General features: G+C 35.2%; 99 protein-coding genes, 4 pseudogenes and 1 riboswitch (2 of these 104 running past the window's edge). Of the genes and pseudogenes, 16 read left to right on the top strand and 87 right to left on the bottom strand.

Features of this window, described 5'->3' with window-relative positions; genetic code table 11:
- From AC1DFT_RS09220 to AC1DFT_RS09155, 14 genes are all read right to left on the bottom strand, one after another.
- On the bottom strand, window positions 1-483 hold the 5' portion of the coding sequence (locus tag AC1DFT_RS09220) for a TAXI family TRAP transporter solute-binding subunit (protein ID WP_477918887.1). Its footprint begins 693 nt before the window's first position; only the first 483 of its 1,176 coding nucleotides appear in the window; it begins with the start codon at window positions 481-483; its stop codon lies off the left edge, out of view.
- A 101-nt stretch (window positions 484-584) separates the two neighbouring features.
- Window positions 585-1,325 carry a 3-oxoacyl-ACP reductase FabG gene (fabG, locus tag AC1DFT_RS09215; protein WP_477918886.1) on the bottom strand — a complete coding sequence of 247 codons (741 nt, stop codon included), beginning with the start codon at window positions 1,323-1,325 and terminating at the stop codon, window positions 585-587.
- 93 nt (window positions 1,326-1,418) lie between these two features.
- Window positions 1,419-2,195: an enoyl-CoA hydratase/isomerase family protein gene (locus tag AC1DFT_RS09210; protein WP_477918885.1), complete on the bottom strand. Its 777-nt coding sequence runs from the start codon at window positions 2,193-2,195 to the stop codon at window positions 1,419-1,421.
- 37 nt (window positions 2,196-2,232) lie between these two features.
- Complete coding sequence (locus tag AC1DFT_RS09205; RefSeq protein WP_477918884.1) at window positions 2,233-2,613, bottom strand: MaoC/PaaZ C-terminal domain-containing protein; 381 nt, start codon at window positions 2,611-2,613, stop codon at window positions 2,233-2,235.
- 11 nt (window positions 2,614-2,624) lie between these two features.
- Window positions 2,625-3,026: an FAS1-like dehydratase domain-containing protein gene (locus tag AC1DFT_RS09200; RefSeq protein ID WP_477918883.1), complete on the bottom strand. Its 402-nt coding sequence runs from the start codon at window positions 3,024-3,026 to the stop codon at window positions 2,625-2,627.
- 302 nt (window positions 3,027-3,328) lie between these two features.
- Entirely contained in the window at window positions 3,329-4,669 is a 1,341-nt protein-coding gene (locus AC1DFT_RS09195) for a hypothetical protein (protein WP_477918882.1), read from the bottom strand.
- Between the two features lie 176 nt (window positions 4,670-4,845).
- A complete protein-coding gene (locus tag AC1DFT_RS09190) occupies window positions 4,846-6,045 on the bottom strand; it encodes a thiolase family protein (protein WP_477918881.1) in 1,200 nt (399 codons plus the stop codon).
- A gap of 2 nt (window positions 6,046-6,047) precedes the next feature.
- Complete coding sequence (locus tag AC1DFT_RS09185) at window positions 6,048-7,208, bottom strand: acyl-CoA dehydrogenase family protein (RefSeq protein ID WP_477918880.1); 1,161 nt, start codon at window positions 7,206-7,208, stop codon at window positions 6,048-6,050.
- A 14-nt stretch (window positions 7,209-7,222) separates the two neighbouring features.
- Window positions 7,223-8,002, bottom strand: coding sequence for an enoyl-CoA hydratase/isomerase family protein (locus tag AC1DFT_RS09180; protein WP_477918879.1), 780 nt, complete (start codon window positions 8,000-8,002; stop codon window positions 7,223-7,225).
- 1 nt (window position 8,003) lies between these two features.
- A complete protein-coding gene (locus tag AC1DFT_RS09175; RefSeq protein WP_477918878.1) occupies window positions 8,004-8,867 on the bottom strand; it encodes a 3-hydroxyacyl-CoA dehydrogenase in 864 nt (287 codons plus the stop codon).
- A 52-nt stretch (window positions 8,868-8,919) separates the two neighbouring features.
- Window positions 8,920-10,953: a sigma 54-interacting transcriptional regulator gene (locus tag AC1DFT_RS09170; protein ID WP_477918877.1), complete on the bottom strand. Its 2,034-nt coding sequence runs from the start codon at window positions 10,951-10,953 to the stop codon at window positions 8,920-8,922.
- A 480-nt stretch (window positions 10,954-11,433) separates the two neighbouring features.
- Window positions 11,434-11,646, bottom strand: a complete 213-nt coding sequence (locus AC1DFT_RS09165) for a hypothetical protein (protein WP_477918876.1) — start codon at window positions 11,644-11,646, stop codon at window positions 11,434-11,436.
- 95 nt (window positions 11,647-11,741) lie between these two features.
- Window positions 11,742-12,188, bottom strand: a complete 447-nt coding sequence (locus tag AC1DFT_RS09160) for a VanZ family protein (RefSeq protein ID WP_477918875.1) — start codon at window positions 12,186-12,188, stop codon at window positions 11,742-11,744.
- A 211-nt stretch (window positions 12,189-12,399) separates the two neighbouring features.
- Window positions 12,400-12,549, bottom strand: a complete 150-nt coding sequence (locus tag AC1DFT_RS09155; protein ID WP_477918874.1) for a YwzD family small protein — start codon at window positions 12,547-12,549, stop codon at window positions 12,400-12,402.
- 469 nt (window positions 12,550-13,018) lie between these two features.
- Here AC1DFT_RS09155 and AC1DFT_RS09150 point away from each other — a divergent pair, with 469 nt between their 5' ends.
- A complete protein-coding gene (locus tag AC1DFT_RS09150; RefSeq protein ID WP_477918905.1) occupies window positions 13,019-13,294 on the top strand; it encodes a DUF1292 domain-containing protein in 276 nt (91 codons plus the stop codon).
- Window positions 13,295-13,533: 239 nt separating this feature from the next.
- Here AC1DFT_RS09150 and AC1DFT_RS09145 read toward each other — a convergent pair whose 3' ends face one another.
- The 8 genes from AC1DFT_RS09145 to kdgD all read right to left on the bottom strand — a co-directional run bounded on the left by AC1DFT_RS09145 (window position 13,534) and on the right by kdgD (window position 21,241).
- Window positions 13,534-14,211 carry a FadR/GntR family transcriptional regulator gene (locus AC1DFT_RS09145; protein ID WP_477918873.1) on the bottom strand — a complete coding sequence of 226 codons (678 nt, stop codon included), beginning with the start codon at window positions 14,209-14,211 and terminating at the stop codon, window positions 13,534-13,536.
- Window positions 14,212-14,364: 153 nt separating this feature from the next.
- Entirely contained in the window at window positions 14,365-15,666 is a 1,302-nt protein-coding gene (locus AC1DFT_RS09140; RefSeq protein WP_477918904.1) for a TRAP transporter large permease, read from the bottom strand.
- Window positions 15,667-15,668: 2 nt separating this feature from the next.
- The gene (locus AC1DFT_RS09135) at window positions 15,669-16,163 is read right to left on the bottom strand and encodes a TRAP transporter small permease (RefSeq protein WP_477918872.1); all 495 of its coding nucleotides are present in this window, start codon (window positions 16,161-16,163) and stop codon (window positions 15,669-15,671) included.
- A 14-nt stretch (window positions 16,164-16,177) separates the two neighbouring features.
- Window positions 16,178-17,188 carry a TRAP transporter substrate-binding protein gene (locus AC1DFT_RS09130; protein ID WP_477918871.1) on the bottom strand — a complete coding sequence of 337 codons (1,011 nt, stop codon included), beginning with the start codon at window positions 17,186-17,188 and terminating at the stop codon, window positions 16,178-16,180.
- Window positions 17,189-17,341: 153 nt separating this feature from the next.
- On the bottom strand, window positions 17,342-18,313 hold the full coding sequence (locus tag AC1DFT_RS09125; RefSeq protein ID WP_477918870.1) for an aminopeptidase: 972 nt from the start codon (window positions 18,311-18,313) through the stop codon (window positions 17,342-17,344).
- A gap of 43 nt (window positions 18,314-18,356) precedes the next feature.
- A complete protein-coding gene (locus AC1DFT_RS09120; RefSeq protein ID WP_477918869.1) occupies window positions 18,357-18,809 on the bottom strand; it encodes a RidA family protein in 453 nt (150 codons plus the stop codon).
- Window positions 18,810-18,839: 30 nt separating this feature from the next.
- Entirely contained in the window at window positions 18,840-20,300 is a 1,461-nt protein-coding gene (gucD, locus tag AC1DFT_RS09115; protein WP_477918868.1) for an alpha-ketoglutaric semialdehyde dehydrogenase GucD, read from the bottom strand.
- A gap of 17 nt (window positions 20,301-20,317) precedes the next feature.
- Window positions 20,318-21,241, bottom strand: coding sequence for a 5-dehydro-4-deoxyglucarate dehydratase (gene kdgD / locus AC1DFT_RS09110; protein ID WP_477918903.1), 924 nt, complete (start codon window positions 21,239-21,241; stop codon window positions 20,318-20,320).
- 305 nt (window positions 21,242-21,546) lie between these two features.
- Here kdgD and AC1DFT_RS09105 point away from each other — a divergent pair, with 305 nt between their 5' ends.
- Window positions 21,547-21,924: a carboxymuconolactone decarboxylase family protein gene (locus AC1DFT_RS09105; RefSeq protein ID WP_477918867.1), complete on the top strand. Its 378-nt coding sequence runs from the start codon at window positions 21,547-21,549 to the stop codon at window positions 21,922-21,924.
- A 366-nt stretch (window positions 21,925-22,290) separates the two neighbouring features.
- Here the strand turns inward: AC1DFT_RS09105 and AC1DFT_RS09100 are convergent, their stop codons facing one another.
- Entirely contained in the window at window positions 22,291-24,678 is a 2,388-nt protein-coding gene (locus AC1DFT_RS09100) for a sensor domain-containing protein (protein ID WP_477918866.1), read from the bottom strand.
- A 1,382-nt stretch (window positions 24,679-26,060) separates the two neighbouring features.
- On the bottom strand, window positions 26,061-27,200 hold the full coding sequence (locus AC1DFT_RS09095) for a hypothetical protein (protein WP_477918865.1): 1,140 nt from the start codon (window positions 27,198-27,200) through the stop codon (window positions 26,061-26,063).
- A gap of 503 nt (window positions 27,201-27,703) precedes the next feature.
- On the opposite strand from AC1DFT_RS09095, the gene AC1DFT_RS09090 reads away from it, so the two are divergent.
- The 3 genes from AC1DFT_RS09090 to AC1DFT_RS09080 are packed head-to-tail and all read left to right on the top strand — an operon-like array spanning window position 27,704 to window position 31,963.
- On the top strand, window positions 27,704-29,929 hold the full coding sequence (locus tag AC1DFT_RS09090) for an EAL domain-containing protein (RefSeq protein ID WP_477918864.1): 2,226 nt from the start codon (window positions 27,704-27,706) through the stop codon (window positions 29,927-29,929).
- A gap of 20 nt (window positions 29,930-29,949) precedes the next feature.
- Window positions 29,950-31,584, top strand: coding sequence for a thiamine pyrophosphate-binding protein (locus tag AC1DFT_RS09085; protein WP_477918863.1), 1,635 nt, complete (start codon window positions 29,950-29,952; stop codon window positions 31,582-31,584).
- 1 nt (window position 31,585) lies between these two features.
- Window positions 31,586-31,963, top strand: coding sequence for a carboxymuconolactone decarboxylase family protein (locus tag AC1DFT_RS09080; RefSeq protein WP_477918862.1), 378 nt, complete (start codon window positions 31,586-31,588; stop codon window positions 31,961-31,963).
- Window positions 31,964-32,095: 132 nt separating this feature from the next.
- On the opposite strand, the gene AC1DFT_RS09075 is transcribed toward AC1DFT_RS09080, so the two are convergent.
- Window positions 32,096-33,286, bottom strand: coding sequence for a M14 family zinc carboxypeptidase (locus AC1DFT_RS09075; RefSeq protein ID WP_477918861.1), 1,191 nt, complete (start codon window positions 33,284-33,286; stop codon window positions 32,096-32,098).
- Window positions 33,287-33,739: 453 nt separating this feature from the next.
- On the opposite strand from AC1DFT_RS09075, the gene AC1DFT_RS09070 reads away from it, so the two are divergent.
- Together AC1DFT_RS09070 and AC1DFT_RS09065 are read left to right on the top strand one after the other, a co-directional pair.
- Entirely contained in the window at window positions 33,740-33,910 is a 171-nt protein-coding gene (locus AC1DFT_RS09070) for a hypothetical protein (protein WP_477918860.1), read from the top strand.
- Window positions 33,903-34,487 (top strand): transposase, encoded by a 585-nt coding sequence (locus AC1DFT_RS09065; protein WP_477918859.1) that lies wholly within the window; start codon window positions 33,903-33,905, stop codon window positions 34,485-34,487. The genes AC1DFT_RS09070 and AC1DFT_RS09065 overlap by 8 nt, the downstream gene beginning before the upstream one ends.
- Before the next feature lie 187 nt (window positions 34,488-34,674).
- Here the strand turns inward: AC1DFT_RS09065 and AC1DFT_RS09060 are convergent, their stop codons facing one another.
- The 15 genes and pseudogenes from AC1DFT_RS09060 to AC1DFT_RS08990 form a co-directional block, all read right to left on the bottom strand.
- Complete coding sequence (locus AC1DFT_RS09060; RefSeq protein WP_477918858.1) at window positions 34,675-35,337, bottom strand: response regulator; 663 nt, start codon at window positions 35,335-35,337, stop codon at window positions 34,675-34,677.
- Window positions 35,337-36,548, bottom strand: coding sequence for a sensor histidine kinase (locus AC1DFT_RS09055; RefSeq protein ID WP_477918857.1), 1,212 nt, complete (start codon window positions 36,546-36,548; stop codon window positions 35,337-35,339). The genes AC1DFT_RS09060 and AC1DFT_RS09055 overlap by 1 nt, the downstream gene beginning before the upstream one ends.
- Window positions 36,549-36,613: 65 nt before the next feature.
- Window positions 36,614-36,697, bottom strand: a riboswitch (cyclic di-GMP riboswitch).
- A 229-nt stretch (window positions 36,698-36,926) separates the two neighbouring features.
- Window positions 36,927-37,586 (bottom strand): hypothetical protein, encoded by a 660-nt coding sequence (locus AC1DFT_RS09050; protein ID WP_477918856.1) that lies wholly within the window; start codon window positions 37,584-37,586, stop codon window positions 36,927-36,929.
- A gap of 32 nt (window positions 37,587-37,618) precedes the next feature.
- Window positions 37,619-38,230, bottom strand: coding sequence for a signal peptidase I SipW (gene sipW / locus AC1DFT_RS09045; protein WP_477918855.1), 612 nt, complete (start codon window positions 38,228-38,230; stop codon window positions 37,619-37,621).
- Entirely contained in the window at window positions 38,220-39,287 is a 1,068-nt protein-coding gene (locus AC1DFT_RS09040; protein WP_477918854.1) for a hypothetical protein, read from the bottom strand. The genes sipW and AC1DFT_RS09040 overlap by 11 nt, the downstream gene beginning before the upstream one ends.
- A 164-nt stretch (window positions 39,288-39,451) precedes the next feature.
- Window positions 39,452-40,039 carry a TasA family protein gene (locus AC1DFT_RS09035; RefSeq protein ID WP_477918853.1) on the bottom strand — a complete coding sequence of 196 codons (588 nt, stop codon included), beginning with the start codon at window positions 40,037-40,039 and terminating at the stop codon, window positions 39,452-39,454.
- A 663-nt stretch (window positions 40,040-40,702) separates the two neighbouring features.
- A complete protein-coding gene (locus AC1DFT_RS09030; RefSeq protein WP_477918852.1) occupies window positions 40,703-40,984 on the bottom strand; it encodes a hypothetical protein in 282 nt (93 codons plus the stop codon).
- Window positions 40,985-41,111: 127 nt separating this feature from the next.
- A complete protein-coding gene (locus AC1DFT_RS09025; protein WP_477918851.1) occupies window positions 41,112-41,900 on the bottom strand; it encodes an isoprenyl transferase in 789 nt (262 codons plus the stop codon).
- Window positions 41,901-42,029: 129 nt separating this feature from the next.
- Window positions 42,030-42,617 carry a YdcF family protein gene (locus AC1DFT_RS09020; protein ID WP_477918850.1) on the bottom strand — a complete coding sequence of 196 codons (588 nt, stop codon included), beginning with the start codon at window positions 42,615-42,617 and terminating at the stop codon, window positions 42,030-42,032.
- Window positions 42,610-43,245: a hypothetical protein gene (locus tag AC1DFT_RS09015; protein WP_477918849.1), complete on the bottom strand. Its 636-nt coding sequence runs from the start codon at window positions 43,243-43,245 to the stop codon at window positions 42,610-42,612. Before AC1DFT_RS09015 ends, AC1DFT_RS09020 begins: the two co-directional genes overlap by 8 nt.
- 870 nt (window positions 43,246-44,115) lie before the next feature.
- Window positions 44,116-47,529 (bottom strand): hypothetical protein, encoded by a 3,414-nt coding sequence (locus AC1DFT_RS09010; RefSeq protein ID WP_477918848.1) that lies wholly within the window; start codon window positions 47,527-47,529, stop codon window positions 44,116-44,118.
- 202 nt (window positions 47,530-47,731) lie between these two features.
- On the bottom strand, window positions 47,732-48,709 hold the full coding sequence (locus tag AC1DFT_RS09005; RefSeq protein WP_477918847.1) for a hypothetical protein: 978 nt from the start codon (window positions 48,707-48,709) through the stop codon (window positions 47,732-47,734).
- A gap of 2 nt (window positions 48,710-48,711) precedes the next feature.
- Window positions 48,712-50,679, bottom strand: a complete 1,968-nt coding sequence (locus tag AC1DFT_RS09000; RefSeq protein ID WP_477918846.1) for an AAA family ATPase — start codon at window positions 50,677-50,679, stop codon at window positions 48,712-48,714.
- 65 nt (window positions 50,680-50,744) lie between these two features.
- Window positions 50,745-51,641 (bottom strand): HNH endonuclease, encoded by an 897-nt coding sequence (locus AC1DFT_RS08995; RefSeq protein ID WP_477918845.1) that lies wholly within the window; start codon window positions 51,639-51,641, stop codon window positions 50,745-50,747.
- Window positions 51,642-52,423: 782 nt separating this feature from the next.
- Window positions 52,424-52,972: pseudogene (locus tag AC1DFT_RS08990) on the bottom strand (IS66 family transposase); the annotation flags it as partial.
- A 396-nt stretch (window positions 52,973-53,368) separates the two neighbouring features.
- Between AC1DFT_RS08990 and AC1DFT_RS08985 the strand changes: the two are divergent.
- From AC1DFT_RS08985 to AC1DFT_RS08970, 4 genes are all read left to right on the top strand, one after another.
- Complete coding sequence (locus tag AC1DFT_RS08985; protein ID WP_477918844.1) at window positions 53,369-54,352, top strand: tyrosine-type recombinase/integrase; 984 nt, start codon at window positions 53,369-53,371, stop codon at window positions 54,350-54,352.
- A gap of 4 nt (window positions 54,353-54,356) precedes the next feature.
- Window positions 54,357-54,926, top strand: a complete 570-nt coding sequence (locus AC1DFT_RS08980) for a tyrosine-type recombinase/integrase (RefSeq protein WP_477918843.1) — start codon at window positions 54,357-54,359, stop codon at window positions 54,924-54,926.
- Window positions 54,927-55,302: 376 nt separating this feature from the next.
- Window positions 55,303-55,941, top strand: a complete 639-nt coding sequence (locus AC1DFT_RS08975; protein ID WP_477918842.1) for a tyrosine-type recombinase/integrase — start codon at window positions 55,303-55,305, stop codon at window positions 55,939-55,941.
- A 61-nt stretch (window positions 55,942-56,002) separates the two neighbouring features.
- On the top strand, window positions 56,003-56,392 hold the full coding sequence (locus tag AC1DFT_RS08970; protein ID WP_477918841.1) for a tyrosine-type recombinase/integrase: 390 nt from the start codon (window positions 56,003-56,005) through the stop codon (window positions 56,390-56,392).
- Between the two features lie 33 nt (window positions 56,393-56,425).
- Here AC1DFT_RS08970 and tnpC read toward each other — a convergent pair.
- The 23 genes and pseudogenes from tnpC to AC1DFT_RS08855 form a co-directional block, all read right to left on the bottom strand.
- Window positions 56,426-57,471: pseudogene (tnpC, locus tag AC1DFT_RS08965) on the bottom strand (IS66 family transposase); the annotation flags it as partial.
- Between the two features lie 63 nt (window positions 57,472-57,534).
- Window positions 57,535-57,888 (bottom strand): IS66 family insertion sequence element accessory protein TnpB, encoded by a 354-nt coding sequence (gene tnpB / locus AC1DFT_RS08960; RefSeq protein ID WP_477918840.1) that lies wholly within the window; start codon window positions 57,886-57,888, stop codon window positions 57,535-57,537.
- Entirely contained in the window at window positions 57,885-58,079 is a 195-nt protein-coding gene (locus AC1DFT_RS08955; protein WP_477918839.1) for a hypothetical protein, read from the bottom strand. The genes tnpB and AC1DFT_RS08955 overlap by 4 nt, the downstream gene beginning before the upstream one ends.
- Window positions 58,080-58,270: 191 nt before the next feature.
- The gene (gene galE / locus AC1DFT_RS08950) at window positions 58,271-59,272 is read right to left on the bottom strand and encodes a UDP-glucose 4-epimerase GalE (protein WP_477918902.1); all 1,002 of its coding nucleotides are present in this window, start codon (window positions 59,270-59,272) and stop codon (window positions 58,271-58,273) included.
- Window positions 59,273-59,324: 52 nt separating this feature from the next.
- Window positions 59,325-60,491, bottom strand: coding sequence for a nucleotide sugar dehydrogenase (locus tag AC1DFT_RS08945; protein WP_477918838.1), 1,167 nt, complete (start codon window positions 60,489-60,491; stop codon window positions 59,325-59,327).
- A gap of 184 nt (window positions 60,492-60,675) precedes the next feature.
- Window positions 60,676-61,917: a lipopolysaccharide biosynthesis protein gene (locus tag AC1DFT_RS08940; protein ID WP_477918837.1), complete on the bottom strand. Its 1,242-nt coding sequence runs from the start codon at window positions 61,915-61,917 to the stop codon at window positions 60,676-60,678.
- Window positions 61,918-61,951: 34 nt separating this feature from the next.
- Window positions 61,952-62,608: a hypothetical protein gene (locus tag AC1DFT_RS08935; RefSeq protein ID WP_477918836.1), complete on the bottom strand. Its 657-nt coding sequence runs from the start codon at window positions 62,606-62,608 to the stop codon at window positions 61,952-61,954.
- Window positions 62,609-63,410: 802 nt separating this feature from the next.
- Entirely contained in the window at window positions 63,411-64,571 is a 1,161-nt protein-coding gene (locus AC1DFT_RS08930) for a glycosyltransferase family 4 protein (RefSeq protein WP_477918835.1), read from the bottom strand.
- A gap of 2 nt (window positions 64,572-64,573) precedes the next feature.
- The gene (locus AC1DFT_RS08925) at window positions 64,574-65,782 is read right to left on the bottom strand and encodes a glycosyltransferase (RefSeq protein WP_477918834.1); all 1,209 of its coding nucleotides are present in this window, start codon (window positions 65,780-65,782) and stop codon (window positions 64,574-64,576) included.
- Between the two features lies 1 nt (window position 65,783).
- The gene (gene wecB, locus AC1DFT_RS08920; protein WP_477918833.1) at window positions 65,784-66,908 is read right to left on the bottom strand and encodes a non-hydrolyzing UDP-N-acetylglucosamine 2-epimerase; all 1,125 of its coding nucleotides are present in this window, start codon (window positions 66,906-66,908) and stop codon (window positions 65,784-65,786) included.
- Between the two features lie 3 nt (window positions 66,909-66,911).
- The gene (locus AC1DFT_RS08915) at window positions 66,912-68,021 is read right to left on the bottom strand and encodes a capsular polysaccharide biosynthesis protein CapF (protein WP_477918832.1); all 1,110 of its coding nucleotides are present in this window, start codon (window positions 68,019-68,021) and stop codon (window positions 66,912-66,914) included.
- Window positions 68,021-69,040 carry a polysaccharide biosynthesis protein gene (locus AC1DFT_RS08910; RefSeq protein ID WP_477918831.1) on the bottom strand — a complete coding sequence of 340 codons (1,020 nt, stop codon included), beginning with the start codon at window positions 69,038-69,040 and terminating at the stop codon, window positions 68,021-68,023. The genes AC1DFT_RS08915 and AC1DFT_RS08910 overlap by 1 nt, the downstream gene beginning before the upstream one ends.
- 23 nt (window positions 69,041-69,063) lie before the next feature.
- Complete coding sequence (locus AC1DFT_RS08905; protein WP_477918830.1) at window positions 69,064-70,275, bottom strand: glycosyltransferase family 4 protein; 1,212 nt, start codon at window positions 70,273-70,275, stop codon at window positions 69,064-69,066.
- 15 nt (window positions 70,276-70,290) lie between these two features.
- The gene (locus AC1DFT_RS08900; RefSeq protein ID WP_477918829.1) at window positions 70,291-71,148 is read right to left on the bottom strand and encodes an NAD-dependent epimerase/dehydratase family protein; all 858 of its coding nucleotides are present in this window, start codon (window positions 71,146-71,148) and stop codon (window positions 70,291-70,293) included.
- Window positions 71,145-71,774 (bottom strand): sugar transferase, encoded by a 630-nt coding sequence (locus tag AC1DFT_RS08895; protein WP_477918828.1) that lies wholly within the window; start codon window positions 71,772-71,774, stop codon window positions 71,145-71,147. The genes AC1DFT_RS08900 and AC1DFT_RS08895 overlap by 4 nt, the downstream gene beginning before the upstream one ends.
- A gap of 129 nt (window positions 71,775-71,903) precedes the next feature.
- Window positions 71,904-72,782, bottom strand: coding sequence for a UTP--glucose-1-phosphate uridylyltransferase GalU (gene galU, locus AC1DFT_RS08890; protein ID WP_477918827.1), 879 nt, complete (start codon window positions 72,780-72,782; stop codon window positions 71,904-71,906).
- Window positions 72,783-72,804: 22 nt separating this feature from the next.
- Window positions 72,805-74,109, bottom strand: a complete 1,305-nt coding sequence (locus AC1DFT_RS08885) for a glucose-6-phosphate isomerase (protein ID WP_477918826.1) — start codon at window positions 74,107-74,109, stop codon at window positions 72,805-72,807.
- Window positions 74,110-74,143: 34 nt separating this feature from the next.
- Entirely contained in the window at window positions 74,144-75,979 is a 1,836-nt protein-coding gene (locus AC1DFT_RS08880) for a polysaccharide biosynthesis protein (protein WP_477918825.1), read from the bottom strand.
- 219 nt (window positions 75,980-76,198) lie between these two features.
- Window positions 76,199-76,966 (bottom strand): tyrosine-protein phosphatase, encoded by a 768-nt coding sequence (locus AC1DFT_RS08875; protein ID WP_477918824.1) that lies wholly within the window; start codon window positions 76,964-76,966, stop codon window positions 76,199-76,201.
- A 63-nt stretch (window positions 76,967-77,029) separates the two neighbouring features.
- Window positions 77,030-77,740 carry a CpsD/CapB family tyrosine-protein kinase gene (locus AC1DFT_RS08870; RefSeq protein WP_477918823.1) on the bottom strand — a complete coding sequence of 237 codons (711 nt, stop codon included), beginning with the start codon at window positions 77,738-77,740 and terminating at the stop codon, window positions 77,030-77,032.
- 4 nt (window positions 77,741-77,744) lie between these two features.
- Window positions 77,745-78,470 (bottom strand): YveK family protein, encoded by a 726-nt coding sequence (locus AC1DFT_RS08865; RefSeq protein WP_477918822.1) that lies wholly within the window; start codon window positions 78,468-78,470, stop codon window positions 77,745-77,747.
- 202 nt (window positions 78,471-78,672) lie between these two features.
- Complete coding sequence (locus AC1DFT_RS08860) at window positions 78,673-79,368, bottom strand: hypothetical protein (protein ID WP_477918821.1); 696 nt, start codon at window positions 79,366-79,368, stop codon at window positions 78,673-78,675.
- Window positions 79,369-79,547: 179 nt separating this feature from the next.
- On the bottom strand, window positions 79,548-80,801 hold the full coding sequence (locus tag AC1DFT_RS08855; RefSeq protein ID WP_477918820.1) for a hypothetical protein: 1,254 nt from the start codon (window positions 80,799-80,801) through the stop codon (window positions 79,548-79,550).
- 331 nt (window positions 80,802-81,132) lie between these two features.
- Here AC1DFT_RS08855 and AC1DFT_RS08850 point away from each other — a divergent pair, with 331 nt between their 5' ends.
- A complete protein-coding gene (locus AC1DFT_RS08850) occupies window positions 81,133-81,705 on the top strand; it encodes a transposase (protein WP_477918819.1) in 573 nt (190 codons plus the stop codon).
- 83 nt (window positions 81,706-81,788) lie between these two features.
- Here AC1DFT_RS08850 and AC1DFT_RS08845 read toward each other — a convergent pair whose 3' ends face one another.
- Both AC1DFT_RS08845 and AC1DFT_RS08840 read right to left on the bottom strand, forming a co-directional pair.
- On the bottom strand, window positions 81,789-83,324 hold the full coding sequence (locus AC1DFT_RS08845) for a right-handed parallel beta-helix repeat-containing protein (protein ID WP_477918818.1): 1,536 nt from the start codon (window positions 83,322-83,324) through the stop codon (window positions 81,789-81,791).
- Between the two features lie 349 nt (window positions 83,325-83,673).
- On the bottom strand, window positions 83,674-87,780 hold the full coding sequence (locus tag AC1DFT_RS08840; RefSeq protein ID WP_477918817.1) for a hypothetical protein: 4,107 nt from the start codon (window positions 87,778-87,780) through the stop codon (window positions 83,674-83,676).
- Between the two features lie 317 nt (window positions 87,781-88,097).
- Here AC1DFT_RS08840 and AC1DFT_RS08835 point away from each other — a divergent pair, with 317 nt between their 5' ends.
- Window positions 88,098-88,919: an SLAP domain-containing protein gene (locus AC1DFT_RS08835; protein ID WP_477918816.1), complete on the top strand. Its 822-nt coding sequence runs from the start codon at window positions 88,098-88,100 to the stop codon at window positions 88,917-88,919.
- Between the two features lie 67 nt (window positions 88,920-88,986).
- Here the strand turns inward: AC1DFT_RS08835 and AC1DFT_RS08830 are convergent, their stop codons facing one another.
- From AC1DFT_RS08830 to AC1DFT_RS08795, 8 genes and pseudogenes are all read right to left on the bottom strand, one after another.
- Window positions 88,987-89,385 (bottom strand): hypothetical protein, encoded by a 399-nt coding sequence (locus tag AC1DFT_RS08830; protein ID WP_477918815.1) that lies wholly within the window; start codon window positions 89,383-89,385, stop codon window positions 88,987-88,989.
- Window positions 89,386-89,461: 76 nt separating this feature from the next.
- A complete protein-coding gene (locus AC1DFT_RS08825; protein ID WP_477918814.1) occupies window positions 89,462-91,714 on the bottom strand; it encodes a hypothetical protein in 2,253 nt (750 codons plus the stop codon).
- A 344-nt stretch (window positions 91,715-92,058) separates the two neighbouring features.
- Window positions 92,059-93,525: a lipopolysaccharide biosynthesis protein gene (locus AC1DFT_RS08820; RefSeq protein ID WP_477918813.1), complete on the bottom strand. Its 1,467-nt coding sequence runs from the start codon at window positions 93,523-93,525 to the stop codon at window positions 92,059-92,061.
- Window positions 93,526-94,048: 523 nt separating this feature from the next.
- Window positions 94,049-95,314 (bottom strand): glycosyltransferase family 4 protein, encoded by a 1,266-nt coding sequence (locus tag AC1DFT_RS08815; protein ID WP_477918812.1) that lies wholly within the window; start codon window positions 95,312-95,314, stop codon window positions 94,049-94,051.
- 61 nt (window positions 95,315-95,375) lie between these two features.
- Window positions 95,376-96,650: an O-antigen ligase family protein gene (locus AC1DFT_RS08810; protein WP_477918811.1), complete on the bottom strand. Its 1,275-nt coding sequence runs from the start codon at window positions 96,648-96,650 to the stop codon at window positions 95,376-95,378.
- A gap of 34 nt (window positions 96,651-96,684) precedes the next feature.
- On the bottom strand, window positions 96,685-97,905 hold the full coding sequence (locus AC1DFT_RS08805) for a glycosyltransferase (protein ID WP_477918810.1): 1,221 nt from the start codon (window positions 97,903-97,905) through the stop codon (window positions 96,685-96,687).
- Between the two features lie 47 nt (window positions 97,906-97,952).
- Window positions 97,953-98,939: a glycosyltransferase family 2 protein gene (locus AC1DFT_RS08800; protein ID WP_477918809.1), complete on the bottom strand. Its 987-nt coding sequence runs from the start codon at window positions 98,937-98,939 to the stop codon at window positions 97,953-97,955.
- A gap of 134 nt (window positions 98,940-99,073) precedes the next feature.
- Window positions 99,074-99,358: pseudogene (locus AC1DFT_RS08795) on the bottom strand (UDP-N-acetylglucosamine 2-epimerase); the annotation flags it as partial.
- Window positions 99,359-100,019: 661 nt separating this feature from the next.
- Between AC1DFT_RS08795 and AC1DFT_RS08790 the strand changes: the two are divergent.
- A pseudogene (locus AC1DFT_RS08790) lies at window positions 100,020-100,139 on the top strand (polysaccharide biosynthesis protein); the annotation flags it as partial.
- Window positions 100,140-100,426: 287 nt separating this feature from the next.
- On the opposite strand, the gene AC1DFT_RS08785 reads toward AC1DFT_RS08790, so the two are convergent.
- Genes AC1DFT_RS08785 through AC1DFT_RS08775 form a run of 3 tightly spaced genes read right to left on the bottom strand, consistent with a single transcriptional unit; the run spans window position 100,427 to window position 103,412 of the window.
- Window positions 100,427-101,350, bottom strand: coding sequence for a Wzz/FepE/Etk N-terminal domain-containing protein (locus AC1DFT_RS08785; RefSeq protein WP_477918808.1), 924 nt, complete (start codon window positions 101,348-101,350; stop codon window positions 100,427-100,429).
- Window positions 101,347-102,894 (bottom strand): O-antigen ligase family protein, encoded by a 1,548-nt coding sequence (locus AC1DFT_RS08780; protein WP_477918807.1) that lies wholly within the window; start codon window positions 102,892-102,894, stop codon window positions 101,347-101,349. Before AC1DFT_RS08780 ends, AC1DFT_RS08785 begins: the two co-directional genes overlap by 4 nt.
- Window positions 102,891-103,412, bottom strand: a complete 522-nt coding sequence (locus AC1DFT_RS08775) for a tetratricopeptide repeat protein (protein WP_477918806.1) — start codon at window positions 103,410-103,412, stop codon at window positions 102,891-102,893. The genes AC1DFT_RS08780 and AC1DFT_RS08775 overlap by 4 nt, the downstream gene beginning before the upstream one ends.
- A 76-nt stretch (window positions 103,413-103,488) precedes the next feature.
- Between AC1DFT_RS08775 and AC1DFT_RS08770 the strand changes: the two genes are divergently transcribed.
- Window positions 103,489-103,674 (top strand): hypothetical protein, encoded by a 186-nt coding sequence (locus tag AC1DFT_RS08770; RefSeq protein WP_477918805.1) that lies wholly within the window; start codon window positions 103,489-103,491, stop codon window positions 103,672-103,674.
- Window positions 103,675-104,600: 926 nt separating this feature from the next.
- Here AC1DFT_RS08770 and AC1DFT_RS08765 read toward each other — a convergent pair.
- The 7 genes from AC1DFT_RS08765 to AC1DFT_RS08735 all read right to left on the bottom strand — a co-directional run bounded on the left by AC1DFT_RS08765 (window position 104,601) and on the right by AC1DFT_RS08735 (window position 111,421).
- Entirely contained in the window at window positions 104,601-104,804 is a 204-nt protein-coding gene (locus AC1DFT_RS08765) for a transposase zinc-binding domain-containing protein (protein WP_477918804.1), read from the bottom strand.
- Window positions 104,805-105,131: 327 nt separating this feature from the next.
- Window positions 105,132-107,138 carry a hypothetical protein gene (locus AC1DFT_RS08760; protein ID WP_477918803.1) on the bottom strand — a complete coding sequence of 669 codons (2,007 nt, stop codon included), beginning with the start codon at window positions 107,136-107,138 and terminating at the stop codon, window positions 105,132-105,134.
- 750 nt (window positions 107,139-107,888) lie between these two features.
- Window positions 107,889-108,125, bottom strand: coding sequence for a hypothetical protein (locus tag AC1DFT_RS08755; RefSeq protein ID WP_477918802.1), 237 nt, complete (start codon window positions 108,123-108,125; stop codon window positions 107,889-107,891).
- A complete protein-coding gene (locus AC1DFT_RS08750; RefSeq protein WP_477918907.1) occupies window positions 108,041-108,232 on the bottom strand; it encodes a hypothetical protein in 192 nt (63 codons plus the stop codon). The genes AC1DFT_RS08755 and AC1DFT_RS08750 overlap by 85 nt, the downstream gene beginning before the upstream one ends.
- 926 nt (window positions 108,233-109,158) lie before the next feature.
- Entirely contained in the window at window positions 109,159-109,887 is a 729-nt protein-coding gene (locus AC1DFT_RS08745) for an amino acid ABC transporter ATP-binding protein (RefSeq protein ID WP_477918801.1), read from the bottom strand.
- Between the two features lie 21 nt (window positions 109,888-109,908).
- On the bottom strand, window positions 109,909-110,568 hold the full coding sequence (locus AC1DFT_RS08740) for an amino acid ABC transporter permease (protein WP_477918800.1): 660 nt from the start codon (window positions 110,566-110,568) through the stop codon (window positions 109,909-109,911).
- Window positions 110,569-110,599: 31 nt separating this feature from the next.
- Complete coding sequence (locus AC1DFT_RS08735) at window positions 110,600-111,421, bottom strand: transporter substrate-binding domain-containing protein (protein ID WP_477918799.1); 822 nt, start codon at window positions 111,419-111,421, stop codon at window positions 110,600-110,602.
- A gap of 239 nt (window positions 111,422-111,660) precedes the next feature.
- Between AC1DFT_RS08735 and AC1DFT_RS08730 the strand changes: the two genes are divergently transcribed.
- The gene (locus AC1DFT_RS08730; protein WP_477918901.1) at window positions 111,661-112,224 is read left to right on the top strand and encodes a helix-turn-helix domain-containing protein; all 564 of its coding nucleotides are present in this window, start codon (window positions 111,661-111,663) and stop codon (window positions 112,222-112,224) included.
- A 42-nt stretch (window positions 112,225-112,266) separates the two neighbouring features.
- Here AC1DFT_RS08730 and AC1DFT_RS08725 read toward each other — a convergent pair whose 3' ends face one another.
- From AC1DFT_RS08725 to argB, 4 genes are all read right to left on the bottom strand, one after another.
- The gene (locus AC1DFT_RS08725) at window positions 112,267-112,644 is read right to left on the bottom strand and encodes a DUF1761 domain-containing protein (protein ID WP_477918798.1); all 378 of its coding nucleotides are present in this window, start codon (window positions 112,642-112,644) and stop codon (window positions 112,267-112,269) included.
- Window positions 112,645-112,646: 2 nt separating this feature from the next.
- Window positions 112,647-113,114: an SRPBCC family protein gene (locus AC1DFT_RS08720; RefSeq protein ID WP_477918797.1), complete on the bottom strand. Its 468-nt coding sequence runs from the start codon at window positions 113,112-113,114 to the stop codon at window positions 112,647-112,649.
- Between the two features lie 379 nt (window positions 113,115-113,493).
- Window positions 113,494-114,618: an acetylornithine transaminase gene (locus tag AC1DFT_RS08715; RefSeq protein WP_477918796.1), complete on the bottom strand. Its 1,125-nt coding sequence runs from the start codon at window positions 114,616-114,618 to the stop codon at window positions 113,494-113,496.
- Window positions 114,615-115,343: the 3' portion of an acetylglutamate kinase gene (argB, locus tag AC1DFT_RS08710; protein ID WP_477918795.1), read on the bottom strand. It continues 48 nt past the right edge of the window; only the last 729 of its 777 coding nucleotides appear in the window; its start codon lies beyond the right edge, outside the window — the gene reads right to left on this strand; its stop codon occupies window positions 114,615-114,617. Before argB ends, AC1DFT_RS08715 begins: the two co-directional genes overlap by 4 nt.

Genomic DNA, 115,343 nt, shown 5'->3' with positions numbered 1-115,343 from the left:
AAAAGGTACTTTCTTGCCTTTTAAATCTGCAATTGTTTCAATACCGGATTTTTCTAGACCAACAAATCCGAGATAGCTGAAAGGTGCCCAAACGACTCTCATATCTTGTGGACCCCATGCCTTAGTAGCAAATTCATAATTGCCCTCAAACGCAAATTGGTATTCATCACCCAAACGTCCAGTTTCCGCCATACCGTTTTTCATTGGTTGCATTCTTCCTACACCACTTGAAGATGGTAAAAGGCGGATTTGCGTACCATATTTTTTTGCCATTCCATCTGCAATAGCGGTAGATTCTATATATCCTCCCGAGCCTACATCATATACACTCCAAACCATTTGATCAGCTAAACCTTCTATTGATCCATCTTTAGTTGAAGTCCCTTTTACACTTCCTTCACCGCTAGCTGCTGAGTTTCCACAAGCTCCTATTATTAATGTGAAAATTAATAGTAACAATATTCCCAATTTGTTTTTCAACATTGAATTCCGCCCCTTCGATTCATATGTTATATTCTCCCGTACTAATATTCTTCATTATTACTAATTCAGGTTGCTTTCATAAATTAATTGGAATGGTAATGCTACATTGATCGGCCACCGGCAACCTCGATAACAGTACCAGTAATGTAATTTGAGTATTCTGAGCAAAGGAATACAACTGCATTTGCAACATCTTCAGGCTGCCCCGGTCTTTGTAATGGAATTTCTAATATCCTTGCTTGTCGCACATCCTCTGGCATGGCGCGTGTCATCTCAGAGTCTATAAAACCCGGTTGAATTGCATTGACGTTTATTTGATATCTAGCAGACTCTCTTGCAGCAACCTTTGTCATTGCTACAATTCCTGCCTTTGCTCCTGCATAATTCACTTGTCCCATATTTCCAATCTTTCCTGATATTGAGGAGATGTTTACAATTTTACCTTTTCTTTTTTTTCTCATATGCAAAGAAGCTGCTTGCATACATAAAAATGTCCCTTTCATGTGCACTTGAATAACTTGATCGAAGTGCTCTTCGGTCATTTTATGCATCATCGCGTCACGAGTAATTCCAGCATTGTTTACTAGAATGTCCAAATCTCCAAATATTTCAATAGTCTTATTAACCAATTGGTATACATCATCCTTATTGCTAACATTTACTTTGCAGGCAATCGCCTTTCTTCCCAGCTTTTCAATCTCTTTCACAACACTGTCCGCGGCMTCCAAGTTCATATCGGCTACCATAATATCTGCACCATGTTTTGCAAGAGTCAATGCTGTATCTCTTCCAATTCCTTGTCCACTACCCGTTACAATCGCAACCTTATTTGCTAGATTCATATAATAAGACCTACTCTCCGAATAATTTGATCAATACTACTCTCCAATTAATGGATTACATAATATTGCTAAACGTTTTAAAAATAAATTTCCCTATCTCCCTACAAAAACAGGTTTTTGTTTATTTCTGAAAGCATTTATCCCTTCTTTGTGATCTTCCGTTTGCTGTAGAATTGTTTGCGAATAGCGTTCTGCTTCCAATGTTTCTTCCAAAGTTCGTTGACTCGATTTATTGATGATTTCTTTCGTAAATATATTCGTATAGAAAGGCCCTGAAGCAAATTGTTCCGCTTTTTCAATTACAGTCGAAAATAGCTTCTCTTTTGGAATAATATCATTCACAATACGGTTTTCTTTTGCCTCTTCCACCAAAATCATGGATCCACTCAAAATCCATTCTTTAGCTTTATACGGTCCAACTAATTGGGGAAGAAAATAATTTAATCCACAGTCTGGTATAAGCCCAAGTTTATTGAAAGCAAGTCCAAACTTAGCATCATCTGACGCGTAGACAATGTCTGCTGCTAAAGCTAAACTAAATCCGGCACCAACTGCATAGCCTTCTACCATGGAAATAACGATTTTATCCATGTTATAAATTTTTGAAATTACTCCGCTAAACAATTTCATATGATTAAAGGTTCCTAGAATGGTTCGATTCCCCATCCCCTTAACACTACTACCAGAACAGAAATTACCGTTTTCTCCTTTCAAAATTATGACCTTCACTTCCGGTGACTTCTCACATTCTTGTAAAAGTTCCAATAGTTTTTCCCGCATTTCAAGCGTCATTGCATTCAGTTCTTTTGGATTATTAAGAGATAAAATAGCAACATTATTATTCAGTTCATATTTAATACACGATTCCAATGTATTTCCTCCTTTTTGAACGCTGTCATTTATCAAGTTAATTTTTTTCAACACGAAACTCAGCTGACACTTTTACTTCTTCCCCATTTTTGGCAGAAGCAACACACACCCATTGGTCATCTTCCTCGCCAATTATTTCACCCATAATTGTTATGCTTTCTCCAGGCCTAGTCATCGCTTTGAAACGGACTGAAAACTCTAGCAGTTCCTTCTTTGGGAACCAAGTTCCGATTGCTTGTCCTACAAACCCCATAATTAGCATTCCATGTGCGATGACACCACCTAAACCTACTTTCTCTGCAAAAGGAACTACTGTATGAATAGGATTGAAATCACCTGATGCACCTGCATAACGAACGAGTTGAGTATGTGTTATTTCTTCCTTTTTCAATGTTGGAAATTCATATCCAATATGCATTTGTATCCTCCTTAATGTCTCTCAATTATTGTTGTGTAGCCAATAATTGCCGTTTCCTTTTTCTGATTTTTGTATTCTCTTTTTACAGTATAAAAGTCCATACCTTTCTTAGTTTGGATTTCTGTAATTTCGGTTGTAACGGTAATCTCATCGCCGACTTTAATACTTTTCAAATATTCATATTTTTGACCGCCATACAGAACTTTTTCAAGGTTTAACCCAAGCAATTGTCCGTATGGAGTTTTTCCACCCCAAAGATCGATGATTGTTGCTATTGTAGGTGGCAGCATTTTTCCAGAAGTGTATGCTGGATTTCCATCTCCAATTGCCACCATCAATTCTTTTACTTTTCCTAGTTCTAATTTAAAAATAAATTCGTCGAAAGTTGTACCTACCTCGATTACCTTACTCATTTGGTTTCCCCTCCATATTGCCTGATTTATTTAATCTTTTCAGGACTAAATAACCACAATTATGAATATTCGGACTATTAACTTCAAAAAATTAAGACATTACTTTGAATGCCTCATTTTTTGCATATAAAATATTAAGCCCAATAAAAACAAGTAACTTTTTAAAAAAACTTGTTGATTCTTCTGCTTTTTATTTTACATACAAAAATAGTTATTATAAACGTTTTATGGAATATTCAGAACAACCTAACAAAAAAATAATTATTTGTTACACTATAATTCTAGTACGATAAGCTTAAGGTTCAGATGAAATCTATAATATATACATAAACGAATGCAATACATGTAACAACGAGAAAATAGATCCCATTCCACTTATAAGCAACAGTTATTCCATGTGCTTTAACATTTTGACTAATTATTATATTCAATGCATTCATTGGACTAATTGACGCAGACAACATCCAAGAAAATATGCACATAAATGCAATAGTTATCGGGTTAAAGTCAACTTCAGTTCCCATAAGTGTCGTTAGGATTATTGGAACCACAATAATTTGGTGAACACCTATCATCGACATGGATATGACAATTAGTAGAATAAACAAAAACAGTATTGCTAATGATTCGTGGACTGACCATTCCATTACTTTTCCCAATACTTTAACCATCGGTGTGTTTGCAATTGCATTTCCAAACAATCCTGCACTTAAAAATAGAGTGATTTCCATCCTATACCCTTGCAATAAATTATTTTTGAATAAGTTGCATTCATATTTTACAACGTCCCATTTATTTCTTGCTAAAACCCAAACACTCGGAACTATAATACATATAAAGCTTACTAAAAGTAACATCGGTTTATGTAGGATTGCCTCCATTCCTATTAATAGGAGAAGAACACCTAGGAAAAAGATGAGTAGATAAAAAATGTACTTATAATGAGATTTATCAGCATTATCGTTTCCAATTAAACGCTTCGTTTTCAGTAAAGTAACAGCATTTGGCCGAAGTAGTAATGTTGCTACAATGACCTGAATGAATGCAAACAATACTCCTACCAAGATGTAGGACATATAAGAAATATCTAGTAAGTATATGATCAGACCTACAGAAGCAAAGAAAGGTGACCACACGATAGCAGACGTAAAACCTGTGTAATAGGCACTCGACAACGTTTTAGGTTGAATCCCGATATTCTCGACTAAACCATGGACCATACGTATAGATCCCATGTTTAGGATGGGTGCCAATAAGAGCATAAAAGAAGTTACACCATAAAAGTTTTTACGTTCRTCCTTTATATTTCTTGTAAAACTCAATACAACCGGATCAATAATCCCTTCACGTTTCAATGGTATTGAAATAAGAGGTGCTAATATTAAAACTGCCAACAATGGCATGTTTTGTGAAATCCCTTCGAATAACTCTAAACCATGTTTACCATTTATTAAATGGATGACCATTCCTGTGATAAAAAGAAATAATGTAAACGTTCGCATTTTTTTCTCTGTCTTTAAAACTATCACGATATAAACGGCGACTGTTACAAGAAGAAATAATACACTTAGTACTTTATTAGAACTATAGGAGTCTATCATATACAGGAAACACATAATCATGATGAGAGTAAAACGTAACATTTTTAACCCTCTCTCTACTGTATTCTTCAGTTATGTCCTCCTTTTAGTCTTAACCGAAGAGTAGTAAAACGATATGAAATTCAAGTTGCTCTTCTCAAATAGTAGATTTCAATAAATGAATATCTATTTTTTGTAGTTACATGCAACCCCATTATATTTAGACAAGATACAAAATCTTAAGAATCATGGTTTTGAAGATTTTCAATGATTGTTGTAATTCCTTGCCCTCCACCAATACATAATGTCACTAGTCCATATTTTGACTTTCTTCTAGATATTTCATGAAGTAACTTCGTCATCAATATTGCTCCCGTAGCGCCGATCGGATGACCAAGTGCAATTGCTCCACCATTAACATTCACCTTATCAATATGAATACCTATTCCTTTAATGACAGACAATGCTTGTGCAGCAAAAGCCTCATTCAACTCGATCAAGTCAATATCATCTATTGTCAATCCACATTGTTCTAACGCTTTTTGAGTTGAAGTAATTGGACCAATTCCCATAATTTCCGGAGAAACACCACTTACGGCTTGAGCTATAATTTTCGCTTTTGGTTTTAAGTTATATTCATTCATTTTTTCCTCTGACATTATAAGAACAACTGATGCACCGTCATTTCTTCCACTTGCATTTCCCGCAGTAACTGAGCCACCCTCTTTAAAAACAGCACGAAGTTTTGCCAATTCTTCTTTAGTAGATTTCCTTGGGTGTTCATCGACTTTAAACAAGCTGCGACTATTTTTCCCTTTCACCTCGATTGGCACGATTTCCTCTTCAAAACGACCTTCAATAATTGCAGATTCAGCTAGCAATTGGCTTCTCATTGCAAATTCATCTTGCTCTTCCCTTGTAATCCCATATTGCTCTGCCAAATTTTCAGCAGTATACCCCATTGTTAAATCTCCGTACTTTTCACTAGGTTGAGAACATGGTTGACTTTCTGTGTTGGGATCCAATAATAAACCGTTTCCAACTCCAATACCATAACGTGCTTTTCGGATATAATACGGCGCCGTACTCATACTTTCCGCTCCGCCTGCAATTATTACGTTAGATAATCCTAGCCTTATTTGTTGGTCTGCGTTATTAATCGCCTGTAAACCAGAACCGCATTGACGATGCACTGTGTAGCCTGGTACAGTAACTGGTAAGTCCGCTTTAAGTGCTGCTAAACGAGCCAAATTCGAAGTGTCCGCGCTTTGTTTTGCCTGACCCAAAATAACTTCATCTACTTCGATTTCGGTATTAATTCTTACCATTAACTCTCGAATAACTTTTTCCGCCAAGTGGTCGACCGTAATATCTTTTAAAGAGCCACCCATCCTACCAACTGCTGTTCTTACTGATTCAACAATAAAGGATTCTCTCATTTTCATAGCTCCTTATTTTTATAACCGCGTTTAAGTTCACTAGCAATTATATTTCTTTGAATCTCAGAAGTACCTTCATAAATTTTTGTAATTCTTGCATCGCGATAATATCTTTCTATAGGATAATCTTTCATATAACCCATACCACCATGAATTTGCAACGCAAGATCAGCTACCTTGTTATATACTTCAGAACCAAACAGTTTAGCAATTGAAGCTTCTTTTACGACCCTCATATTTTGGTCTGCCATCCATGCAACCCGGTACGTTATTGACTTTAACACTTCGATTTGCATACTCATTTCAGCAAGCATATGTTGTACCGCTTGTATATCAACGATCTTTTGATCGAATTGTTCACGTTCATGAGCATATTGAAGAGAATGCTCCAACAATCTGATACAAGATCCAAGATTCCTTGCAGCTAAACCCGCTCGTCCGTTCGCAAGTATTTTCAACGCATTAATATACCCTTGATTTACGTCTCCTAACACATTTTCCACCGGAACTTCCATATTGTCGAAGAACAGTTCGGCAGAGTGAGAGCCTCTTAATCCCATTTTCTGCTCAACAGCCCCTACGATGAATCCAGGTGTATCTTTTTCGACAATGAACGAAGTGATTCCTTTCGCACCTTTTGAGCTATCAGTGACAGCCATTACTGTGAATATATGACCCTCGACAGCGTTTGTAATATAGTGCTTCGACCCATTAATCACATATTTATCGCCTTTTTTTACAGCAGTTGTTTTTAATTTAGCTGCATTTGATCCTGCACTTGGCTCTGTTAGAGCAAATGCCCCGATCCATTCACCAGTAGCCATTTTTGGCAAATACTTTTTCTTTTGCTCTTCATTCCCAAGTTCAACAATTCCAACAGACCCAATACCAGTATGCGCACCTATTAGTGTGGTAAAACCATTGTGCGTTTTTCCTATCTCTTCGTATATTGCACATTTGCCAACCAAATCAAGACCAAGTCCACCATATTCTTCGGGTATACTTAATCCGAATAGTCCCATATCTTTTGCCATTTCCACTATTTTTTGGGGAATTTCATCCTTTTCTTCAATCTCCATTGCAAGCGGTTCTACTTCTTCACGGACGAATTTTCTTATAGTTTCCCTTAATAGAATAACGTCTTCTGAAAAATTAAAGTCCATACCATTCTCCCCTTTTATCTATTAGTAAATTTCGCTTCCCTTTTTTCCAAAAAAGCTAAGGTACCTTCTTTTTTATCTTCTGTACTAAATGCAACTGCTTGGGATAGTTTTTCAATCCACATCGCTGCTCCTGAATCCAAGTCGAAACCTTTGTGTATTGAAAGTTTGACAAGTTGAATTGCCACCGGTCCTTTTTTCATAATGTCTGAAACAACTTTTTCAATGGTTTCAGTGAAACGTTCTTCTTCTGTAAAATAAGTGACTAAACCTATTCGCTCAGCTTCTTCTCCATCAATGATTTTTCCTGTCAAGATCATGTCAAGCGCTCTTCCCTTTCCAACGACCTTTGCCAGACGTATAGTACCACCTGCGCTTGGAATAATTCCCAAATTCAGTTCTGGTAGTCCAAACTTTGCATTCTTTGTAGCGATTCTAATATCGCATGCAAGTGCCAGTTCACAGCCACCGCCAAGTGCAAAGCCTTGCACAGCTGCAATTGTCACTTTGCTAGAGCTTTCAATTTTGGAATATAGACCTTGCATACCAGGAGCGAGCATTTCAAGTGCAGCACGTTCATGAAGTTGTTTAATATCTGCCCCTGCGGCAAAAGCCTTTCCACCATTGCCTTTGATCACTATCACCCTTACTGCCTTATCTGATTCCGCATCTGTGAATGCAGTATCTATTTCACTAAGTGTTTTCGAATCAAGTGCATTTCTCATTTCCGGACGGTTAAATGTCAGCCACATGATACCGTTGATTTTTTCTACAATTATATTTTCATAGTTTTTCAATTCAACGTCCCTCCCCATCCGATGTATAATCATAAAACCCACGTCCGCTTTTTTTACCGAACCTACCAGCTTTCACAAATTTAGTTAGCAATGGACTCGGACGGTATTTTTCACCTAGTGTATTATGCAAATACTCCATATTTCGTAAGCGGGTATCGAGTCCTACCAAATCAGCAAGCTCTAAAGGACCCATAGGATGATTAAGGCCTAATTTTATCGCTTTGTCGATATCCTCAGCAGACGCTACGCCTTCCATCAACATATTCATCGCTTCATTACCTATCAAGCAATTCATTCTAGAGGTGACAAAGCCGGGGAATTCATTCACTTCCACAGATTCTTTTTTCATTGATAAAGCAATGCTTTTTACAAATTCAACCGTTTCGTCCGATGTTTCTAACCCCCTAATTATTTCTACCAATTTCATTTTATGAACTGGATTGAAGAAATGCATTGCAACCACTTGATTTGGTCGTTTTGTTTGCGCTCCTATTTCAGTAGGGCTCATTGTCGAGGTATTTGTAGCCAAGATGGCTTTAGGCTTGCAGATGCTATCTAACTCGCGAAATACTTTAATTTTTAAATCCATTTTTTCCAAAACTGCTTCTATTACTAAGTCAGCATCTTTAGCCGCCACAGTTAAATCCGATTCATATAAAAGATTCTCTTTTGCTTCTATATATTGCTCCTTTATCAAATAACCATGTTGTAAACTCTTATCAAGCATTGCATTAATCTCAGTCTGGGCTTCAGCTAATATCTCATCGTTCAAATCGTTCAAAAAGACTTTAAACCCGGACACCACGCTCGTATATGCAATTCCTTTTCCCATAATACCAGCACCAACAACCGTAATTTGCTTCATGATTTACCCCCTGGTCTTTAACTTTTTAAGTCTAATTTCCCTCACTAAATATCTAATTTTTTTCTAGTCTTCTAATCTTTCTAATAATCGTAGATGCATCCACTTCTAGAACTTCCGCAATTTTTCGATAGGAGGCTTCCGTCTGACTTACCTGGGCAATTAGCTCCCTTTCCAATTCTTTCACTGCATCTTTTAAAGGCATAATTCTATTTACTACAATTGGTTTTTGTCGATTGATTCTTAATTGTTCTGCCTCATTTAATATGTTTTCTAATTGTTCACTTGTTACTATTTCTTCTGGTGCTTTTACAAAAATCTGTTCAATGTAACTGATAAGTTCCTGAACATTCCCTTTCCAATCGGAAGCCATAATAACTTTTAATGCTTCATCATTAAATTGTAATGTTTTTTTATATTTCTTTGAAAATAATTCAGAATAGACATTGACAAGCTCAGGAATATCTTCTTTTCTTTCTCTTAAAGGAGGTATTTCAATTGGAACAACATTTATTTTATAAAATAACTTTTCTCTGAATTTCCCTTTTTTCATTAAATCTTCTAGATTTTTATTTGTTGCTGCAATGATCCTTACATCTATCTTGATTGATTTTGTGGAACCAAATCTTTTGATTTCTTGCTCTTCCAATACACGAAGTAATCTATCTTGAGATTGGATGGATAGCCTTTCTATACCATCCAAAAAAAGTGTCCCTCCATCCACGTATTCAAAAACTCCTGCCTTGCCGTTTTTGTTTTCTTCTATGGTTTCTGTACTAGCGGAGCCGTAAAGTTGCTTATCTAATAAATCCGATGTAACCCTGTAACAATCTACTTTGGCAAAAGGTCTATCCTGTCTAATGCTGTACTTATGAATTAAATTTGCAACTTCCTCTTTTCCAACACCTCTTTCACCGCTAATCAAGACAGGAACATCCACTTTTCCGATCTGTTGTACCTTTGCAACGATACTCTTCATCTCTTTTGAGATAGCGATGAATTTTTCTTCCACTTTTTCTTCTTGAAGATTAGTCAAGATGAACTGAATTTGATCATTTTTTTGTTGCAAATCATAAATTCCAGTCATATCTTTCACATTAACTACCACTCTTTCCACTATGTTATTTGCATCTTTAATAGGGATTAAGGAAATGGTCAATGAATAATTATTAATCGTGTTATCCTCTTCAAATTTACAAGTTTCTTCTTTCTCAACTGCCTCTTTAATCATTTTATGAAAACTTCCGCTCTTTTTCTCTTCGTTTAAATATCTAAAATATAATGTATTAAAACTTTCATTATTTTTGATAATGTTTCCTTTTCGATCTGTTATGCATATCCCATCACTAGAGTTCTTCATTATTGTATCCAAGTCTTTTGCCAGTTGTTGGAACGAAACTAATTCACTTGAAAAATCATCAATTTCAGAAATGTCTTGAAAAACGCCTACCGCACCTACAAGTTTTTTATTTTCAAAAATAGGTGATCGATGGGTCAAATATAACCGATTCCCTACCCGATACTTTTCTGTATCCCTTTTTCCAGTTTGCAAGACATTTAGCAAACCACTCGGAGACACTACATCATTCAAAAATTTACCTAATGCAATTTCTTTTGTTGTAAGGGCCATTTCTTCCGCCCGCTGATTAATCGATGTGATGAGTCCTTCTAAATTAATTGAAATAATTCCGTTATGTGTGGAATTAAAAATAGCATCCAAACGGTCGCTTTCAATTTTGTTTAGTTTTGCAATTGCTTCTAAATAGTCATTTTTTGTTACAAAACCTAATATTTTTTCAAATTCATCAACTATAGGTAACAATTCATGTGTTGTAAAATCAATATTTTGTATTAGCATATTTTCTTTAATTAAATGAAAATTGGTTTTAATTATATCTCCAAAGACTTTTTTTTCTATAATCCCTTTTAACAAATCTTTATGTGTAAAATATCCAACCAATTCATCCTGGGTATTAAATACAAGTCCTCCATCCTCTTTGCAATAGAGTAAATTCTCAGCGACTTTATGAATGAAATCGTTTTCAAAATATTTTATTGAATTCTGCACCATTATTTCGTTTATTCTCATTTAATACACACCTTTATGTTAAATACTTAAAATCGCTCGAATGATTTTATGACACAGAAGATTTTGCCAATTCTAAATATTTGATTATTTCATGTTTTTTATTATATACATTCTTTCCGACCGTTGCAATAGTGCAAGATAAATTAATTTTAAATACATTTTTTAAATATAATTACTAAATAAAATATAATTTTGGCTCAACATTAAAAAAATATTGCAGTTTTGCAACACTCTATTGAACTTGGGATTTTTTTATCATTTACTTTAATCCGCGACCTTACTGTTCAATGTTACAATGAATCCTCAGGCGACCACTTGCTCTTAATCCAATGCCTGGCAGTATAATTCATTAGCAAGGAGACCTCACAAGAAACAAAAAACCCGTTCATCATTTTCTTGATGTACGGGCTTTGAATTCTAAATGTTTGCTACGAAGGAACACAGTACACATTTTCCTTCGCAAAAATGTTTATTCCAACATCAACCAAACGTCAGCATATGACCAGTTATTTGTATGATATAAAATTGGCTGGTTAAAGCTATATCACTAGTAATGAGTAAATCCAAGTAATTTGGATAGGGTTCAAAGCTAAACTGGACAACTTGTTCATACAAAAACATATATGCATCTGAAGTAGTAGTCGCAACTAGTATCCAAGCACTCCAAAAAACCGTTAGCAGTGGATACATCATGTGGAATCATCCTTTCCAAGCATTTGCTTCCATTCCTGCAAATAGCCTACCCATCCACATGAGTTCGAAACACAATTACAACATAAAGTGGAACTTTAATCAGCGGGAGCCTTACTACTCGTTAATGCGGAATAAACTGCAATTCCAACAAATCCACCTGCACTATCAATAAACACATCACTCACCTGCGCTCCCCTGCCAGGAACAAAAAGCTGATGCACTTCATCCGATATGGCATACAATATACAAATGGATAAAGCCAGTCCCATTCTCTTATACCCACTTCCCCCATTTAACCGCAAGGAATGTATCAGAAGCATACCTAGCACGAAATAAATAAAAAAATGAGCATTCTTTCGAACGAGATGATTTAAGTTTCCAACTATAAAATCCGACTGAGGGGCAACTTTTTCTACCGCCGATACAATTACTTCGGTTATCCCAGTGCTCAACTCGCTAGACTCATTAGCCGGTTGGTGCGAAAAATAAAATATTAAAGCCATCCATAAAACTACTACTATGTAAGAAAGAAATTTATTCATATTTTAGTCCCTTTTCAGCGATTATCCATTTTATTACTATTTTTTAAAAAACTAGTGAAGTTTATCAGACTGTAAATTAGATGGATCAAAAGATGATGTATATAGGAATGTCATCATCTTTTTATAAAGTAGTATCATTTAGTAGCTGCCACGCCTCTTTGGATTGTAGGAAATGGTCCGAAAAAGACACTATTTTTTCTGACGGTTCATGTTAAACTTTATTCTTCTCCAACAAGTTTCTTAGTTGCTCAGATAACTCTTCAATAAGATGATCCGTTTTAATTGAATCATTCTCATTTCCTCGAAGATAGCCATATTCTAAAATACGCTTGAATTCTTCTTGTAATTCTGCCGTTGTCATACAACAACACCTCCGCTTCAACTACATATTTATCAATCTACAAATAATAAACCTTCTCTCCATTATAATACAAAGTGAATAATATAAGGTCGAAATTAGTCGTAATCTTTAAGTTTAATGAAAATTTTGTGAGTTGTATGAGTAAATTGTGTGAGTGACTGTAGTCAGCCATCAATACAAATGAATGATAGAAGCAATAAGGCACATAATAGAGATAATGCTTGGCACAGCAGAGTATCTACTAATTTTTACCCGAAGAGGAATGTCCAATTATAAAAAACGAGCCATAGTGATAGTCGTCTAACTCCAAGTAAACTTGCTCTTTTAAGAATTGGTTGCTTTCATCGGTAATTTGGTTGCTCTCGGATGAATTGGTTGCTTTACGAATAAATTGGTTGCTTGGGACGTTTAAATTTGTTTAGTTTCTTAAGCATGCAGCAAATAGGAGGAATTTTGAATGGAAGAAAAAATGGGCAGCATTGAAATAGGAGAAATCCTAACAGTATTAGATGAAGATGATCGCGAACAAGAAATTGAAGTAATCGGGCTTTTAACGATGGAAGATAAAGACTATGCAGCGGTTGCATTTGTAGAAGATGTGAATGCAGAAACAGACGAAGATATGGACGTGTTCTTTTTCCAAGTAGTTGAAGGGGAAGACTTAGCGGAAATTGAAACGGATGAAGAATTTGAAAAGGTTTCTGCCGCATTTCTGGAAGGGTCGGATAAGGAGAAGGAGGACTAGGAACACATAAAAAAACTTCCTTTTTATTCAGTACGGCTATAAAAAGGAAATAGTCTACCCTGTTTGATCATGATTATGGATATATAACTTTTATAAAAAAGAAGCGGCTGAAGATGAAATTTCAGCCGCTTTATCATGCTCTCTTTATTATGAATATTCAGTCGAAATTGTTCCAATATTTCTTGTGATTCATAATGCTGAAAGTTTATTATAATTGTTTTATTTAACACTCGAATACTTCAATCACCTAAAATTTTCTTCCTGACATATCTTAAATGATTATACATTTGTTTGAACGATTCATGCGGATCCCTTTTCTTTAATGCATCATATATAGCTACATGATGCTCAATTGTAATAGTAGGCTCACGATAAGTTATCAAGCTATCCGTTTTTTCATGTGTGATAAGAAGGGAGTCAATCATCCCTTCTACTACAGGATTGTTTGCACTTTGCGCAATAAGCCGATGAAATTCCTTATCTAATTTTCCATAATCACTATTTGGATTTTCTTGAATTCTATCAATTGTTTCTTTTATTTTTCCAAGTTGATCATCGGATATTTTTTCAGCTGCAATGGTGACAAGTCCCAATTCTAAAGCCATTCGTGCTTCTATAATAGCAGGGACATTATTAATGGACAATGCGAGCATTGCTTTGAACGGACTGCTTCCCACTTTATCATTGACAAATGTTCCACTCCGAGGTCTTCTTGTTATAATTTCTAGTGTTTCCAATGAGCCTAGCGCCTCACGTAGTACTGGGCGACTTACATCAAGTTGTTCCATCAAAGACATTTCAGACGGTAACTTATCGCCTGGCTTAAATTGACCGCTCGTTATCATATAAATAACTTGTTCTATCACCTGCTGCGATAAAGTACTCCTACGGATGGTGTCCATTGTATGCTCCTTCATTAAAGTCCCTCCTTTCGATAAAAAAATCGTGATTTTCTATTTAATAATTATACACTAAAATACCATACAAATTTCACAATACTATGTAAAAAGAAAGGGAAGTCGTTATATTACTACATTCTCCCCCTTTAATCATTCATTCCTTCAAATATTTTAACTCAATCCAGCTAAAGACGGTAGGAATGTTGAAAACCACGGAAAATACGTTACAAGTAAAAGAACAACAACAATAGCTACATAAAATTTAAGCAATTGCGGCATAACCCTTTCCAATTTTACACTCGATACTTTAATACCCGCAAAAAGAATATTCCCAACAGGTGGTGTAATAGTACCAATACAAAGATTAAACGTAAGCATAATTCCAAAATGCAAAGGGGTCATTCCTAATGCTAAACAAACAGGAAGTAGTATTGGCGTGAAAATTAAAATTGCTGGAGTTAAATCCATGAATGTACCGACGAACAATAATAAAATATTTATAGCTAACAAAATAATAATTGGATTATCTGAAATTCCTAGTATCAAGTTTGCCATCATATCTGGTATTCCAGTAAACGACATAACCCAAGCCATGATATTAGATGACCCGATTAAAAACATAATTATGGCAGATAATTTCGCACTATCTATTAAAATAGCATATAACTCTTTGGAATTAATCGTTTTATAAAAAATTGTAGATAAAAGCAAACTGTAAACAACAGCAATTGCGGATCCTTCTGTTGCTGTAAAAACACCTCCAACAATTCCAAAAACGACAATAATAATTAGTAATAAACTTGGAATGGCATCGAGTGCAACTTTTACGAATTCATTTAAAGTTATTTGCTTTTTACCAACATAGCCTTTCTTTTTTGCATAAAAGAATGCAACAATCATGCAACTTATTCCCCATAAAACACCAGGAATCAAACCGCCAAGAAAAAGAGCGGCTACTGAAGTACCTCCACTTACCAAAGCATATGTGATCAATGCAGTACTCGGTGGTATCAATAATCCCGTGGGAGCTGTCGCAATATTTATTGCCGCTGTAAAATTCTCATCATAGCCTTCTTTTTTTTGAATTGGCCCCATAATAGATCCCATTGCTGATACTGCAGCTGTCCCCGAACCAGAGACAGATCCAAAAAGCATATTAGCAACTACATTCGTTTGAGCAAGTGAACCTGGTATTCTGCCAGTCAATGCGGTTGCTAGGTTTATCAACCGGACTGCGATACCACCTTTGTTCATAATATTGCCTGCTAGAATAAAGAATGGAATGGCCAATAAAGTAAAAATATTAATACCTTGAAACATTTTCAAAGCCGATGACGGGATTGCTGCAGAAAAACCTAATACTTGAGTGATTGCTAGTATCGATGCAACAATGAGTCCTATTCCAATTGGAATGCCGAGAAGTAATAGAATGACAATTGTAAAAAATATTAATAAACCTGCTGTTACTGCCACACTCATAGAATCCCCTCCTTTTTGCTCACCTTAAATTGTTGAATTAATTGGATAATATTAATGAAGTTATATACCACTATCAACACACCGCTTATTGGAAGTACAATATAAATCCATTCCATAGAGATATTCAATGTAGGAGAGATTTGTATTGCACCAACGCCTACAACCTGTGTACCTCCAAACAAAAAGACTATTATCGCGATAGACATGATGAGTAGCTCGGTAAAGATCGATAAAACAAACTGATTCATCCCTTTTAATCTGTCTGAAAGTATGGATAGTTTCATATGATCTTTTTGACCAAACACTAGCGCTGTACCGAGCAATGATACCCAAACAAAGGAATAACTTAGCAGATCTTCAGACATCGTACTTGGACTACTAAAAACATATCGTGAAATTACTTGATATGTTGCTAGTAGCGTCATAAAAGACAATAACACAGCGCAAGCAGCAGATAACACCTTATCCATTACGTTCTTTACTTTTTCCATAAAATACACCTTCTTTAGTTCTGGATTTGTTGAATCTTCTCATAAAGTGATTGTAATTCTGGATTGGAGGCCAATAATGACTCTTTTACTGGTTTCTGTATTTCTTCGAATAATTGCTTGTCCACTGTGATGAATTCTACCCCCATCTTCGTTGCTTCTTCTGTCACCTCTGAAATCCGTTTATCCCATGCTTCATTAGATACTTGACTGCTTAATTTAAATCCTTCTTGGAAGGCTTCTCTTTCTTTAGACGTAAGTGAATTTAAAAAGTCTGTATTTGCAACAAGCATATCAGTAAAAATCTGATGTTCTGTACGTGAATAGTATTTTGCAACTTCCCCATGTTTCATATCAACAAGCGCCATTTCAGGATTAGTTCCAGCGTCAATGACACCGTTCTGTAAAGCCGTATACACTTCACCGTAAGCCATGACTACAGCTGCCGCATCAAATCCTTGTACGAGTTTCACATTCGCTTCACTAGACTGAACACGAATCTTCAATCCCTTTAAGTCTTCAGGTGTTTCTATTTTCTTTGAAGCATAAAAATTATTAACTCCATTGGAAAACCAAGCCACCCCTTGAATCCCTTTGTCAGTTGTCGAATTATAAATCACATCAGTAAATTCTTCGTTGTTCATCACTTTACGGAAACTAGCTTCATCATTAAATAAGTAAGGTAAACCAAAAATCTTATATTCATTTGCAAAAGCTTCCAAATTACTCCCGCTAGTAGCTACCAAATCGAGTGATCCCATTTGTAACAATTCGAGTGCCTCGGAATTTCCCCCAATTACACCATTTGTAAAGAGTCTGATTTCGAATTTATCTCCCATTTCTTCTTCTACGTATTCTTTAAATGCTTTTAATCCAAGATAAATTGCATGACTTTCAGGCTGTACTGTTGCAACACTGATAATTCGTTTACTATTTGTATCCCCATTAGCGGAAGCAGAACATCCGGCTAACGCTATCACTAATGTAAGCAAAATTGTGATGGCTGTAATTTGATGTTTCTTTTTCACTTAATCACCTCGTTCTATATATTCTAAATACACAAATATTTGAAAGCGCTTACTTTTATTAGTAAATATATTTCATAAAAGCAGACTCTTGGTATACCTAATTTGCCTTTTGCAATATAAGTAGAATACCAAGAGTTCTCTGCTCAAAACTTCTTAAACTAGCAATTCTCCATCTTTCATAATATCTCGTCCATCTATATTACACGTAACAGTTTTGATAATCATATCTAAATGCAAAGGTGAATCGACATGCCCGCCAAAGTTTAAATTCTTTCCAATACCAATATGAATATTTCCAAATGATCCTTCATCCGGTGCCATATGCCCGCACAAGAAATTTTCTTTATTGAGCCCAAGTCCAAGCTCCGCAATATTGTAAACTGTTGGATCGTTAAACTCTTCTAACATTTTACGCAAAATATCTGCCTCACGTCCACCTGTTATCTCCGTAATGAAACCATCCTTTACTGTGCATGTAACAGGCTCTTCAATTAAATTTAGCAATGGATGTGGGATACTTCCATCAAATACTAATACACCATTTGCTGTTCCCTCAACTGGTCCAAGTGCAACTTCTGCATTTGGGGGAAATGAAGCAGATCCTGGGACAGTTGCTGTTCCATGATCCAGCACAGGTTCTCTTCCTTCTATGCTGCAAACCATATGAGTACCACCTGGAGCTGTAAGTGTAAATGTATTACCTTTATAAAAAGGGGCAACTCGATTAACAACTCGTGTAACCTCATCAAAATCCGCAGTTAATCCACCTTCTTCGAACATATGAAGTGCATAGTCTTGAAGCCCAATCCAACGTAATCGACCGTTTTTACTTGCACTTAAGCGTGCTTTTGTATGATACAAGGAATAAGTAGTCGCACCAAATGCAACATCACAGTTATTCAACGCGGCAGTAACAGCTTCTGTCGGCTCTGCACCGTGCCCTTCAGTTGTAGGCATAACAATCATGGAAGTTTCAAAAAAATGTTTTGCATGCTCATAAACAAATTCACCAATTTCTCTTTTATCATCATCTTTGATGATAAGTACTTTTTCTCCTTCTTTCAAATGCGTAATACTCGTAAATAATTGTTTGATACCTAATGGTAGGTCGTTCATATTCTTCATCAGCCAATTCTCCTATTCTAGTAATTTATACATTCTTCAATCATTACACTTGAACAACAATCTCCACTTCTACCGGTGTTCCTTCTGGAAGTGAGGATGTTCCGAGCGAAACCCTGCTATGTTTTCCTATCTCCCCAAATACTTCAATTGCTAATGCGGATACTTCATCCATCACTTTCGGTTGGTCAGTGAAATTTGGCGTACTTGCCACATAACCTTTAATATTAACAATTTTCTTCATAGAATCCAGACTACCCATCATATTTCGAACTGTTGCTAAACAATTCACGAAAGCAATTTTAGCTGCATCTTGTGCTTGCTCCAAAGAAACCGTGTCACCTACAATCCCTTTATATTTTAATACACCTTCGACTTTCGCTGCATTACCACTTACAAATATCAAATTTCCCGTTCTGACTCCTGCTTCAAAAATTCGCTTATTTGCTTGTGTAGGAAGTTTATACCCTTTACTATCTAAATTTTCTTCGTAGTTCATCATTTATACCTCCATTGTAGCGCTTACATTTTATTTAACAAACACTGTTTTGATAGCTGTGTAAAATTCTTTTGCAGCTTGTCCTTGTTCACGTGAATGAGAGCTAGATTGTTTCATCCCGCCAAATGGGGCTTGTAACTCAACTCCAGCACTTTCTGCATTGATACGCACTAATCCTGCATCCATTTCATTAATAAATGACAACATATTACTTATTCTTGTTGTAAAAATAGAAGCGCTTAAACCGTATTCCGAGTCATTTGCCAATTTTAGTGCCTCTTCAATTGTGTCAACTTTCATAAGCGCAAGAACCGGTCCAAAGATTTCTTCTCGAGCAAGTGTCATAGTGGATGATACATCTTCGAACACAGTTGGTTCAACGAAATACCCATTCAATCCTTTTTTTTCTACTTTTTCTCCTCCAAAAAGAAGTGTAGCCCCTTCTGATTTACCTTTTTCAATAGCTGAGAGTACTGTATTCAATTGATTTTCACTAGCAGAAGGTCCCATCCATGTTCCTTCTTCCATACCATCACCAACTGTAATGGTGGCCACTTTTTCTAAAAGCTTTTCTTTAAATTCTTCATAAACATCTTGTTGGACAATAACTCTACTCGTAGCTGTACATTTTTGACCTGATGATCGTAATCCACCACTTATAGTTGCTTCTACCGCTAAATCCAAATCCGCATCACTCGCAACTATTACTGGATTTTTCCCACCCATTTCAAGTTGATATTTGATACCTCTCGAAATAGCTGTTTCTGCAAGCTGTTTACCTACTGTATTAGATCCTGTAAATGTAAACGCATCTATTTCTGCATGATTGACCATTTCTGTTCCAATCAGAGAACCTGAACCCGTCACCATGTTTAGAACACCCGCCGGTATTCCTGCATCATGCAAACACTCGATCACTTTTGCGCAAGTCACCGCTGTCTCACTGGCTGGTTTAATAATGACTGTATTACCATAAATAAGTGCTGGTGCCATCTTCCACATCGGTATAGCTACCGGAAAGTTCCAAGGCGTAATAACGCCAACAACGCCAAGTGGTACTCTAGTTGTAAACATTAGTGCCTCACTATCAGTAGAAGGAATAACATCACCAATTGGTCGCATACCTTCTCCTGCATAATAACGTAAAATTGCTACACCACGTGCAGTTTCACCTTTTGCCTCTGCAAATGTCTTACCCATTTCTTTCGTCATAGCAGTTGCTACTTCTTCTATACGCTCTTCTAAAATAGCCGCAGCTTTTAGTAAATAATCACCTCTTACATTTCCAGCAAGTTTGCGCCAAGCTTTTTGGGCTTTTCTTGCGGAACTAGCGGCTTGGTCAAAGTCTTTAATAGAAGATAGTTGATAAAATCCGACTATTTCATCTTTTTTTGCAGGATTTCTACTTTCAGCCGTTTCTCCTGTTTCTGAAGCAATCCATTCACCATTTATATAATTTAAATATGTTTTCGTTTTAGTTATAGTTGTCATTTTAAATGAACCTCCTATTATATTACTCTTGATGGAACAGGATATTTTTCCAGTGCATGGTCAATGATCTTCTTCAATTGTTCATAATGTTCTTTTTCAACAGAAGCAATTGGTGCCCTAACATTCGTTGTCACTGGCAGACCAACAATTTGCATGCCCGCTTTTATAAGTGAAACTGCATAGCCCTTTTTCTGTTTACGAATTCGATGAATAGGTAAAATCACAGCTTCATGCAAATCATGTGCAACTTCTTTATCTCCATTTATAAGCGCTTCATAATACATAGCAGAAATATGCGGTATATAGTTGGAAATTGCGGAAGAATATGATGTAAAACCTAAGTTCACATATGCGGCCATTGTCACTTCTGCTAATGGCATCCCATTCACCCATTCCAAACGATTTCCAATTAGATGTGTAAATTCAGTATTATTCTCCATATTACCAACACCATCTTTGAACCCTACAAGTTGTGGTAGTTCACATAGTTTGACTAGTGTATTCGAATCTAGAATACAATTATCCCTTTGGTAGACGATTGCATTCAACTCCGTACTTTGGATAATCTTTTTCAAATAATCATAAATCCCGTCTTGGGAAGGATCAATCAAATATGGCGGTAATATTAAGTAACCTTCCGCTCCTAGCTCTTCAGAAATTTTAGCTTGTTCCAGAGCATGTGAAATATTGCCACCTACTCCTGTATAAAGAGGAATTTTTCCTTGTGTCTTTTTCACAGCAATTTCCACCATAGACCTATATTCTTCATTACTAATTGCATGTAACTCACCAGCCCCACATGCGACGAATATAGAACTTAATCCTCCTTCTATTAAAAATTCAATATTCTTACCCAATGCATCTAAATCTAGTTTCCCTTTCTCATCCATTGGTGCTACTGGAAATCCTAATATTCCTTTCGGTGCTTGCCTCTTTCTCATTGTCATACAAATTCCACCCTTCTAGTAATTTTAATAGTTATAATTTTCTATAAGTTTTATTGTAAGACAATTATATTGTAGTGTCAAATACTTTTTGAAAATTAAATAATAAAAGTATCTTCTATTATTTTCGAACAAAAAACACCACTTCTCTGTTTTCGAGAAGTGGCTATACTAGGGGTTTCAGTACTTGAGGGAGAGAATAAAAGATGCATTACATAAAATCGAAGAAACAAATAAACCAATCGTAATTGAAGCATTAGTGGATGAATACGAAATACCACCAACTATGGGGAGGTAATAAGATGGATAACAACAAGCGATATGAGTCCGGAAAACAAKCAATGGAAGAATTATTTTCCGAAGAAGTACGCGCTGGCATGGAAGGAATCAAAAATATCTCCCTCGACTTTTGGGAGATGTTAGTGTCCTTCGGATTTGGAGACCTCTACGGTAGAAATACCCTATACCACGCACAACGAGAAGTCATCACACTTACAACGCTTATCACACAAGGAGCGTTCGATCAGTTGAAAGTTCACTTACAAGCAGCACTAAACATTGGGCTTTCCAAAGAAGAAATTATAGAGCTCATCACCCACTGTGCCAGATACGTTGGTTTTCCAAAAGAAGTGCAGGCAATGGAAATTGCTGGGGAAATTTTTGAGGGAACAATAGAATAACAAATGAAGGTTAAATAGTGTATGTGTTGTGAATATTCCATTAATTAATAATGTGATACACCCTTCTGGCACAAAATATATCTATCTTTAGTGACACGAAGGACTAATTGCTTCGACTACCGAATTTAATATTTCTATAGGACAAATTAACCACACCAGAAGTACTTGGCCGAATAGGGGATTCTAGCAAGTGAATTGCCAGAATATTCTCCGACACAGGGACGCAATTTAATACAAATACCAAATAACGCCCACCTGTTCCTTAAGTGAGCGTGGTTTGGTGTGCCTATTTAACAGTGAATTGTAGTAGATTGCCAGAATAGGGTAGAACTTTTTCTAATAGGGGGCAACGTTTTCAGTCACCTATTATTGTAACCATTTTTTTTCGAAATCGGTTGCGGGTAGTGGACGACTGATACCATATCCTTGAGCGTAATCACAGCTATTTCCAGACAGGAAATGATATTCGTCCATCCCTTCCACTCCTTCGGCTATAACTTTCAAATCTAGTTGCTTGGCTATCGCTATAATTGTTTTTACAATGGCTTTATTCTCATCGTCTTTTGTCATACCAATAACAAATGTTTTATCAATTTTTAATGAATCAAGTGGATATTTGTTCAGATAGCTGAACGATGAATATCCTGTTCCAAAGTCATCCATTGATAGACTTATACCAAGTCCTTTTAATGCTTCTAACTTTTCAATCATCGCCTCTGCATACATCGCGATACTTTCCGTAATCTCTAACACAATATAGGCAACATCAAGTTCATTGTTCTCAATAGCGTTTTTCACCTTCTCTAAAAAAGTTGGATCTAGTAACTGCCTCACAGAAACATTAACACTTATCTCTAAAGGCTTATACCCAGCCTTTTGCCAACGAGCGTTTTGTTCAATTGCTGTATTCAGTACCCAGTGACCTATTGGGATAATCATTCCCGTCTCTTCAGCAATTGAAATAAATTCATCCGGTGGAACTTGTCCTAATATTTTGTTATCCCAACGTATAAGAGATTCCATCCCTACTATTTCATTTGTTTTTAAATCCATAATAGGCTGAAAATAAAGTTCAAATTCCTCATTATCTAGTGCGGTTCGTAATTGTTTTTCAATCATCATTTTTCTGTAAACTTCTTGATGCATTTCTGATGTAAACAATTGATAGTCATTTTTCCCTTTTTCTTTTACATGGTACATTGCGATATCTGCATGTTTTATTAATGTATTAGCGTCATTTCCGTCATTTGGAAAAATACTTATTCCAATGCTTGGTGTTATAAAGTAATCACTGCCATCTACCCAAAAGCCATTCTTAAATTGTTCCAATAACTCTTTGGCAAAAATTTCACTATCTACCTCATCATGATATGGAAGTAAAATAGTAAATTCATCTCCTCCAAGCCGATAAATTTTTGCACTAGAATGTCTTTTTTTTATTGATACTTCTAAACGTTTTGTAACTTCTACTAATAAGAGATCACCTACATCATGTCCGAGTGTATCATTAATGTATTTAAACCGGTCTAAGTCAAGAAACATAATAGCATTCTTACTTTCCTCGGTCTTAGCTTTTTCAAGAAAATTAATTAAATCCTCATTGAACATTCTTCTATTCGGTAACCCTGTTAAAATATCATGATTGGCTTGAAACTTTATATCATCTTCATATTGCTTGCGTTCGGTAATATCCATTGATACAGCAAGCAGCGATGAGCTGTCATTAATATTAATTGGGATTTTGACAGTTTCTAACCATATTGTATCTCCTGATTCGGCTGTTACGGCTTCCTCTTTAATGAAGAATTTTTCCGTATGTTTGAGCATAACCTTATCTTGAATGAAGGCTTGTTTCATTACACGGCTATCTTGTTGTATGTCATAGTCGGTTTTTCCAATCATATCTTGAATTCTCATTCCCATTAACTGTGCATATGATTGATTCACAAGTGTATATTGACTATTTTCGTCAAGTGCATAAATGTAGTTTGGGTTTAAATCTATGACTTGAAATAGAAATTTCTTTTGTTCAGATAGCTTCTCGTTCATTTTGTTTACTATTTCTAGATACATTCTACTCGAAAGTATTAAAAGGGAAATTGCAAAGACTAAGATCGCAATCGAACTAGGGTACAATCTTGTCGATGGGAACATATTCAAGAAGCCTATTACGTATGCAATTGACGAAAAGATATTAAAATAAACTAAAAATGAACGCATACTTCTATCTTGTACTTGTAAACTTATCAAAAAACAAATAATCATACTAAATATAAACAAAAGAACATTGGAATGAAAAAACCATGATAGCTCTCCATAAACAGGAAAATAATATATATTAGAACCATTTTGTATAGGTTCTAATCCACTAACCCCTTTATCATTCCATCCGGATATATAAATAAGTAAAGCCATCACATAAAACAATCGAACGTTAGTACGATTTACAAGAAATCGCCACTTTATTTTTAATTCGTTTGACAACATCTCATGAACAATTGTAAACGCTACATAGAAAAGAGTGGGCGGTATCATAATTGAGCCAAATCGAAAGAGCTTGAAAAGGATTTCAATAGTCTCTTCTTTAAACAGATCATACGAATGCAAAAATGCAACATCTAATTGCCAGAATGATGCCCACACGAGGAATATAAAAATTATTTTTGATAGATTATTTTTTTTGAATAAAACAAGAATCGTAATTCCTATACTTAAGGGAATACAAGATAACAATATTAAAAAAAGAAAAAACATTTAATGAACCTCCTATGCATGTGTCAATAGTAGACAAGCATTATTCCCGCTACTTCCATGAGTAGTTATGCATACGGAGTCTACTGCTTGATGTCTAGTTTCATAAACAATCGGTAAGTCTTCAAATCGATCCCATTGCACCAAATGAATGTCCTACCATTCCTTTTATTGAAGTTATTGGAACGTCCCCACCACAAGTTTTCATATGGATATATCGTACTGTCTAATCATTTATTTCTATACCAAGTGCCTGATTGTTCACATAGGATTGACTCCGCTCTAGAACGATCACACCAGCCCCCTCAGCTAAAACAAAGCCTCGATGCTTCGTTGAAAATGGAACTCCAGCTTGATTCCCATGAACACTTTTCAAAACAGTTTGAGTACAAATTCCATCATTCAATACATTAAAAAACTGGCCTTATTTAAAATACCAGGTGCTTTAATGCCATACCCTGTTATTAAATCTTCCAATTATTTCACCTATAAATTTCGACTTTACTCTATTATATATGACCTATTAAGGATAAGTCTATATTACCAGGCATTAGGAACTACAAACAGAAATATAGATACACGATGCACGAAAACTCAGCATAATGGTAACAATAACCAAACTCAAGGTGTGTTTAGATGTTTTAAAAAAGATGTTTTGGTTTCGTTGAAGCGGAAAAGGGAAGAGCTAAATGGCCCCGGTGCTACTTGCTCCAGTGTATCTTATGCATTTTTATCAAATGTAAGAGTAAAAAAACGCCCACTTGTTCGTCAAGTGGACGTTTTTTCATGCTTGCCTATTTAAATTGTAGTCCCTTATCAGAATGATGTAGAATCTTTTTTATGAGTTTTTCCAAACCTTGGTATGCCCGCCTTCTCCAACACCAGCATCCATCTTCGCTTCATGCTATCTAAATTCTTCCGTTTTTTTCGGTCTTGAATACCCCATCCAATACAAGTTCAAGGGTTTACGATGAACCTGCTTAATTCTAGTGACCATGACCATGGAAGGCCTCGTCATTTTTTATCCCAACCAGAAACGATTAGAAAAGCAATTGCAAAATATCGCCGAACTTATAAAATATGACCGTACCTCTCTAGAAAACATACCTTTAAAAACGAATATACGACTGAGAATATTGCCTAATTCTAAGAGCCATTGTTTCATTTACCAGTACAGGGTTTCTTCATCTGAATCACAGCAAATGAAAAAAGGTAATTATCAAAATCAAATACCTTGGATTAATCAAAGATAAACAGAAAATAACACTCCCCTATTAGTCAGGTGAGTGTTATTTTCCGTTTACTTATTTAATAACGAATTATGTTAAGAAATCCAAAAGTGCGGAATTGTTTCCAACTGTGACGCGATTCGCATGAATCATCCCTTACTCAAACATAATTTTAAATTCTACGTCTAATGCCGAACCATTGTCCACAGTGATTTTAAGCATAACGGTTTTCCCTTTTAGATCTGCTAAAGAATCCGCACCTGCTGGGAATGCTGCTGCAGTATATTCTAGAGCATTTATAGATGTTGGATTGAAACCATTCACTTTCGCCACACCTAATTGGCTCGTAAATGTTTGGTAGAATCCTTTTCCTAAAAATTTGGCAAGTCCTATGTCTTCTTTCACAGTTACGTTAAGCGAATTAGGTGCATTTGTGGAAGCAGTTGCTTGATCAGATTGCGTTGCATTCAGTTTAGCTACTAAACCAGCTACTTTTTCATTTAGGATTGCTTGTTGAGAAGATGTAACTGAAGTATAGCCAATTGTAGTTTTTAACTTAGCTACCTCTTCTAATAATGACTCAACGAATTTGTTTGTAGATGCATTTGGCAGACGGTCTAATAGTGCTTCGATTTCCGCGAACTTAGTATGCGCCTCTGCTTTTTTGTCAGTTTTAAATAAATCGTTTACTTCTACACTCTTCATGTAGATAGTAACTGGCACCATTAATGCATCACGTTTTGCATCTGCCGGCTTCTTATACTCTTCTAATAGAAGATCACGAGCTGCTTTACCAGAGAAACGGTATAGAATGGCTGTTCTGCCTTTAAGTTGGTAGGATAGTTTGTGATACGCTTGTTCCACTGCTGCAAAGTCATTTCTTGCTTCAGCAGCTTCGATTTCATCCATGATTGGCACTAAATATTTTGTTGCATAGTTATATGCATCAATATAAGATAGTAATCCTCCTGAAACTTTTTCCTTGTAAAGTGTATCAATTTCTTTCAACTTCACATTCTTTTGTGCAGTAGAAAGTTTAGACGAAACTACCGTACTTCGTGTAAGTTCATAGTTTTTCTTTGCACTGTTTAACACAGGGTATAGTGCACTACTTGGTGCAAGTTTCCCTTCTAGTGACGGATACACATAGTGTGTCGTCGCTTTGTTCAGTTCCGCCTTCACATTGTTCACCGATTGATCAACTGAAGTTGCTCCAAGTGCTACCGATGAAAACGATAAAACGGAAGTGGTTAACAATACTGCCGCTGTTGTTTGTTTGATAAAACGTTTACGCATATTTCTCCTCCTCTATTCAGGTAAATCACCGAGTATTTTCCAATATATTTCCACAATTTAATATTACTATTGAATCGGAAACTATTCAACGTAGAATTTTAATAGTTTCCGCAGATGAATGAAGCTGGATTGTTGCTTGAAAATATTTTCTAGATATCAACCAAAGCAACAAGCCAATTGCATATACCACTGTATTGCTCCCCTTTTTTTCAAGTAAGTGTTCTTTGCCGCTTACTTGTTTGATAAAAAATTGTGGTCATTATTCAGAATTTTTTCTACTACAACACTAGTAGGGGCACGCACAAGCCCTTCTCCTTACAATTCCTTCCCATTGAATTTAGTAATAATTTGCGGTAAAGTTAAAACTCTTGGGAATTCTTTCTACTAGTTATTTTTTAGTGATTTAACCATAGCAGAAATGGATTCCTATTTACTGTTCCTAAAAAAGATTAACTCTTTTAGTCTAGGGTATTTATTATATATAAAGGTTTAAGGAGGAAAACATGAATACGACAGAACCTTACTACATTACAGAATCTAAGCGAATGTGTAGAGAGGCTGGGATGGATCCGCATGAGCTATGCAGGCCAAAGAACTTTTTAAGCGAAGGTGAGTTTGAAAAGAAGCGAAAATCGTATAGCGAAATACTATCAGTGGTGAGTTTCTTCTCGAATAAGTTACTAGATTCCTTAAAAGGAACCCCCATACTTGTTGTTGTTTCGGATGCAACTGGTTATCTTCTGAAAATTGAAGGGGATGAAACCATTAAGTCGACTATCGAACAATTCGGGATTAGTCCTGGTAGCTTATTCATCCAAGAGGATACAGGAACCAATGTTATTAGCCTCTCCTTGCAGCAAAAGCACCCGATTTGTCTTATTGGTGAGCAGCATTATCATACCTTTCTTCATGGCATAGCTTGTTACGGGACTGCCTTTCAATATACAGATGAAAATGACTTGCTTGGTAGTGTGTCCATTATGATGCCTATTCAGTTTCAGAATCCACTTTTCTTAACGATGCTATCCCAATCGGTTGATTCGATTGAAAGGGAGCTATTGTTACGAAAACAAAATAAGAAGCTTAATATTATGAATCAAATTATGTTAAGCAGAACAAGGAATGGAATTGTGATTACAGATGAAAATGGAATCACTACTGAGTTTAATAGTTTTGCAGAAAAAATTTCAAATAATAGCAGAGATTCGGTCATGGGAAGAAATATTCAGGAGTCCCATCTTACCGGCGACTATTTCAAAGAAGTATTAGAACAAGGAAAAATAGTGGAAAATGAAGAATTAAAATTTATAGATAATAAAGGCAACCTCATCGTCTGCCTATTTGATGCACAACCCATTTATGAAGAAGACAAAATGATTGGTGCCTTTGGTCAGTTTAGGGACATTTCAGATCGTTACTTACTGCAGGAGAAATATAACTACTTAGCCTATCACGATGATTTAACGATGCTACCGAATAGACGATTTATTAATAAGGAAATAGAAACGATTATTGAAGAAATAAATGTGGGGAAAAATAGGACTTTAGCGCTTTTATTCATCGATCTAGACCGTTTTAAAATTATTAACGATAACTTTAATCATTCTTTTGGAGATAAATTCCTGATTGAGGTAAGTAAACGCTTAAGTAGTTGTCTTGGGGAGAAGGATATTCTTGCTCGAATGGGTGGCGATGAATTTGTTTTCCTATTAAAAGATTTTGTTGATCCGGATTATGGGACTAAAAAAGCAGAAGAGATACTCCAGTTGTTCCAACAACCTTTTTATGTTGGGAAAAAAGAATTACATACGACAGCGAGTATCGGGGTTTCCATTTATCCAGACTACCCTATTTCAAAGGAACAGCTGATGGTCTACGCGGATAATGCCATGTACCAAGCTAAATCTCAAGGGAAAAACCGCTATGTCATGCATACTTCTGAATTACTGGATGTCATGATGGATGACTACATGCTAGAGATCGATTTAAGAAAAGCACTGGATAAAAAGGAATTTGTTCTCCATTATCAGCCTCAAATCAATATCGAAAGCGGTGAATTGGTTGGATTTGAAGCGCTCATTCGCTGGCAACATCCTATTTTAGGTTTGATACCTCCAGGAAAATTTATAAAACTAGCTGAAGAAAATGGTTTGATCACACAAATTGGAGAATGGGTCATCGAGGAAGCCTGTTCACAAATTAAAAAATGGCAAGATGCTGGCATGACACCGGTAACAATGTCCGTTAATCTATCGACACAGCAATTTCTTATGAGAAATCTCATTCCATTCATGGAAAATGTACTCGAGCGTACAGCAATCGATCCGGCATACGTCGTAGTCGAAATTACGGAATATATGGCAATGGAAGGTGAATATTCCATTCACGTATTAAAGCAGCTAAAAGCACTTGGTATTGGTATCAGTATTGATGATTTCGGGACAGGTTATAGCTCACTTAATTACCTGAAAAATTTTCCGATTGATTATATTAAGATCGACAAATCCTTTGTTAGTGAATTAATGAACAATGAGAAGGATACTGTCATTGTAAAAGCGATTATCACGTTAGCACACAACTTGCACAAAGAGGTGATTGCAGAAGGTGTGGAAACAAAGGAACAGCTTGAATTTCTGAAAGATCATCAGTGTGATATCTCACAAGGTTATCTCTTTAGCAAACCACTTCCAGTAGAAGAAATTGAGAAGATATATTTAACACCACTATGATTGTAGGGGGCACTGATATCATGAGAACGACTTCATCTGTATTAGTATCGAATTTTAAACATTGGGGAATTCACCATATTTTTGGCATTCCGGGAAAGGCAATATCTCCAATACTTTTCGAGGTATTACGCCACGATATGGAGTTTGTATTAAGTAAACACGAAGCGGCGGCTGGTTTTGAAGCTTGTGGCTACGCCTTGATGAACCAAAAAATCGGGGTGGCAGTTGGTACATCTGGACCTGGCGGGACGAATTTGCTTACAGCTGCTGGGCAGGCAAAAGCTTCTAATCTACCATTATTAATCATCACTGGACACCCTTCGATGAAAGATACTGGAAAAGCAATGGGACAAGATTCAAGTCTTTTCGGTGCGGATCTTGTAGATATGTTCAAATCAGTCACGAAATTTAGTGCACGGGTAGAGCGAGGCGATATGCTACAACCATTCCTGCAGCATGCCCTGGAAAAAGCATTATCTGGTGTAAAAGGACCTGTACATTTGTCCATTGCCTTTGATATTTTGTTAGAAGAGATGGAAGCCTTCCAATTGGAGTTACCGGTGTCCCATGATATGATTTCACCTAAAACAAGTGAAGTGATCAATAAGCTGAATATGGCTAAACGCCCTCTATTGTTCTTAGGAAAAGGCGTTCATTCTAGTCGTTCGTACGAAGAAGTTCAACATCTGGCGGAACATTGGAAGATTCCTGTCATTACGACTCCAGGAGGAAAAGGGACATTCCCTTCTAATCATACGCTATCACTTGGACCATTTGGACTCGGTGGTACCACGGAAGCGACCGCATATTTACAAGTGAAAGTGGATCTACTTTTAGTCATCGGTTCCAAGCTAAGTGATATGTCCACAGCCGGACTGTCTAAAGCGATGTATCCCGAGCATGTCATTCACTTCGATTACGACCCAACCTTTATTGGGAAATCGATCCAAGTACCAACTACTCCGATGCTTGGTGATATAAAAGCGAATCTGACTGCTATTTTAAAGGATATACCGAAAACCGATAGCCATGCATTTGTAACACCAATCGAATCGATTTCGCTAGAAGAAAATAAACCAGGAGAGCGAATGTCCGCAGTTCAAGTTTTACGAGCAATGCGTTACGCACTCCCCGAAGAAGCCATTGTTTTTGGCGATGACGGAAGCCACTCTTTTTATGGGATCAAACACTTCGACATATACAAGCCAGGGACTTTCTTCTTCGATGATATATTCGGTGCAATGGGTAACGGAATCGGCTACTCCATCGGCGCAAAACTAGCAGCCCCGAAAGAAACAATTGTGTGCTTAGTCGGGGATGGATGTATGTTCATGCACGGTACCGAACTTTCAACAGCTTACAATCATAACTCCTCAGTCCTATTCGTCGTGTTGAATAATGGTCGACTCGACATGGTGGAAAAAGGAATGCAAAAAATGATTGGCTCGTCTATCGGTGGTGTGTATGAGACTCCACTTGATGTGAAACGTTTTGCTGAATCTATGGGCTTAGAAGCATTTACTTGTCATCACCTTTCTGATTTAGCCGAGAGAATAAAAGAAGCATTACATAAAATCGAAGAAACAAATAAACCAATCGTGATTGAAGCATTAGTGGATGAATACGAAATACCACCAACTATGGGGAGGCAATAAGATGGATAACAACAAGCGCTATGAGTCCGGAAAACAAGTAATGGAAGAATTATTTTCCGAAGAAGTACGGGCTGGCATGGAAGGAATCAAAAATATTTCCCCCGACTTTTGGGAGATGTTAGTGTCCTTCGGATTTGGAGACCTCTACGGTAGAAGTACCCTATCCCACGCACAACGAGAAGTCATCACACTAACAACGCTTATCACACAAGGAGCGTTCGACCAGTTAAAAGTTCACTTACAAGCAGCTCTAAACGTCGGGCTTACCAAGGAAGAAATTATCGAACTCATCATCCACTGTGCTGGATACGTTGGTTTTCCAAAAGCAGTGCATGCAATGGGAATTGCTGGAGAAATTTTTGAGGGAACAAAAGAATAGTTTTAATAAGAAAGAAAGCAACTGAAGATGTTCAATTTCAGTTGCTCTTTCTTTTTCTAAATAGGAATAGTGAATTGAAAAAATTGCTTCTAACAAAGAAAGGCTTTTTAGTGCAACAGTTGTTGAGCCAGGTTAAGAAGGTCTACTAGATGTCAGTGGAATCTTCTCATAATCTGCCGGATTCAATGTTTCAACAGATCCATCTGCGACTCCTTTGATAATTGCTTCAAGTCCACGTTCAACCGATTTAACAAGTTGTCCTTTTTCCTTCTGTCCCATCATTTGTGTCTGGCCTCTCACCTCAAAAAGCACCGTCCCACTTCCATTTAGTGCATAACTTCCAAGTGCTGTACCCGGAAGATCAAGCCCTTGAGAATAAAGGGAAATATTCGTGAACTTTGAATTTCCATAAGATTGAAGTTCGTTGTAAGCCGCTACATTCAATTGTCTTGAAAAATCATAGTTGTAGCTATCAGCGAATTGGGCATATTTTGCTCCTGCAGGTGTGTTCGGATCTGGAACAAACTGTGCAGATAGTGACAAGGTCACTTCATCCGAAGTCCCGTCCACATAGTACATCCCTTGATGATGTAGGTCCACGAAGACATCTACATTTCCATATTCCGCTTGCAATGCTTTGTAAACGTCACGAGAAGTTTGCGATTCAGGTGTGATAAACCAGCCAGGCTTATTGGATGCTCCTGGGAAATCTTGTGCTACTGGGACATAGTCGAGATTTGGATTAAAATCTCTATTTACATCAAAACCTGGATTTTCACCGTAATTATAGCTTTGACTGATTCCGCGGTCTAAATAGTTCCAAGAAGGTTTAGCGCTTGCCAGTTGTGGAAAATCTTGCACCGCTTCTTCCCATGTCATACTATTGCGGCGTTTATCGCCTTCCGAAGCGTCTGGATTCATCATTGGCATAAATACAATCGTTACTTCTTCCCGTATTTTCTTAGCTTCTTTTGAATTTGAAGAAAGGTTTTTTAATAGATTTAAAAGGGCGACCGTGCCTGTTTTTTCGTTGCCATGAATTTCACTTTGAATAAGAATAACTTTTTCGCCTGTCCCAACTTTTGCCGTGTATATATCCAATCCTTTATGTGATTGCCCAACGACCTCTACTTGCACAACCCCATTACTTGATTTTTCAATTTGTTTAAGACTTTTCTGTAGTTCACTGTGACTAATAAAACCAGAGATGGAGTACTCATGATGATGTGTTTCTTGTTTTACCGTATCCGCCGCATAAGCAGGGAAAGCCAAGCTTGTACATAACCCTAAAATTCCAATGGTACTAACAATTTTTTTCTTCAATACGTATCTACTCCTTCTTATTCTTAGAATCGTTAATAGAATAACAAAGGAATTTTAAATAGTAAATGTATTACGAATATTTGAATAGTTAGTAATGTAATAAACCCATATGGCACAAAATATATCTATCTTTAGAGACACGAAGGACTAATTACTTCGACTACCGAAATTAATGTTTTAATAGGTCAAATCGACTACCCTCGAATTGTGTGAGTACCTGGCACCTATTATCTCCTTGGGGGGTGCCAGGTTCTCAAACAATTCAACATAGTTAAGAAGCCTTGTAGGTAGGAGGCTTCTTTTTGCATTCAAAATTTTTTTATATACCCATTTTTGCTTTCAAAATTGAGTTTTGCGTCTTTTTTTGTCTTTTTTATCCTTCAAAATGCCATTGTTTGCTTTTCGGGACATTTTACTTCTTGTTATGGTTCTTTTAATCTAGAAGGAAAGGACGTGACTTATTTGATAGAACAAGTGATAAGTGTTGGATTGGAAGGGATGAAAGGACATCAAGTCGTTGTAGAGGCAAACGTTAGCGTTAGTCCTATAGAAAAATCGGGAAAATGGAATCGACTTTTTGGCAGTATTCAACATGCAACCAATCGGGGAACGCACAATGGTTAGAAGAAAAAGAAACTGGTATCCAAATGGCTTTTATCATATCGTTATGCGAGGGAACAATCGTCAAAATATATTTAATGGAGAAAAAGACGTAAAAGAATATTATCGTATATTAAATTTCGTCTATGCGAAATATCCATTTGAAATAATTGCATTTTGTATTATGACCAATCATGTCCACTTTTTACTTCGATCACCCATCGTCCCTCTGGGGAAACTGATGGCGCCTATTAATAGAAGATATAGCGATTACTATCGTAAAAAACATAACTACACAGGACAAATTTATGAAAACCGCTATTATTCCAAAGAAATCATCGCCCCAGTTGGATTGCTACACGTAAGTAGCTATATCCATCGCAACCCAATCAAAACAAAAGTTCCAATGGTAGAATATTTAGAGCATTACCCGTATTCCTCCTATCCATGTTATTTCCACAATAGGAAAAGACCACATCCTTTCCTCAACCTACAACTGCTTCCTTCACTATTGCCAGCAGGAAGTGAAAAGACAGCACAAGCGTATGCAAAGTATTGCGTAGCCTATGAAGAAGATTCAGAAATGCCTATGAAACCATAGCAAATCATCCAACACATAACTGACTATAAAATTAAATCCAAAGAATTTATATATAACGGATTACAAAATGCCCTGCAGATATCACTCCACAGGGCTTAACTCATTTAAACAAACATACCATACTGTCAGAATTGTGTTAGAACCTGGTACCTCAAATGAACCTGGAATTGTATGAGAACCTGGCACCTCAAACCGAGCGGGTGCCTGGCACCTGTAATGTATATTTGACCAGACCTTTTGCGTTAGCGTATAAGGCTGCTTGGGTTCGATCAGATAAACCTAGCTTTGCAAAAACCTGACTTACATGTTTTTTAACAGTAAACTCTGTTATATAGAGTGATTTGGAAATCTCTTTATTGGAATGTCCTTTGCCCAGTTCTATTAATATTTCCTTCTCTTTTGGGGTCAATTGTTCAATATATCCATCTTCTTCTAAAGGAGGGCTTACTTTCATGAGTAAATCTAATACTGCTGGATCGTAATATTTTCTTCCTTTGCTAATCATTTGTAAAGCATGTAGGAGTTCTTCAGGGAGTGCTTCTTTTAATAGATAACCAGCCACACCAATTTCTTTTGCTTTGTTAAAATCGTCCTCATTCGTGGAAGAGGTAAGTATGACGAATTTGCTAGTTATTCCTGTACGAGAAGCTTCTATTATTAAATCTAGACCCGAGTCATCCCCAAGTCGCAGGTCAACAATCGCTATATCGGGTTTTTCAGTACCAAGCAGTTCTAAGGCATCTTTTCTAGTTGCCGCTTCTCCGATTACGTCTATTAATTCGTCTAATGAAAATAATGATGTTAATCCTTTTCTAATCAATGGATGGTCGTCAATAATTACCAATTTCATTATCCAAGCACCTCTTGTTTTTTTATCATTGTTTCAGTTGGAATCTCTATTTGGAGTGTTGTTCCTAAACCCTGTAAGCTATCAATTGAGAATACTCCACCAAAAGAATTTATAATACTTCTCATATTTATAAGCCCTATTCCTTTTTCTTTCTCCTGATTATGCAGTCGAATCCCAATTCCGTTATCTTCTATTTCTAACGATATTTTATCTTCTAATATAGTTAATGTGAGCATAATTTCAGTGCATTCTCCGTGTCGGACTGCGTTTCCACATGCTTCGCAAATAATACGATAAAGTCCACTTTTCATCTTTTGTGTAAAGAGAGACTCATCCCCAGTTAGTTGATAGTCGATTTGAATGTCATTTAACTTTGCATATTCAGTTAAATAATCTTCCAAAATGACAAAAAATGCTTTACTCCCCTTTTTGACATTACTGAGCTTGTAAATCGATGCTCGGAGTTCTTTCATAGTTGTATTCGCAGTCTGGGATAAGAACTGGTACTCTTGATCCAATTCTTCAGCTGAAATACTGCGACTCTTGGCTCGTAAACTATGCAACGAATACACAATTCCAAATAGTCGCTGTGAAACGCTGTCATGAATTTCGTTTGCGATACGATTCTGTTCCTCCATAATAAGCATTTGGTCCTTTATCTGATTCAGGTGTATTCTCTCCAGCGTCATTTCACTAAGTTCAGCTAAAAATTCAACTGTACGGTTGAGGAAGATGGAAGTTTTCACCTCTTCAATATTGAAAACTTTCACTCCTAAAACTCCAATATGTTTGGAAGTTCTAATTATTCTTATCCAAAAGTATGCTTGATTAAAAATATGGATAAACGATTCCTTTTTCTGACGTATATGATGCCAGTCATTCCTTAAGTCATTTTCTAAATTCATATTATTTGTTGTATTGGAGAAGTGGCTATGTTGCATATAGTGGTCTGTTACCCAGAAGAAGGCCGCATCTTTTTGCGTACATTTTAGTAAAGTTGCCGTTATTTCTTCTGTTAATCTTCCTAGGTATTTAGGAGATGAAAAGCTTTCTATCACTCGGTAGAGGGACATAATATGTTCCAATGTATCTTGATACTTCCTGTTTGTTTCAGCAAGCTGTATATTTTCAATTAACAATTCTTCTTGTTGTTCATTAAGTAAGGTAGCGTTTAAATCCAATTCTTGGGTCAGCCCTAAAGATTTTATCATTTCTAAATCGACCTCCTTCTTAACTCATAATAAAAGCCTAACTAAACTGGATAATAGATATCCAAATTTAATCAGGCCGGTTGCACCAGTAACTCCATACCTCCCAGGTGCCCAAATACAGGAAGTACTTCATAGTATCCTTTATATTTACTAGATTATATAGTTCAGTATAACCAAAAAGGATTAAATATTACGTCACTTTACGCGTGTTTCTGCTAACTATTTTTGTCTTAACACAGGTATTTATGTCTATCCATGTATTCATTATTTTATAGAATAATAAGAAAGAGGTTGGTGCAAAATCCCCCTTAAAAATAAACAGCCCTATAGAGTATATTCTACAGGGCTGTTTATTATTTATTGGAGACCGCCTAGTGACTATGAAGCCATTTTTATCCGTCTGTAACGTCTGATGACCATCCATACAATTCCACCACTTACAAGTAAAACACCAAATAATATCCAATTAAATATGTTTGTGGACGTGGTGGGCATGCTGGTCCCGGCTGATGGTGGACCGACGCTGGCAACCTGTCCTGTTGTCATAGCTTGGACTACTGTGCTATCGTCTCCTTCTGCTGTAAAAGAGAAAACAAAAGCTGACTCAAGCCCTTGAAATTCATTGCCAAGATGCTCTGGAAAACGAATAGTGATATCTAAATTCTCTTCGGTGCCACTTGTAAGTCTTCTTTCTGGCAATGATTCCAGTTGGGCCAATTTCCCTTGATACAATTCAATATCACCTGCTTTAATTTCTAGCAACAGCTCATTGAAAAGCTTTTTTTCTCCACTGTTTTGTAACTGCAGACGGTAAACAAAATCAGTATTTCCGGAATTCTGAACTGCAATGGTCCTAGGCGCCCAATCACCAGGCTTCATGTTGCTAATATCAAATAAATTTTCTTCTGGTGAAAGGCTGATGCTTATTTCCTTCTCAGCGTTGTCTTCTTCACCCTCTGCAAATGCATTGGTCACGGGATAGAAACAGATCGCGCTAGTTAATAGAAGTAATGTGAATAACCGAAAGAGTTTAATCATTGTAATGCCTCCTTACATTCCAAACGATCATATCAGGAAGTACTATTCCCGCTATCTTCCACTACTACATCTACTTGTTTTTTCGGGCGCAATTCGATTACAGAGAGTACTTTCCAAATTGTAAATGCAGAGTAGAGAAGCAACAGGAATCCAGGTATTAAAAGTAGTAATGCGCCATTCTTAGACTGGGAAAAATTAATGAAGTATCCGACATATGGTAATGTGAAGCCTGTGTATTTGGCTACCACATTATCGGAAAGAACTGGATCCATATCCTCCGCATTATTGTTATCACCTTTTGTCCGGTAAAGTACAAGGTCTCCACTTTTAACTACCTCTGTAATTCGGTGTGTGATCAATATGTCTTCTGCTGCCAGGAATGTAATGACATCATCTTTTTGGAAGTCGTTTTTATCTTCAGCTGCCTTGACGGCAATGATTGATCCTGTTTGAATTCCTGGTTCCATGGACCCTGAAAGAACTGTTTTTAATTGGTAACCGAAAAGTTGCGGTTCCCCTCCGGAAGCTTTCGATATAACTACTACAGAAGCTACGCTGATGAGCAGGATCATCAATATGGTAGAGACAATGTTATTTATCCATTTTTTCATCTTTTCTTTTTTCGTTTTCTTGTTATACCTCATTTGTACCATCCTCCGCTTTTTGTATGTTTTCTTCTTGTTTTACAGCATCGTTTATTTCTTCTGCTTTGTTTTGGTCCATTCTATTTTCTGTAGCTTCATCTTTTGTGGAATCTTTATCTGTCGGATTCTTTTCCTTTGATTCGGTTACAGAAGCATCCTTGCCGTCCGGTTGTTTTTGACTTTCATCGTTAGATTTCTGTGGCTCTTTCTCTTTACTATCTTCCACATCTGTTTTGGTGTCTCTTTCTTTTTCGCCTTCACCGTTTCCATTTTCTAATTCTTTCTGTTCTTCATTTTTCGGTTCAATAGTTTCTATGTTTTCCGGCGCTGCTATTTCGCTTTCTTCTAAAGGCTCCTCATTATTGGTACAGTCGRCCATATTCTCCTCACCTGAAGCAGTGCCACTTTCTTCTATAGGGCTACCTTCTTTGCCTTCACATCCTAACTCTCCCGCAGTATTCAAACCATCTATGTCCTCACAGTMAATCATTTCTACCCCATTTGAGATTACACCTTTTTCTTTTTCTTCTGTAGGAGTTTCATCTTTGGCTTCTTGGTCAATCTCTTCTTCACCGCTTGATATTACATCCGTTTCGCTTTCTTCTCTAGGAGTCTCATTTTTAGCTTCACTGTCAACCTCGTTTTCACCGCTTGATATTACATCCACTTTGCTTTCTTCTATAGGAGTATCATCTTTAGCTTCACTGTTAATCTCTTCTTCACCACTTGATAATACATCCGTTTCGCTTTTTTCTATAGGACTATAATTTTTGATTTCGAGGTCAAGATAGACTATTTCACCTGTTACCTCATCAATGATGTATTCCTGACCACATGCATTGACAAAAACCTGCGGAACTTCCCATATACCAGCAGTGATTGTCTCAGAGTTCTCCGACTGACTGCTGAAATATGCGGATGTGTCAGACGTCATATAACCGGTCCCGAAGATGGCTAAGTAACAAATGAGTGCAATTTTAAAAATTAGGAAAAGATCGTATTTCTTTTTCTTATATCTGCGTCTACGCTCTTTACGCTTGCTATGTTTGCTTTTCAAACTGATCCCACCTTTCGAAGTTTTATCACTGGATTTTCTTAAATATATTCCTCAAAACACAAAACAATTTTATATGTTGAGAAATATATATAAGGAATGGCACCAACGGATCGGTGAAATGAAATAAAGGAGGAGAAGGGCTCTCCTCCCATTATTTAATGAAATTATTTTAATGAGCCTAATCCTTGTCGAGCATCAAATTGCCAAGTTAAGTTCAAAGAATCGCCTTGGAATTGATTTTGATCTTTGTTATTCTCAACAAATTCAAATGTCACTATTAGATCGTCAGAATCATTATGCTTTAAACCGCCTCTTTCTACAAATAATGGAAAGTATAAGCCCGCAACTGCATCCGGTGTCATATCCTTCAATTCAGCAAGAGTCTTCCATATTACCGGAGCATTCGCTTTATCTGAGTTCAACATCAAATTAACACGGATATGTTTTCCAAAGTCATCTGTATTATCGCCTGTTGTGTCTGTTACATCATATGCTGTTTTAAGTAAAATTTTTGAAATGTGGAGCGAACCTTCATTTGTTAACTTAAATGTTCTAATCATTTTGTCACCAGGCTTTATATTATCTACATTGATAATTTCTTGGGGACTTAGCGATAAATCCAAGGTACCAGCAGCAAATGTATTTGTTGATGTTTCTACGTCGTTGAAATATGCATATGTTCCCCCGCCGATCATACTTACTGCCAATGCTCCAGTTACGATACCAGTTGCTAGTTTCTTTTTAAGATTCATTTTATATTCCTCCAATTAGTTTTAGTTTTTTTGGTTATTACTTGATCTTACATATTTCCTTTTTCAAGCTTTGCTTCGAAGTTCATGTTGCTTTTGATAACATAGACCTGGTTCCATGCGCCATTCCATAGTCCGAAATCTGTTATACTTCGAATGTTTCATTTTATCCAAAGTGGTTTATTACTCCACCTCAGAATTTTTTGGGGCTAAGTCTCTCCTAGCTTACTCAGTTCCTCAGCCGAGATAGTGATAGATAAAAGAAGTATAATGCCACTACTTATCTTGATATTCTATTCTAGATTTAAGTACCTCTCTTTATGTCATACACCTCTTTCTTTAGACTTAGTATTGATGACCATGCAATGGAACTAACTTCAGTATATACAGTACCAAACAATTGAGCCTCCCTCGCACGAGTGATTTTAGACTATTCAGTATTCTCCTTTTGGATGATTCTCTTGGTATACTTTTGTACCATTCAATGGATTATGAAAGAGTGTAATAAACTAACAACTTGTAAAAAGTGTTCGCCTCCAGTTTGTTAAAAAGAAAAATCGCTCCAAGCCATAATTAATATGACTTGGAGCGATTTATAAGGTAACAACTCTAACTTATTTCTTGAAAAGTTTCACGTTAGAATCTTGTGCGATATAGTGTTTATCATCAACTTGATACATGCATGGAACATATCGATACACTCAATATTGTTCGCCTTTTCAATACTCTTGCAAGCTTCGTCGTTTTGTCAATGGATTCCCAAATGACAGTGTCTTCAAGAATGATAACTTTACCAATTTGACCTGGACGTAGCTCAAGTCCTTTCCACATTTGTTTAGGACGTTCTTGCTCCGGCAATTGGTTTTTAGCAATCATTTCTTTGGATGGTGTTTCGTAAAAAATTGAGGCTGTTCGTTCCAACCAAATGTCTCCACCTAATCCAAGCATTGGAGAAATCTCTTGTATAACAGGTAAAAAATGTTTGGGAATCAAATAATAATGAACAAAGCTTCTCTGTCTAGACTTTTTTTAAAAACTAGCATGCAAATTTAAAATTCAATTCTACAAATACCTGTTACTTTTCTTCCTTAAGTCCACCATATTTTCGATTCCTTCGTTGATAATTTTCAATGGCATCCATTAAACATGCTTCGTCAAAATCTGGCCATAAAGTATCGGTGAACCAAAACTCGGTATAGGCTAGTTGCCACAACATAAAGTTACTAAGGCGGATTTCACCACTTGTACGAATAAGTAAATCTGGTTCCGTTAAATCTTTCGACATCAAATAACTACTGATCAAGTCTTCCGTAATATCCTCAGAGGAGATTGATCCAAGCTGCACCTTATTTACAATCTGTTGCACTGATTGAACAATTTCATCACGACTTCCATAATTTAAGGCGAAATTTAATATCAATCCATCGTTCCGAGAAGTTTTTTCAACAGCTTTCGTAATCGCCCTTTTAGTATGATCGGGTAAAAGATCAAAATTCCCCATCATCCGTACTTGTACATTTTGCTCTATCAACTCTGGTAAAAAGGTACCTAATAATTCTTCAGGGAGTTTCATAAGATAATCTACTTCTTTTTTTGGTCTTTTCCAGTTTTCTGTAGAAAATGCGTATAAAGTTAAAGTTTTAATACCTACTTCATTGGCGAACCTAGTAATTTTCTTAACAGTTTGCATTCCCTCATAATGTCCAGCCACCCTTGGTAAAGAGCGTTTTTTAGCCCATCTACCATTTCCATCCATAATAATTGATATATGAGAAGGCAATTGCTCTATTTGCGCCAGTTCTTTTCTTCTTAATAAATCATTATTCCGCGCTGGCTGCTTTTTACGCATAAGCTTATTTAGCATACCTATCCCACCCTATATTTTTTCCAGTTATATGTATCTATCTTATCAGAAAATCCTTTACAAGACTTTATAAAGTTTGACAAACAATTTTCTGATTGACAGAATTTAGTGGGTGACTGGCACGTTTTTCTACAAACCCAACTCCTCCAAAAACTCCTTCGATTCGGACCCATGAAACCCGAACAAATTCCCAACCAACTTAATATACTCCCGAAATGTTATATCCCGATTCGATTCGTCTACCCACCATCTTTTAGGGTTATAAGCATTCATTTCCCCAGCAACATAAGTTAATCGAATATCACTATTCCGAAACGTTTTATCATATAATATTTTAACCCGCCTCATATGAGAGTTAGAAGAAACGACGATTGCAGACCTAAACTTGTGATTGACCATTACCTCTTTCGAAAAAATAGCATTATCCAATGTACTGTCTGATTTCACTTCCATTAAAATAAAATCATTAGGAACGCCCAATTTCAATGCTCGTTTGTATAGGTTTTCCACACTTCCATTCGTTAAAAGTATGTAAGGGGCATAGCCTTCCTTATAGAGCTGAACACCTTTTTCTAAACGACCCTCCCCACCACTTAAAACAATGATGACATCGGATGTTAGTGGTTTTTCATCCACAACGAGAAAATCACCAGCGAAGTAAAAGGCCACCAGTAACAGAAGTATCCCTACCAAGCCTATCCATTTTTTCTTAAACATCGAACCCACAAAGTACTTCTTTTCGATAAAGTTCCACTAAATCATCCACCATCGCATCTTGATCTTTTTTCAAACGCGGACAAATGTGATAATAATCCTTGCCATTTTTATGAGGCTTTCCAAACGTCCGAATGCCTGCCTCCACCAAGGCCAGCATCCATCTTTCTTTCATACTATCTAAATTCTTTCTTTTCCTTTGGTCATGAATACCCCAACCTAGACAAGTCCATGGATTTAACTTCAATGTACCAAGATCTTGCATAACATCTAACGGATCCATCAAACTTCGATCAACAAGCGCTTCAAATTCACCAATCGCTTGATCACTTTTTACATTTCGCAGGGAAAATAAATGATAGAGAGGAACACGACCATCGATAGTTTCACCCATATACAAGCTCTCAACGATTCGAATTACCTGCCGCATCGTACTATCTATTTCCGACTCCATAAATCCAGATTCATCCGGAATTGAAGTTTTACCATGCAAAGGTGCGGAACTGCCTGGATTTAATAAAAGGAAACTTCCAATCGACTTCTCGCTAGTTCCCCATTGTAAATAGGCTGCTTTTCGATGTGAGTATCCGTTTTCCTCTATAAACTTTCCGTATGCTTTTACATGATTCAAGTTGAGGTCCTCCTTTTAAATGAAATGAATATTCGGCCTATTGACGATATAAATATTCACCGTACTAATATCATATTTAAACTTGAATTCAACTAATGCCCTTTTACAATAAAAAATTGATTAAATCACTATTTACTCTTAATCATTCTATCAATAATGCCTAACATTTACGTATTTTCCCTTAAAATTTGCAACTCTTTTTCCAAGATTTCCTCGACGACTTGGTACTGGCTTGCAGTGAGAAGAGCGCTATCCCCTATATCATCTCTAATGGCTACTTGGTTAACATTGACCACTCAATAAACGGTATACACCTTCTCCAAAGACAAATCGTTAAAGGTGTTCATTCTATTCGGGGCTAATATAGTATTATCTTTTGGAATGTGCAAAATTCGAATTAGATTACCCACCTGTGGTTTCAACCTAAAACCTCAGTATATTTTTGACTGTTCCTTTGAATTCATTAACTCAAAAATTTCCATTCTTCTATTCCTTTCTAAAATAGTAATCTCTAAACGGAGAATCTTTATTTGTTCTAATTAGCTCCACAGAGATTCCCTATCCTCTCAAACTTAAAGAAAGTAAAACAAAAGTATTGTATTTCAACAACTCATTATAGTCATATTGTAACAAGTTAAGTGATTATTGAATAGTCAAAATAATAAAACCAGTATTTGTGCCCACGCTTAATAACGTCCACTTGTTTGTCAAGTGGACGTTATTTCATGCTTACCTATTTATTTTCATTGCCTATCAGAAGACCAATGCCGAGGAGATCAATAGTATGCTAAAGGTTTTTCGATTGAAACGTTCCCCCTTGTAGTTAGTTGTATTCTCTCACTTTCAAGATACAACAACATCGTAGGGACGTTATTCAAAGAAATCTGCTTTATTTATACCATCAATTATTAATTCTCCTGGAGATGATGTCGATGTAATTTTAAACTGTGAATCATTTACTTTTTCTGCCCGTATATTTACATTAGCATTTGATAGGCTACTATTTATCCGACTAATAAACGTATCAATTGTCGATAAATCTGTAGTTAATTTGATTGTTGCTGTATTTATACCATCACTGATAGTAAATATGCGATTTTTAGATAGATCTGTATCTGTTCCTTTTGCAGTTGATTGGTCAAAGAAGTAGTTCCAGTCAGGTCCTTCTAGTGAAAAGGATGCTGCAGAACCAACTTGAGCCGCACTAATTTGAAAAGTATCGTCAAATCCAAATGCCATTATTGGACGATTCATTATGCCATTTGCCCCATCTTTCCTATAATAATAATCCTGGATATGACTATCTACGACACCACCCATCGCTGCTCCCTTTGGAAAATCAGTAGAAAGTTTCCAATAAATATTAATAGGAATACGATCTTCTCCGATGACAATTGTGAAGTCTTTACGATTTCCTGTAAAATCTCCTAGAGTGACTGGTTTACTTACAAGTTTTGCTTGAGATTCATAAACAGTTGAAAAATCAAAATTAGTTAGTATTTTACTAGTAATACCCTCAGCCAATACCTTTATTGTAAATGAACCTGCCTTAATAACTTGTCCATCTTTTATTACTTGAGCTGTAACGGTAATAGGACCACCTGTCGCAATTCCTGTTACTTTAATTGTGCCTATAGGAGTTTGTGAAACTGTAGCTACAACTTCATTCTCGTCACTGGATGACAATATAAGTTCTTCACCTGTTCCAAGTACGATACTATTACTCGAATCATTCGCGGTACCGATTATGGTGATATTATTTAATCCTGTCAACTCTTTAACTTGACTGTCCTCAAAAACAAGTAGCGCTTGATCCAAAGTTATTTTTGCTTCTGTTAATTGTAAAACCGTTTTGGTAGATGCTTCATCTGCTACTAATTGCGCTGTATGAATAGCTTGCAATAAAGTATTTTTTGAACCAATAATATATTGGCCTACTTCTACGCCTTCTACTGCGTTAGTGTATAAGACAGTTGCTCCAGTAATTGCTGCATTTAATGCCGTAGCATCTCCTGCTTGTACAATTTTATCTTCAAATRTTGTGATTGCTGTTGTTAATGTTGTRGTCGCATTGTCTAAATCTGCTTGCGTTTTGTTCGCTGCATCTGTGTATACAGCTTTTGCTGCTGATATTGCCTGATTTAGTATTTGTCGATCTGCTCCCGCGGCTTGTCCAACATTTGTTCCTTCTACATGATTTGYTAAAAGTTGTTCTGCCGTAGCAATTTTCGCAGTTAATGCCGYAGCATCTCCYGCTTGTACAATTTTATCTTCAAATATTGTGATTGCTGTTGTTAATGTTGTRGTCRCATYGTYTAAATCYGCTTGCGTTTTGTTCGCTGCATCTGTGTATATAGCTTTTGCTGCTGTTATGGCTTCATTTAGTGCTTGACGATCTGCTCCCGCGGCTTGTCCAACATTTGTTCCTTCTACATGATTTGCTAAAAGTTGTTCTGCCGCTGTAATTGCTGCATTTAATGCCGTAGCATCTCCAGCTTGAACAATTTTATCTTCAAATGTCGTGATTGCTGTTGTTAATGTTGTGGTCGCATTGTCTAAATCTGCTTGCGTTTTGTTCGCTGCATCTGTGTATACAGCTTTTGCTGCTGTTATATCTTGATTTAGTGCTTGTCTATCCGTTCCCGCAGCTTGTCCAACATTTGTTCCTTCTACGTGATTTACTAAAAGTTGTTCCGCCCTTGCAATTTTCGCATTCAATGCCGTAGCATCTCCTGCTTGTACAATTTTATCTTCAAATGTTGTGATTGCTGTTGTTAATGTTGTGGTCGCATTGTCTAAATCTGCTTGCGTTTTGTTCGCTGCGTCTGTGTATACAGCTTTTGCTGCTGCTATCGCTTCATTTAGTGCTTGTCGATCTGTTCCCGCGGCTTGACCTACATTTGTTCCTTCTATGTGATTTACTAAAAGTTGTTCCGCCCTTGCAATTTTCGCATTTAATGCCGTAGCATCTCCCGCTTGTACAATTTTATCTTCAAATATTGTGGTTGCTACTGTTAAGATAGTGCTCGCGTTTTCTAAATCTGCTTGTGTTTTATTTGCTGCATCTGTGTAAATAGTTTTTGCGGTTGCGATTGCTTCAGCTAGCGAAGCTCGATTGGCTGCCGATGCTTGTCCGACATTTGTTCCTTCTACATGATTTGCTAAAAGTTGTTCTGCGGATATGATGACTTCATTTAACGCTAACCTAGTAGCAGCCTTAGTTTTTACTTGATCAATTTCTATTTTTGTTGCTAATAATGCTTGTTCAACTGCTGTTGTAGAAGTTGAATTATTAATAGCATGCTTTCCTGAATCTTTAAGTAATAAAATATTTGACCAGTCTACTTCACTAAATTCAGTTTGTTTCCCATAGGCTTCTAACTCTACAATCGCATTTACTTTTGCTAACCTTAAAGTTCGTTCAGCCGAAGATTCTGAGGGTGACGTATTACTTTCGTTGTTGCTTCCTCCGTTTGGTGGTACTATGACTGGCGATTCTGGAGTAGGAGTAGCTGGCGGAGATGCAACGGATGATTGTATTGCTTTTGCCTTTTTTACTAATTCATTTGTAAATGAAGTTGCTGATTCGTGTGACAGCTTTGCAATTAAAGATGAAATTCCTTCCATTACTTTCTTTGCTTCTTCTTGTTTTCCTTCTTTAAATAACTTTTCTGCTTCTTCCATTTTCATATATATAGTCACAGGAATCATTAATTTATTACGCTCTTCATCTGCTCTTAGTTTATATCTTTCTAGCAATAAATTCCGCGGTGCTTTCCCAGTGAAACGATATAAAATGGATGTTCTCGATTTTAATTGTGCGGATAGCTTATGGTATGCTCTTTCGACTGCTGCAAAATCATTATTCGCCTCTCCAGCGATGATTTCTTTTAACAGAGGGTCCAAATATTTCACTGCATAATTATATGCATCGATATATGGTATTAGCCCTTTTGTAATTTTCTCTTCATAAAGTGCATCTAATTCTTTCAACTTAGCAATCTTTTCCGATTCTGAAAGATTGGATGAAAGAATATCACTTCTTACTTTTTGAACGTTTTTCTTTACTCTGTTTAAAACTGGATATAGTGAAGAACTAGGTGCAATCTCGCCGTTTAAAGCTGGGTCTACATAATTCAGTGTTGCTTTTTTCATTTCCATTTTTACGGCGTCAATTGATTGTTGGATAGAAGTTGTTAGACCATAAGTAACTGTTGAAAATGTTAATATGGAAGAAGTAAGTACAGTGGCAGCAACGGTTTGTTTTAGTATCTTTCTTTTCATACATTCTCTCCTTTTAATTTTGCGTAATTGAATACTCAGAATACTAACATACTACTACGAAAGTACCAATATACGCAATGTCAATAAAATGGATTTAAGAGAATACTATGACCTTTACCCTAATAGTCCTTGAATTGTTTCTGACAGCGTTTTTAATTATTTCTAACATAGGACGCGTTACTTAACACATTGTACCTTAATTTCACTTAGGTATATGAAAATCATTATGTGTACTCACTTTGGCAAATATAATATGATTTTGTTTAATCCAGTAGTGCAAATGATATTCGTAATCAATATCCATTCTCATGGCTGTTCCAAGACGGCTTACCTTTGGACGAGCTCCTCCAGATGCAGAACTTCGAAGTGCATGCGACTTCCTAGATTCCTCATAAACTACTACATACATAGCTTTCAACAATTTCTCTATCTTTATATCCTCAATGTAAAACCCGTGTTTCTTAAAGTTTTTAAAAAAATCTTTCCCTATAGTCCATGTTCTTTTTTCTTTCTGTGTAGCATTATTATTAAAGTATATCTTAATTAGCTTTGAAAATTCTTCTGCTTTACTACTTTCTTTCCATAATTCAAAAACATTAATTTTTTTCAAGATATCACCATTAGCGGAAAACATCCTTAAATTTCCATCTATTTTGTAAGGGACATTTAATAAACCTTCATTTACTTCTATTTTAGTTACTTCACCAGTGTAGTTTAAATTTAAATCAGCTATTCCTTTTAAATATGTTTCACCATTCTCTAATTTACTAATCAAACTATATAAAAACAGGCTATCTGTTTTAAAAATTTCCTCAACTAATATTTCTTTTCCATCACTCAATACCTTTAACTCTTTCAAAATATAATTTTCCAATTGAAATAGGTTATCAATTGCATCGAATTTCAAAATAATATTATATGCCGCTTTAATATCATTAGAAGTATATTCCCCTTTTACATCAAATTCTTCAAACCATTTATTTAAATCATATACATTTAAATAATCATCTTCGTCATTTATAAGACTATATACTTTTTCTAATATTAATGGATTTAAAAAGTCATAGCATCTTAAATCCACAGTTTCTATCAAATTATCTAAATACAGCTGAAACTTATCCGAATTTAAATCTCTAGAACTTAAAACTAGACTTAATGGATCGATGAGAATATTATACATATCTATTCTCCTCGTTTCTTAGCTCTTACAGCTTTTAATATGGATAAAGCATTTAATTCCGATTCATCAAAAAAGCCTTTAGGCCATTTACCTATCGAGCCATACTCATTTATACGAATCTGGCGATATTCTGAACATCCATTTTCTCTCTCTACGAAATAAATCAAAGCGTTTTCAGTAATTGCATCCTTAGGGGAAGAAACAGCTTTGTAACGTAAACGATTTATCATGTGTTCACTATGAGTTTCAATAATACATTGTTTATCTAACTGTATCATCGTAATAAAGAAGTCTGCTAATCTAGTTTGAACCTTTGGATGCAGATGTAATTCTGGTTGTTCAAATATAAGTGTAGACTTCTTTTCTGTTAGAAGTGATGAAACCAAAATAGGTAATATTTGTGATACCCCCACTCCAACATTAGTTAAATCTACAAACTTTCCCCCCTTCTCTAATTGAATCTTTAATTTGTGTCCAAGGCTTCCATGGTCTACTGTTCTAATATCGTTGCCAATTCCCAAATAAATTACCCACTCTAAAACAGCATCAATAAGCTTTCCTTTTATTACTTCGTATTCCTTAAATTCTAATTCATTCGGCGATATATAATTTATTTCCATGTCTTTATTCATTTCTAACACCAATGAAGTAAACTCACCTTTGGAGCCTACATTTGTTGAATTGAATGCTCCTATATTAGTAGTATAGAGTGGCTTTGGTTCTTCTCTTAATGGACCTAAATATTTTACTCTATTCTGAAAATATTCTGAAATAAAATACTGATTATTTATGTCTTCATTTTTAAGCTTTGTAACGGTATATGCTGGTTCTAGATTTTCTTTAATATAATTAAGTATTTTAGCTCGTAATCCATCACTATATGATAAGTCAAAATGTTCAACGCTAAATAAAAACTCATTAATGTATTTTGCTGTTTCTAGAAGGGAATTATGATCATTAGTAAGAAGAATACGGTCGTGTATTGCCAACATCTCGTTTGATGAAATATCTACGATATTATATTTCTTCAAAAATTCAATGATTATTTCCAATATGGTTAGAAATATGGTTAGAAAATCTTGATTCTGCATCAATTCATCATAATATAGAGGTATCTGATTATCCTTATAAGTACTATATTCAACGAATATCAAATCCGTRATCATTACATTCAAATCTTTCAATGCGTATAAATCAAAGAAAATAAAACCTGTAAAATGAGCGCCAACGAATTGTTGCTTCTCTTGTTTTAACATCATGGGTTTTCCTGCAGAACCCTTGACTGATGGTAGTGGGATTTCATCTTTTAAACTTTTGACTTCCTTATGCTCTTCTGGTTCTGTATATTGCATTTCATATATATCATATTTCAATTCAGATTCATGAGATAATTTGATATTAAATAATTTTTTTTTCTCCTCTAGGCTAAAATTACTTTCTTTCACTATAATTTCATTGTAATCTTGGCTGAATAAAGGGTTTATATATGTTTTTACTTTTACCATATTGATTTTCGGATAAAATTGAGAATCTTTCTTTGAGGGTAATAAGTTAAATTTATAATCAATTTCGACATCATTCATTCTATCTTCTAACAAAGAACCGTGTAAATCACTATAATCAATATTATCTCCATTCTTGTCATAATTACCTTCATGAATTTCATAACTTTCATCTAAGATATCTGACTTAACCCCACTAAAATCTAGACCGAATCCAATAGTAATATCCTTATTTGAACCATATGATTGGATGTCATCAAAATCTCCTAGCTTTACTAATGGCCCATTCAGTAAAATTTGATTGTTTTTAAGGGGGTTCTTGAATGTTTGTACAGTTAGCAAAATACTTTGAATCACTGAACTTTTGCCAGAACTGTTTGCCCCAGTAAAAATCGTTAATGGTGATATCTGAAACTCTTTTCTATCGTATATTGATTTAAATCCTTCAATGTTCCATTTTTTTAGCATAGCTACCTCCTGAAAGTCATTTAAAATTGCATTAATAAATTTGCCGAGTTGACATCTTGTCCCGTTTAGCGGTTCTCACTTCCCCCACCCCAAACTTCTCGACCACCAGTGTGACCTGTGTTTTGATGTGTTTCTTCATTTACTAATTGAAGTACTCCTGATTGTTCATTGTGGTGCCAATCATATCCATCAGGTGTTATGCCATTAGCTAATGCTTGTAAGTCGAATTGGGATAATCCTAGTTCAGTTGCTACTTTTGGTGATTCTTGAATAGCTTGGTAAAGTGTTTCATTTGCTATTTGAAAATGTGTGTTGTCGCTTTCTGAATACATTTCTTCTGCTAAGATAATACTAAATGGAGAGTCAAACAAAGGAAAAGTACCTGCTTGCAGTTCGCCACTAGGTAATTCTATTGCTCTCTCTATGAATTGAACCCCTGTTTCGGGATGGTCTAATCCTGATAAGTGATCATTCCGAGTTTCAAGGTTATCCGCTTGCGCTATGTCAGGACCGTCTACAATATCAAAAACTCCAATTGCAAAAGCACTTACTGCTACAACTTTACCCAAGTTGCCTACACCATGAAGTATCTCTTCTCTGTCTTTATTACGTATTCCATTGAGTGTAATTCCCGTACTTTTCACTGTGTATTTAATACCCGAACCAATACCCTTAATTGTACGTCCTGTTGAGTTCTTTATATCTTCCCAACCTTGTTTTCTATGATAGGTATCTTTTTTAACGATTCCATACGCCCCTTGTATGGAGCCATCTGCAAATTGCCCCACTGAATCAACTGCATATTTCGATGCCTTAATCACACTTTGACCCAGTTCACCTACGTAACGACCAACTTTTTCGTTTTTCTTAGATACTATTTTGCTGACTAGCTTAACCCCACCTGTAGCAGTACCACCAAGAACTGTATTCGCTACTTTAGCAGCGCCACGAATTACCCCCATCAAATATACCCCACTTTTTTCTCAATTATAGGAATATTATATCACTTTTTATAATAATTAGATATTTGAGTTCATAATTGGTTACACAGGTGTAAGTGCCGCTCACATCTCCAGGTTCCTTAGACAAATGACATGCTTCACCTCCAACTCCGGAAACGATATCAAAATTAGCTGCGAAAGCACACTATGAGGTTACATATCAAGATCTTATGGTTGCCGCAGGGCATTTGGCTAGAGGAGGTGAATCGGGTGGAAATAAAAAAAATATAGTTGAGAGATACTCACCGATGAATTTAAGAATGCAGCGTGAAGAGCTAGAAAGGAAATTCAAACAAGTTATCCTGGCAGATTTATACGAAAGTCCGTTTAAATGGACTGTGGAAAAAAACAGAGGAAAGATTACCATTTCCTGACATGATACTTAATATTGATAATGAAGGATATCAAAGATGGTATTTAACATTTATGCCAGTTAATCCCGAGCGTAGACATTTTTCATTTATGAACCCAATTCACCTGTATGGGCGAATTGCAAAGTTTGAATTAAATTAAACAGATAAATTTACCATTGTAGTTAATGATGAAAAAGTATATGAGCTGTTTTTTAAAAGAGCACCTATATCGCTTAGGGCCAATATATATATAATGTTGATAGATTTAGAATGGGGTAAAATTTCAAAAGAAGAGATGTTAAATGTAAGCCCGAATTATAATAAAATAGCGCATCTTTACGGTGTGCACGACGAATGGCCAGCTATCTGAAAGTTTTTTCGGATAGCTGGCTATTTTGCACATGTGGCCTTGATATTTTTCGCCCAAGGCATATAATCATATAAAATTTTGGGCTGCTGATTAATCGGTAAATTTGGCAGCTCTTTCAAGAGCTTCACAAGGTATTAATAAAAATCGATGCCATTCGCTTTGGCCGTTTCTGCCAAACTTAAACAGATCGCATTTGCTTTCGCACCAGCTTCACTTACAGGGAAAAGCCAGTTTTTGCGTCCAATCACGTTCGGACGAATCGCATTTTCAGCTGGATTGTTATCGATTTCTATCCGTCCATCAAAAAGAAAAGCTTTTAGCCCATGTACACGATTTAATGTGTATTCGGCCGCTTTAGCTAAAGCGTTCTTTCCAAAGAAAGGTGATTCATCTACCCATTGGAGAAACTTTTCTACAATCGGCCTTGAATGTTTTTGCCTTGCTTTTCGACGTTTACCAGGCGAAAGGTGCTTAAATTGACGTTCTAAATTATAGATTTGATCACAATAATCCACACCAATCTTCCCGTTTTTGCTATCGGCTTTCAGCCAATAACGTCGAACGTGCGCCTTATCTGAGTTCTCAGATAAGGCGCATTATCCAAGAAGATTGATTATCCGAGAAGAATTACGGAATTCCTCTTAATTACTTTATTGCTTGTCTTTTTTCTCGAATAATTATGATCCTTTTATACAATGATTAAAATGTAATCATACGCAATCTTGTATGGGGGGATACCTTTGGAAAAAAGAAATCAGCCTGTCGTACAACTGACTCTTGGATTGCTAGAACAGCTTCAATTAAAATGCTATGGCAAGGAAACAATGAACAATTACCGTCGAATACTTAAAAAGCTTGCACTTTATATGCAGTAGAATGAAATACCTGCATATTCTTCCGAAATCGGAGACGCTTTTATTGAGGATTACATTTCTACCCACGAAACAAGTGTTCCTTTTCAAAAAATGATTATTACAGTATTAGGAAGATTAAGTGATTATTATAATGGAAGAAAGTACTTTCACCAACGGGAAAAATCATCTGTTAAGTTGCGGGAGAGTTATGCCATTTTGCTAGAAGATTACCAGTCATTTTGTGAACAGAATGGAAATCGCGATGGAACCATTAAAAGAAAAAGGAAATTCTGCAAAGACTTTCTGATCTTTCTGATGGAGTCGGGATGTAATGAAATAGAGGATATGAGTTTCAATCAGATGTGTAAAGCATGTTTGATGTTTCAAAATAAGGATGCATGGGCAGTTATCCGAATGTTTCTTAAACATCTTTACAAAGAAAACGTGGTTAAATTCGATTGTTCCGCCATTTTTCTTCATTATACAAGAGCATTTGTAATACCTACCACATACTCTGAGGATGAAATCCTCAGGTTTGAAAAAGCTATAGACCCATCAAGTAAAACGGGAGTTCGTGATTATGCGATGCTGCTTCTTGCTACCCGGTTGGGGATGCGTGCTGGAGATATCGCACACTTGTCTTTAGACAACATAGATTTTGAAGGAAATTCTATCCATATAATTCAAGAAAAAACCCTAAAACTGCTAGAATTACCGCTTCTCCCAGAAATAAAAGATGCTATTAAAAATGCACGTCCGACAGTTAATAACGAATGCCACATTTTTCTTCGACAGAATGCTCCCTTTCAGGGAATAACAACCTCAGCCCTTCGATTTGCAACAACGAAATATTTCCGAAAAGCGGGCATTGATATTTCAGGTAAAAAGCATGGTGTCCATACATTGAGGTCATCTCTCACCAGCTCCATGGTTAATGAACAAGTACCATATGATGTCGTACGAAAAGTGCTGGGACATACAGATCCAGACGCAATAAAGCATTATGCAAAAGTTGATATAGAGCGATTGCGGGAGTATGCAATAAAGGTGCCGGCACCTTCCGGTGTGTTCAAAGCATTTCTGAATGGAGGGTGAAGCTATGTCGGAATTTAAAAGTATCCTGAGGACTGAGCTTGCCGATTTTTTATCATTCAGAAAAGCTGTATTAAGTAATAGTGCATATGCTCATGATTGCCATTATCTTACTACCTTCGACAACTATATAACAGAATGCAATCTTCAACAGAAGTCGGTCTCTGAACCCGTAATAACCGGATGGGTAAAAAGTTTAACAGGAAAAAGCAGTTCCATTGCCAATAAGGTTATTGTTATACGTCTGTTTCTCCGATATTTAAGTAGCCTTGGAATTAAGGTTTTTATACCGCCAATCCCCAAGGTTGCAGATGATTATATTCCATATATTTTCTCTGATGAGGAACTGGAACGGATTTTTTCGCTATCTGATAATATTACCCTTTCAAAGAGCCAACCGAATCCTTTTATCCGGCTTGAGTTTCCAATGATGCTCCGAATTATGTATGGCTGTGGACTTCGCGTAGGGGAGACCCTAGCTGTGAAGATGAAGGATGTGGACCTTGATGGTGGAATTCTTACTTTAAAACATACAAAAGGAGATAAGCAAGCCTGGTCCCCAAGCACTATACATTGACTTCCATCCTAAAAAGATACTGTCTTGCAATGGGAGTGATAGGGAAACCTGAAGCATTACTGTTCCCAAGTGCAATACAGGAAGTCCCATTTTCAGTAATAGCTGCCCGAAATAAGTTCAATGTCATACTGAAATCTGCTGAGATATCAATGAAAGGAAGGGCAAAACGGGAACGTGGACCATGCCTTTAAATCCTTTGCAGAAGCTGAAAAGTCAGGGCATACTATTGACGCTTCTGTTCCCTATTTATCCATATATCTAGGGCATGACAGCTTGAAAGAAACAGAGAGATATCTGAAATTTAGTAACGAATTATATCCTGACGCTATGGAACTGTTTGAGGAATACGCATTGCAGGTTTTCCTGGAGGTGGCTTATGAAGAATAAAGCATCTGATTTTTTAAATCTTCTTGACGCTTTTATTACTACCTATCTTCCGTGTTCTGTAGGTGACAGTCCCAATACAGTTAAATCCTATAAATATGCATTTCGCCTACTCATTGAATTCATGTACAAGGAAAATGGAATTGATGCTGACAAAATAACCTTTGACAAGCTAGATTATATAACGTTAACGGATTTTTTTACATGGATTGGATCTTTGCGTGGCTGCAGTGCATCTACTAAAAACCAACGGTTGTCTGCAATAGCATCTTTTTCTGCTTATGCACAAAACCGAGACTTTGCTGCGGCTTCTGTTTTCAGGAATAGCGTGAATAAAATTCCTGTGAAGAAAACCCAACATAAGCAAAGAGTAATTCTTTCTTGTCAGGAGGTCACGATACTTTTAGCACTTCCTAATGAAAATCGGGTAATTGGTCTTAGAAATAAAATCTTGCTCAGTCTTATGTATGCAAGTGGAGCCCGTGCACAGGAAATATGTGATTTTACGGTGGGAAAACTTCAGTTTCATCAAAAAGGTGCTACGCTAAATATTAGGGGGAAAGGCGGAAAGAGCCGCCGTATCGGAATTCCTGCCGCCTGTGCTCAATATACTGCTTCAGCAGTATATTGAGCACAGGAAAATCAGCGGAAAACCAGAAAGACATATATTTTCAAGTCAAACACATGAGTAGATGAGCGTTTCTTACATAGAAGAGATATTCAAAAAGTACGTAACTATTGCAAAAAAAGAAAACCCAGCTATATTTACTGCCGGTAGTTATCCACCTCATTCTATGAGACATACAACTGCCAGCCTTATGCTTGAAGCAGGGGTCTCCTTGGTTGAGATTAAGAACTTTTTAGGTCATGCCTCTTTGAAGTCGACTGAGATTTATGCCGAAATTTCTCAAGATACGGTGAACAAACATTTAAAGGAATGGAATGAAAAATGGTTCCCAAACAATGTAGAGGAAAGAAAAACTTCTCAGAAGTCAAATAGAATTCCAGATTTTCTAGATTGGAAACAAAAAACTCTACAAATGATTATACGAGAAAAAAAAGAAGAATTGCTGTATTTTTAAGGCACACAACAATTCTTCTCGGATAATCGATCTTCTTGGATAATGCGCCCAACAGTTGGCGAATTTGATACTAGGTAGATTTCCGTATGCTGAATAGCCATCACAAATCACGGTTCCTCTAAAGCCTGCTGTAAAATCTTCCAATACTGCACGGCCTCTGGACAAGGCACTTTGGAAAAGAACGATGATGGGACCTTGGCTTGGTACACTTCGGAAAACCCAGTTGTAAGCGTTGGATTGACCGGATTTCCCGTCAGATTGTTTAATAATTTGTGCATTGGTCTCGTCCACATGTAGAATCGATTTTGCAGTTAATATCTCCTTCATCAATTCATAAACTGGTAAAAGCCAATCCTCTGCTACACGGATAACCCAGTTCGATAAGTTCTTATCATTTGTAAGGAGACCATATCGTTCCCATTCCTTTACCTGGCGGTAAAGAGGTAAGTATTAAATAAGTTTATCATAAATGAGTTTTGCTAAAACGGTAGGTCCTGCAATACTTCGTTGAATTGCACCTTGTGGTGCTTTTCCACGTTTCATCTGTGCTTTTTGAGCGGTATCTTTTTACAATACCTACACTTGTAAGCGTGTTCAATATGCTGGATGCGCACCATTTTTGCAGGAATGAATTTTGCTTCTTCACGCGCTACTGTTGTACCTACTTCCGTCATTTGACCGAGGCAACAGTCGCATTGAGCGTTAGCGGGATGATGGTGAATTTCTTCAATTTCAATGCCATCTTGAAACGAATCATTTCGCTTTTTCTTCGATAATTTACGGACGACGGTATAACTAATTGTTTCCGTGCTTTGTTCTTCTGTCTGCTCAGAATCGCTAAAAGACGGATCGTCTTCAAATAAAGAGCACTGTCCGTCTGGTGCTTGATACTTTGACTTCTCAGATTTGGAGCCGTATAAAGCTTTTGTTAATTGGTGAATTTGTTCAGTCAACGCTTCGATTCGTTTCAATAAATCCTTGTTTTGTTTAGATAAATCTCCATTTTGTTGTGTCATATACGTTAGTTGTTCTTCCATAAGTTGAATTATTTTTTCAATTTTATTAGAAGCGTTTCCCAAATCACTCACCACATTTCCGTTCAGTTTCATCTACAGATGATTATAACATTCAGAAGGAGGTGTTTAAAAGATACCTTTTGCAGATTTTGCAATCGCTTTTGGTTGTTGTAGAGATAATCCTTCTAATAGCCAGCGAAGCTCCTGCTGTGAAAGGTTGCGTACTTCGATTTCATTCTTTGGCCATTGTRGTTTTCCGTTATCTAGGCGTTTATAAAGCATGGCGAAGCCATCCCCATCAAAATACAAACATTTATAACGGTCTTTGCTCGTGCCAGAAAATAAGAAGATTGAATCGCTATATGTGTCCAATTCAAAAGAATCTTGAATGAGTGTGGCGAGACCATCAATACCTTTTCGCATATCCGTTTTGCCACAAATAATATAGATGTTTTGCACGCTCGTAAAATCATGCTTCATCGATTGTTCAGCTCCTTCATGATCGTTCGAATGATATGCTCATCTACGCCATGGAAGAAGGAGATTTCCGTACTATCTGTTTTAATGATGCAACTTGGTCCTGATAAATGTTGTTGCGAGGTTGTTAATGAAAGTTCATCCTTGATAGGGTTTAGTGTCACAGGGACAATTGTTAGTTTTGTAATTAGCATAAGAAAAGCACCTCCTTCATTTGATATCTCTATAGTACCGGAGGTGCGTGGGGGTTTAAATGCGCTATTTGATTACGGGCTTACGTTAAATAAATATAAAATAGAATAACGATGGAAAAAATTAAGAAGGAAAATAATACTTCCAACACAAATGAGCCCGCCAAGCCAATTAGACTCAGCGGGTATATTTCCTACTCTTTATAATTATAATTCTTCTCAAAACGCCAAGCATCTCGGCACATAGCGATTATATCACGTTTAGCTTTCCAGCCCAGTTCACGTTCCGCTTTTGAAGCATCTGCGTAGCATAATGCAATATCACCTGGTCTTCTATCAACTATTTCATAAGGGACTTCAATATCATTAGCTTCTTCAAAAGCTTTTACCAATTCTAGTACACTAGTACCTTTCCCGCTTCCCAAATTATAAACATGGACACCTTCAGTTAAATTTTCCAATGCAGCAACATGGCCCTCAGCAAGGTCTACAACATGAATGTAATCGCGAACTCCGGTACCATCCACCGTAGGGTAGTCATTTCCAAACACACGTAATTTCTCACGTTTACCTTTTGCTACTTGAGTTACGTATGGCATAAGGTTATTAGGAATTCCGTTAGGTGCCTCACCAATTAAACCACTCTCATGAGCTCCTACAGGATTGAAATATCGAAGGATTGAAACTGATAAAGAAGGGTTTGCATTTGCTATATCAGTAAGAATCCGCTCACTCATGGCTTTCGTTTCACCATAAGGATTAGTCGTTGGTAAGAGATCCATTGTTTCTACAAAAGGTACTTTATTATCTCCATACACTGTTGCAGATGAGCTAAAGACAAATCGATTGACACCATATTTTTGACAAACTTTTGTTAGAACCATTGTACTTACGATGTTGTTGTAATAATATTCCAGAGGCTTTTCTACTGATTCACCAACTGCTTTAAGACCAGCAAAATGAATAACTCCATCAATCTTGTAATTTCTGAAAATAATATCAACAGCTTCTTCATCTGTTGCATCAATCTCGTAAAAAGTTACTTCCTTATCAGCTATATCCATGATTTTCATAAAAGTCTCACGCTTACTGTTGGAAAGCTTATCAACTATAATGACTGAATGCCCTGCTTCCAACAAAGCAACACAAGTGTGTGATCCTAAATATCCAGCTCCGCCAGTTACTAGTATGTTCAGAATAAAAACCTCCTTTCCTATTTCACCTAGGTAATAACCCTTTAACGATATACTAGTCTCTACTAAACAAATCCCGAGTATAAACTTTATCCTCTACTTCACGTAGATCATCTGATAGACGGTTCGCTACAATTACATCTGAAACTCTCTTAAATTCTTCAAAGTCGTTTATTACTTTCGAATTAAAGAATGTCTCTTCTTGAAGAGCGGGCTCATATACAACCACTTCTATACCCTTAGCCTTAATACGCTTCATGACACCTTGAATAGCAGATTGTCTAAAGTTATCAGAGTCCATTTTCATGGTAAGTCTATAGATACCTACAATCTTAGGATTCTTCTTAATAATCATTTCTGCAACATGGTCTTTTCTTGTTCTATTTGCATCTACAATAGCTGTCATTATATTATTTGGAACATCCTCATAATTGGCCAATAACTGTTTTGTATCTTTAGGCAGACAGTATCCACCATAACCGAAGGATGGATTATTATAGTGATTTCCAATTCGTGGGTCTAGACCCACTCCATCAATAATTTGCTTACTGTCTAATCCTCTCACCTCTGCATAAGAATCGAGCTCATTAAAAAATGCGACTCTCATCGCAAGGAAGGTGTTAGCAAATAGTTTAATGGCTTCAGCTTCAGTTGAATTTGTAAATAAAACAGGAATATCTTCTTTAATAGCTCCTTGAACTAGCAAATCGGAGAATACCTGAGCTCTATCAGATTGTTCACCAACAATTATACGGGAGGGATATAGGTTGTCATACAAAGCCTTCCCTTCACGTAAAAATTCAGGTGAGAAAATAATATTATTTGTTTCAAACTTCTCTTTTACTTTTTCAGTATAACCAACTGGGACAGTGGACTTGATTACCATTACTGCATCTGGATTAATGGATAGTACATTAGCAATAACAGCCTCAACAGTTCTAGTATTAAAATAGTTTTTTTCAGGGTCATAATTTGTCGGTGTTGAAATAATGACATACTCTGCATCCTTATATGCTTTATAATTGTCGGTTGTTGCAGTTAATTTTAATTCCTTTTTTGCAAAGTATTCTTCAATCCCATTATCAAGGATAGGGGATCTTTTACTATTAATCATATCAACTTTGTCTTGAATAATATCCAGTGCAATTACTTCATTATGCTGAGCTAATAATATCGCATTCGATAACCCTACATAGCCTGTACCAGCTATTGTTATTTTCATTTTTTATACATCTCCAGTCGTTTAATTTTCTATGATTCTTATAGAATGAAAAATCGGTATTAGAGAGGCATGTACTAGATGTTTGAATTAACTTAGTCACTAACAACTAATAAGTTACAAATAAGTAATAGTCTATTATCCAAATAGACATCACCTATTCCTCTAAGTGTTTTTATTCGGTAAATCATTGCCTTTTATCAATTGTTGTATAAATAGTACTAGCTTGAGACACCTTGAGTAAAGTTACGTTAACAACAAATAGCATTAGTAAGATTCTTAAAAAATTTGCTATTAAAATAGCATAAACAAACCCAAAAAGTTCATAGGTAATCATACCAAAGTAGCCTAATATTAAATATAGTAAGAAGTATGTTACTTGAATTATTAATTGCCATTTTGCATGACAGTATCTTAATAAGGTTGGCTGGATTGTATTTCCTAAAATGAATAAAATAGCGGCTAAATTACCCACATAGAAAAAAGGTAATGCACTATTAACAAGTGAAGGATAAAGCACTTTTGTTATAGGAATCCCAACTAAAAGGATTAAAATATATATAATACAAGATACCAAAGTAAATAGACCAGTACGTTTATAAAATTGCCTTACGGTCATCAGTTCTTCTTTTACATAGTAGGTAAGTAAAACACCAGCAATTGGATTCAGCAAAATGCCTGCTGATTTCCCTATAAATGAAGCAACAGTATACACTGAAACTTGTTCTGCTCCAAGGAATGGATATATAAAAAAACGATCCATATACATCAGTAAATTTGAAAAAACGGCAGCCATCATGATGAATGTGAATTTAACTAAACTTTTTTTAAAAAGAATAGTGATTTGAAATTTATCATGGATAATCTTCGAAGYATAATAAATATATATACATGCAAATAGCTCCCCAAAAACAAACACGAATACCCAAAACCCTGTATACTTTACGATAACTAGTCCAACTATATATCCGATAAAACCCCATATATTTGAATAGAGTATTTTTTTATAATTTATTATTATCCTGAAGCTAGCAGAATAATAAGAACGAAATAGTATTAGAATTGTTATAACTATACAGCCAATAACAGTTATATCAAGCCTTTTCAATAAGACAATAGATATACAGCCTGTAATAATCGCTCCTACTAATAAAAGACATAAAAAAATAAGATTATAATCACCGTTTGTTCTTCTTTTATCATATTCTGGCTGAAGTAATATTCTAGTATTATTCAAAGAGTTCCCTAACGAAACACCTACAGCATTGACCATACCCATAAGCGTTAATATTATTCCATATTCCGCAATAGTAAATTTTAGAGCTAAATACGGATAAACTAATACCTGTACTACAAGTGTTAGAATTAATGAGGCAATAATATTTAATATAGAATCTTTTAAAATTCCTTTTCTAAAAGAAAATTGCATCACTTTAACCTCATCCATTAAGTTATTAAATTACCTATTGAATATTAGATTTCCCCTTGCCTATGCTAGAATTAAACAAAAGGAGCAAAATAATCATTAATCCCATTCCTCCCGTAAGAAAAGCTGTTAGAAGAGAATTGTCATTAATTACGAACATCATGTAGCTAAAAGACGCAACTACGAGATAATTGGGTATTCTTCTAGTCAGTGAGTCAATAATATAAAGAACTAGTGCCAACAAAATGGCAAAAAAGAGCATAGCTATAAAACCACCATTAGCAAAAGCATCTGAAAATATTCCAGTATTAGAATTTGATTCTGCATCCTGAAAATACTTCGCAATTACAAAAGGAACTGGTCGATCAAAAGGACTTTCAATAGAAAAGATTTTCCCTATAAGCCCATCTGCAAAAAACATCTTATCTCTATTTACAAAAAAATCATAATATTGGAATTGTATTTGTGCTGGTACGAAAATCATTCTAAACGGAATACTATTCAATAGATCATTTGAGAGCCTAAGTACATCCAAAAGATAGGACACTATAACTATTCCAGTAAAGCCTAAAGTGAAATCACGTTCGAATTTGTGTTTTTTCATTACCATTACAACCATGATTAACATACCTATCGAAAATAAATATGCTTTAAAACCAAAACTTAAATATAATAGTAATTGAAGTATTAACACAAGAAATTGTTTCCTGCGATTTTTTTTATAAATAAAATATGCGAAAAAAAACGGACAAAATACTTTGGCACACCAGTTTAATAAATATCCTAGAACACCAGAAAAACTAGCCTCAGAACGTATTTCGTATATTGAACTAAGATCTAGTGCCCGAAAATCAATCCCGCCTCGCTGTATTATCATGAATAGCGTAATTAGTAAATATAATATGAAAATGATGTTTAATAGTGAATTTGCAGATTTAATTTCTTCGAAAATATTTACTGGCCTTATTTTTAAAAATAAAGAAATTATTAAAGAAGATATAGCAATAAATGTGGTATAGACTAGACTCTGATTATTTAACCAATAATAGGAAAACGTAGGTATTACCAAAAATAGTATAAATATCAAATACAAATATGTTGAGGGCCTTGACTTGTCTTTTGGAAAGAATATTATTATTAAACTTAAAAATAATAACGATATCCAAAAGGCAGAAAAATTCATATTTAAGGTCAAACCAGTATAACTGTATATTGGCGATATACTAATAATATAGACAAGTTCAATTACAACTTTATAGATAAATAAATATATAAATAATTTGTAACCATTAATCTTAAATTCATTGGTGTCTTTTAGCATTAGAATATTTGTTCCCCCCTATCTATAAGATTTCATTGTCATTTAAAACAAAGTTAGTAAAGAGGGAATTATTAAGTCAAGTTCAATTAAAATTAACGCTTTTGATGATTACATTAATTAATAGAATTTATCAATATAACCACTTTCTATCCATTATGTAGATACCCTATACTTTCTAACTTTCTTGCATACTTTTTATTGCAATATTTTCATATGAGAATTCAGCCACTCCATATTTTTCCGCACTATTTTTCATATTTATATATAATGATTGATTATTAATAATTTCATTTATACTGTTTCCTATTTCCTCAACAGTGTCATGATATATAAATTTGCAATTTCCTCCTACATCAACATGAGTAGTCCCTTCCCAGTATTTAAATACACAAGGTAGTCCTATTCCGATTGCTTGTTCCCATAGAACAGAATGTCTTCCTGGAAATACTGCCAAATCCGCAGAAGCAAAATACCTATAACTGTCATCGGTAGAAACCCAGCCAACATAAATTATTTTCTCTCCATCAACTAGCGCATTGAATTCATCCTTTATTTCATTAGACACAGATCCAAAAATAATTAACTTTATATTCTTTTTTTCAATTTCCTTTACTGCCTGCATTAATAGTAATGTTTGTTTTTTTGCACTATCAATCTTTCCACCAGTTATTATTAAAAAATCGTCTGATTTGACTAAATGTTTCTCTCTTATATCCTTTTTAGTTAGATTATTTTTATCGACTATAACTTTATCATTATCTGCACCTAAAACTAACAATTCTATTTTTTCCTCAGGTACCTTATAAACCTCTTTAAGAAAACTTACTCTTGCTGGTAAGACACCATAAAATTTGCTTGTGTATGGTTCAATCATTTTCCCACAATATCTCCAAATAACGCCGTGTAAAATCTCCCTTGAAATCCAATTTGTTGCACTATTAGAGAAATCAGCGTGATTATCTACATATACTTTTACTCTTTTATTTTGTTTTAAATACTTTACAACAACTTTAATATCTAAAAACTGTATACCATGAATAAATAAAATGTCAGGTTTCTCTTTACTTATTGTTTCATACAAATTTTTATATCTTTTAAATTTTGATTGTACAGTTGAACCATATTTTGATTTAAGTCTAATAGTTTTTATGCCATATTCATTATAGTAGATAAACCTATTATCAAGATCTAGTTCCCCCTTTTCATTCCATATATATTTCGAAGTAATAACACTAACTTCATATCCAATTTTTTTATGATACTTTGGAAGTAAATTGTCCTGATAAGAAAAATTATCTGTTACAGGTCCACAAAGGCATATATGTGTAATTTTCATAATTAATCAGCTACCCTATTGTATAAATTTATATAATCTCTAAATCTGTCATTTTTATTATATAATCGCTTTGTGCGTTCTAAACAGCTATTAAAATAATTCGTCTTTCCTTTATCCTTTACTAATCTAATCTTTTCAAGCAAATCAACTAAATTACCTTTTTCAACAATATAACCACATTTTTCATCAATAATTTCAACACTTCCACCTGTATTAAACGTAATAACTGGCACTCCACAAGCTAAAGACTCAATATTAGTTGTTGGAAAATTATCTTCTAAAGTGGGATTAACAAAAACATCAGCTGTTGAATAAATCTCAGCTAATTCCTGAATATTATTTGTTCTAGTTATACCTATTATATTGGGTGGTATTTTTTTTAGCTGTTTTTCGCCTAATCCTACTAAAACAATTACTTCATCTTTATCTAGTTTCTTTGATAAATCAATAAAATAATTATAACCTTTCCTTTCTCCCCAAACGTTTGCAATTCCTAAAATAATAAACTTATTTTTAATGTTATACTTTTCTCTAAATTCGCTTTGGGTAGGTTTAAATATCTCTAAATCAATACCATTATTAATTATCTTTATTGGATATTCACTCAAAAAGGATTGCCTCGCCAATATAGCTAGCCAGTTAGATGGAGTAACTAATGTCAAGTTCCTTACCTCTGTAAATGCCCTTTTCTTTCTCTCAAAATTATTCCTTGAGTTATTTATTAACAAGCTGGAAGGATAATTTCGCTTTTGAATACACTTATGACTTCCGCCAATTTTCCAGCAATCACACCCTACATATTCAAAATTAGTACAGTGCCCGGTAAATGGCCAGCAATCATGTAAAGTCCAGATAACAGGTTTATTGGATTCCTTCAAGTATTCAAATAATAATTCAACATTTATATAATAACCATGAATGTTATGCAAATGTATAACATCAGGATCAAGCTCTTTTACCGTACTAATAAACTCCTTAGTAGCTTTTCTTGAGCCAAAACCATGCTGGTCTAAGAATCTTGTTTTAGCAACATGTAGGTAATTATCAAGCTTATTGCTTATCCGTATTGTCTTGTCACAATACAAAGGATTACCTCTTCCAAATGCAATATTACTTTCATGATCATTTTCAGTCAAAATTGCATGTATATCGGTTGCAATTCGTCCAGTACTACCAACACCACAAACAGAGTTAATTTGTAAAACCCTCACTTTATTTCCCCCACACAACCCTATTTATATAATCGGTATAAGAAAGTATTATCCTCAATACTTTCTCAGACACATTCGGCATACTATAATCTGCAACATATCTCAAGGTATTTTTATCTTGAGACTCTAATATCTCAAGCCCTTGTAATATTCTTTCTTTTCCTAAGCCGACCATCATAACCGATGCTTCTTCCATCGCCTCTGGCCGTTCATGAGTTTGTCTAATATTAAGTGCTCTAAACCCAAGAATAGAAGACTCTTCATTTATAGTACCACTATCACTAAGTACTGCTTTAGCTTTTATCTGAAGCTTAACGTAATCATTAAATCCTAAAGGTTTCAATGTTTTTACCAATGGATTAAACTCAATCCCTTTTGCATTGATCATATTTTGAGTTCTAGGATGCGTACTTATAATAATAGGCATCCCATATTTTTCTGCAATCGCATTTAAACTCTCAACTATATTCAAAAAATTGGTTTCAGAATTAATATTTTCTTCCCTATGTGCAGACGCCACAAAATATTTATCCTCTTCAAGTCCTAATCTATTTAACACATCCGATTTTTCAATATCATCTATTCTTGAGTTTAATACTTCATACATAGGACTTCCCGTCTTTATTATTCTATCTGCTGGCAAGCCTTCTCTTAATAAATATTCTCTTGCAATATCACTATAAGTTAAATTAATATCAGCTGTATGATCGACGATTTTTCTGTTTGTTTCTTCTGGCACTCTTTGATCAAAACATCTATTTCCCGCTTCCATATGAAAAATCGGAATATGTCTTCTTTTTGCTGCTATAGCACATAAACAACTATTTGTATCTCCTAATACTAAAAATGCCTCCGGCAGTACTTCTTCTAAGATAGGATCAATCTTAATAAGAATATTTCCTACTGTTTCAATTGCTGTTCCAGTTGCTGCATTCAAAAAGTAATCGGGTTTTCTTAAATTAAAATCTTTAAAAAACACTTCATTTAATTCATAATCATAGTTCTGACCCGTATGAACTAATATATGTTCAATTGCATTTGATTCTTCCAATTTATTTATCACAGCAGATAGTCTTATAATCTCAGGTCTGGTACCTACAACTGTCATTACTTTTAATTTCTTCATCAATTATACCTCCAAGTAATACGTGTCTGGTTTTTCTGGATCAAAACATTCATTTACCCACATTACTGTTACAAGATCACTTTCTCCTACATTTACAATGGAGTGAGTATATCCGGTAGGTATATCTACAACCTGTAACTTTTCTCCACTTACTTTATACTCAATAATTTCGTCAGATTCTAATTTTCTAAACCGAATTAAACCTTCACCACTAACAACTAAGAATTTTTCATTTTTTGTATGATGCCAATGATTCCCCTTTGTAATACCTGGTTTTGATATATTGACTGAAACTTGACCTCTTTCAGGAGTTCTAATAAATTCAGTAAATGATCCTCGTTGATCAATATTCATCTTCAAATCATAAGAAAATTGTTCTTCCGGTAAAAAGCTTAAATATGTACTATATAGTTTCTTGGTTAACTCATCTTCCATATTAGCAATACTTAAATTTGTTCTGCTTTCTTTGAAGTATTTTATTAGCTCAGCCAATTCTCCAAGTTTAATATTATGAGTTACAGGTACAATACAGTAATTATCTTGAAAAGTTGGATTTCCATCTAAAGATCTAGTGAATTCTTCCAATACATCATCTATATAGCATAAATTAAGTTCTGCATCTGGATTATTAATTTGAATATCTAACGCTCTAGCGATATTATGACAGTAGGTAGCTACTACAGTATTATAGTTAGGTTTACTCCACTTACCAAATACATTAGGTAATCTATAAACAAGCACTTTTGCATCAGTTTCTTTCTGATAATTAAATAATAAATCCTCACCAGCTTTTTTACTTTTACCATAAGGGTTATCCTTCTCTGCTTGAGTAGATGAAGTAATAAGCACTGGTGCTTTATTTCCATTTGTTTTTAACAGTTCCAGCAATTTAGAAGTAAATCCAAAATTACCTTCCATAAATTCTTTTTCATTTTCTGGTCGGTTAATACCAGCTAAATGAAATACAAATTCACATTCTTTTGTATACTCTTCCAAGTCTTCCGATGAATTTTCTCTTGTAATTAAAAATAAGTCTTCATAGCCTTTATTTTTCAACTCAGCAACTAAGTTTTTCCCAATAAATCCAGAAGCACCTGTTACAAGAATTTTCATTAGTTATTCCATCCTTTCAATTCTTCTTGAATATAAGGTAAATTGAGTAATTTATCTTTTATCTGTTCAATTGTTAGAAGATAAGTATTATGTGAATTATATTCTTCTTCCGATGAAAGTTTTTTATCTCCATCTTCAAAATATTTATTATAATTTAAATCTCGATTATCTGCCGGGACTCTATAAAATCCTTCCAAATCGTCTGCGACTAAATTTTCTTCTCTAGTTAATAATGTCTCAAAAAGTTTTTCACCATGTCTTGTTCCTATAATCTTGATTTCATTGTCAGCATTAAATAATTCTTTAACAGCTTGTGCCAAATCTGCTATTGTAGATGCTGGTGATTTTTGTACCATAATATCGCCAGCATTCGCATTTTGAAATGCAAATACTACAAGTTCAACAGCTTCTTCTAGACTCATTAAAAAACGAGTCATTTCTGGATCAGTTACTGTCAGTGGTTTTCCAGCTTTCAATTGCTCCACAAAAAGTGGGATAACTGATCCTCGAGAAGCCATAACATTTCCATATCTTGTTCCACAGATTAATGTTTTTTCAGGTGAGACAGTTTTTGCTTTTGCAACAAAAACTTTTTCCATCATTGCTTTCGAAATACCCATTGCATTAATTGGATAAGCAGCTTTATCAGTAGAGAGGCAAATTACCTTTCTCACTCCATACTCAATCGATGCATTTAATACATTTTCCGTTCCAATCACATTAGTTTTAACTGCTTCCATCGGAAAAAATTCACATGATGGTACCTGTTTTAACGCCGCAGCGTGAAATACATAGTCGACTTCATTCATAGCATATTTTACACTCGCTATATCTCTGACATCTCCAATATAAAATTTCAATTTTTCATTATTATAAAGTTTACGCATATCGTCTTGTTTCTTCTCATCTCGAGAAAAAATACGTATTTCTTTAATGTCCGTATGTAAAAAACGCTCCATCACTGCATTCCCGAAAGAGCCAGTGCCACCTGTAATTAATAAAATTTTATTTGTAAACATGATTGCATAATCCTCCAACTATTTTATTGAAAGTATTGGTCCATTTTGTTCAACAAAATTGTTTTGTCAAAATTCTGTTCATAAAATAGACGGGCTCTTTCCCCCATTTTTTTTCTATCCTCTTCGTTAAGGTTCATTAATTTAATAATAGAGATTGACAACTCTTCCTCGTCACCGGTTTTTGAACAAAACCCTGATTCGGAAACAGCAATTATTTTTTGAGTTTCTCCACCTGCAGACGCTAAAATAGGTTTACCACAAGCTAAGTACGACTGAAGTTTTGCTGGTATAGTCATATTAAATAAATCATTGTCCGCAAAGCTTAGGAATGCCGCATCGCTATGACTCATAAAAACAGGAATTTTTTCCGCGGGCTGTCGATTAATGAAGTTAAACATAGTCATTAAATTCATATTTTTAATGTTATCAACAAGTGATTCCTTATACCGACCATCGCCTACAATATTAAAACGAATCTGGTTTTCTAGTCCTTTACCCTTTAATATTTTGGCTACCTTGGGTAATACATCTAAACCTTGAGCGTTACCAATATTACCGGTAAATATAATGTTAAATCGATCATCATTTGGTATATCTAAACATTTTTCACCTTTTACTGGTCTATAAAAACTTTCAGCATACTGTGGCCAATATTCTACTTTTGATTTTTCTATTCCTCGATTAACAATAGCCTCCACAAAACTCTCAGAAGTTGTAAATATTCTATTGCAATTCCTATATATATAATCTACCATCTTACCAATTGAACCTATCACATATTTATTCTTTACACCTGTTACAATTTCTACATTTTCCGGCCATAAATCTTGCACATATAAATAACAAGGTATTTTTTCCTTTATTGAATACCAAACACCTGGTAAAGCTTGTGTCATTGGTGATACTTCAAAGATAAAGACATAGTCAGCTTTTATTTTCGTGAATACTTTCCAAAGGAAACCTGATATAACAAAAGATAAATAATTTAAGGCAAGCATTATTGAATTATTTCCTCTTGGTATCAATGGAATCCTAATAATTTCAACACCGTTATATAATTCTTTTCTTTTCTTAAACAATCCGTATCCATCAAAATATTTTCCTTGGGGATAATTCGGTATGCCTGTAATAACAGTAACTTTATATCCTTTTTTAACCCATTCCATGCATATGTCATTTATTCGAAATTCTTCTGGGTAGAAATATTGTGCAATTACTAAAATGTGCTTTTGCATTAATTAATAAGCTCCTTACCGTTCTGTTTCTATAATTGACTCTTCTAAACTATAAACTCGGTAATTTTGCTTATAATTACTCATTTCTTTGTCAAACACCAAGTTTCCAAACAATTTATTCAGTACTTCGAGTCTTCCTATGCACGGTTTAATAAATAGGTTAAATACCCTTGTAAGCCTAACCTTCTTTGCGTGTGCCTCACCTATTAACCGTACCATCTCGCTTGTTTTTGTGTACTCTTTATTTTGTGGAAAGAAAAGTCCTGCTTCTTTATTATCTATCATAAGTTTGATGAATTCGCATAAGTTGTCGATATGTAACATACTACGTTGATTATCAATATCTGGAAAGATTGGAAACTTTTTCGCCACTTTTGCCAACTTTGGATAATTTCCCTTAGACCCCTTTCCATAAATCATTGGCGGTCTAATAATCACTACTTTAAAATTGGCACTTTCTAAAGGTTTAATACCTTTTTCTGCCTGAAGTTTACTATTACCATAAAAGTTACTCGGCGTTGGTATGGTATTTTTATCAATAACACTCTTTTCACTGCTACTATCTCCATATACAATTATACTGCTCATGAAAATAAACTGCTTTACGCCTTCTGCCTTTGCTTTTTCGGCAACCTCTATTGTAAGGTCGCGATTCACTTTATAATACATTTCCTCCATATGAGGATCTGTTGAAACATGGGCTATTCCCGCTACATGAAATACAACATCATATGCAGAAAAGTCTTCTTCCTTCCATGTATCGGTCCTTAAACTAGTTGAATCTATTGAATATCTATCTTTAGAATTTCCCAACCATTTCTTTAGGCTTGTTCCCACATAACTGTTTGCTCCTGTTATTAGTATTTTTTTCATTTTGAAATACTCTCCTTAGTGCCTGCAACTTCCTTCTTAACTCCAGTCCCGCCTTCAATAACACCATCACTCTTAACAACACTAACAATTGTCCCAAAGAAGCATTTAACATCCATCCAAAAACTTATTTTCTCAACATACTCCCCATCCAACTTAGCCTTAATCTCAATAGGCAACTCATCCCGTCCATTAATCTGAGCCCATCCTGTTAATCCCGGCGGTACATCATTCGCATCATATTTATCTCTTTCTTCTATTAAATCGTACTGATTCCAAAGAGCTGGTCTTGGTCCGATAATACTCATCTGTCCAACAAAGATATTCCATATTTGAGGCAACTCATCTAAACTAGTTTTTCTTAAAAACTTACCCATTTTTGTTATGTACTGCTCCGGGTTAGTTAGTAAATGTGTAGGAGTATCCTTTGGCGTATCTATTCTCATAGTACGAAACTTTAATATATTAAAATGCGTTTTATAGATGCCAATTCTTGTTTGTTTAAAAAGCACTGGACCTCTGGATTCCAATTTGATAGCTATAATTAAAATTAAGAATACTGGTGATAGAATAATTAGACCAAATAATGAAAGAATAATATCTATCAATCTTTTAATGTTCATATACATCTTTATTACACTCCTTGGTTTCTTTAGTTGCTTAGTACTTAATTCGATTTACAAATCACTTATCAAACCAACTACTAACCCTCTAAAAAAAACAAAAAGCCCACCCAAATGGCTTCGTCCCTATATTCTCTACATCACCAACCGTCCAGTCATCAACTCATCTAAATAAACCAACAACTCATCCCGCAACCCATCATCCTGAAGCGCCATCTCAATCGTAGTCTGTATAAACCCCAACTTCTCCCCTACATCGTATCTCTTACCTTCAAAATCATAAGCATATACATCCTGCTCTTGATTAAGATGTTGAATCGCATCCGTCAACTGAATCTCTCCACCGGCCCCAGTTTCTTGCTTCTCCAAAAACTCAAAAATTTCCGGAGTCAAAATATATCGCCCCATAATGGCTAAGTTAGAAGGTGCTGTACCTTGTGCAGGTTTTTCTCCAAAATTACTCACTTGATAACGTCTACCTTCTTTTGAACTTGGATCAATAATTCCATATCGATGTGTATTTTCATTCGCAACTGTTTGAACACCAATCACGGATGATCCAGTTTCATCATATTGTTCAATCAATTGTTTCAAACATGGTTTTTCAGCTTGTACGATATCGTCACCTAGTAATACAGCAAATGGTTCGTCACCAATAAAATTACGTGCACACCATACGGCATGTCCTAATCCTTTAGGTTCTTTTTGTCGTATGTAGTGGATTTCAACTTTAGAGGATTGATTTACTTTTTCTAATAAGTCAAACTTTCCTTTTCCCATTAAATTTTCTTCCAACTCTAAATTTCTATCAAAATGGTCTTCAATCGCACGTTTTCCTTTGCCCGTAACAATAATAATATCTTCTATTCCGGATGCGATTGCTTCTTCCACAATATATTCAATGGTAGGTCTATCAACGATCGGCAACATTTCTTTAGGCATTGCTTTTGTCGCTGGAAGGAAGCGAGTTCCTAAGCCTGCTGCTGAAATAATAGCTTTTCTCACTTTTTTCATATATCATCACCTATAGCCCTAATTATTTTGCTAGTTCAATATTCTTCCCAAATAATTCAAACATCTTCTGCTTATATGCTTCTACACCCGGCTGGTCAAAAGGATTAACCCCTTGTAAATAAGCACTCATTGCGCAGGCTTTCATAAAAAAGTACATTACATAACCTAGATGGTACTCGTCCAATCTTCCAACTTCGATACTAATGACAGGAACACTGCCCTCAACATGAGCCATTGCTATGCCTAGTGTTGCAATATCATTAATGGTGTTTAGTGTTTTATCGCTTAAATAGTTCAACTGATCTTTGTTTTGACTATCATATGGAACTTCACAATCTTCCTCAACTTCGTGAAAATGTAGCAATGTTTCAAATAAAAAACGTTTGCCGTCTTGAATATATTGTCCGATTGAGTGAAGATCTGTTGAAAAGGAGACTGCCGCTGGGAATATCCCATCATGCCCTTTCCCTTCACTTTCTCCAAATAATTGCTTCCACCACTCGTGAAGTTTTTTTAATGCTGGTTCAAATGAAGCGAGTACTTCTACTTCATATCCTTTTGAAAGCAATAGTTGACGCGTTGCTGCGTATTGATAAGCTTGGTTTGTAAAAACATCGCTTATTTGTAAATCAATCGTTGCTTTCTTGGCTCCACACATTAACGCTTGAATATCATATCCTTGCACCGAAAGTGGTAATAATCCGGCTGGAGTAAAGACGGAATAACGGCCACCGATTGTCTCTTCGATGATAAATGAGCGATAGCCTTTTTCATTCGCTAATTCGCGTAAGGCCCCTTTTTCACTATCAGTAGTGACAATGATTCGTTCATTTGCTTTTTCTCCGTACTTTTCTTCCATATGTTTTCTTAAAATACGAAAGGCAATTGCAGGTTCAGTAGTTGTACCTGATTTGGAAATAACATTTATATACACATCTTTAAATTGGAGATATTGCAGTAATTGATTCATATAGCGACCGCTCAAACTTTGACCAGCATAAATTACTTCTGGGAACGTATCATCCACTCGGAAGTATGGGCTTAGTGCGTCTTGAATTGCTTTTGACCCTAAATAGGATCCGCCAATTCCAATGACTACAAATACTTTTGCATTATTTCGCACTTCTTTAGCAATTTCCAACATCTCTTCTATTGCAGATTCGTGGTTTTCTAGCGGATAATCTAACCACCCTAAAAACTCGTTTCCTTTTAAGCTTTTATTATGCATTTCTTCGTGAATTGTTTTTACAGACTCATTTAATAGAAACAACTCTTCCTGTTGGATGTAATTCTCCAGATATTTGGTTTGTAATTTTAATGTACTCATTCTATTCTCCATTCTTTTCAAATGTAGTCATTGTTTACATACTAAATACGTTCGATTCTACATCCACATTTTTTCGGTTCGCTAACCCTATTAATGTCTCTTTTAATTCATCGATTGTAAGCGTAGGAATCTTCTCTATTAAATAAACGAGTTCCTGATTAGTAATTGGTGTTGCCTTTCCAATATGGATCTTCGGAAACACATAGCCACTTTGAATCTCATCTTCATTCAACAATTCTTCATACAACTTCTCACCCGGTCGAATACCTGCATAAGCGATACCAATCTCTTGCTCACTAAATCCTGATAGTTTAATAAGGTTTTTAGCTAGATCCACAATTTTCACTGGTTCTCCCATGTCTAGGACGAATACTTCACCTCCGTTAGCTAGGGTTCCAGCTTGAATGACGAGTCGTGACGCTTCTGGGATGGTCATGAAATAGCGGGTCATTTCTGGATCGGTTACAGTTACTGGTCCGCCTGCTGCTATTTGTTTTTTAAATAGTGGGACTACACTTCCACGAGAACCCAGCACATTTCCAAATCGTACGGCTGCGAATTTTGTTTTACTTTCTTTTGCAAGATTCTGAACTACCATTTCAGCAAATCGTTTGGTTGCACCCATGATGTTCGGTGGGTTGACTGCTTTGTCTGTTGAAATCATGACGAAGTATCCTACTCCGAACATATCTGCGGCTTCTGCAACGTTCTTTGTGCCGAAGATATTATTTTTGACTGCTTCCATTGGGTTGTATTCCATTAGTGGAACATGTTTATGGGCAGCAGCGTGATAAATTACATCCGGTTTGAATTCGGATACGATGTCGAAAATGCGGTTACGGTCTTGAATATCCGCGATTATTGGAATTATTTCTGTGTCTTGTGAAACCTTTTGGCGTAGTTCCATGTCTATAGTATAGATAGAATTCTCGCCGTGGCCGAGTAAGATTAGTTGTTTTGGGTCGAATCTTGCTACTTGACGACAAATCTCAGAACCTATGGAGCCGCCCGCTCCAGTTATGAGTATCTTTTTGTTTGTTAGCTTTGTAGAAATAGATTCTAAATCTAGTTCTACTTCGTCGCGGCCAAGTAAATCTTCTATTTTTACGTCTCTTATTTCATTGATTGAAACTTTACCAGTTAGTAAATCTTCTATAAGTGGCATAGTTTGTGTATGTATGCCGGTGTCTAGACATTTTTGCATGAGCATGGCACTCGTTTGTTTGTCGAGTGATGGCATGGCAATGATGATTAGTTCGATGTCTAGATCTTTTACTGCATCTGCAATGATATCTGTTCCACCTAATACTCGGATATTGAAAATTTCTAATCCTTTTTTAGTAGAATCATCATCTAAAAAGGCGATTGGCTGTAATTCGGCTTCGCTATTGCGTAATAATTGCCTTGCAATCATTGTACCTGCGGCTCCCGCTCCTATTATAAGCGTGCGTTTTCTTTTATTGTTAAATTTTTCACCTGATATATATGTGTCTCGGAAGATCCTCCATGAAAGTCTAGATCCTCCGATTAGTAAAATATGTAACATCCATGTAATGGATAATGCGCGAAACAGGATATCCCCTTTTACGACAAATTGAATAATTGCTACTGCTATGATGGATAATGATACTGCTTTAAAAATCGAAACTAACTCTCTTACTGATGCATACTCCCATACCTTTCGATAAAGTCCATAATACATAGCAAAACCATGGTGTGCTAAAAATATTGTAAGTGAACTTATCAACAAAAAAGTATCAGTAAAAGGATTGTCTATGGGATGYAACAAAAAATATCCAATATAAATTGAAAATAATACGATACAAGAATCGACAACTGTTAACATCGACATTCTTTTCCTTAATGACATCCAGCACTCCCCCATTCTTCACACATTTTTGTATATTTGTTTCCATTAATTATTATAGCATTTTGGGAATAGATTGGTTATTTTTATTTAGAACATTATTCGGATACACTAATTTAATAGTTAAAAAGAACTGACATTCACATCATTCACTCCTATCTTAATCCCAAATACTTTCCTTGATTCGATAATTATCAGTTAAATGTATTAATTTCGGTCAAATTACGCGAATATTCTCCACCACTTAGATTTTTCTAGTTCTTTTGGCTCTAAAATTAGCACTTCAATGTTTTCTAAAATTCTTGCATTGTTTTCAAGCAAAATGTCGACAGCATCGAGTCTTTTATGCTTTTCCAAATAACGTAGTCCTGCGTCAAATAGAAAAGGACGTGTTTTCGCATGATGAACGTCGGAACCATATGTATGCACTAAATTAGCATCTACCATTTGAAGTGATAGTTTTTGAATATTTCTACCAAAATGACCCGCTAAGCTACCTGCAGTAATTTGAGCAAGTGCCCCGTGGTTTATCAGTTTCAAAAGTCTACTTGGTTTTTCCGCGATTGCTCTATTTCTTTCGGGGTGCGCAATTATGGGCACTTTATCTAAATTTAAAATACCTTGTATGATTTGAACCGTGTAAGCTGGTATATTGGCAGTTGGTAACTCTATCAATACATATTTCGAGTCTGCTAGGGTAAGTGCTTCTTTGGACGCTAACTTTTCTATCGTAAAATCTTGTACTCTTATTTCTTGTCCTGAATGGATGTTGATCGGTAGATTTTGTTTTTTTATTTCTGCATTTAATAGTTCCATTTTTTCTAAAACTACAGTTCGGGATACATCATAATGAGGATTAAAGGCATGTGGAGTAGCTATAATATCCGTAATCCCCTCCTTTACTGCTTGTTCCAGTAGTTCCATCGAATCTGTTAAAGTTTGGGCCCCATCATCTACTCCCGGTAGAATATGCGCATGTATATCAATCATAATTATTACCCCTTTTTCCTATAGTCTAATCAAAAAAAAGAATGATTAGGTATAATTACCTATTCATTCAGCGTTTCCATAATATTGATAGTAATAATGGTCCTTTTGTAGCTGGAAGTTATTCATTACTACTCCAATAATATTGGCTTTAGAGGAAACGAGCGCTTCTTTTGCTCTAAGTATTCCTTCTTTTTCTGTTTCTCCCGCACTTAAAATTAATATTGTACCTTCACATTTATTGGAAAGTATTTGAGCATCTGTCACCGAGAGTAGTGGTGGTGCATCAAAAATGATTACGTCGTAGCTTTCCTTCATTTCCTCTATTACTTTGTTCATCGTTTGGGAACTTAGTAATTCAGCAGGGTTAGGAGGTATTGGACCACATGTAATGATATGGAGGTTTTCAATCTCGCCCGCTTTTACTACTTCCGCTACAGTAGCCTGTCTTGTTAGAAGATTGGATAACCCTAAGGTATTAGTCAGATGAAACGTATAGTGAACGGTTGGTTTACGCATATCTGAATCCACTAAGAGGACACGTTTTCCTTGTTGCGCAAATACAACTGCTGTATTGGCAGCCACGGTCGACTTTCCTTCTCCGGGAGAAGAAGAAGTAATAAGGAATGTTTTCAATTCTTTGTCTGGCATCGAAAAGTTAATGTTGGTTCGTAGCGTTCGGAATTGCTCCGAGACAATAGACTTTGTATTTACACTAGTCACAAGTTTACGTGCAGCATTTTGAATAATATGTTTTTTATTTTTTTTTCTTGCCATATTATTACCTCTTTCTTCTTTTGGTCACTTGTACTTTTGTATCTAGTATTTCTTTATCCGTTATTGGGCTGATTAAACCTAGGATAGGAAGATTTAATAGTTCTTCCACGTCTTGTTCATTTTTCACGGTTGTATCTAAATACTCTAATAGAAAAGCGATACCTACTCCGAGCATTAGGCCAATTACTGCCGCGATTGCCATATTAAGCATAGGATCCGGTTTTACTGGTGATGGGTCTTCTCCGACTAATGCGGGAGTAAGTATACTTACATTGTCTACCTTCATCAAATTTTTTATCTCTTTTTGGAAGACAGATGCTGTAGTGTTTGCAATATCCACCGCAATATTTGGATTGGCATCTTGCACGGTAATATTCACTACTTGTGAGTTTTGTTCGTTTTTCACAGTAATTTGATTGGTTAGTGCAGATGGTGTGGTGTTCAGATCTAACTGTTCGATTACTTTACTTAAAATAGCAGGACTCTTAATGATTACATTGTATGTATTAATAAGTTGCAAGTTTGTTTGTATGTCTTGTGAGTTAAAAGTACTAATATCTGCTTTTTCTTGATTGACTAAAATTTGTGTAGAGGACTGATAAATGGGTGTTAAGAAAAGAAAGCTAACTACCCCACTAGCAGTGATTGCGAGTATGGTTGTCAGTATGATTAATAGTAATCTTTTTTTCAGCGTTTTAAACAGATCTTGGAGGCTTATTGTTTCTTCCATTAAATCTATAACTCCTTTAAATTCAATTCTACTATTTTCGACATATTATAGCATATGATACCAATTTCGGTCTTTATCTATATTATTCTACCATAGAGAAGTATAATAGAACCATTTAATTTGAAATGCTTTTCAAATAACTCAAACTAAAACCACTAGGACCATGTTCTTTAGAATTGTGCATATTGGACTTTTTGGTGAGTTAACGATTACCAAGCGCCTTTTTTAGTATACCGTCGCGTCGCGCTTTTTTGGATGCTTCATATTCTTCTTTGAAACTTTGTGCATATGATTTATCATATCCATTTGCAGCAAGATCCTTTTCGACAGCAGCTAGTACTGCGTAAAAAATGTTATCTGTGCTTGCTTCTAAATCACCTGCAGCTGCCGTATATTTATTGTAAAAATAACCGAAATCAATACCTTCTCCATTTGCTTTTTTGTCATTATACTCACCCACTGCACGCCCAATGAGTGCATTTATTTTAGCATCTGCCTGCGCTTCTAGCCCTTCTAATGCAGGTCTGTATTTATCTTTTATCGAAGCAACAGTTGGTTTTTCTTGGGAAGTGGAGGTTTCATTTTTACTTGTAGAATTTATACCTGGTCCGGCTGTCTTTCCTGCTAAAACTTCTGAATTAGATGTTGTACTAGTGGTAACCGTATTGGTACTTTTTTCAGTTCCCTTTTCTTCGACAACTTTCCCATTTTCATCTATTAGGATAGTACTGCCGTCTGGTAATGCCACTTTATATGGATCCGCTACAATTTCTTTTACCGCTTCATCTGCCACATCATATGTTTTAAATTTGAATTCATATAGTAAATAGCCTGCTGCTCCAATAATTAGTATCAAAGCTGTTAACAAAAATATTTTAAGTTTTTTTCTCTTTTTCATATTATTCTCCTTTTTCTCATACTTAGTTTAAGTTTAGCACGAAGCATGTCGAATGAGTAGTGAAAATTAAGAAAATGGTAGGGAGTGGAAATGAATGATGTAGATTTTTGGATGTTTCTTAGGCGTTAAAAAACCTTTTATGCCTTTTGGGGCATAAAAGGTTTTTTTGGTATTACTGATTAATTCTGTGCTTTGAATTCGAATTTATATGAGTCACTGAATTCCTTGCCATCAATAGTACCTGTAACATTGAAAGTAATATCTTTACCTTCTAAAATACTTAGTGATGCATCTTCAGTTAACCCTACTAAACCAAGACCTTTGGATATTAAATCTTCTAAATTTGAAGTATTTGTTCCATTAGGGTCTGTTAGAGTTAATTCAGTACCACCTTTTAAAAATGTTGCAGATACAGTCTTGATAACTGTTGAATTAAATGCAGTAAATGCTGGAGCTGCAGCATCACTAAAGTTAGCCAGTGTGCTTCCTGGTTTATTAATAGTTACTGTGAATACTTTATTTGATAAGTTAATAGATACCGCTTCATTAGCTGCACTATTTCCTGCAGTAATGCTTGCATTAAGTTTACTATTTAGAATATCATTTCCTGATGGTGATGTACCACCACCACCACCGCCTGATACTGGTGGTGTAACTACTGGTGGAGTAGTTGGTTTAACTTCTGATACTACTTTCTCCACTTGTTTTAATAATTCTTTAAGGAAAGAGCTTTTATCTGGATTTGGAAGTCTTTCGATTAAAGCTGGAATACTTTCTAGTACTTTTTGTGCTGCTTCTGTCTTACCTTCAGCCATTAATTTTGCAGCTTCTGTTACTTTCATATAAATAGTAACAGGTACCATAAGTTCTTCTCGTTTGTCATCTGCTGGTAATTTATACTTTTCTAGTAGTAGGTCACGAGATGCCTTACCAGAAAAACGATAAAGTATAGCAGTTCTTGACTTAAGTTGCACAGATAATTTATGATACGCTTTTTCAACCGCAGCTAAATCATTTTTCGCTTCTGCTTCTTTAATTTCTTTCATGATTGGATCTAGATATTTCGTTGCATAGTTATATGCATCAATATATGGAACAAGACCCTTTGTAATTTTTTCTGTGTACAGTGCTTCAAGTTCTTTCAGTTTTGCTTGCTTTTCTTTTTCAGCAAGTTTCGACGCTTTAATTGCTTTTGTCAAGTCGTTGTAGTTCTTCTTAGCGCTGTTTAAAGCTGGGTAAAGTGAACTACTTGGAACAAGATCACCATCAAGTGATGGGTAGACATATAGAGTAGTAGCTTTACTCAACTCTGCCTTCACTTTGTTAAATGATTGATCTACCGATGTTGCCCCCTGTGCTACAGGTGAAAACGCTAGTACTGATGACGTTAACAAGACTGCAGCTGCTGTTTGCTTCAATAAACGTTTGTTCATTTTTCTCCTCCTCATTATTGGGATATTTTGTTGATTAATTACCAATATATTTCAACAATTTAATAATACTATTTAACTGGAAACTATACAACTTCAAATTTATTGAAAAAGGTGCAGAGGGTGCCAGTCACTCGCACAATTCAGATAATTCTACTAAAATATTTTTTGGGCTCGAATTGTATTTTTTGAAGAAAAATTTTGTTTTGGTAGTTCAAATGGCTTCAAAATGAAATTGTCTGGAGTTTAGTACAATTTACATTATTTTCATATTCTTTTATTCTGTACATATAATAATTTCTATTGGGGTGGAGAATGATGAGTAGATTTGAAGATGGGTAGAAAACGTAGACACTGGCATCCGAACATATATTATCATGTGGTGATGAGAGGAAATAATAGGCAGGATATTTTTCGGAGTAGGGAGTATTTACGAGAATTGTTTCGTATTTTTCATTATGCTTATGATAAATATCCATTTTCGATACTTGCTTATTGCATTATGACGAACCACTATCATCTGCTTTTGCAGTCTCCTGAAGTGCCGTTGGGTAAAATAATGAGTATTATCAATCGCCGGTATAGTGAGTATTATAAGAAAAAGTACAAAACTAGCGGTTTTCTATATGATAGCCGTTATTTTGCAGAACCACTAATTAGCCCACAAAGCATTCTTGCTGTAAGTCGATATATCCACCGAAATCCGATCGAAACAAAGGTACCTATTGTTTCTCAAATGGAGCTATATGAAAACAGTTCCTACGCTTTTTACAAGTTTATGAAATCCACTACTTATCCTTTTCTGCATTTGGATATACTTCCCTCGTTACTTCCAACTTCTTATAACCAAACTGATGGAGATTATTGCAAATATTGCGAGACTGAATTGCCTGTTGAGCAAAACTAGCTAGAAATCCCACGATCAAAATCGATCGTGGGATTTTTGTTATCAGAATAGTGTCTAAATTGCACGGGTGACTGGCACGATATTCACATCGGCACATTATCTTTCACAATAATCGATTTTCCATTACTTTTTGGTAAGCTGAAAATGATTGGTTTAGAACCTTTTCTTGCGATTAGCCCGCTAATGATATTGTCTTTTACAATTATGTTATTGTATTTATTAGCAGATAATCTTAAGCCATTTTCATTGATACTCGCACCGGTAATAATATTAGAGTTTATAGAAATCCCGCTTATAAAAGGTACATTTATGTCAATCATGTAGCCAGTTAAATTGCTCTTATTACCTGTCCTAGAAGCGGAACCGAAAATATTATTACTAATACTCATTTCAGACACTTGGAAATCCTCTTTGACCCCCGCTTTTTTCTTTATGCTTATCGGGTTATCTGATAAGTTGTATGAAGTGTTATTATTAAAACTCAGAAATCTTAGTACTGTATCAATTCCAGCTTTGCCTCCTTCAACTTTTAATACCTTCCCCCCGTAACTCTTGCCTATTCTACCCGAAAAAGTATTACCAGAAATATTAATACCTTCTGCTCCTGTATAAATAGAAATTAATGCTTCTTTTATAAGTTTGAAAGTATTCCCGTTTACTGTTAAATCATGAATATTATCTAAAACTAATGCTTTGGAAGAACCCGAAAATTCATTCCCCACCAGTTCAATCATGCCTATATAGGGTGCTTGATCCAAATGTATAGCGGAAGAATCAAAAACTTTTGAATAGAAGTGAACAATACCTTCTTTGGCTAAAAAATGATCTTCAATTGTGTTTCCCACAATTTGCGCTTGAGAAAACTGAGTATCAGGTTTGTCACATACGACTTGAATCGCACTTTGTGTATTATTATTATTCGAGTATCCAACTTCAATATCATTACTATTGATTTGAATGTTATGAACATCACCGTTTTCGAAAAATAGTGCTATCTTGGCATAAGAAATATGGTTATTTGTAATGATACTCTGATGTAAATTTGCGTTATTATAATGAATTCCATACTCCGCTATATCCCACAAATGATTTTCCGTAATGATAACATTTCTATTTCTGTTAATAACCTCAATGCCTTTTTTAAGATTGTAAAAATGGGACTTCGATATGTTTACTCCAAATGTACCATCTAAGATTAATGCGGTCCCTTCATGATTTTTAGAGAACACATGAAGTTGTTCAATTACTGCTGAAAACTCTTGTTCCAAACCGACATTGGAAAGAGGTTCAGCACCACCTTTCGTTTTGTTTCCTTTTAAATGAAATGCAGCAAAGTCTCCGCTTAAAAGAATMTTTGCGTTATTTGCTTGAATCCCTTTGATATTGGTTAAATCTATTTTAATCGTACTCTTGATTAAATAAGTCTTACCTGGCTCGAGTCTAATAATTCCTTTTTGTTGCGCCGCCTGCTGAAATGCTTCCGTATCGTCTGTTTTTCCATCTCCAACTGCACCATAATTATTTATATCTATGTAGCCAGAAACTTGCATGGACTGTGTATCGTCGGCTGCTAAGCTACTTTCTACATTAAAATTATAGAACAGGAATATATAACTCATTAATAATGATATGATTCCGATACCCCATTGGTGCTTACTTACGATTCTTATGTCTTCCGCCCCCAAAATAAATTATGTTTGCTAACATGTTAAAAGTATAGCGTAACCCTGAAACGTTTAAAAAGGAAATCCAATATTAGTATTTACCTCACATTCTTTTTTATTAGTTTTCTAATATTTTAGCGATAAATCACGGTTCAAAGATTGAAAAAACCAAAAAATCATTAACCAAAGTTAGACCTTGGCTAATGATTTTCGTATAAATTGTTAATCACTATTTTCATGAATGTGTTGCTATTTTTATTATTAGAGTAGTTTATGAATCATGCGGGTGACTGACACGCTAAGTTTATTTTAAACTTAAGAGATGCTCAGCAAATTGCACATCACTTAGTAGCCTGTTTTTCTCTAGAAACTCTTCATCCATAGCCTCAATTGCTATTTTTGCCTCTGCTATTGCCTGTGTAGTTACATTTTCTCCTAGTTGATTATACCATCTGTATTGATGTCTATCTTCTTTAAACAATTTATTGACCATGTCTCTTGCTTTTTTGTATTTGTCTACTTTATCTTTTAGTGTCATATTGACCTCTTTAACAATTGAAATAATCTCATCTTTAGTTAAAGGTAAATCTTTTTTAGCAAAGAGTTCATTTTTATATGCGGATATACTGAGTGAATCGCTTTCAGCAACATCTCCATGGAAATCTTCTATTACTAGACTTAGCATATAATCAAATTCATAACTAAGACCTGGATTATTGTCTGTAACTAAATCTTTTAAAACAAACAAATCTAGCTCACTATTATTATTAGATGTACCCAAAGAAGCATTTGGCACCCCAAACATTTTCGTCCTAACCAATAACTTCCCAGGCTCATCTAAATCAATCTTATTATCGAGTTTTAGTTTAATAGCAGTAATACCATCAACTATATCCCATGATACAGAAGAAAAATCTACAATCTTTTCAACATTCTTCCCATTATAAACGTATACATATTTCACTAACTCTGATACAAGATAATTATCTGGTTTTAAAATCATTTTGATAGTTAAAGTGTCTTCGTTTGCAATACTATGTTCTATAGGAGAAACACTGTCTATTATTTCTATTTTTTCTAATATTGTACCATCATTATCAACCTGATATACATCAAGAGCATGGCCAGCCCAGTATACAAAACTATCACCTTGTTTATAACTGATTGCATCATTAGGTACTTGTTCCCCTACGTCAGTAGTTTCGATATCTCCTTCATGCAAGTTTATTAAATGGTATTTCACTTCATACTCACCTTGGTTAACTAAATCAAGTGTAATGTGGCCAAACTTTCCTGTGACTTTATTAATACCTGCCGCAAAATATCTTTCTTCTTTTTTATCCAGAAGTTTTTCATCAAAATCCTCATTTTTAACACCTGATATATTTTCGAATTTTTCTTTAACTTCAATGCTTTCAAAATCATCTACTAAATCTTTTACTTCTTTCCCTTCAGGAACAATTATATTCCCAACCATTGAATCACCAGTTATTGCAATTTTAGATAATTCATTTTTCATTTCTAATTTTGATATCGTTCCTGTTGTATCCAAAGTGACTTTTTGAGTGGAATTTACGAGTACATTTTCAAAATGACCTTTTCCTGAAATTGTAACCTGATCATTTGAATCAATAATCACACTAGCTATAGTTGCATTAAGCTCAACTTTAGATACGCCTTTACTAATTTCAACATTTGGAAGTACGGTGCCTTTACTTGCATAAATATTAGCATTTGCTTGGACTTTTAAGGTTTTCACTTCAGTACTTCCTGTCGCTGAGAAGTTAACATCCTCTTTTGCAATTTCAATAACAGCCATTGTAGAATCCTTGAAAATTATTGTAATTTTTGTTTTAGGTTGCTCAGCTATTGGCATAGCAAACAGCGATGCAACTGTTGCAATTTTTTGATTTTCATCAATTTTAGTTGTTCCTTTTACAGTTAAGTTATCTGATTTAAAACTATTTTTCACATTGCTGGAAATTGTAAAATCTCCATTTACAATTAAATTATTTACAGAATAATAATCTCCCTCAATTGCAACCGGTCCATCTATTACAACACCACTGCCATCAAGTATTAAATTTGAAGTTGATGAACCATTATTCGTTAAGGTAAGTGCTAATATTTTTACAATTGCGTTATTAGTAACTTCAACAGTAATCTCTGCATTATTTAAAGCCGCCTCATTTTGGAAGAAAGCCTTTAATTTATTGTCAACTGAATAAGTTTTCCCTTCAATCGTTAATCCATTACTTGTAAACTCATTAATTATTCCTTCCACTTTTCCATTAACCGCCTCAACTCTACCGGTTTTGAATGCTTTGATTGCCTCATCCAAAGTTGTTACCGCTATATCCACAGTCTCTTGGGTCGCTAGATTATAATTAACAACTACTTTTGCCTCATTAATTGCTTCTTCTAGTGTTTGGATAGAACCAGCTTTGTATTGTCCTGCTTCGCTTCCTTCTACTGCACCCACAATAGCAGCTTCCGCTTCCACTATTTTAGTTTCCAGTGCAGTCTTCATTGCCGGCTGTTCTTCAGTTTCATCGGCTACTTTTGCTCCCTCGAATGAGGATATTGCTACTTGCAATTCTGATACAGCTAAATCAACTTCAGCTTGTGTCACTTGTTCAACTGAATTTACTACTTCAGCTTTTTCAATCGCTTCTTCTAGTGTTTTAATGGAACCTGCCGCATATTGTCCTACTTCGACTCCTTCTACTGCATCTTTAAGAGCTTCTTTAGCTTTTGAGATCTCTGTTTCTAGTGCTTCTTTCACTGCCGGTTGCTCTTCAGTTTCATCGGCTACTTTTGCTTCTTCGAATGCGGATATTGCTACTTGCAATTCTGATACTGCTAAATCTATCACTGTTTGTGTCACTTGTTCAACTGAATTTACTGATTCAGCTTTTTCAATCGCTTCTTCTAGTGTTTTAATGGAACCCGCTACATATTGCCCTACTTCGCTTCCTTCTACTGCATCTTTAAGGACTTTTTTAGCCTTTGAGATTTCTGTTTCTAGTGCTGTCTTCACTGCCGGTTGCTCTTCAGTTTCATCGGCTACTTTTGCTCCTTCGAATGAGGATATCGCTACTTGCAATTCCGATACAGCTAAATCTACCGCTGCTTGTGTCACTTGTTCAACTGAATTTACTGCTTCAGCTTTTTCAATCGCTTCTTCTAGTGTTTTAATGGAACCTGCAGCATATTGCCCTACTTCGCTTCCTTCTATTGCATCTTTAAGAGCTTCTTTAGCTTTTGAGATCTCTGTTTCTAGTGCTGCCTTCACTGCCGGCTGCTCTTCAGTTTCATCGGCTACTTTTGCTCCTTCGAATGAGGATATGGCTACTTGCAATTCCGATACAGCTAAATCTACCGCTGTTTGTGTCGCCTGTTTATTAGAAATTACTAGGTTTGCTTTTTCAATTGCTTCTTGTAGTATTTCAATGGAACCGTCCGCATATTGTCCTGCTTCTTTTCCTTCTACTGCTCCTTCAAGAGCTTCTCTCGCTTCTAAAATCACAGTTTCAAGTGTGGTCTTTACTACTGACGACTGTCCACCACCACTATTATTACCATTTGAGCTACTTCCTCCACTTGTTGAAGGAGAAGCGGCTGGCGTTTCGATTTTAACCGGTGGATTCCCTACCGATTCCTGTACTTTCTCTACCTCTTTTAATAGAGCAATCATGAAAGAACTCTTTTCAGGGTTAGGAAGTATTTTTATTAAAGGGCTAACACTTTCAAGTAATTTTTGGGCTTCGTCTTTTTTACCTTCTGCTAACAGTTTGTCTGCTTCCGCCACTTTCATAAATATTGTGACCGGAACCATCAGTTCATCTCTTTTGTTATCAGCTGGCTCTTTATATTTATCTAATAGTAAGTCACGAGATGCCTTACCAGAGAATCTATATAAAATAGATGTACGTGATTTAAGTTGTACAGACAGTTTATGATAGGCTTTTTCAACTGCTGCCAAATCATTTTTCTCTTCTGCTTCTTTTATTTCCTTTAATATTGGATCTAAGTATTTAGTTGCATAGTTGTATGCATCAATGTATGGAATTAACCCTTTCGTGATTTTTTCATTGTATAAAGTATCTATTTCTTTCAGTTTTATATCCTTTTCTTTTTCAGATAGGTTCGATGAAATAATCACTTTTCTAATTGTTTGATAGCTTTTCTTCACATTATTAAGTATCGGATATAACGAACTACTAGAAGATAATTCCCCTTCCAAAGCAGGATGAACATATGAGTTCGCCGCTTTCTTCATTTCCAATTTTATAGAATCAATAGATTCCTGAATGGTAGTAGTTTTTCCATATGCAGGTGGTGTAAAAGATAAAAGCGATGAAGATAGTAAAACTGCTGCTGCTGTTTGTTTTAATAATTTCTTTTCCAATCGAAAATCCTCCTAGTGGCATAAACATCAAATTTATGTATGAAAATATACATATGTATATTTTACTATTTATACAGAAAATTCTAAATAGTATTTTATGTATATACAAAATTTTTTAATTTAAAGCGAAAAAATACCTAGGTTCAATATTAAAATTGGTTGAATTTATATATTTCATACAGAACTGGGCACTTTCAAATTAAATAATGAACAAAAGACCTCTTCATCTATTTACAAAGTGAATTGTGCGGGTGACTGGCACGTCACTAAATATGTTATACTGATGAATATAACTTGGATACGAAAGGAATTAAATGATGACAAATACACCTAAGACATATAAAACTGAAATAGATTTTTCTGCGGATTGGGAAATACCTGTACAGGAGAAATATATTTTTCAATATTTTCATCAACAATTAGAAGATTTAGAAGCCAACAAACTGCATGTTCATGGAGTAAAATTATATACTGTAGATTCTGGAATCGTTGTAACGGCTATTATTAGGCACTCTTTACCGAAGAAATTACTTCTTGAACAAGTAGTTCTGATCGTGAAAGATAAAGAAGGTAAGCAAATCGCAAAAAAACGATTTGATATGGAATTGTTCGGCGTGTTAGAGCCATGTACTGCAAGACCTTGGAACTTCCTATTTGAAACCAATGATTTACTAGTCCCTTCCGAAGAAATAGTAAACGAAATGGATTTCGAAATGGCATTCGAATATTACGAAAAAGTAGTAAAAGATTTCGAATTATTCTTAGACGAAAATTGGTCCAATGGCCTTAATGAAGATCAACAAGCATATGTACACTCTCTAGTCGCTTCATTGGAACCTATAAAAGAAAATGAACTTTCGGTTGTAGGATTCCATTTCCATGAATCGGAAGATGCGGTCAATGTTTATATCATCATTCGTAATGCGTTTTCTAAAACATTAACTATTGAAAACCTGCCGATTCAATTGTTTGACGCAGCTGGTGATATGGTTTGTAAACTTGGATTCCCTATTGGTCAATTCGAAATTGCTTCCAAACAAGCACGTCCACTTAGCTTATCTTTTTCTAAAGAAGTGTTCATGAAAGAAAATCCAGATTTCAGCTCTTGGAAAATTGAAATGATCCCTCAAACTTTGTAATACAATAGTTAAGCCGTTAAAGAATCTTCTCTTTAACGGCTTTTGTTTTTCGAAATAGCGGCAAAAGCTATTTTATATCCACTACCTCTAGTGTTGAATTATCTTTTATTCCTGAAACAAGGGCTAGTTTTGCTTTGGAAGGTGTTTGATATTTTACTTTAGCAGTATTTTTCTGAACAAAACTGCTTGCCCCTACACCATATAGTCCTTCATCATGCCCCTTATAACTATACACACGGAACTCATCTCCTTTTTTCAACATACGCACTATTGTTAGAGAACCATTGCTTTCTATTTTCACAAGCGATGTGTCTTGGAGAATCGTTACTTTTCCGATTTGTCCAATCTTTAATTCTGTTTTCCCCCACATTACTTTAGTTACTGCGGCCGTATTTATTGGAATCGTAATTAATAATCCTAAGGTTAGTAGAATTGGTAGACTTACTTTAGATATTTTTGTAAACATTTTTAACTCCTTCATCCATATGTATTAAAAGCCGTTAAAGAGTCTCACTTTTTAACGGCTTTTACATTCTCTAAAATTAGTATCCTTTAATCTCAAATCCAGCATTTACTTTCAGATTCAATCCATAAACATTTGTAACGCCTTCTATGGAAATCACTTTTAAATCACCAGTTAATACTCCATCTCTTCCTTTTGCCATAATAACAGCGGACCCTTTCGTTTCATCGATTGAGCCGAATTTAATTTGGAAGCCATTGTTGACTGGGTTAAATCTAGTGTTATCTTGATTGTTTGTGAATTTAACTTTTGTACCATMTGCATCCTGAACAACAATTGTGGCATTGGATGCAGTGACTGCTTGATCTTGAGCTAAAATTAAGCCACTCTTATTACTTAGAGGTGCTATTGTTAACGTCAATTCTTCGTTAGATAAATCATTATCTGCTGATGTTCCATTGCTAATAGATAATAGGTCAAATGATCCTTCCACGACTCTCAATGTTTTAGCATCCCAGCCAAGACTTGTAGGCGTCGCTTTACCAGCTGCTTGTTGAACAAATGAATAATCTGTTATTGCATTTTGGTCCACGTTTGTTGAATAACTCCATGCCCCGTTTGTGTTCACTCTCGTTTTTCCAACGTAACCTGAATTTTTGAAGAAGAATATTTCATAGTTTGGTTGCGCTGTACCGATTAGATCGATTCGGCTTCCATCCATACGGTATCCTGCAGTTCCTGATTTATATGCAAATTTCGAGTCAAGTAAAAGGTCAACAAAATAGAAATTGGACGTAATATCAAACGTCGAAGTTGCTGTTGGTTGGTATGTTCCAGTTACCGTATCATCGATGTTCAGCGATGATTTAAATGAATCGAAAGAGACCGTGATTCCTTCATTTTTATAAACGTCACCAGAAGTCTTTACATTGTATTTCAATCCATCCGTAGTAACGAAGTAATTATTATAAATATCTACATAAAATATTTTCTTATTGGAGAAAGAGCCTGCTTTTGCAGGTGCATAAAAATTTAACTTTGCCGAAGATTTCGTTTCTACTGCTTTATTACTCTCCATTTTATTGAATGTAATAACATTATCAATAGCAGCAACGTTTACATCTTTTGCAGTAAAAGCAATGGTTACCGTGCCATTTTTTTCTGGGGTTACATTTATACTTTTCGCCCCAGCAATATTATTCTCAATACCATTAATAGAAACTAACTTAAGCCCCGCTGGAATATCGATACGAACTGTAGCTTTTGAAGGCTGGCTATTTGACTCTGTAAAGTTTGCTGCCATAGTAAGCACTTCGGATGTTTCTCTATGTTGAATCGTTTGGTTTCCTACTTGAATTGGAACTACACTACCTGGAGCTGTAAAACTAGCAGAATTTCCTTTGTACTTCGCCGTATACTTTATCCCCGGGCTTTGTGTAGTTGTCGTTAACGTAACAATTGTCCCATCTTTACTTAAAGATGCATTCGTAACCGTCAAAGAATTATCAAATGTAAACTCTGAAAGATGAATCGTAGAAACTGCTTTGCTCAATTTTATCGTTACAGCATTGCTATTCACTCTAGAAATAGAAACAATTTGAACTGGTAGAGAATTAGTTACATCGGCTAGATTTTTTTTCAAAGTGCTTTCCCAAACCATGATATTGGAATTAAGAATTGTTTGACTCTCGGCTACCTTTTTAGCTGCTTCTTCATACTTGCCAGCTCGAATGTCTGCGACAACAGCTTTCGTGTACATATGTACAGTCACATCGTTCTTTAAATAATTTATTAATTGTTCAGCAGGTCCTTTTACGACATTTCGAATTTTATCTCGTGTTGATTGACCATATACACGATCCAACAAAATAGTTTGCTTACGGAATTCCGCTGTCATCTCATGATAAGCAGCTTCAACCTGATCTAAATTATTTGTAGTAACAGCTTGTGAAAGGCTGGATCTTTTTTCTTCTATTTTAGTACTTGCTGTAATTGCGTCTAGGTACCCTTGAGCACGCTGCAGCTGAGTTTTTGGCTCGATTAATTGCGCTTCAAATTTTAGTTTATCCGAATAGCTTACTCCATTCATAGCTGTTTCTATTTTTGCAATTGCCGTTTTGGCAGCATTAAATTCAGTCCATGGTTGTGTTACTCCATCTGCAGACCCCTCAATCGAAATTGCCCATTTCAATACAGTTGCCGCTTTTTGGGCATCGCTTACTAATTTTTCAATATTTGTTGAAGCATCTGCTTTTTGGCTTGGTGTTGCAGCAACAAATGCTGATGCAGCTATTGCTGAAGCTACGATTATCTTAGTTGTTTTGTTTTTCATGAAAATTCTCCCCCTATTTTCGCATTCCCTAGTTATTCTACATTGAATGCCTTTATACCTTTATGTTATTTTACGCTTTCCCTTCGAAGTGGATGGTTTGTTATCGGTTTTTTCCAACCTTTTTCAACCAGCTATACAAACTTTGAACAGGTACATCATTTGTGCTGCTCCAGGCCGCCACATTCGTTTCTCTACTCAATTTAAAGACGTCAATGCGGGACTGCCACGACTCTTTATGCTCGATTCGTGTAAAAAAACATCCCAACTAGTCATGTAAGCGTGATTATCACAAATCACAGAATGGTTAAAAGATGTGGGGTATTTGACATATTAATACTCTACTATTAATTTTTTGTTTTATGTAGAACAACTAAAAACATTTCAAATAGTTTCTTCAACTCTTGAATTCCTAAAATTTTGCATATAATCACATATACAGTGATTCCTATGCCTATCTGAATAATTAATTTTATCAAATAAGTTTCTGGCAAAACCATTCCAATAATGTAAACCACACCACCCATGACAAAAGTAGCTATAGCTATAGGTAAAATATCTCTAAACTGTTCCTTTATTGAATACGAAACTTCTTTTGCTGAAAAATATGTACTTGTAAATAAAGAAATAGCAGAATACAAAACTACAGTTGTTACTAAACCTAATATTCCCATTTGAAAAAGTAATGCTAATGCAATTAAAATAGTCATTATTATTCTTTGTATAATTTCTAGTATTAAAAATAAATCGGATCTTCCTTTAACTTGAAGAATGTTTGAATTAATTGCATGTAGAGGATGAAGCATTCCAGCAATACATAATAATTGAAGATATACAATAGAAGGCGCCCATTTTTCTCCAAAAAGTAAATTCACTAGAGGATCGGCTATAGTAGCTAATCCTATCATTAAAGGGAAGACAATTAAAACAGACATTTTAATAATATTTTTAAAATTTCGTCTTAACTTTTCATCATCTTCTTTTATGCTACTTAAAACAGGATAAGTTACACGTTGAATGGAAGCAGTCAAGGTATTTGAAAAGACATTACTTAAATTTACTGAATTTGAATAATACCCCAATTGTGCTGGAGAATAGAATCTACCAATTACGACAAAATAAATATTGTTATATATTGTACCAATTAAAATAGAAAGCAATGTTTTCGAACTAAAACTAAAAAGTCTCTTAAGTGATTGAATACTAAATGTAAAGGTTGGTATCCACTTAATATAAATCCAAAGAAGAATTATTTGGAAAATTTGCATAGATACAGTTTTAATAACAAGGCTCCACACTCCATGCCCTTTCACTGCTAGTAGGATTGCTATCGAACCTGATACCACTCCTGCAAATATGTTTATTTTTGTCTGTGTCTTAAAATCCACTTTTCTAGCAAGAATTATTCTATGTATGATCCCAAATGAATTAATTATTAATACCAATGAAAGTACTCTTAATATTGAGATTAACTGAGGTTCTCTAAAAAAAGAACTGATAGTGAAGGCAGATTGATAAATAATTCCGTATATTATTACTGATATCATAAAGTTAAAGAAAAATATTGTACAATAATCCATATGAGTCGGTTGATTTTCACGTATTAAAGCTACCGAAAATCCTCCATCAACTAATACACTTGATATTGCAATAAATACTAGAACCATTCCTATAATGCCGAAATCTTCTGGTAATAGTAACCTAGCAAGTATAATTTGAATAAAAAACTGGATTCCTTGGTTAGCGGTAGAATCCGCAAAGCTCCAAAGTAGACCAGAAATTGTTTTATTTTTTAACGAGGTTGATTCTTTCATTTTCACCCTCCATATTAGAAAATGTAAAATTAAACCTAAATTTTAAGGCAAATTTCTAGATTATTTTCTCTCTAGTTGTGATAAGTTAAATAACAAAATCAATTCGAAAACATAGTAGCTGACAACGAATGCACATATGTCTTTAAATTCGGTCACTTGGCTTATGAGCGCTTAATCGCAGGAACGCTGGTGGCTACTTTTCCTTTAAGAACTGAAAATAAATGCGATTACTAATGAATTTGGCAGCTTTAGAAAGATTCCATGTTTATATTTTATTAATTGTATAAATTAGCAACTAAAATCGTGTGAATAGTTTTTTCACTTAATAAATTGCAATTTTCCCATAAATGTACAAATCATGCCGAGCAATCAAATATTTCTTCATGTAATTAAATTTATGATTGGATAACTTATACTCAAATAACAAAAGGAAAAGACAGTCTTAAGAAATAAACTATCGGAGCATAATTAAAATTATCAATAAAAACCAAATAAAAAGTAATGCTAATATTTTTATGTTCAACTAGTGATTTTCTTTAAATATATTATTATATATTTCAATCAATCTTTGGATATTTACTTCACTATCAAATATGCTTAAAGCTTGTTTTCTTGCATTTTTTGAAAACTTTAAAGCTAACTCTTCATCTTTAAAAATTTCACATATATAGTAAGCCAACATATAGGGTGAATCATTCTGATAAAAAAAGCCATCCTCTTTATCATGAATTCTATCTGTGACCCCACCTACATATGATGCAACGCTAGGTACGCCTAACAATTTTGCCTCACTTAAGGAATTCGATTCATTCTCAATAGATGAAGGTGATACAAAAACATTTGAAAGTAGAAATCTATTACACATTTGTTCTTCATTTAATATGCCAGTAAAAAAAACATTAGAATGTAGACTATTTTTCTCAATCAATTCATTTATGTAGTAACCATACGAAGTCATTTTAATTTTTTCTTTATAACTTTTACTAGAAGTAATATCGAGTCCACCAACATATAACTTCGCTTTTGGGAATTTTTTCAATACTAAAGGCATTGCTTGAAGAATATAATGAAGCCCTTTTATGGGGTAAGAACCCTGACTAACAAAAATTGAATGTTTTTCGTAATTATCCTTATTCCAAATATGTTTGTAAAATTCGTCTCTTAATGTTTCATTACAAAAATGATATTTAGCATTTGGATTAATTTGTGATGTACATGCTTTATCCCAAGTAGTTCGCCCTATCACATGTCCTACTTTTTGGATTGCTTCAATTTCTAGTTTTCCTTTTTCTACAAATTTTTTCTGTTGTAGTTTAATATTATCTCGTTTTATTAGATCTCTAAAAGTAATTTTTTTTTGAACTTTGGTGGGTAGACCCATCATATAGTGTTTTGCAATAACTGAAACTAGACCTTGTATTGAAATAACTGATTTAATATTCTTACTTTTGCATATATTGACCATAGCTAGAGTATGAGCATATTCAGTACCGAAAATATGTACAATGTCAGGATTAGCATCATCTACTATTTCTTCAAGAAACTTATTATTATCGATCATATCAGAATTTGTCTCATTAACTGGTGGAAACAAATAAAATTTGTTTTTTTCACCTTGTAACTTTTTAATATTTCCTTTTTTCGGAAAGGCAATTGATAATTCTATATTGGTTTCATACGACAACTTTTTAGAAGTATTAACCAACCAACCTCCAAAAGGAAGTGATGGTTCTTCTAATAAAATACTTGCTTCAGGTAGTGGAACATTAATCAACCATAATATATTCATTTATATACCTCCAAGAAGATGTCTCAGCCATTTATGACAGCTTTTTTTCTTCTATCCATCATTACTCTGCATCATTGGGAGTAACTAAACCTGTCTTAATATAATCTGTAGACTTAATACTTATAAACAACAATGCATAAAAATATGCATTATACATTAATAATTGTGATGAAATCATTAAAACTATACTAAACGAGATAAGAAGAATTCCTATAATCTTTGCATTCAATCGCAAACAAAAATTCAAAAGCATTAATAATAAGACAAAAGTAAACAACCACCCCAATGTAACAAATAATCCTGTAATTGTACTGGTATTATACATAAAGAAACCGAGGGCTTCAGCTCCTGCTTTCTTTGATAAGTCAAATCCTTGTTGAATGCCATAACCAAAAAAGGGACTTTCTGTCCATATTTTTAACTCTACAAACACAGATGTCGCTCGTCCCATATAAGAACTTTCTTTGTTAAATAACTTAGTCCAAGCATTATTAAAACCATTCGAAAAAGTAGTGTTCGTTAAATATAGAATGATGAAAAGTATTATTAGAGATATAGATACAGTAATAAATGCCTTTTTTTCTTTTTTGGATTTCTTTTTTTTATTAGAAAAGAGATATGAAAAAAAAATCATACCCGTAGCAATATAGCCAGGTGTTGAAAAAGTTAATATCAAGCCTATGAATAAAACTACTAAATATATTATACGCACCTTTTTCTTTCTTATAAAGAGTTCCATTATTATGGCAAGGTTTATAAAAATCTGATATACTCCACTTTCTCTGAAGAAACCAAACATTCTATTATATCCTTCTATATCTACCAGTACCGCTAGCCCTAAGTGGATAAAAGGAAGTTCTGCATCATTTACAAACCTTGGGAGAAAAGATTTATACTGAAAAATAACAGGACTTAGGACGTAACATACTAGTGCATACAAAGTAATAAAAAAAACCACTTTTATACTGGCTTCAATAAAATCTTCAAAACTAATTATTTCACACGTAATAAAGGCCATTATTAAAAGCATAGTTATATATAAATAACCTAAAGTAAAATCATTATTAACAAACATATTAATTAGTGCAAGTATAATCATAAATAGTAGTATTATAAGATTTTTATAATTTATCTTTTTACCATCAATAATGATAAATTTTATATAAATTAAACAATACCCTAAAAACAATAATAGCCGAACTAATGTGTCATTACCTATTATTTCAAATACTAAATTATCATTTACTAATAAAAGCATTAATATCATTAATAGATAAATCCCTTTATTCCGAGTGGTAAATTTAGGGGATCTCACTTCATTAATAAATTGGTTCATTACTCGCTCCCCCTATTTCCCCATAAGAAATAACTCATTTATTTCTCATTTCCAAAAAATCATATATTTTTTTTGTCTGAACAGTATAATTTTTATTTTCTAAAACAAATCGTTTAGCATTATCTCCAAATTTATTTAACATATCTGGGGGGTAACACATTATTTCCTTTAATCTATTCGCTATAGACTCTGTGCTTTCATCAAAAAAGTAGTACAAATAATTATCATATTCATTAGGAATTCCTCGCAATTTAGTAGTTAACAATGGCGTGCCAGAAGCCATGTACTCTAATGTCTTTGAGGGAAAAGAGTATTCTGTAAACTTTTCTTTTGAAGGCCTTGGATTGACTAACAATGTTGCTTTTTTTTCTAAATCTAATATTTCCGACTTACTAACACTACCTTTATATTTAACATTACTATACTTTTCAGCTATTTTATTCAAACTTTGTGCATAGTCTCCCATTCCATAAACCCACAACTCACACTCTTGTAATTCAGCCTTAATAAATGCATCTACCATTTTTTTTATTCCGAATTTTTCATGAAGCGTTCCTGCATACATAATAATTTTTGGCGATTTTTTTTCGTAATAAATAGTTGAATCAACATTATCCTCGCTAATCATACCTTCTACTACTATATAAGGTTTTTGATTACGGTTTATTAAATTACTCATTGCTTGAGTAATAAAGACATATCCGTCAAACTTATCTTCTAGTTGACGGTTAATTTTAGTAGTCAATTTATTAATTATTCTCTTTATAGGATTAATCACTTTACTATAAGTGCTTATATACAAAGGGGCATCCGGAACCATTGAAAAAATTCTAATGTTAAATATCTTAGCAATTAAGATTGCAGGAAGCGTAGTTTCAAACGAAATATATCCGCAAAGTATTGTATGGTCTTTTTTTCTATTTTTTATTAAAAATAATAGAGTTTGAAAAAAAACTTGTATAATGATATTTATTGTTTTAATAATGGGTAAATTCAGTAGAGTAATATAATTAATTTCTAAACTTTTCAATACTTTCTCTTTTTTTCGTTTATAAAGTATAGAACTTGATTTAGGATACGAAGCTACTGGGGGAAGCGTTAGAGTAGTTACATTACATTGTTTTGCTAACCCCTTTGTCAAAGCTAAGTCAAAGTATTGCTGAGGCCTAACTTGTGCTACACCACCGTAATACTTTTCAAAACTATCTATCAAAGCTTTTTCAGAACACGCTACACCGATAAACAGCAATTCCATATATTTCTCCTTACTAATATAAATTATCTTCAGAATAAAAATCTAAATTATGAACCACTATTTATATCTCTCATATTTAATATACTTCTTACTATTATAAAATATAATCTTGGTGAAAAGAAGTATACAATGCTGCTAATTCTTACCTTATTCTCAGGAAATGTTAATAGTTTTTTCATATATGTTTCGGTTTGAAATAATTCTGTTAAATCTCTGAAAGCTTTAAAATTATTACTACCTAATGCTGCTTGCCAAGTAGTAGCCCATACCCAACGTGCCACACCATACTTTTTAAATTTCTCATAAAACACTGGATTTGTATCTTTAAAATATTTTTCTAAATTAAACATCAATTTTAACCCATCCAACCTTTGTTCATCTACTTTGCTCATCGCTGAATTGGGTCTAAGTCTATATAAATATAAAAAGTTTTTATTATATGCTATTTTTTTAGCAAGGCTTATCATTTTCCAAATCAATTCTTGATCTTCGCTATATCTATATGTTTCTGAAAATAACAGATTATTGTCTTTTAAAATGCTTTTCTTTATGAGAAAAGAGCCGATACCACAGGTTATCTTTTTATAAAGATATCTATTGAGAGCTTCATCTGAATCCATTAAAACGACACTATTATCGACATAATTATACAGGTTATTTGAATAATCATCTTCTATAAATTTAATAGCACAAATTACCATATCACTATTTGTGTTATTTAAATTTTCTTCTAACTGAGCTAAATATTCACTAACAACCATATCATCAGAATCCACAAAACAAATCAAATCTCCATTTGCTTCTATTATACCTTTGTTCCTTGCTGCACTCACCCCTTTATTACTTTGGTCTAGCAATTTTAGCTTCATATTACTTTTTTGCATATATTCTTCAACTACAATTTTAGAATTGTCAGTTGATCCATCGTTAACAACTATGATTTCGAAATTTTTATATGTTTGATTTTCAAATGATTCTAAACAACGAACTATATAACTTTCTACATTATAAAGAGGTATAATTACACTTATCATTACTTGTCCCATACAACCTTATTAATTATTTTTGAATAACTCTGAATAACTTTTGTAACTTTAACAGCTACATTTGTATCCTGATAGTCATTTGCCACATATGTATTTTCATTATTCTCGCACATTGCCCTACTTAATTCCACAGTTGCATCTGGTTTCACTTTCCTTAATACTTCATATGATTTAGAAATAATATTTCCCATTGTTTCGCCAAGATGATCTCCTACAGCATTCATGTAATGATCTGGTTGACGCAATCCCAGTTCTTCAAAAAACACTTCATTTTGTGTGTAGTCCCAATTTTGCCCAGTATGAACAAGTACATGTTTAAAGTATTTATCACATGCTTTAATTGTCTCTGACAGTATAATAATTTCAGGTCTAGTTCCGACAGTAGTCGTCACTTGTAACATGCTCATTAGTTTATTCCTCCAAAAATATTGTATCTGCTTGCTCTAGATTAAAGCCTTCATTTAACCCATTACAGTAACTATATCTATTTTTTCAACATTTACAATTGAATGTGTGTAACCAACTGGAATATGGACTAATAACAATTTTGATAACTTACTACAAGAATCTATTCTATTATGCCGATGATTACCTTTTGTAATACCAGGTATAGAAATATTATAGGAATTTGTCTCCAATTTGACGCAAGTATGAATTCTATAATAGATCCTCGATTATTTATATTCATCTTTAGCTTTTAAAAAACTAACCTTTTGGTAAAAGCTTAAATATATACGATAAAGTTTTTACTTAAAGCATAATATCCATGCTTGGAATACTTAAATTCGTTCTAGATTCTTTAAAGGTTCTAATCAGATTGGCTAAATCTCCTATTTTTGTTGAATAAGTTGTTTCTACAGAACAATAATTATCATGTCTTTTAGGTTTTCCTTCAAGTGCACTTATGAACTATTCTAATACATCACCTATATAACAAAGTGTAATTTTCCCTTCTGGATTATTTACTTGAATATCTAGGTCTCTTGAAATGTTGTAGCAATACGTGGCAACTATAGTATTATTGTTTAGGTTACCCACTTATCAAATAAATTTGGTAGTCTATAATAATCTACCGACCAAGCTTCGTATCCAATAAATGCTATGCGTATTTCAAAAGTAATGATGGAAAAGGTATTTGTTGCGAAAGCAAAACCAGTTTCTTCAGAAAAACCATTAATTGTTGGAACCGAGTGAGTGCCAGATGTTATGTTTATGATTACTTTGCATTCTTTGCTCACTAAAAAACTCTAAGTATCAACCGCGATTCTCCAATTGCTATAATATGTATCAGCCATCATGCGAAAATACATCTCCTTCTGTACTCCTTATTGTATAAACTTGGTGCACAAACAAAAATTGTCACAGAATACACAATGGCTAATAATCCACTTTGATATGCAACACTCCAAATACGATCATCTAAATAAAAATAATATGCGCAAACATTCTTAGTTAATATCCCATTCCTTCTCTCTTCATTTACTTCTCGGACTTGTTTCTATCCAGTACTTTCTCATAAAAACAATCGCTAGACCAATCATTACGCCAATTATAATACTTAATGGTATATATATAAGTATATTTGGTGAGCTCGGTTCTTTAGGTACAGTTGGATCAATGATCGTTTTAATTAATGGGTCTGGTCTAAAGCTTTCAATATTAGTTAATACTGATTGATATTGATCTAAAACTTTTCTATACTCTACTGACTTAGATTCAATCCTTGCTTGCAATTGCATTAACTCATTTTGTATATCACCGTCTACTTTTACAAGTGATGCTTGTTGTTCTTGTGTTAAATCTACTATAAGTTGGTTCGATACCATTGATTGCAGTATTAATATTTCTGGTAAATTGTTTGTTTTAATTGTTGTATTGTATAACTTGATTAAATCCCTAATTTCATTGGAGAGTTTTTTACTTTCTTCTGTGTATGAATCTGCTAGTAAAGTAAACTGATTTTGTAATGAATTGGTCATTGTTGTTTTTTGTTCGTTAATTAGTTTTGTCAATACTTCGTTTGATTTTTCGGCGTTATCACTTGTATAGGAAAGAGAAATCATAAATGTTGTAGCATCTATACTTACGCTCAAGTTTTGATTACTTATTTCTCTATTATTAGTCTGATTAAAAACATGATCAATAAATGCCTGACTTTTAATTCTCTCAGTAAACACTTGGTTGGTAAACTCACTATCTATGTATTGTTTTACAATACCTTCAGCTGGCGTATTCGATGTAATTTGAACAGTGGCTTTAGATTCATATTTTTTGTCTAAAACAAAAACATTCAAAACAAATGCTATTAACATAGCAACTATTATCGATAAAATGATAACTTTTTTGCCTTTCCAAACAATTTCGATTAGCTCTCTTAAATCAATCGTTTCTTCGTTCATGATATCTCCTCTTTAATGTTACTATTTGATATTGCATATACAATCGTGGTACCTAACAAAGGGACAAGAGTTGCTCCAATTACAGAATCGTTAAATACTGCTTGAACGATAAATGCCCCCCACCCTAAAAAGAAAGCCCAAATGATAGGCGTACTATTATCCTTAAATACATATCTAAACAGTTTAAATGAGTACAAAGATATAATACTAATAAGACTTAAAAACCCTAGTATTCCTGTACCGTATAATATACCAAGATACAAATTATGTGGCTTATCAATTAATGTGTTCTCATCAAAAATTCCAGATCTTTTATTTATATCATTTTGTGGAAAATGATAAGTTAGGGTATCTAAACCATAACCAGTTAAGGGCTTATCCTTAATTAATCGGAGCACATTTCCCCAAATATAAATACGGCCCGAACCCGCTGAATAATATCTTTCAGTAAGCGTTGGTAATTCAAGTTGCGAATCAGCTGCTGCAGCTTTATTAACTGGAAAATGAAAATGTTGAGATGCTCCTTCAACTTGTTMAAAAGGGTTTGTTTTTATTAAAAAACAAATCGACTCTGTCCATACTTGAGGATTATGTTTCGATAGGATCCCTATAGAAACAAAAGCTAAAATGATAAAGCCAATTAGCCATGTGATAGATTTTTTCTTATTCTTTTTAGTAAATATTATTGCTGTCAAAGCAACCGTTAAAACCAGAACAGTAATAAATCCACTCGTAGACATTGAAGCAAGTATTGTTAGAAATGCAGCAATCGCTGTCAGTAAATTAACTATTTTAGATTTAATGGTTCCATGAAATACAACCAATGTTAAAAAGATAATAGCCATCACTGCAGAGTATCCACTCATATAGTTCCACTGATTAAGTGTACCAGTTAATACGGAACCTTCACTTAATGTCATTTCATCCATTAGAAATAGTGTGAATACCTTTTGAAATGTTTGACTTTGAAGTATATTTACACCATATAAATTCATTAAAGCAATAATTACATTTATCCATACGAATGGATATAAAGTATAAACTACCCTATTCAATGCTTTTTTAGGATAAGTAATATTAAGTGCTATAAACATCAAAACTGCATAACATATAAAGGTAATTACACCATCATGACGATTATACATTCCCCAGAGTGCAATCGATTTGTATTCTGCGAATACTACAGAAAACGTCAACCCAACTATGAAAGCTACAATAGAAAATAATAAAAAGTTCCATTTTATTTTATAGTTAAGAAAGTAAACTTTATAGAGAAATAGAATCAATGATGCTAAAGTTAATATTAATAGCATTAAAAATTTAAAATACGTGAAGAAGTCTAATTGGTATCCCGTGCTCGTTATACCTTCGCCAGATATTAAAGGACTTACAAATATTTTTGCTTTTGCACCTATTACTAAAGGAATCAGAGTTAAAGCAACTAAAAAAACAAAAAATAACAATCGATCATTTTTTTCTACAGATCTTTTATCTTCAAATTCATCCCTTTTAATAGAGATTTTCCCTACATTCAAACTTCTCATGTTGTCGATCCCTTCATTTCATTTATAGAATCTCTTAATTCATTAATAGTTATTTTAAAAGGCTCATCGATTGGAAGGGATAACAATCGATCAATTACAATGATTGCATTGTCGAATTGTTTATTATTTGAAAGTACTAATGCATATTGATACATAAAGTCTTTATTTTCTACTAAATAAGGATTTAGGTCTAAACTTCTAGTATACATGATTAATGCTGCATCRTTCCTTCCATTATTTAAATATGCATATCCTAGTCCATAAGCAATATTATAATCATCGTTATATATTTTATTTAACTCTTCTAATGGATCTACGACATATTCAGTATTACCTTGTTCAAACAATGTGTTTATTTCTTGGTAATGTGAAAAGTCATTAAGCAATATTTCATCTTGGTCTTTAGCCTCATTTTGCGAAACTATAAGAATAGTTATTATTAATAATACAAAAACTGTAATAAAATAATTAGTATAATCTTTCTTTGTTTTATATTGAATTTTATTTTGATTCATCATTATTCCAATTCCCCTCAATTCGACATATGCCCCTAAAATTATACCATATTTTTTTACTTCTTTGGACATAATTATATTGGTACCCAAAAACGGAATACGTTTCTTTTCTCTTGAATTTTCTTTACCTGCTCATCGGTTCCATGCTATTTTTCCAACATTAGGACTTGCACCATTGATGACAATCTTCGATACGTTAATCGCTAGTGTGGTGGAGCGAATGATTACAATCATCAGCGAAACCGATGCGATAACAAAAGTCTAAGACATTCCGACCGCTCAAGCAACGCAAGCAGAATATATTACAGAAGAATCGTTGGCGAGTGATGCTACACACTTTGAAGCACTCGGCAGACCAGATTCATCTAAGAAGAAAATATTCACTAAAAAACCAAATCTAAAGCCTAATGACTTGCGTGCAGTGTGGCTGCATGCTAAATAAAAAATGGAAGAAGAAAAAACGATCTACGAAAAGAAACACTTACTTGTAACGCTTCACGTTTGGCTATGGATCTATTAAACTCTGCAAAACAAAAAGTTTTGTTAGCAACCCAGTTTTTAAAACCAAGAAAAATTCAGAAAAGTAGTCTACACTTTTTAAAAGTACGATTTATAAAATCTACTCAATTAATACATTCCCTTTTTAAAACATGTGTTCTCATAATAATTCTACCTAAAAGTGTTAGGGGGATTAATTGATATTTAAATAATAAATTGTTTATCCCTCATTACAAAGTAAGTGGTAACATAATAGATTTTCGATGTTATTACTCTTCACTCCTAGTAAAGATTCTAATTCACAAACGATTCGGCATTCATAACAACCTTTACTATCAACAAAAGTGTCCCCTCTTTAGCATAAAGTAATATCAGGAATTAAAGCCTCTTTGCCCACGTCCAAAGTCTACTGAATAGCACAGTACTATTTTTTCGATCCGGCATAGTTTAATCGCAAAAACAGGAACATCATAAGTTCGATGTCAATACCTATATTTATATTTAATGAGAAACAATTCTTACTTTAATCGGAATGGGTTATCTTCCCTTATGCTTTCAAATCTCCCTATTCAATTCATCCAGATAACTATCTTTTTCAATTTTCAACTTTCCCTATGTTTTGATAATCTTTAGTCTTCCATGTAATGATACAAGAAACCATAATCAGCGTACCAAACTTCTACAAGGTCCATCTCACGATGGCAAAACGGGCAAGTAAATAAGTCTTTTTATTTCGTTAATATAAATACTTCGGGACTTAAGATATCTTTTGCAAACGTTTATGTGGAATGTTAAAATTAATTCCCACTGTTTATACGACCAATCATCAGTATACTTTTTTCCACACTTATTGCAAAATCTACTTTTGCATGTAAAGAAAACACTGACTGTCTTCAAGTTTCCCTCACTTCGGAAGTAAATAAACCTTACATAAACAATGTCTTGAAATATGTGTCTCTATGTTTCTACAACGGCTTCTATTATGTCTTCCCTATAAAATTCATGAATTGAACGTGTATAAAATAGTCCAAAAATCACGAAAATGATACCTTAGCATTCTCTTGATCCCCTGCTACCTTTTCTCATCTTCATTCATACTGGTAATTTATACCAACAATCAATAGAACAGATATCAACATGTTTAGAAATAAATATTTTCATAAAGCAAAAAAAAACTGTTTCCCAACTATGTGGGAAACAGTTTTAAGAATTACAAACTAATAATTAATAGTTTGAAATCGATCCTGATGCATTAACTTTTAAGCCATATTCATTTGTAATACCAGATACAGCACTGATATTTAATGAACCATTTAATACTCCGTTACCACCAGATATAGAAGTAGGTGCACCAAATGTTACTTTGAAATCACCATTAGTAGTTTTAGTAATTACTGTTCCATTAACATTATTCACAAAAGTAGCACGAGTTAAATCACCATCTAGTACTGTAATTTGAGCGTTTGAAGCTACTTTAGCATCATTTAATTGATCAGAAGCACCAGCATTGAAAGGAATTACTTCTCCTGATAATGAACCGTCTCCTGTACCACTGTTTGATTGAGCAGTAGCCTTGTATTTACCACCAATAACAGTAATTGATGGATTATCAGAACTGTGAACAACGCTAAGTTGTTGAGCAACTTGGTTTGTTCTTGTTTCTTGGTAAATTTCAAAATTAACAGCAGTCTCTTCGCCTACAGAAACAACAGTACTCCAAATACCATTAGAACCTACTTGTACTTGCGCTACTGGGAATGAAGCGTTATTAGCAGTATTGTAAATATAAACTACTTTACCAGCTTCACCAGTACCTGACAATTTAACTGTGTTTTCTTCTACACGTAATGGTGATGTGTCAGAAAGTTGCTCTTGATCAAGTGCAAATTTTGCACCTGCTTGATAATCTAGAGCTAATTTAAGAGTTGAACCATTACCATAGTAATATTCCCCTGTTACAACATCGTCTTTTGTTAATTTAGCTAGAAAAGCATCTAGTGAAAGAACTGCATTGTTAGTATCTTGGAATACATTTCCTGCAGAAGTTAATGTGTATTTTTGAAGATCTGTAGTAACAAAATATTTGTTAGTTACATCTACATATTTTACAACTCCAGTAGATGATGAAAGTGTAATTCGTCCATCATTTGCAATAACCTTTTTATAGAAATTCAATGTACCAGAAGATTTTTGATCTACTGAATCATTTGATGTTCCATTAGGATAAGTAGCAAATTTAATTTTACCACCTGCTACAGCTGAACCAGAATCTGTAACTGTTAAAACTATTTGTCCGTTTACAGCATTAACAGTGTCACCAGAAGCATTTACTGGTTGACCATTTGCAGTTTTGAAAGAATAACCAGCCTTATCAAATTCAAATTCTACTGGTCCATTATATGCTGCACCAGAAGTCGTTTTGAAAGTTGCAGTTACAGCGTAAGTTTGACCAACTTCACCGTGGAATGCAGCAGTTTCAACAGAAATATTTCCAGGTATAGCTGGTAAATCTGTTTTAAAATCATTTACTGATTTTTGTAGGTCAGTTTCCCATTTAAGTTTGTTAGCATCGATGATTGCTTGAGCTTCAGCAATTTTCGCGTGTGCTTCAGCAATGTTTCCAGCTGCAACGTCTTTAGCTGCTGCTTTTACAAGCATGTTAACTGTTACTTCATTTTTAACTGAAGCAACTGATTTTTCTAGTGCTGGTTTAACTGCGTTACGAATTTCGTCACGAGTTGATTGACCATATACGCGGTCTAAAAGTTTAGCTTGTTTACGGAACTCAGCAGTTGCTGTGTGGTAAGCAGCTTCAACTTTTTCGATATCGCCAGTAGCGATAGCAGCATCTAATTTAGATGTTAAGTCTTTGATTTTTTCACTTGAAGTGATTGCATCGATGTAAGCCGCTGCACGTTTGATTTGTAATTTTGGTTCTACAAGCTTAGCATTTAAGCTTAACTTTTCAGAAGTAGTAAGCGTTTTAGCTGCTGCCTCTGCTGCTGCTAATGCTTTTTTAGCTGCATTGTATTGATCGTATGGACGTGTTACGAAGTCAGCAGAACCTTCTACTGAGATAGCCCATTTTAATACTGTACCTGCATTTTGTGCGTCTGTTGCTAATTGATTTACGTTTACTGCTGCGTCAGCTTGTTGAGCAGGTGCTGCTGCAACGAATGCTGAAGCTGCTACTGCAGTTGATGCTGCAATTTTAATTACTGATTTCTTCATAAACTTGTGATCTCCCTTCGCTTGTGTGTTGCAATTTTTTAGTGTGTAACGCCGGTCGCTTGATAGCGTCCAATATCATCACCCTAACTAATATATGAGTATACAAAACTCTTATGCTAAAATCAACTAGAAACCTATAAGATTACCAGTTTATTTTTGAGGATGATGTTTTGAAAGCACCAAGGACTCTATTACAAGTTCCATATTACAGGAATATTAATATTTATGCTACCTTTTTTTCTGATTAATTATTACCATTTTTATAATTTAAGATTACCCATTATTATTTTTTCAGTTTAATAGAATTTTCTTGCTACTTTTATGTTATTAAATCATATAATAGTTTCTTCTTAAAGAATTAATTAATTTAAAATTTCTTTGTGTAAATGCGTGCATTTTTTTAAATTTATGTTATGATGTACAGTATAGAAGGTTACTTATAGATGTGTAACGCCGTAAACTTGTTTGTACATTCATTAGTGTGCAGCCTTCTACTTCCTTCGTTTTATCGCTCAAGAAAAGAAGCATCTGAACTTCGGATGCTTCTTTTCTTATTTTATCGCCCTTTGCTGATGCAGAGGGCGATTTTTACATTTGGGATGCAAACACTAGTCCCGTATTGTCCCCGAGTGCTGGTAAGACAATTGTTTCTGCTAGGTCGTCAAGTGCTGGGTAGTAGATGTAGCCGTTTAGCTGTTCTTTGATGTTTTGTTTTATTTTCGGAGGAATTGCGGTTGTTTCATGACTTCTTCAGCGATGATGATGCTGTCGAGTGCGTGAGCGAGCATATTTTTTTGTGGACTCCTTGTGCGATATAGTTTGCTTTTGTCTCCCTGCAGGATGGTCTGCCGGGAGATTTTTTGCGTTTGTATTCCAGCATTTTTCGATTGCAGAAGTGGATGCTAGTACTTGGAAGCAATCGGTGTGGAATGGGCAATTGCTCGGTCTTGTGTTTTCTGGTGTTCTTTTAATCCAGACATGGCCCATTTCGGGGTGTTGGGTGGTGGGAATTGTGCTTGTTTTATGTTATTGCCGTTTTTGTCTTCGATTGTACAGTTCGTCTTTGCGCTTACTGCTTCTATTGATACCAGCATTTTAAAGCCTCCTTTTAATGGAGTAGAAAAGTAGCATTTACTAGATAGATTGACTCACCCTTATTTTTGTCAAAATATTTTGTTGTATTAAGCCTTGATTACTAATGTAAACGAATTGTCATGTTTCTTCGTCAATTATGATATATCGTGTAGGATTCAACTAACGCATAGTTGCGGTATGTGATGCCCGTTTTTGCGGGTTCGGCGTTGGTGATATTCTAATTGCCAAGAGTCGCGCTCCATTTACTTGTGTTTTCGTCGAGCCGGTTTTTAGTGAACCCGCTGCTCCATGAATCGTTGATAGTATTTCATTTGCTTGAGTTTCTTCTATATAAATGTTTAAGTTGTTGATGGGATTTGATTGCCTTGTAGACGTGCGATTTATTTTATTGTTAGTTTATTCATTGGCTATCTTCCCGTTTGATTATCCAATTACGGAAACTGCTTTGTTTTGGCGTTGGAAAGTCTTTGCTATTTGTCCATTCTTTTAGGAATTCTGGTCCGTTTGATTTTTTTAATAGCAGCTTGGTGAGTGGAGTGGTTTATGTGGTAGTCGGGTTTGGTTATGTGGTGCTCACATGCAATTTCTCATGCGAAGGCTGCACGCTGCGCTAACGGTGGCAGTTACTTTTTCTATTGGTGTATAGGGCAATAATTGCTGCTGTTATTGGGAATTTACCGAATTGAAATAGCATGTTCATTGCTTCGTAAGTCACCATGTTTAAACATCCTGTTTCTAAAGCTAGATAGATCAGCTAACAATAGAAGAGTTTTATATCAACTCTTCTATTGTTAGCACACTGTCTTCCATGTTTTTTTCAAGTTGCTTTGTTACAGTATTGTTACTGGTGCCTGGCACCAGTAACAATACTGTAACAAAGCAAAATAACAAAAGAAAATAACAAAAGAAAAACCACTAGAATATTCTAGTGGTTTAGAACTTTGGATAGGAAGTCTTGGGCGCGTTGTGTGTCTGGGTTGGTGAAGAATTTGGATGGTGCTGCGCGTTCGACGATTTTGCCCTCTGCCATGAAGACGATTTCGTCGCAGATTTCTTTGGCGAAGCCCATTTCGTGTGTGACGACGACCATGGTCATGCCGTCTTTTGCTAGTTTACGGATGGCATCGAGTACTTCGGTTACCATTTCTGGGTCGAGTGCGGATGTCGGTTCGTCAAATAGCATGACTTGTGGATCCATTGCTAGTGCTCGTGCGATGGCTACACGTTGTTGTTGGCCGCCAGAGAGTCTGCTTGGATAGGAGTMGAATTTATCTCCTAGCCCAAGGGATGTTAGTAGTTCTTTCCCTCTTTTTTCAGCTTCCTCTTTTGAAAGGCCTTTTACTTTCATTGGTGAAATTGTGACGTTTTCTAGTGCTGTTAAAAACGGAAATAGGTTGAAGCTTTGGAATACGAAGCCGATGTTTAGTCGGGCTTTGTTGATGTCCGTTTTTTTGTCGTGGATGGATATTCCATCGACGATAATTTCTCCGTTGTCGATTGGTTCTAGTGCATTGATTGTTCGGATGAGGGTAGATTTCCCCGCTCCACTCGGTCCGATTAGCGCGACTACATTCGATTTTGGTACTTCGAGCGAAACGTCGGTTAGGACGTGGTGGGCACCGAAGCTTTTATTGACATTTTTAATAGAGATCATTTGGTTACACCCTCCTTGCCGTTATGCTTCGCTTTTCAGTAATCGTTTTTCGAAGTATCGAATGATTAGTGATAGGCTGAATGTCATGATGAAATAGATTAGTGCAACGAATGTCCATACTTCAATGGAGCGGAACGATGTTGCTACTAGGTTTTTTGCGTTTAGTGTTAAGTCGGTTGCCGAAATGATAGATACAAGCGACGAATCTTTTATGAGCATAATAAATTGTGATGCAAGCGGTGGTAAAACTCGTCTGAATGCTTGCGGCAAAATTATAAAGGTCATTGCCTTTGTATGTGACATTCCTAGTGAACGTGCCGCTTCCATTTGCCCTTTAGGTACTGCTTGAATTCCAGCACGGACTATTTCCGCGATAAATGCGCCGGCAAATATCGCGAGTCCCCAAATTGCTCCCCAATAGGACCCAAGCTTCAGAAATTGTCCGAGTACGAAGAAAATCCAAATAAGTAATACAAGCAGTGGAACACCACGAATAATTTCTACATATGTAGAAGAGATTAATCGGAAAATCTTATTTTTCGAAATACGTCCCATCCCAAATAAAATACCAATCGGAATGGCCAAGAGGATGGAGATCGCTGAAATTTCAATTGTTTTCAGCGCTCCCTCTATAAAGACGTCCATATTGCGACTTATGACACTCCAGTCGTATTGATACATAGCTGTTCCTCCTCTAAGTTGCCAGAGTGTCCTACTCTTCGACTACTTCACCTAACCAGTCAGAAGTTTCGAACCATTTTTCGCGAGATGCAAGCTCTGCCGGACTTCCTAGGTAGCTGTTTAAGAATGAGTTAACCCATTGAATTGTTTCGAAATCATTTTTCTTTAGTGCAATTCCAAGATTTTCTGTAGAGATAAGACCTTCTAATTGTCTTACGTTGTCTCCATTTTGTAATTTCCAAACCGCGATTGCTGGCTCGTCATATACAATGCCATCTGCTTGCCCTTGAGCAAGTGCTGCTGCTGCATCTGGGAAGTTTTCAAAGTCCATAACTTGTGCGTTTTTAAATACATCTTTTGCAAGTAAAGCACCAGTCGTTCCAATACCTACTGCAATTTTCTTGCCTGCTACATCTAGATCTTGCCATGTTTTTGTAGCTGTATCTGTTCCTGGAAGCATAACTGCTTGACCAGTTTGGAAGTATGGATCAGCAAAGCTTACTGCAAGTGCACGGTCTCCACGAATTGTCATACCAGCGAATACCATATCTACTTCCCCAGTTTGTAGCGCAGGGATAAGACCGTCAAAAGTGAATTGTTTGTATTCAATTTCTACGCCAAGTGCTGCTGCAAGTGCTTCTGCAGTGTCCGCGTCGTATCCAACGAAATCACCGTTTGGATTTTTCATATCAAATGGGAAGTATCCTGTTGACATCCCAATTACTAACTTTTTGTTTTTTAGTGCTTTTTGAATAGTAGAGTTTTCCGTCGATACTCCCCCACCTGAATCATTGCTACACCCTGCAATAATTAACATGGTAATCATTAATACTGCTGCTAACCATTTTTTCATGTTTTTGTCCCCCATATTTTGAATTAATTCAGTTCCCCTTCTGAAACTAGTGAATTATTAGTAGTATAAATTATTATTATTCAACTGTCTACATAATAAATAAATAATTATAATATTTTTATTATTGATTCTATTTGCAAAAAGGTGCAAAATAGAATAAACAATAGATTATATGTGTACTATTTATAGATTATTATAATGCTTTATTATTCTGTTAGTTGCATATTTATCCAGAAGGGGTGTTTTTTGTGGAATTTCCAAAAGGAGAGATAGGTAAGCGAGTACGTTATTTGCGTAGGTTACAGGGGTTGACGTCTGAGGAGCTTGCTAAGTTAGCAGGCGTGAGTCAAAGTATGATTTCCCAAATAGAGCGAGGGTTAGTATCTCCTTCTTTGGAAACACTTTGGAATTTGAGTAATAGTTTAAAGGTGCAGATCTTTTCGTTTTTTGAAACGGAAGTAGCGACTGCGGTTTCTATTACACGGGCCGGGGAAGCAAATATAGTGAAGCGGGTGCGGTCGAATGTAAGTTATGAATTGTTGTCTCCGAGCACTGGGAAGCAGATGAGTTTTTTTAAGATGATTGTCGCACCCGGTGAGGATTTGGACACACCTTATTTGTTTCATGGCGGCGAAGAGTGTGGGCTGATGCTTGCCGGTTGTTTACGTGTGGAGTTAGAGGGTGAGTTTCATACACTTTGTCAGGGGGATAGTATTTACTTCGATAGTTCGCAACCGCATCGTTTTTTTAATGTTGGGGACGAGGATGCGGTGGCGGTTTGGACGATGACTTCTAGTTTTTAGTTGTAAGGCTCTTTGCCTTGGCAAAGAGCTTTGGTTTTTTTATTAAAAACAGCCGTGTAGCGCGCCGAGTAACGTGAAAATGATCACGTGGTCGAAAATCGCGWTTAACATCGACCTTTTTGAAAGCAGGCCGAATAATGCATTTTTCACGTACACCATTTTAATGAAGATTCCAATGATGAAGCCAATTAACGCTCCTTGTATACATGTTTCTGCTCCAGTCATTTGAATGAGAATAGCCATAAGAAACGAGCTGATAAATGCGATGATGACAGAATAAATATATTTGAATGCCCCATTACTTGCATTCTCTTTTTTTCCGGATAGAAGAACCGAGTAATAGATTCCCCCGTACACCATATACAATAGTCCACCAACAATAATAGCGATGTAATTTAGAGTGCCCCAATCGATTGACATGGTTATCCCACCTTACTTGCGTCTTTTAACGCTTCTGTACGTACTAGTGCTACAAAGTCATTTACTACTTTTTCGTTTTGTTTTTGACTACCCATCTTAGATAAAATACGTCCCATGAAATTGATACCTTCGTTTTGACCCGTGTAGATGAATCTAGTCGTTTGATCGTCTATTTTAATTAGGGTGAATCCGGCTTGGATTTTAAATAATTTTGCTAATGTGAACTCGATTCTGTTGTGTTTTTTGTGGGTTGTGTTTTCGTATTCGATGTCTGTCACGATATAGGTTTGGGTTCTTTTACCTTCTTTGTAGGTTTGCTGATAGGTGGAGCCGACGACACCTTCTTTTATCTCTATTGGTTTGTGCTCTACTATGTTTGGCATGATTCTTTGGATGTTGTCGAGGTCAAATAGGTTCCATATTGTTTCGATTGGTGCTGGGATGGTGATTTCTTTGTGCCATGTTAGCATGTGGTTGCTCCTTTTCAAAATTGGTGAATTTTTCTAAAGTGTACCATATTATTGGGTGTTTGCAATCGTTGTTTTTTGAGATGTTTGGCGTTGAGACGGGCATTATTTTAGCGATAAGTCTATTGCTTAGTAAATCTCCACATCTCACACTAAGTTAACCTTTTACTGTGAGAAATGGTTGCTTTCAGCTATTCGATGGTTGCTTATAGGAGTGATTTCGGTGCTTTAGAGGTAGATTTGATTGCTTTCAAGGGGCGGCTAGTTGCTCTTAACCATTATATGGATTTTTTGAAATCCAAATAGGACCGCTCCTAGGTAGTAGGGCGGTCTTTGATATGAATAGCGGTTCGCTGAGCGCTTTAATTCAGGTTGTTGCTGCTTATATTAATATAGAAGAAAGTATGTCAACGGCTTGGTCGATTTCTTCTGTTGAGACTGTTAGTGGTGGCAGGAGTCGGATGACGTTTGGACCTGCTGACACTAGTAATAGACCGGCTTTTTCTGCCTTGTCGACGTAAGATGCGACTTCTTCTTCGCATGCGATACCGAGTAATAGGCCTGAGCCGACTATTTGGTGGGTTGGAAGTACTTCTTTTAATTTACCTAAAATGTACTCGGATTTTTCGTTTACCGCGTTTAAAAATTCGGTTTGGAACACATTGTCTAGGACGGTTTGTGCAACGGCTACTGCTAGTGGGTTTCCGCCAAATGTTGTGCCATGTGTACCTGGACTGAATGTGTCGTATAAGGCGCTTGTGCCGATCATGGCGCCGATTGGGAAACCGCCACCGAGGCCTTTTGCGAGCGTTATGATGTCCGGTTTTAGGACGGTTTGCTCATATGCATAGCGAGTTCCAGTGCGTGCGATGCCCGTTTGTACTTCGTCGATGATGAGTAGAATGCCCTTTGATGCGCAAATGTCTGCAATTGCTTGTGCGAATGCTGGTGTGACTTGGTTTACGCCACCTTCTCCTTGAATGACTTCGAGCATAATTGCCGCTACTTCGCTGTCGATTGCTGCTTCTAGCGCAGAGATGTCATTGAAAGGGATTGTGCGAAAGGTTTCGAGTAATGGACCGAAGCCTTGGCGTATTTTTTCTTGACCGGTTGCGGACATTGCACCGAATGTGCGGCCATGGAATGATTTTTCGAATGTGATGATGACATTCTTTCCTGTATGTTTGCGCGCCATTTTAATCGCCGCTTCATTTGCTTCCGCTCCGCTGTTACAGAAAAATGCGTGCGAGAGATGTGTATCTTGGACAAGTGTTGCGGCTAGTTTTTCTTGTTCTGGACTTTCGAATAAATTCGATGTGTGCCATAGTTTTTCGCTTTGTTGTTGGATAGCTTGCACGATTGCAGGATGCGCATGGCCGAGACTTAATACGGCGATACCACTTGTAAAATCGAGATATTCTTTTCCGATTTCATCTGTAACGATTGTTCCTTTTCCTTGTACGATATGGACCGGGCGACGTGCGTAGTTTTGAAATAATGCGCTCATGCCAATACCTCCTGCTGTAAAATGGTCGTACCTTCTAGTGTTTCACCGACAATTTGGACGGACGGGATGCCTTCTGCTAGGCAGTCTAGTGCTGCTGTTACTTTCGGGATCATTCCTCCATAGATGTCTTGCGTTTCGATCCAGTTGTTTATTGCCGATGCCGTTACGACTTGTTGCACTTCCCCGCCTATTTTAATGCCCGGTGTGTCGGTTACTAGTAGTAGGCTTTCTGCTTTTATCGCCAAAGCGATTTTGCTCGCTACTGTGTCGCCGTTTATGTTGAGTGGCGTGCCGTCATTTGCGCAGCCGATGCAGGATATGACTGGTGTGATGCCGGTTGCGAGCAATGTTTCTATGAGATTGCTATTTACTTCTTTTATTTCCCCGACGAAGCCGTATGTTTCCTTATCTAGGAATGTACAAGTTAGTAGGTTGTCATAGCCACTTAGTCCGATTGCGTTCACCCCGCCTTTATTCAGCTGGTGAACTAGGGCTGGGTTTGCTTGACCGATTAGGGTGGACTGAACGATAGTTACAGCTTCTTCGGAAGTTACGCGGATTCCGCCTACTGTTGTAGATGTGACGCCGTTTTTTGCTAGTTGTCTATTGATAGCAGGACCCCCACCATGGACGATGATGAGGTCGATGCCTTGCTGTTTGATTCCTTTAAAGTTTGCGATATGGGTTTCATTTAACCGTTCGAGCATACTGCCGCCGAGTTTGAC

Source organism: Psychrobacillus sp. 05T411 (assembly GCF_056396485.1).
This window is presented reverse-complemented; position numbering and strand designations above follow the sequence as displayed.

Bases quoted from the DNA above. Each gene is read 5' to 3' on its own strand.
- AC1DFT_RS09205 (WP_477918884.1), bottom strand. From the start codon at position 2,613: ATGCATATTGGATATGAATTTCCAACATTGAAAAAGGAAGAAATAACA.
- AC1DFT_RS09200 (WP_477918883.1), bottom strand. From the start codon at position 3,026: ATGAGTAAGGTAATCGAGGTAGGTACAACTTTCGACGAATTTATTTTT.
- AC1DFT_RS09190 (WP_477918881.1), bottom strand. From the start codon at position 6,045: ATGAGAGAATCCTTTATTGTTGAATCAGTAAGAACAGCAGTTGGTAGG.
- AC1DFT_RS09185 (WP_477918880.1), bottom strand. From the start codon at position 7,208: ATGGACTTTAATTTTTCAGAAGACGTTATTCTATTAAGGGAAACTATA.
- AC1DFT_RS09175 (WP_477918878.1), bottom strand. From the start codon at position 8,867: ATGAAGCAAATTACGGTTGTTGGTGCTGGTATTATGGGAAAAGGAATT.
- AC1DFT_RS09170 (WP_477918877.1), bottom strand. From the start codon at position 10,953: ATGAGAATAAACGAAATAATGGTGCAGAATTCAATAAAATATTTTGAA.
- AC1DFT_RS09165 (WP_477918876.1), bottom strand. From the start codon at position 11,646: ATGATGTATCCACTGCTAACGGTTTTTTGGAGTGCTTGGATACTAGTT.
- AC1DFT_RS09160 (WP_477918875.1), bottom strand. From the start codon at position 12,188: ATGAATAAATTTCTTTCTTACATAGTAGTAGTTTTATGGATGGCTTTA.
- AC1DFT_RS09155 (WP_477918874.1), bottom strand. From the start codon at position 12,549: ATGACAACGGCAGAATTACAAGAAGAATTCAAGCGTATTTTAGAATAT.
- AC1DFT_RS09150 (WP_477918905.1), top strand. From the start codon at position 13,019: ATGGGCAGCATTGAAATAGGAGAAATCCTAACAGTATTAGATGAAGAT.
- AC1DFT_RS09145 (WP_477918873.1), bottom strand. From the start codon at position 14,211: ATGAAGGAGCATACAATGGACACCATCCGTAGGAGTACTTTATCGCAG.
- AC1DFT_RS09135 (WP_477918872.1), bottom strand. From the start codon at position 16,163: ATGGAAAAAGTAAAGAACGTAATGGATAAGGTGTTATCTGCTGCTTGC.
- AC1DFT_RS09125 (WP_477918870.1), bottom strand. From the start codon at position 18,313: ATGAAGAATATGAACGACCTACCATTAGGTATCAAACAATTATTTACG.
- AC1DFT_RS09120 (WP_477918869.1), bottom strand. From the start codon at position 18,809: ATGAACTACGAAGAAAATTTAGATAGTAAAGGGTATAAACTTCCTACA.
- gucD (WP_477918868.1), bottom strand. From the start codon at position 20,300: ATGACAACTATAACTAAAACGAAAACATATTTAAATTATATAAATGGT.
- kdgD (WP_477918903.1), bottom strand. From the start codon at position 21,241: ATGAGAAAGAGGCAAGCACCGAAAGGAATATTAGGATTTCCAGTAGCA.
- AC1DFT_RS09100 (WP_477918866.1), bottom strand. From the start codon at position 24,678: ATGTTTTTTCTTTTTTTAATATTGTTATCTTGTATTCCCTTAAGTATA.
- AC1DFT_RS09095 (WP_477918865.1), bottom strand. From the start codon at position 27,200: ATGCGTAAACGTTTTATCAAACAAACAACAGCGGCAGTATTGTTAACC.
- AC1DFT_RS09090 (WP_477918864.1), top strand. From the start codon at position 27,704: ATGAATACGACAGAACCTTACTACATTACAGAATCTAAGCGAATGTGT.
- AC1DFT_RS09085 (WP_477918863.1), top strand. From the start codon at position 29,950: ATGAGAACGACTTCATCTGTATTAGTATCGAATTTTAAACATTGGGGA.
- AC1DFT_RS09080 (WP_477918862.1), top strand. From the start codon at position 31,586: ATGGATAACAACAAGCGCTATGAGTCCGGAAAACAAGTAATGGAAGAA.
- AC1DFT_RS09065 (WP_477918859.1), top strand. From the start codon at position 33,903: ATGGTTAGAAGAAAAAGAAACTGGTATCCAAATGGCTTTTATCATATC.
- AC1DFT_RS09060 (WP_477918858.1), bottom strand. From the start codon at position 35,337: ATGAAATTGGTAATTATTGACGACCATCCATTGATTAGAAAAGGATTA.
- AC1DFT_RS09055 (WP_477918857.1), bottom strand. From the start codon at position 36,548: ATGATAAAATCTTTAGGGCTGACCCAAGAATTGGATTTAAACGCTACC.
- AC1DFT_RS09050 (WP_477918856.1), bottom strand. From the start codon at position 37,586: ATGATTAAACTCTTTCGGTTATTCACATTACTTCTATTAACTAGCGCG.
- sipW (WP_477918855.1), bottom strand. From the start codon at position 38,230: ATGAGGTATAACAAGAAAACGAAAAAAGAAAAGATGAAAAAATGGATA.
- AC1DFT_RS09035 (WP_477918853.1), bottom strand. From the start codon at position 40,039: ATGAATCTTAAAAAGAAACTAGCAACTGGTATCGTAACTGGAGCATTG.
- AC1DFT_RS09030 (WP_477918852.1), bottom strand. From the start codon at position 40,984: ATGCTTGGATTAGGTGGAGACATTTGGTTGGAACGAACAGCCTCAATT.
- AC1DFT_RS09025 (WP_477918851.1), bottom strand. From the start codon at position 41,900: ATGCTAAATAAGCTTATGCGTAAAAAGCAGCCAGCGCGGAATAATGAT.
- AC1DFT_RS09020 (WP_477918850.1), bottom strand. From the start codon at position 42,617: ATGTTTAAGAAAAAATGGATAGGCTTGGTAGGGATACTTCTGTTACTG.
- AC1DFT_RS09005 (WP_477918847.1), bottom strand. From the start codon at position 48,709: ATGTATAATATTCTCATCGATCCATTAAGTCTAGTTTTAAGTTCTAGA.
- AC1DFT_RS08995 (WP_477918845.1), bottom strand. From the start codon at position 51,641: ATGGGGGTAATTCGTGGCGCTGCTAAAGTAGCGAATACAGTTCTTGGT.
- AC1DFT_RS08985 (WP_477918844.1), top strand. From the start codon at position 53,369: ATGATTATTACAGTATTAGGAAGATTAAGTGATTATTATAATGGAAGA.
- AC1DFT_RS08980 (WP_477918843.1), top strand. From the start codon at position 54,357: ATGTCGGAATTTAAAAGTATCCTGAGGACTGAGCTTGCCGATTTTTTA.
- AC1DFT_RS08975 (WP_477918842.1), top strand. From the start codon at position 55,303: ATGAAGAATAAAGCATCTGATTTTTTAAATCTTCTTGACGCTTTTATT.
- AC1DFT_RS08970 (WP_477918841.1), top strand. From the start codon at position 56,003: ATGAGCGTTTCTTACATAGAAGAGATATTCAAAAAGTACGTAACTATT.
- AC1DFT_RS08955 (WP_477918839.1), bottom strand. From the start codon at position 58,079: ATGCTAATTACAAAACTAACAATTGTCCCTGTGACACTAAACCCTATC.
- AC1DFT_RS08945 (WP_477918838.1), bottom strand. From the start codon at position 60,491: ATGAAAATAACAATAGCTGGTACAGGCTATGTAGGGTTATCGAATGCG.
- AC1DFT_RS08930 (WP_477918835.1), bottom strand. From the start codon at position 64,571: ATGAAAATTACACATATATGCCTTTGTGGACCTGTAACAGATAATTTT.
- wecB (WP_477918833.1), bottom strand. From the start codon at position 66,908: ATGAAGAAATTAAAAGTAATGACAGTTGTAGGTACCAGACCTGAGATT.
- AC1DFT_RS08915 (WP_477918832.1), bottom strand. From the start codon at position 68,021: ATGAAAATTCTTGTAACAGGTGCTTCTGGATTTATTGGGAAAAACTTA.
- AC1DFT_RS08910 (WP_477918831.1), bottom strand. From the start codon at position 69,040: ATGTTTACAAATAAAATTTTATTAATTACAGGTGGCACTGGCTCTTTC.
- AC1DFT_RS08905 (WP_477918830.1), bottom strand. From the start codon at position 70,275: ATGCAAAAGCACATTTTAGTAATTGCACAATATTTCTACCCAGAAGAA.
- AC1DFT_RS08900 (WP_477918829.1), bottom strand. From the start codon at position 71,148: ATGAAAAAAATACTAATAACAGGAGCAAACAGTTATGTGGGAACAAGC.
- AC1DFT_RS08895 (WP_477918828.1), bottom strand. From the start codon at position 71,774: ATGTATATGAACATTAAAAGATTGATAGATATTATTCTTTCATTATTT.
- galU (WP_477918827.1), bottom strand. From the start codon at position 72,782: ATGAAAAAAGTGAGAAAAGCTATTATTTCAGCAGCAGGCTTAGGAACT.
- AC1DFT_RS08885 (WP_477918826.1), bottom strand. From the start codon at position 74,109: ATGAGTACATTAAAATTACAAACCAAATATCTGGAGAATTACATCCAA.
- AC1DFT_RS08875 (WP_477918824.1), bottom strand. From the start codon at position 76,966: ATGATTGATATACATGCGCATATTCTACCGGGAGTAGATGATGGGGCC.
- AC1DFT_RS08870 (WP_477918823.1), bottom strand. From the start codon at position 77,740: ATGGCAAGAAAAAAAAATAAAAAACATATTATTCAAAATGCTGCACGT.
- AC1DFT_RS08865 (WP_477918822.1), bottom strand. From the start codon at position 78,470: ATGGAAGAAACAATAAGCCTCCAAGATCTGTTTAAAACGCTGAAAAAA.
- AC1DFT_RS08860 (WP_477918821.1), bottom strand. From the start codon at position 79,368: ATGAAAAAGAGAAAAAAACTTAAAATATTTTTGTTAACAGCTTTGATA.
- AC1DFT_RS08855 (WP_477918820.1), bottom strand. From the start codon at position 80,801: ATGAACAAACGTTTATTGAAGCAAACAGCAGCTGCAGTCTTGTTAACG.
- AC1DFT_RS08850 (WP_477918819.1), top strand. From the start codon at position 81,133: ATGGGTAGAAAACGTAGACACTGGCATCCGAACATATATTATCATGTG.
- AC1DFT_RS08835 (WP_477918816.1), top strand. From the start codon at position 88,098: ATGACAAATACACCTAAGACATATAAAACTGAAATAGATTTTTCTGCG.
- AC1DFT_RS08830 (WP_477918815.1), bottom strand. From the start codon at position 89,385: ATGTTTACAAAAATATCTAAAGTAAGTCTACCAATTCTACTAACCTTA.
- AC1DFT_RS08820 (WP_477918813.1), bottom strand. From the start codon at position 93,525: ATGAAAGAATCAACCTCGTTAAAAAATAAAACAATTTCTGGTCTACTT.
- AC1DFT_RS08815 (WP_477918812.1), bottom strand. From the start codon at position 95,314: ATGAATATATTATGGTTGATTAATGTTCCACTACCTGAAGCAAGTATT.
- AC1DFT_RS08810 (WP_477918811.1), bottom strand. From the start codon at position 96,650: ATGAACCAATTTATTAATGAAGTGAGATCCCCTAAATTTACCACTCGG.
- AC1DFT_RS08805 (WP_477918810.1), bottom strand. From the start codon at position 97,905: ATGGAATTGCTGTTTATCGGTGTAGCGTGTTCTGAAAAAGCTTTGATA.
- AC1DFT_RS08800 (WP_477918809.1), bottom strand. From the start codon at position 98,939: ATGATAAGTGTAATTATACCTCTTTATAATGTAGAAAGTTATATAGTT.
- AC1DFT_RS08785 (WP_477918808.1), bottom strand. From the start codon at position 101,350: ATGAACGAAGAAACGATTGATTTAAGAGAGCTAATCGAAATTGTTTGG.
- AC1DFT_RS08760 (WP_477918803.1), bottom strand. From the start codon at position 107,138: ATGAAGAAATCAGTAATTAAAATTGCAGCATCAACTGCAGTAGCAGCT.
- AC1DFT_RS08755 (WP_477918802.1), bottom strand. From the start codon at position 108,125: ATGGGCCATGTCTGGATTAAAAGAACACCAGAAAACACAAGACCGAGC.
- AC1DFT_RS08750 (WP_477918907.1), bottom strand. From the start codon at position 108,232: ATGCTGGTATCAATAGAAGCAGTAAGCGCAAAGACGAACTGTACAATC.
- AC1DFT_RS08740 (WP_477918800.1), bottom strand. From the start codon at position 110,568: ATGTATCAATACGACTGGAGTGTCATAAGTCGCAATATGGACGTCTTT.
- AC1DFT_RS08735 (WP_477918799.1), bottom strand. From the start codon at position 111,421: ATGAAAAAATGGTTAGCAGCAGTATTAATGATTACCATGTTAATTATT.
- AC1DFT_RS08720 (WP_477918797.1), bottom strand. From the start codon at position 113,114: ATGCTAACATGGCACAAAGAAATCACCATCCCAGCACCAATCGAAACA.
- AC1DFT_RS08715 (WP_477918796.1), bottom strand. From the start codon at position 114,618: ATGAGCGCATTATTTCAAAACTACGCACGTCGCCCGGTCCATATCGTA.